Consider the following 88,953-nt stretch of genomic DNA (forward strand, 5'->3'; position numbering starts at 1 on the left):
GCGGCAGTTGCGCGATGCCGGCTTCGTGGACAGCGTGCGCCAGGCACTGCAGGAAACTGGCGCGCCCGCCCATCGTCTGAGGCTGGAGCTGACGGAAAGCACCCTGCTCACCGATGTCGACGAGACGATTGCCAAGATGGCCGAGCTGCGGGCCATGGGCGTGCACTTTGCGCTGGACGACTTCGGGACCGGCTACTCCTCGCTGAGCTACCTGCGCCGCCTGCCCCTCGATGAACTCAAGATCGACCGCAGCTTCGTGGCCGACGTGACGGACGACCCGAACGATGGCGTGATCGCCCGCACCATCATCTCGCTGGCGAACAGCCTGGGTCTGAGTGCGGTGGCCGAAGGGGTGGAAACAGCCGAACAGTTCGCCTTCCTGAAGGCCCTGGGCTGCGATGCCTTCCAGGGCTACTACTTCGGCCGCCCCGAGCCGGTCCTGTCCGCCGAGGCGACCGCCTGAGCCTCAACCGCCTGTCACGGGCGGGAAAAAGGCCACTTCGGCGCCCTCGGCCACCGGCTGGCTGTCGTCACAGAGTTCATGGTTGCACGACGAACGGATGCCGGCCGTCAAGACCAGAGACTCGGCGTGCAAGGGGCTGCGTGCCATCAAGGCAAGCCGGACACCGCCCACGGTCGGGTGCGCCAGTTCGTGCAGGGCCACGGTGTCGTGCTCGCCCAGCTTTTCGCGCAACGAAGCGAAGTATCGGATGGTGATCATGGGTGAAAGATAAGGGTTGGGGGCTCAGAAGGCCTGCCTCAGGCTCAGGACCACCCGCGTGCCTTCCTGACCGGACTGCACCGCCAGGCCGGCACCGATGCGATCGGCTCGCTCGCGCATGATGCTGATGCCCACATGGGTGGAATCCGGGGCGGCCTGGTCCACGTCGAAGCCATGGCCATCGTCGCGCACGGTGATCTGCCAGTTCGGCTGGGCCACGACGTCGAGCCAGACCTCCGTGGCGCCCGCGTGCTTGCGCACGTTCGACAACGCCTCCTGCACGATGTGCAGAACCTGGATCTGCACATCGGCCGGCAGTGGCACGCCATCGTCCTCATAGCTGAAATGGGTGCGCAATCCCGCCTGGATCTCGAACTTGGACAGGGTTTCACGCAGAGCCATATCGAGTCGCCCGCTGTCGGTCCGCACCCGGAAGTGCAGCAGCAGTTCACGGACGTCACTGTAGCTTTCCTTGATGCCCGCATCCAGCTCGGCCAGGGTCTGGGCGATGGCGGCATCGTCCCGCCGCGCCATCGCCGTGCGCAGCAGCCCCATCTGGATCTTCAGAAAGGCCAGCGACTGCGCAATCGAGTCGTGCAACTCCTGCGCCAGCAGCTTGCGCTCGCTGGCCACGGCCGACTCACGATCGAGTGCGGCCATGCGCAGGCTTTCCATGGCACCGGCCAGGTGACTGCCCAGCGCCTCGAAGAGGTGGTGGTCCTCGCTGCCCAGGGCCACGTCCTGCCGGTAGAACAGCTCGATCTCGCCCAGCAGCCGATGCTGCAGGTTCAGGGGAATGGTCACCAGGGTGGTGTAGCCCTCGTCGGCACAACGGCGCTTGAGCTTGGCAGCCTCCGGATCCCGCAGCCCGCCTTCGGTCAGGATGGGGATGACGCGGACACGGGCCGTCACACCGGGCTGCGGCCGCTCGCCGCAGAAGCAGGCGCCCGTCAGCACGCACTGCTCCTCCTCGGTCAGGATGCGGGGAAGGCTGTCGCTTGCCAGCAGCATGTAGCGGTCGTTGGCCTCATCAGACCAGCGAATGGCCACGGCGTCGGCTCCGGCAATCGCACGCATTTTGCGCGCGAAGCCCTCGCCCAGGGCGCGCAGGGTGTCGGCCGAAGCCACAAAGGTCGACACGTCGTAGAGCGCCTGCAGTCGGGCCTGCTCGGCCCGCAGCTTGCGCGTCTTCTCGGTCACTTTGGCTTCCAGATCGCCATACGAGGCGGCCAGGCGCTCGGTCATGCGGTTGAAGCCCAGTGCCAGCTCACCGAGTTCGTCGGCCGCTCCCGGCGGCACCCGCACCGCGAAATCACCCTGCTCCACGCGCTGCAGTGCGCTGCGCAGGTTGGCCACCGGCTCCAGCACCACCACATGGCTCGCATACAGAATGGCCAGGGCGCTGAGCACCGCCAGAATCATCATGACGAGCTGGAAGGTGTGAAGGGCCACCGTCCGGGTTTCCAGCCGCTGCTCGATGGCGGACACCAGGGTGTCGACCTCACCGACAAACGGCTCCACCGCGAGGGTGCCCGGCGCGGGCCCTTCATCGAGCTGCTGGACGACCTGCGCCCGCAAGGCTCCCCAGCTGCGCTGGACACGCACCAGGTGCTCACGCACCTCGGCACTCCCCGGGACGGTCAGGGGGCGTTGCGGGTCGCCCTCCAGCAACAGGGCCAGACTGCCATCCAGCTGGGCCAGGCTGTCGCGCACCCGTGCAGCAGCATCGCCGGGCACCCCCGCCTGCTGCTCGCGCAGGCTCAGCGCCATCTGGTAGGAGCGCATGCGCATGCGCCCAGCCTCATTGATGGCCGCCGCCCCCCCTTCGAGCTGCCAGGTGACCCACATCGACAGCCCAACGGTGAAGAGGGCCACCCCCAGGAACACCGCGCCGATGGCCGCCAGCTTGCGGGCCAGCGTCAGGCCGGTGGTCTGCGAGAGGCTGGACGACTCGGCGGCGGCGCGGGCAGCAGGGTCATGAGAGGAAATCGCCATGAGGTCGGGTCGTGCGTCATCCACCCGTCTGCGCCATGAAACGAACAATCTGTTCGGGGCGATCCCTGAACTCGTGCCGCTCGGGCTTGCGCGCCACCGCGTCGTGGATGGCCTCGCGCAGCGCGGTGTCGCTGGCACCGGCACGGAGCAGCCGGCCCAGGGGCACTTGGTCATTCTGCCCCAGGCAGAGGTAGAGCGTGCCATCGACCCCCAGGCGGACCCGGTTGCAAGTGGTGCAGAAGTGCTGGCTCATGGGCGTGATGACGCCAAAGCTCATGCCACTGACGGGGTCGAGCCAGTATCGGGCCGGTCCACCGCCCGCGCCGCGACCACCATGCAACTGGGGCACCAGATCCCAGCGTCGCGCCAGCTCTTCGCCGAGGGCGGTCAGATCGCGCCCCGGTGTGGCCCGGCCCGTGTCGCCCACGGGCATGGGCTCGATCAGGCGCAGGATCAGACCATGGCGTTGCGCATAGCGGACCATGTCCTCGATCTCGTGGTCGTTGACGCCCTGCTGCACGACCATGTTGAGCTTGATGGGCGCGAAACCCGCCTGCACCGCCGCGTCGATGCCGTGCAGCACCTCATCAAGGCAATCCCGTCCCGTGATGCGCGCCACACATCCGCGGTCCAGGCTGTCCAGGCTGATGTTGAGGCGATCCACGCCGGCGTCACGCAGTGAGCGGGCCATGCGGTCCAGCCGGGTCGCGTTCGTGGAGATCGACAGATCGATCAGGCCGGGCAAGGCCTTGAGCCCGGACGCCAGTTCTGTCACGCCGCGGCGCAGCAGCGGCTCGCCACCGGTCAGACGCACGCGCCGGACGCCCGCCTCGACGAACAGACCAACCAGTCGCTGCATCTCGTCGAGACGCAACCAGTGCGCCGGCTCCTCGAAGCCTTTGAACGATTGCGGCAGGCAATAGGTGCAGCGCAGGTCACAACGATCGGTGACCGAGACACGCAGGTAGTCGATCACACGGCCGAACGGGTCGATGAGGGCAGGCATGGCACAAAACGGGCTGGCAGCGCCAACGGTGGCATGCCGCAGTCTAGGCAGAGGTCCGCGCCGTGCCCATCCTTCCGTAGGAGTAGTTCCTGGATGAAGGCCTTCCGTGGCGGACAATCGCCGCTCCATCTCCACTTCGCTGCAGACCATGCCCATCCGCCTGCTGGTGGTCGACGACCACACCCTGTTCCGTCGCGGCCTGATCGCCCTGCTCGGCGCCGCCGACGACCTCACGGTGGTGGCCGAGGCCGGCGATGCCGGCGAGGCCCTGCGCCATGTGCAAGCCCACGCTCCCGACGTCGTGCTGCTGGACAACCACCTGCCCGGCGTGCACGGGGTCGACGCGCTGCCCCAGTTGCTGGCCCATGCGCCAGCACCGCGGGTGCTGATGCTCACTGTCAGCGAGGATGCGGATGACCTGGTCCACGCCCTGTCTCGCGGCGCCAGCGGCTACCTGCTCAAGACGGTGGACGGCGACGACCTGGTCGATGCGATCCGACGCGTGCACCGAGGCGAATCGGTGGTTTCACCCGAGATGACCGTCAAGCTCGTGGCCGCCTACCGCCAGGCCACGCAGGCCGCCCAGACACCGCCTTCGGCAGGGGTTCCGGCCCCCGAGGCTGTCCTGCCGGAGCCCACCGACACCGATGCCGCCCCCCACCCGCTGGCCAAGCTCTCGCCACGCGAACGCGACATCCTGCGCGAGATCGCCCGCGGCGCCAGCAACAAGGAAATCGGCCGCAAGCTCGACATTGCCGAGACCACGGTGAAGATCCACGTGCAGCACATCCTGCGCAAGCTGAACCTCACTTCGCGGGTGCAGGCCGCGGTGCTGGCCTCATCTGATCCAGATCAAACCTGACCGCCGGACTACGCCGATCGAACGACCCCACCTGATCCACAGAAGGATACCGACGCCCGCCTGATATTCCGACACTGCCGACATGGAAAAGGAGTCGACCATGTCGAGCAGTAACAGGAGGGCCATCTCGGTTCTCGTCGTGAGCACGCTGGCTTTCACCGTGTGCTTCATGGTGTGGATGATGTTCGGGGTCATCGGGATCCCGCTGAAGAAGCAGCTGGGCCTGTCTGCCACGCAGTTCGGCCTGCTCACCGCCACGCCGGTGCTGACCGGCTCGCTGGTGCGTGTGCCACTGGGCATCTGGACCGACCGCTTCGGTGGCCGCATCGTGCTGTTCATCACGATGCTCGCCTGTGTCGTGCCGATCTGGCTGATGGCCTATGCCACCGAGTACTGGCACTTCCTGGTGCTGGGCCTGTTCGTCGGTCTGGCCGGCGGCTCGTTCTCGGTCGGCACACCGTACGTGGCCCGCTGGTTCCCCAAGAACCAGCAAGGCTTCGCGATGGGCGTGTTCGGCGCCGGCAACTCGGGTGCCGCCGTTAACAAGTTCGTCGCGCCCGTCATCGTGGTGGCCCTGGGCTGGACGATGGTGCCGCAGGTGTACGCGGCCATCATGCTGGGCACGGCGCTGATCTTCTGGTTCGGCAGCGCTCACGACCCGGCCCACCTGGTGCCGCCGACCAAGGGGGGCTTTGCCGCCCAACTCAAGGCCCTGAAGGACCCGCGCGTGCTCAAGTACTGCCAGTACTACAGCATCGTGTTCGGCGGCTATGTGGGCCTGTCGCTGTGGATGGTGCAGTACTACGTCGGTGAATACGGGCTCGATCTGCGCGTCGCCGCCCTGCTGGCCGCGTGCTTCTCGCTGCCCGGCGGTGTGCTGCGCGCCATCGGCGGCTGGCTGTCCGACAAGCACGGCGCGCACAAGGTGACCTGGTGGGTGATGTGGGTGAGCTGGATCTGCCTGTTCCTGCTGAGCTACCCGCAGACCGACTTCACCATTCAGACCCTCAACGGCCCGCAGACCTTCCACATCGGCCTGAACGTCTACACCTTCACCGCGCTGATGTTCATCCTGGGCATTGCCTGGGCCTTCGGCAAGGCCAGCGTCTTCAAGTACATCAGCAACGACTACCCCCAGAACATCGGCGCCATCAGCGGCATCGTCGGGCTGGCCGGCGGCATGGGCGGCTTCATCCTGCCCATCCTCTTCGGCTATCTGCTTGACCTCACGGGCGTCCGCTCCAGCGCCTTCATGCTGCTCTACGGCGTGGTCTGGGTCTCGCTGATCTGGATGTACCTGACCGAAGTGCGCACCCGCGACGTGCTGGGTGGCGAACCGCAAGGCGCCGTTGCCGGCAGCCGCTCCTGATTTCTCCTGAACAAGGACCTCACCATGGCCATTCAAGCAAGCACGGCGGGCGCCAAGTCCCGCCCGGGCTCGACGCTGACCGTCTGGACGCCCGAAGACAAGGCCTTCTGGGCCTCGCAAGGGCAGGCGATCGCCAAGCTCAACCTCTGGATCTCGGTGCCTGCACTGTTCCTGGCCTTCGCGGTCTGGCAGCTGTGGAGCGTCGTGGCAGTGAACCTGCCGCAGATGGGCTTCCAGTACTCGACCAACCAGCTGTTCTGGCTGGCCGCAGCACCGGCGCTGTCGGGCGCCACGCTGCGCATCTTCTATTCGTTCATGGTGCCGGTGTTCGGTGGCCGCCGCTGGACGGCCATCTCGACCGCCTCGCTGCTGATCCCCGCCATCGGCATCGGCGTGGCCGTGCAGGACCCGACCACGCCCTACCCGACCATGCTGATCCTCGCGCTGCTGTGCGGCCTGGGTGGCGGCAACTTCTCGTCGTCGATGGCCAACATCAGCTTCTTCTTCCCGAAGGAGCGCAAGGGCTCGGCCCTGGGCGTCAACGCCGGCCTGGGCAACCTGGGGGTCTCGGTGGTGCAGTTCCTTAGCCCCATCATCATCTCGGTGGGCGTGTTCGGCTTCCTGGGCGGTGACTCGCAGCACATCGTCAACAAGGCCGGCCAGCAGGTCGAGGTGTGGGCGCAGAACGCCGCCTTCGTGTGGGTGCCCTGGATCATCCTGGCGGCGCTCGCATCGTGGTTCTTCATGAACGACATCGCCGATGCCAAGGCCTCGTTCGCCACGCAGGCCGCCATCTTCCGCAACAAGCACAACTGGCTGATGTGCGTGCTGTACCTCGGCACCTTCGGCTCCTTCATCGGCTACGCCGCGGGCTTTCCGCTGCTGATCAAGTCGCAGTTCAAGGACGTCAACCCCCTGGCCTACGCCTGGATCGGCCCACTCGTCGGCGCCCTGATCCGTCCGGTGGGCGGCTGGCTGGCCGACAAGCTCGGCGGTGCGCGCGTGACCTTCTGGAACTTCATCGTGATGGCCGCAGCCGTGGTCGGCGTGCTCTGCTTCCTGCCCAAAACCACGGGCAGCGCCTGGGCCCTGCCCTTCGGCCCGCATGAGGGCAGCTTCACCGGCTTCTTCCTGATGTTCCTGGTGCTGTTCCTGACCACGGGCATCGGCAACGGTTCGACCTTCCGCATGATCCCCGTGATCTTCCTGAACCTGAAGACCCGTCGCGTGCCCCGCAACGACGAAGTGGCCCAGGCCGCTGCCCTGAAGGAAGCCAACACCGAAGCCGCGGCCGTGCTGGGCTTCACCGCAGCGTTTGCGGCCTACGGCGGCTTCTTCATCCCCAAGAGCTACGGCTCGGCCATCGCCGCCACCGGCGGCCCCGAGCTGGCCCTGGTTGCGTTCATCGCCTTCTACCTGCTGTGCATCGGCCTGACCTGGTGGTACTACGCCCGCCGCGACGCCGAACTGCCCTGCTGATCCCCCTTCTTCTCCAAAAGAGCCAAGAACATGAGCCACTTTCTGGACCGACTGACCTTCTTCTCGCAAGCGAAGGAAGGCTTTGCCGACGGCCACGGCATCACCACGGGCGAAGACCGCACCTGGGAAGACGCCTACCGTCACCGCTGGCAGCACGACAAGATCGTGCGCTCCACCCACGGCGTGAACTGCACGGGCTCCTGCTCGTGGAAGGTGTACGTCAAGGGCGGCATCGTCACCTGGGAAACCCAGCAGACGGACTACCCGCGCACCCGCCCGGACCTGCCCAACCACGAACCCCGTGGCTGCGCCCGCGGCGCCTCGTACAGCTGGTACCTCTACAGCGCCAACCGGGTCAAGCACCCGATGGTGCGCGGTGAGCTGCTCAAGCAGTGGCGTGCCGCCCGCACCGTGGCCAAGACCCCGGTCGACGCCTGGGCCACGCTGATGGCCAACGAAGAGACCCGCCGCAGCTGGCAGAAGCAGCGCGGCCTGGGCGGCTTCGTGCGCACCACCTGGGACGAGGTCAACGAAATCATCGCCTCGGCCAACGTTTACACCATCAAGCAGCACGGCCCGGACCGCATCATCGGCTTCTCGCCGATTCCCGCGATGTCGATGGTGTCGTATGCCGCTGGCAGCCGGTATCTCAGCCTGATCGGTGGCGTGTGCATGTCGTTCTACGACTGGTACTGCGACCTGCCGCCGGCCAGCCCGCAGATCTGGGGTGAGCAGACCGACGTGCCCGAATCGGCTGACTGGTACAACTCGAACTACATCATCGCCTGGGGCTCCAACGTGCCCCAGACCCGCACGCCCGACGCCCACTTCTTCACCGAGGTGCGCTACAAGGGTGCGAAGACCGTGGCCGTCACGCCCGACTATTCCGAAGTCGCCAAGCTGGCCGACATCTGGATGCACCCCAAGCAGGGCACCGACGCCGCCGTGGCCATGGCCATGGGCCACACCATCCTGCGCGAGTTCTACGTCGAAAAGCGCAGCCCCTATTTCGACGACTACGCCCGCCGCTACACCGACCTGCCGATGCTGGTCATGCTCAAGGAGCAAGACACCCCGGCCGGCAAGGCCCTGGTGCCGCACCGCTACCTGCGCGCCAGCGACCTGAACGACCAGGCCGTGCAGGGCAGCAACCCCGAGTGGAAGACCCTCGCCTACGACGGCGAAGGCCGTGTCGTGGTGCCGCAAGGCTCGATCGGCTTCCGCTGGGGCGCCGAAGGCCGCGCAGATCAGGGCAAGTGGAACCTGGAGGCCAAGGAGGCCGTCGAGGGCCGTGAGGTCAAGCTCAAGCTGTCCGTGCTGGAAGACGAACAGCATGCCGAGACGCAAAAGACCGACGTGCAGACCGTCGCCTTCCCGTACTTCGGCGGCATCGACTCGCCGGGCTTTCCGAGCAACAAGCAGGGCGACGTGCTGCTGCGCAACGTGCCGATGCAGCGCATCACCGTGCAGGAAGCGGGCCAGAACCGCGAGGTCTGGGTGGCCACCGTGTACGACCTGCAACTGGCCAGCTACGGTGTCTTCCGTGGCCTGACCGACCGCAACGGCCAGCTGGTCGACAGCGGCGCGAAGAGCCTCGACGACAACGTTCCTTACACCCCGGCCTGGCAGGAGCAGATCACCGGCACGCCGCGTGACCAGGTGCTGACCGTGGCCCGCCAGTTCGCCGACAACGCCGACAAGACCAGGGGCAGGTCCATGGTCATCATCGGCGCGGCCATGAACCACTGGTACCACTGCGACATGAACTACCGCGGCATCATCAACATGCTGATGATGTGCGGCTGCATCGGCCAGTCCGGCGGCGGCTGGGCTCACTATGTGGGCCAGGAAAAGCTGCGCCCGCAGACCGGCTGGACGGCCCTGGCCTTCGCGCTCGACTGGTCGCGCCCGCCGCGCCAGCAGAACTCCACCAGCTTCTTCTACGCGCACACCGACCAGTGGCGCTATGAAAAGCTCGGCGTGGAAGAGGTGCTCTCGCCGCTGGCCGACAAGTCGCAGTTCGGCGGCAGCATGATCGACTACAACGTGCGCGCCGAGCGCATGGGCTGGCTGCCCTCCGCCCCCCAGCTGCAGACCAACCCGCTGCAGGTGGTCAAGGACGCCGCCGCCGCCGGCCTCGATCCAAAGGATCACGTGGTGAGCGGCCTGAAGAACGGCTCGCTCAAGCTGTCGTGCCACGACCCGGATCACCCCGCCAACTGGCCGCGCAACATGTTCGTGTGGCGCTCCAACATCCTGGGCTCGTCGGGCAAGGGCCACGAGTACTTCCTCAAGCACCTGCTGGGCACCACCCACGGCGTGCAGGGCAAGGACCTGGGCGCGGATGAAGCCAAGCCGACCGAGGTGGTCTGGCACGACCAGGCGCCCGAAGGCAAGCTCGACCTGCTGGTCACGCTCGACTTCCGCATGAGCACCACCTGTCTGTACTCGGACATCGTGCTGCCCACCGCCACCTGGTACGAGAAGAACGACCTCAACACCAGCGACATGCACCCCTTCATCCACCCGCTGTCCACCGCGGTGGACCCGGCGTGGGAAGCCCGCTCGGACTGGGAGATCTACAAGGGCTTTGCGAAGAAGTTCAGCGAAGTCTGCGTGAGCCACCTGGGCGTGGAGAAGGAAGTGGTGCTGACCCCGCTGATGCACGACTCGCCGGCCGAGCTGGCGCAGCCCTTCGGCGTGCAGGACTGGAAGCGTGGCGAGATCGACCTGATCCCGGGCAAGACCGCACCGCAGGTCACCGTGGTCGAACGCGACTACCCCAACACGTTCAAGCGCTTCACCTCGCTCGGCCCCTTGATGAACAAGCTGGGCAACGGCGGCAAGGGCATCGGCTGGAACACGCAGGATGAAGTGCACCAGCTGGGTGAACTCAACGGCACCGTGCGCGACGAAGGCGTCAGCAAGGGCCTGCCGAAGATCGAGACCGACATTGACGCCGCCGAGGTGGTGATGATGCTGGCGCCCGAGACCAACGGCCACGTTGCCGTCAAGGCCTGGGACGCGCTGTCCAAGCAGACTGGCCGGGAGCACGCGCACCTGGCCCTGCACCGCGAAGACGAAAAGATCCGCTTCCGCGACATCCAGGCTCAGCCGCGCAAGATCATCTCGTCGCCGACCTGGTCGGGGCTCGAGAGCGAGAAGGTCTCGTACAACGCCGGCTACACCAACGTGCACGAGCTGATCCCATGGCGCACCCTCACCGGTCGTCAGCAGTTCTATCAGGACCACCCGTGGATGCAGGCCTTCGGCGAAGGCTTCGTGAGCTACCGCCCGCCCGTGGACCTGAAGACGCTCGACGACATCGGCGGCCGCAAGCCCAACGGCAACAAGGAGATCGCGCTCAACTTCATCACCCCGCACCAGAAGTGGGGCATTCACTCGACCTACTCGGACAACCTGCTGATGCTGACGCTCAACCGCGGCGGCCCGGTGATCTGGCTGAGCGAGGACGACGCGAAGAAAGCCGGCATCGTCGACAACGACTGGGTCGAGCTGTTCAACACCAACGGCGCCATTGCGGCCCGTGCGGTGGTGAGCCAGCGCGTCAACCCGGGCATGGTCATGATGTACCACGCGCAGGAAAAGATCATCAACACCCCGGGGTCGGAGATCACCGGCACGCGCGGCGGCATCCACAACTCGGTGACCCGCGTCGTGCTCAAGCCGACCCACATGATCGGCGGCTACGCCCAGTTGAGCTACGGCTTCAACTACTACGGAACCATCGGCACCAACCGCGACGAATTCGTGCTGGTGCGCAAGATGAACAAGGTCGACTGGCTGGATGGCGAGGCCACCGCTTCGTCCACTCACGCCTGACGATCAAGGAGAAGATGTCATGAAAGTCCGCGCCCAGATCGGCATGGTCCTCAACCTGGACAAGTGCATCGGTTGCCACACCTGCTCGGTGACCTGCAAGAACGTCTGGACCTCTCGCCCCGGCGTCGAGTACGCCTGGTTCAACAACGTCGAAACCAAGCCCGGCATCGGTTACCCCAAGGAATGGGAGAACCAGGAGAAGTGGAAGGGCGGCTGGATCCGCAAGGCAGACGGCCACATCGAGCCCCGTCAGGGCGGCAAGCTCAGCTTGCTGATGAAGATCTTCGCCAACCCGAACCTGCCGCAGATCGACGACTACTACGAGCCCTTCACCTTCGACTACGACCACCTGCAGTCGGCCCCGAAGACCAAGGCCGCCCCCACCGCCCGCCCGCGCAGCCTGATCACCGGCCAGCGCATGGAGAAGATCGAGTGGGGCCCGAACTGGGAGGAAATCCTGGGCGGCGAGTTCAGCAAGCGCAGCAAGGATGCCAACTTCGAGGACATCCAGAAGGACATCTACGGTCAGTTCGAACAGACCTTCATGATGTACCTGCCGCGCCTGTGCGAGCACTGCCTGAACCCGGCGTGCGTGGCCTCGTGCCCCTCGGGCTCGATCTACAAGCGCGAGGAAGACGGCATCGTGCTGATCGACCAGGACAAGTGCCGCGGCTGGCGCATGTGCGTGTCGGGCTGCCCGTACAAGAAGATCTATTACAACTGGCAGTCGGGCAAGGCCGAGAAGTGCATCTTCTGCTATCCGCGCATCGAAGCCGGTCAGCCGACCGTGTGCTCGGAAACCTGCGTGGGCCGCATCCGCTACCTGGGCGTGCTGCTGTACGACGCAGACCGCATCGAGCAGGCTGCCAGCACCGAGCACGACCGTGACCTGTATCAGGCCCAGCTCGACATCTTCCTGGATCCCAACGACCCGAAGGTGATCGAACAGGCCCGCGCCGACGGCGTGCCGGAAGCATGGTTGACCGCCGCCCGCAACAGCCCCGTCTACAAGATGGCCGTGGACTGGAAGGTGGCCCTGCCGCTGCACCCCGAGTACCGCACGCTGCCGATGGTCTGGTACATCCCGCCCCTCTCGCCCATCCAGGCCGCCGCCCACTCGGGCCACGTCGGCACCAACGGCGAGATCCCGGACGTCAACCAGCTGCGCATCCCGCTGAAGTACCTGGCCAACCTGATGACCGCCGGTGACGTGGCCCCGGTGTCGCGCGCCCTGGAACGCATGCTCGCCATGCGCGCCTACATGCGCGGTAAGCACGTCGACGGCCAGCCGAACATGAAGGCCATCGACCAGGTAGGCCTGACGCCCGATCTGGTGGAAGACATGTACCAGATCATGGCGATCGCCAACTACGAAGATCGCTTCGTGATCCCGTCGGCCCACCGCGAGTACGCCGAAGACGCCTTCGACATGAAGGGGGGCTGCGGCTTCTCGTTCGGCAACGGCTGCTCGGACGGTCACAGCGAGCCCAGCCTGTTCGGTGCCAAGAAGAAGCGCACCATCCCCATCAAGTCGGAGATCTGAGCCATGAGCGACATCCTGAATGCCGATCTGGCCGTGGCCCCCGCCGCCACCCCGGCGCGCAGCCTGCGTGCCCTGGCACGCCTGCTGTCCTATCCGGACGCGACCCAGCGCGAACACCTGGGCGAGCTGGCCCAGGCCCTGCGTGACGAGCGCTGGCTGTCGACCGACCGCCAGGCCGGTCTGGCTCGGCTGGTGAGCCAGCTGCAGCACAGCGATCCGTACGAGGTCGAGTCCGACTACGTGGAGTTGTTCGACCGGGGCCGCGCCACCTCGCTGCACCTGTTCGAACACGTGCACGGCGATTCGCGCGACCGCGGCCAGGCCATGGTCGACCTGATCCGCACCTACGAGGAAGCCGGCCTGCACCTGCACCCCGACCAGGGTGGCGAGCTGCCCGACTACCTGCCCCTGGTGCTCGAGTTCGTCTCGACGCTGGAAGGCCCGGCCGCACGCGACTTCACCAGTGAGTTCGCCCACATCCTGAACGCGCTGTACGCGGCGCTGCTGAAACGGCGCAGCCTGTATGCCCACATCCCGGCGGCGGTGCTCGAGCTGATGGCGCAGGCCATCGAGCCGACCGAAGTCACCGAGGACGAAGCCCTGGACGACGCCTGGCAGGAGCCGGATGCCTTCGGCGGCTGCAGCAGCCGCGGCCAGCAGCGCCCCGACGTTCCCCAACCCATCCACATCGTGCGCAAGCAAGCCGCTGCGCCGCAACGAGGAGCATCAGCATGAGCCTCACCCACCAGTTCTTCTTCGGGATCTATCCCTACATCGCCATGGTCGTGTTCCTGCTGGGCAGCCTGGTGCGTTTCGACCGCGACCAATACACCTGGCGCAGCGAATCCAGCCAGATGCTCTCGGGCGGCCTGCTGCGTGCCGGCTCCAACCTGTTCCACCTGGGCATCATCGGCCTGTTCTTCGGCCACCTGGTCGGCATGCTGACCCCGGCCGACCTGGTGCACGCCCTGGGTGTGTCGGCCTCGCAGAAGCAGATGCTGGCCGTCGTGGCCGGTGGCACGCTCGGCAGCCTGTGCCTGATCGGCCTGCTGATGCTGATTGCCCGCCGCCTGAACGACCGGCGTGTGCGCGCCACCTCCAAGCCGCGTGACTTCGTCGTGCTGTTCTGGATCCTGGGCACCCTGCTGCTCGGCCTGTCGACCGTGCCGCTGTCGCTGCAGCACCGCGATGGCGAAACCATGCTGCAGCTGATGGCCTGGGCTCAGCACATCGTGACCTTCCGCGGGGACGCCGCCAGCATGATTGCCGACGTGTCGACCGTCTTCAAGGTCCACATGGTCGCGGGCATGACGCTGTTCATCCTCTTCCCCTTCACGCGCCTCGTGCACGTGTGGAGCGGCTTCGCCTCGGTGGGCTACGTTGCCCGTCCGTGGCAGCTCGTCCGCAGCCGTCGCACCGGTCTGCCGCGTTGAAACGCCCCGTGCGAACCGCCTGAAAGGCCCCTCATCATGGACCTCCCCATCCCATCGTCTCCCGTGCTGCAGTCGATCCTGCGCGTGGGCCCCGACGTGCTCCACCCCGAGCCCGCCGCACTGACCGAGGCGGAGCGCCGCCAGATCGCCAGCCTGGCGCTGCTGCGTCTGGCCGCGATCGAAGACGGCCTGCTCGACGCCGATGACCCGGCGCCGGTGGAAGGCGTGCTGAGCGAGGCCGCGGCCGACGCCATCGACGCCTGGCTCGCCCGCCACATCACCCTGCCCGAGCCCGACGAGGCCACGTGCCGCCGCTACCATGCCGCCCACAGCGCCCGTTACGCGCAGGGCGAGCGGGTCCAGGCGCGCCACATCCTGTTTGCCGTCACCGAGGGCGTGGACGTGCAGGCGCTGCGGCAGCGCGCCGAGCAGGTGCTGATCGCCGTGCGCGCCGCACCCGAGACCTTTGCCGAGCAGGCCCGTGCGCTGTCCAACTGCCCCAGCGGGGCGGACGGCGGTGTGCTGGGCTGGCTGACGGCCGAGGAATGCGCACCGGAGTTCGCTCGCGAACTCTTCGGTCAGGACGAGGCGCAGGCCCACATCGGCGTGCTGCCGCGGCTGGTTCACAGCCGCTTCGGCCTGCACGTGGTGGAGGTCAGCGAGCGCGAACCGGGCATCCAGCCCCCGTTCGAGGCCGTGCAGCAAGCCGTGGCGCAGGCGCTCAAGCAGCAGGCCTTTGCCACCGCCCTGCGTCAGGCTTGTGCCGTGCTCGCCGCACAGCACGGGGTGGAAGGCGCCGACATCGACGCGGCCACGTCGCCGCTGCTGCAGTGAGCGTGGAAGGTCCCGCCATGGACGACCTGCTGCAGCGTCTGCGACGCTTCCACGACGACTTCTTTCCGCAGCACCAGTCGCGCTTCCAGACGCTGGTGACGGACGGTCAGCATCCGACCACGCTGTTCATCGGCTGCTCCGATTCGCGCCTCGTGCCTTACCTGCTCACGGGCGCAGGGCCGGGCGAGCTGTTCATCGTGCGCAACGTCGGCGCACTCGTGCCGCCCTACATGGGGCTGCACGGCCTGCATGGCACGGCGGCGGCCATCGAGTTCGCGATGTTGAACCTCAAGGTGTCACGCATCGTGGTGTGCGGCCACTCGCACTGCGGCGCCATGAAGGCGCTGTACGAAGAAGTGCCCGCCGAAGCCCGCAACCTGCAGGGTTGGCTCGACATGGCCCGTGAGGCTGCGCTGCCCGTGCAGGTGACACCCGAAGCGTTGCGGCGCACCGAGCAACGCGCCGTGGTGCTGCAGCTCGAGCGGCTGATGGACTACCCCATGGTGCGCGCGCGGGTGGAGCGCCGTGAGGTCACGCTGCACGGCTGGCATTACGTGATCGAGGATGGTGAGGTGCATGTCTTCGATGTGCGGACCGGGCAGTTTCTGCCGGCCTCGCAGGCCAGTCACAGCGGCACCGGCCCGTATCACGAGCCACCGGCCGACGACGCGGTGGTGTTCAACGAAATCGACACGCGCTGGGGCGAGCACTGAGCCCGCCGAAGCGCGCAGGAGCCTTGCGACCATGCCCATGGACACGAGCGGCGCCGCTGCCCGCCTGGCTGAGAACGCCGCCTTTTCGCGGCTCGACCATGCGCGGCTGGTCGATCTGATGGCGCAGTGCGAACTCCGCTCGATCCCGCGCGGCGGGGAGGTGTTCTCGGCCGGCAGCCTCTGCGAAGGACTGCATGCGGTGCTGGACGGCCAGGTCAAGGTCTACGCGCGCGCCCCGGATGGCCATGAGAAGGTGATCGACGTGGTGGGCCGGGGCGAGACGCTGCCCGGCACGCACATGACCCACGCCGAAACACACCAGCACCATGCGCAGGCGCTGACGGCCGCCGTGGTGCTCATCGTGCCGGGCGACGTGCTGCGGATGGAACTGCAGCGTGATCCCGAGATGGCCACGCGCCTGCTGGACGATGCGGCCCGACAGGTACGTCGCATGATGCGCGAGATCGAGGCCACCACACTGCGCACCGCCATGGAACGGGTGTGCAGCTATCTGCTGCACCTGCCGACGCTGGCCCGGTCGGCTCCCACCGCAGAGGCGCCGTCGGATGAGGGTGAGCAGCGGCTGGTCGAGCTGCCGGTCAGCAAGAACACGGTGGCATCGTTGTTGTCGATCACCCCCGAACACTTCTCCCGTATCCTGCGCGAGCTGCACCTGGCCAGGCTGATTCACATGCACCGTCGCGAAATCTGCATCCCGCATCCCGAGCGGCTGGCCATCCAGCGATGAAGCCCACCCGCCCGGCCGAGCCCGGTCCCCTGCGACTGGCCCACCTGTTGTGGGCTCCCCACCGCCTTGGCTTCTTTCTGGCGGCCCTGAACCTGCTGGCCGTCTCGGGCTGGTGGGCCTGGTTCAACGCCCTGCGCTGGACGGGCCACCCCGGCATGGCCCTGCCTCCCGGCTGGCTGCACGCGCAGCTGATGGTCGGTGCCTTCATGCCGCTGTACTTCACCGGCTTTCTGTTCACCGCCGGCCCGCGCTGGCTGAACGTGACGGCGCCCACGGCACCGCAGCTGCTGCGCGGCAGCGTGGCGCTGTGCGCCGGGTGGTGGGTCGCAGCCATTGGCGCATATTGGCACCCTGCCTGGACCAGTGCCGGGCTGCTGCTGAGCCTGCTGGGCTGGCTGGACCTGCTGGTCCGCTTCATCGGGCTGCTGCGCCAGAGCCGGCAGGAGGACACCCTGCATGCCCGTTTGATTGCCGTGTCGGGCTGTGTGGGCGCCGTGCTGCTGGCGGTGTCTGCGGTGGCCCTGCAGCAAGGCGCCTGGCCGCTGTGGCACGCCACGTTGCTGGGCCTGCTGTGGTTCTGGATCGCCCCAGTGTTCGTGGTGGCGCTGCACCGCATGATTCCCTTCTTCACGGCCGCGGCCATGCCGGCGCTCGACGCGTGGCGCCCGAACTGGCTGCTGTGGACGCTGCTGACCGGCCTGTGGGCCCAGGGCGTCCTGCACGTCGGGGATGCGCTCGGGGTGCTGCCCCGCGCGACGCTGCCCGGCCACGTGCGCCCGGCTCTGGCACTGCCTTGGGGCCTGCTCGTGATCGCCCTGGGCGTGCGCTGGGGCCTGGTCCAGAGCCTGCGCATTCGCCTGCTCGCCATGCTGCACCTGGGCTTTGTCTGGCTGGGCGTGGCCTTTCTGCTCGAGCTCCACGCCGATCCGCTGCTGGCCGTGCATGCACTGGCCATCGGATCGCTGGGTTCGCTGCTCATGGCCATGGTGACCCGTGTGAGTTGCGGCCACGGCGGCCGCACGCTGGTGGCCGACGACTTCGTCTGGGCGGTGTTCCTGGCCCTTCAGGCCGTGGCCCTCACCCGACTGGCCGCCCAGCTGTGGCCTGCGGCCGCGCCGTGGCTGACCATCGGGGCCGCGTGGGGCTGGATGGCGGTGGCGGGCGTGTGGTCCGTGCGGCTGATCCGCTGGTACCTGCGCCCCCGGGTCGACGGGCGGCCGGGCTGATCAGGCCCGGGCGGCGGGCCGCCAGGGCCGCCACTCCACCGGGCCGATGGCATCCAGCGTGTTCTTGAGCAACAGGGCATAGGCGGTGTCGCCCTCCATCACGAGGCGCTGCTCGAAGAACAGCGTGTCCGGGTCATCGCGGCCCTGCATCAGGTCGACGAACGCGCGCGCCTCGGCATGCAGGCGCACCGCCACCGGCTCATCCTGCCGCGCCACGACCAGCCCGCCCGGCGTGGCGCGCAAGTGCAGCGTCAGGCCCAGGTCGGTCACCACCACATCGACGCGGCGCCCGCACAGGCGCGGCTGGATCTCGGGCGAGACCAGCGGCCACCAGCGCTGGGTCAGGAACTGCGCCGCCGCCCACGAAGGCGGCTGGGTCGGCAGTCGGCGCGCCACCGCGGACAGCGTGGGTGCCACGCGGGCCAGGGCCGCCCACGGCCACATCGGGGTCGACGTCGTCATGCCATGCTCCAGTTCATGCCCGGCTCACGGGCGGTTGCAAACCCATCGGCCAGCGGGCCGGGCAGCCGCAGGCCACGCAGCACGCGCTCGGCTTCCTGCGCGGCCAGGTCGCCGGCCACCAGGGCCTCGTACACGGCCATCACCTCGCGAAAGTCCTGCGAGCACGGTGACAGCCGCAGTGCATCCACACCCGCCGCGCGCAGGGCCGGCAGGTGGTGCACGAGGCACTGCACGGCCCCGGACTGCGTCTGGATGCCATTGAGTGCGAGGAACACCTGCCCCTCCTGCGATCTCACCGTGCAGCCGTCCGGATCGTCCCGGCAGATGAAGCCGCACTGGTCCTTCTGCAGGTTGTGGTGTCGGGCCGTGAAGCACCGTGCCGACAAGGCCAGCGGCAGGCGGCCGAAGGCCATCACCTCCACCGCGATCGCGTCGCGGTGCGCCGCAGCCACCGTCCGCACGCCCGCCAGGTCCAGTTCGACCGGGGCGAGCCACCGGGTGGCGCCCATGTCCCGGTACTCGGCCAGGGCCTCGCTGCTGTAGACGTTCACATGCGTGCCGATCGACCACGGACGCCCCGCGTGCCAGGCCAGCCGCACGGCGGCCGCATCGTTGGCCTCGATCTGAACGTCACCGCGCTCGACCGCCTGTCGCACCGCACGCAACTCGGCCTCGGTTTCGATCAGGGCCAGCGTGCCCAGCCACACCTGTTTGCCGGCCTGGGTCAACTCGGCCGCGATGGCAACCCAGTCGGCGGGCTTCATGTCGCGCCGCCGCGAGCACACCACCTCGCCGATGACGACATCCCGTGCGGTGCTGTCGGCCACGTCCGCGTAGAACTGCAGGAGGGCATCGCGGCCCCAGTGGTATTGCACCGGTCCGATGGTCAGGCTCAGGCTCATGTCGTCATCCGGTTTCATTGCCAAGGGCGGCTCAGCGCGCCCAGCGTCGTCTGGCGCCCTTCGGAGACCCGCTCCAGGGTCTGTCGCCACACAGGCGCCACCTGGAAGCGGTCCAACCCGGCCATGGCCTGGTCGATCGCCTGGCGCCACACCTTGGTGACCTGCCCGATGTAGGCTGCACTGCGCTGCCGCCCTTCGATCTTGATGGCCGACACGCCCGCCTGGATGAGCTCGGGCAACACATCGAGCGTGTTCAGGCTGGTGGGCTCTTCCAGTGCGTGGTCCAGCTGCCCCGCCACGTCGAAGCGCCCCTTGCACAGCGTCGGATAGGCCCGGTGCTCCCCGGGCCCGTAGCGGTCGATCAGCACCCCACCCAGGCGAGCGTCGACACGGCCGCCCTGCTCCTCCCAGCGCACGGCCTCCGCGGGAGAACACACGCCCGCGTTGTTCGGAGAACACCCGGTGGCATACGACGACAGCGCACAACGGCCCTCCACCATCACGCACAGGCTACCGAAGCCGAAGACTTCGATCTCGACCGGCGACTGGCGTATCACATGGGCCACCTGCGACAGGGTCAGCACCCGCGGCAGCACCGCGCGCTGGATGCCATAGCGCTCGTGGTACAGCGCAATCGCCTCGTGGTTGGTGGCCGAGCCCTGCACCGACAGGTGCAACCGCAAATCCGGGTGATGGCGCTTCGCATAGGCCATCACGGCCACATCGGCCACGATGAGCGCATCGACGCCCGCGTCGGCCGCGGCATCGACGGCGCGGAACCAGCCGGCCGGATCGGATGCCAGCGCCTGCGTGTTGATCGCCATCAGCACCTTGCGGCTCAATCGGTGAGCCTGCTGTACGGCGACCTTCAGCTCAGCGGGAGAGAAGTTGAGCCCGGCAAAGTTGCGGGCATTGGTGGCATCGCGCAGGCCGAGGTAGACCGCATCGGCACCGGCTTCCAGCGCAACGTCGAGCGCGCGCGGTGAACCGGCCGGACAGACCAGTTCGGGCTTCATGACTGCATCCATGGCGGTGCACTCTAGGCACCCCCTGGCATTGCGGCTTTGCGCAAGGTCAAGCTGCGGTGGTGGCGTTGCTCCGGACCGTCGGCGTCTCTGGCACCTCGCCGCCAATGGCATTCTGCCGCGTCGTGGCCAGCACGGATGACCTCACCGATGGGCGTTGGCCAACGCCACGCCGAAAGCGACGAACACGCCGCCCGTGACGCGGTTGAACCAACGCGTGTGATCACCCAGCCAGGGCGCAATGCGCTGGGCCAGTGCGGCCAGCATGGCTTCATACAGCACCTCGACGACCACGAAAGTGCCACCGAAGACGGCCAGCTGGGTCCAGAACGGCACGCCGGGCACGATGAACTGCGGCAGGAAGGCAGCAAAGAACACGATGCCCTTGGGATTGGTGGCGGCCACCAGGAAGCCCTGCACAAAAAGCCTGAATCCCGAGGCCCCAGGCACGTCCTCGCCTTCGGACACCACCGCGATGGGCTGGGCCGGCGCCATCGAGAGCCGCAGGCCCAGGTAGGCGAGATAGGCCGCCCCCACCATCTTGGCCACCATGAAGCTGCGCTCCGACGCCGCAAGCAAAGCGCCCATGCCTGCCAGCGACACCGCGATCAACAGCAGAAAGCCAAGGGCGCCGCCGAGCACGGTGAACAGCGTGCGCTGCAGGCCGAAGCGCGCGCCATGCGTCAGGGCCAGCAGCCCGTTGGGGCCCGGCGCGAACGACAGCCCGACGGCCGCCACGAGGTAAACCAACCAGAGTTCGAAGGACACGACCCGCTCCACAGTGCAGCAGTCACTGTAGCGCAGCCCCAGTCGGGCTGCTCCGATGCGACTCAGGTGCCGCGCAGTTGCACCGTCAGCCCGGGCCGCGCGAGCCGGCTCACCAGGGCCGCGGGCGGCATCTGCCAACCCGCACCCAACGCCGCCTGCGTGTCGGGTGTCGGGCGATAGCCCTGCAGCATCCATGTGTGGGCTCCTGCCTCAGCCAGCTCATCCGCCAGCCGCATGAGGGCGCCATCGGGCAACAGCGCAGGGTGCCAAGTGGTGCGCAACTCGTGGGGCTTGGCGCTGGCCAGCACGCGATGCAGGCTGTGCCGCACGGGCTCTCCGCTGCCGCGCACGGCCGTCACCGCCTCGTAGTCGTCGAACGCGGTCTTCACGTCCAGCGCCACCCAGTCCACCAAGGGCAGACAACACGCCAGCCGATCGGGGTACAGCCCTGCGGTGTGCAGCCCGACCTCGAAGCCCAGATCCCGCACTTGCCGCATCGCGTGGGGCAAAGCAGCATCCAGTGTGGGCTCGCCGCCGCTGAACACGACGCCATCGAGCAGCCCCACGCGCTGCACCAGCGTGTCGAGCACACGATGCCATCGGGTCGTATCGGCCACCAGTCGGGCCTGCAGATCGGGGTTGTGGCAATAGTGGCAGCGCCACGGGCAGCCCTGCACAAACACGACTGCCGCCAACTTGCCGGGCCAGTCGGTCGTGCTCAGCGGCGTGAACCCGCCGACAGCCAGGCAACCGGGCACGCGCGTCTCAGGCGCGAACGGCTTGGCGGTCGGGCTCGATGAAGTAGCGCCGCTCATGGAACTCGCCTTTCTTGCCGATGTTGAACGAGGCGACGGGGCGGTGGTAGCCCATCACGCGGGTCCACACCTCGCAGCGCTGGCGTTCGTGCTCGGCCAGAACGGGATGGGGCGCGTCGGGGGTGTGTGCGATGTCGGACATGGGTTTCCTTTCAAGCGAGATCAGGCGGGTTGGAGATCAGGAGTGGCCGACGCCGGCTGCCGGCGCGCCAGGGCGGCTTCGTCGCAGTGCGGGCAGAAGGCGTGCTCGCCCGCCAGGTAACCGTGCACCGGGCAGATCGAGAACGTCGGCGTGACGGTGATGTAGGGAAGACGGAAACGGCTGAGCGCACGGCGCACCAGGGCCTTGCAGGCCTCGGCCGACGACACCCGCTCACCCAGGTAGAGGTGCAGCACCGTGCCCCCCGTGTATCGGGTCTGCAGCGGCTCCTGTCGGGCCAGGGCCTCGAACGGGTCATCGCAAAAGCCCACAGGCAGTTGAGACGAGTTCGTGTAGTAGGGCTGCGCGTCCGTGCCCGCCTGCAGGATGTCGGGCCAGCGCTGGCGGTCTTCCTTGGCGAACCGGTAGGTCGTGCCCTCGGCGGGTGTGGCTTCCAGGTTGTACAGGTGGCCGGTGGCTTCCTGCATGGCCGTGATGCGGGTGCGGATGTGGTCCAGGAAGCGCACCGCAAAGGCCTCGCCCCACGGGGTGGTGATGTCGTGCGCATCGCCCGTGAAGTTGCGGATCATCTCGTTGATGCCATTCACGCCCACGGTCGAGAAGTGGTTGCGCAGCGTGCCCAGGTAACGCTTGGTGTAAGGAAAGAGCCCGGCATCCATGTGCTCCTGGATGACCTTGCGCTTGATCTCGAGGCTGCGGGCGGCCAGATCGAGCAGCGCGTCGGTGCGGGCCAGCAGCGCGGCCTCGTCGCCCGCATGCAGGTAGCCCAGCCGCGCGCAGTTGAGCGTGACCACCCCGAGCGAGCCCGTCTGTTCGGCCGACCCGAACAGCCCGTTGCCGCGCTTGAGCAGCTCGCGCAGGTCGAGCTGCAGGCGGCAGCACATCGAGCGGATCATGTGCGGCTGCAGCTCGGAGTTGAGGAAGTTCTGGAAGTAAGGCAGACCGTACTTGGCCGTCATCTCGAACAGCCGCTGCGTGTTCGGATGGTCCCAGTCGAAATCCTTGGTGATGTTGTAGGTGGGGATGGGAAACGTGAACGCCCGGCCCTTGGCATCGCCCGTCATCATCACGTCGATGTAGGCCTGGTTGATCATGTCCATCTCGGCCTGCAGCTCGCCATAGCTGAACGGCATCTCGACGCCCCCGATCACGGGCACCTGCTCGCGCAGGTCTTCTGGACAGGTCCAGTCGAACGTCAGGTTGGTGAAAGGCGTCTGCGTGCCCCAGCGCGAGGGCACGTTCAGGTTGTAGATCAGCTCCTGGATGCACTGGCGCACCTGGGCGTAATCCAGCGCGTCCTTGCGGATGAAGGGTGCGAGGTAGGTGTCGAAGGAGCTGAAGGCCTGGGCCCCGGCCCATTCGTTCTGCAGCGTGCCCAGGAAGTTGACGATCTGCCCCACGGCCGACGACAGGTGCTTGGGCGGGCCCGCTTCGACCTTGCCTGGCACCCCATTGAGGCCTTCGTGCAGCAGCGTGCGCAGCGACCAGCCGGCGCAGTAGCCCGAGAGCATGTCGAGGTCATGGATGTGGATGTCCGCCTCGCGATGGGCCTGCCCGACCTCGTCCGGGTACACGTGGCTGAGCCAGTAGTTGGCGATCACCTTGCCCGACACGTTGAGGATCAGCCCGCCGAGCGAATAGCCCTGGTTGGCGTTGGCGTGGATGCGCCAGTCCTGGCGGTCGAGGTATTCGTTGACCGAGCGCCCCACATCCACGGCGATCCGCCGGTCTGAGGGCGGGATCTCGGCCCGGGAAGAGGTCGCGGCGGTCAAAGGCGGCGTCATGTCATCTCCACTACATCTAGTGTCCGGAACCACCCCGGAACGCTATGGGTAGTGTTCTGACCTCTGATGAGCAGGGTTTTGACGCGCGTCAAACGCAGACTGCAGATCAGCAGGCGAGGCCACACGGTGGCCGCCGTCTCGGCGGACCGTCAGTCAACCCGCAGGACCTCGAACTGCTGTCGGGTCAGCGCGACCTGGAGCGCCACTTCGTCCCCCTCGCACTTGCCCAGCATGGCCCTGCCCAGAGGGGATGCGCTGCTGATGACCTGAACGGGCTGGGCACCGCTGACCAGCTGCATGCTGCCGCCGTCCGGGCCGAGAAAGAGCAGTTGCTGCTTGTCGTCGGCGTCGACCAGGCACACCAACGCGCCGAGCTGGATGCCTTGGCTGGCATCGTAGGGGCGCGGGCGGAACTGACGCCAATGCGCGATCGCCTGACGGATGGCCTCGGCGCGACGAGCTTGGCCCGTGGCCAGATAGGCAGCTTCGAGCCCCAGGGGGTCGTACTTGTTCTCGGCGATGTTCTCTTCGTGCGTCGCCGTTTCATGGGCCGTCCGCGCTGCCTGTTCGACCTGCAACAGGTCTTCGGCGAGCCGTTCCAGCACCTGCTGCTGTAGCAAGAGTTTGTCCATGATGAGAGACTTCGAACTCGCCTACGGCATCTGACGGACGCTGGCGGCCAGACAGCCCGCCAGGTGCCGCGCAGACTTGACGCTGACACCCTTGCCGGTGATCGACAGCGCCGGGGGATGGGCGAGCATCCGCACGAAGACGTCCCGGACTTCTTCCGCGCGGATGTCGTCGATCAAGGCCATGGTCTCGGACAGCGGCGTCACGCTCCCGCTGGCCCAGAGTTCTTCGACGGCCCGCTCCATCGTCGCGAAGGGTCGCTCACTGGCACGCACGTACGAGACGGTCAACTGGTTCTTCGCGCGCTCCAGATGGACAGGATCAATGCGGGTCGTCTGGGCATGCAGCAGCTCGCCCGTCACCTGAACCAGCGCCTCGATCTTGTCCGGGGTGGTCACCGCATGCACCAAGAAATTGAGCCAGTTGTCTCCACCGTCGATGCTCGCATCGGCCGTGTAGGCCAGGCCGAGCCGCTCGCGCACCGTGTCGACCAACGGGGCAGACATCCCGCAGCCGAACAGATTGGCCGCAAGCGCGGCGGCCAGACGCAAGCGCCGCGATGGCATGTCGTCCGGGCCCGTGGGCATCACGGGATACGCAACGTTCAGGAACACCTGCGAGACTTGGGTAAAGCGCCGGGCCACCGCCTGGCCGGCATATGCCGCGGGCGTGGGTGGATGCGACCCGACGCCGTCGGTCGATGCCGGCATGGCCGCGAACAGATCCTCGGCGTGGCTCATCCACGCGTCGACGTCGAAGTGGCCGGCCGCGACGACAACCGTGTTGTCGGCCACGTAATGCCGCTGCACATGGCGAACCAGATCGTCGCGCGTGAAGCCCTCGATGTTCTCGACCGTGCCGATGACGGGCATGCCCATGGGATGGCCCCCCCAGATGGCGCGGTCGAGCAGGTCGTTGCCACTGTCGTCGGGGTCTTCGTCGTACTCGATGGCTTCCTGGCGGATCACCTCCAGTTCGCGCTGCAGTTCAACTTCGGGAAACGTGCTGTGGAGCACGATGTCGGCCGTCATGCCGAGCAGTTGCTGCGCGTGCGCGCCCAGGCCGGTCATGAAATAGCCGGTGCTGTCCTTGCCCGTGTAGGCGTTGACGTCCGCGCCCAGCCGCTCCGCATCCAGGTTGATCGCCTGCACGGAACGCGTGGTGGTGCCCTTGAAGGCCATGTGCTCAAGGACATGGCCGATGCCATTGGTGGCGGGCGTTTCGTCGCGAGACCCGACGCGCAGGAAGACGCCCACGCTGACGCTCCGTACGTGGGGCATGGGAAGGGCCAACAGCCGGACACCGTTGGGCAGCGTACGGAGAAGCGGCTGGGTACCAATTTCATCTTGCATGGCCCATTGTCGCCGCGACCTGGGCTCACCGGATGCGTGCTTCCTGCCCTGCCCCTGATGCTGAAGTGCGAACGCACTCCACTGGCGCCATGACAACTGCCGTCATCCCTCTCCCAGCATTGCGTCATTGGGAAGGGCAGATCGGTGCGCTCACTTCAAGCCCAACCGCTTCGCCAGCTTGTGGAGGTTGCTCGCATCCAGCCCCAGCTGGCGTGCTGCCATCGCCCAGTTTCCATCGGTGTGCCGCAATGCCTGCCGGATGGCCTGGCGTTGAAGCTGATCGACCTGTTCGTGCAGGGTCACCGGCTGGGGTTTTTCATGGTCGTCGGCGGGACATCGCATCGCCGGCTCATCTGATGAGGCACCGACGAGGGTGTCGAAAGACAGATCCAGCAGGTCCACCGTCAGCGTGGCGATGTCGCTGCGGCTTACCCCGCGCGTCAACAGTTTGAGCGCCGCCCGGCCGATCACGTGCTCCAGCTCGCGCACGTTGCCGGGCCACGGATAGGCCAGCAACGCGGCCTCGGCGGCGGCATCCAGCCTCAGGCTGCGCAGGCCCAGCCGAGCCCGGTTCACCTCCAGGAAGTGGCCGGCCAGCAGCAGGATGTCGTCGCCGCGGTCGCGCAGCGGCGGCACGTGCACCGGGTACACCGAAAGCCGGTGGTACAGGTCGGCGCGGAAGGTGCCATCGGCCACGGCATCGCGCAGCGCCCGGTTGGTGGCCGCCACGATGCGCACATCCACCTTCACCGGCTTGTCGGCCCCCAGGCGCTGCACCTCGCCGTTCTGCAGGGTGCGCAGCAATTTGGCCTGGATGGTGAGCGGCAACTCGCCCACCTCGTCCAAGAACACGGTGCCGCCGCGGGCCGCTTCGAAGCGCCCGGCACGGTCGGTGGTGGCGCCGGAGAAGGCGCCACGCACATGACCGAACAGTTCGCTTTCTGCCAGCGACTCGGGCAGCGCCGCGCAGTTCACATGGACCATGGGTTTGCCCGCGCGCGGCGAGTGCTCGTGCACGCGGCTGGCGAACAGGTCCTTGCCCACCCCGGTCTCGCCCATCAGCAGCACAGGCAGGTCGGACTGGGCCACCACGTCCACCTCGTGCAGCACCTGCTGCAGCGCCGGGCTGTGGCCGATCAGGCCCAGCCGCGCGCCGCCGATGGGGATGCGCCCCGTCTGCTCGGGCTCGGCCACCCGGGCCTGCCGCAGGGCCTGCACTTCCTGTTCGAGCTGGCTCATGCGCACGGCGGCCGCCACCCAAGGCAGACATTGAAGCAAGGCCTCTCGGGCGCTGTCGTTGAAGGTGCCAGGGCGCAAAGCGTCGAGCGTGAGCACACCCCATCGATGGCCGTCGATCATCACGCTGGCACCCATGCAGTCATGCACCGGCAAGGGCTCGCCCGCCATGGCGTCGACCAGCCCGTCGTAGGGGTCGGGCAAGGTGCTGGCGTGTTCGAAGTGCACCACGCCGCGTCCCAGCAGGATGGCTGACAAGCGCGGGTGCTGCGCAATCACGAAGGCCCGGCCCATGGCGTCACGCGTCAGCCCATCGACGGCCACAGGGCGCAGCCGCTCGCCCTCTTCCTGCAGCAAGGCCACGGCGTGACAGGCGAACTGCGCTTTCAGTTGCGACACCAGCCGCTGCAAGCGCACCGCCCGGGGCAAGGTGACCGCCAGATCGGCCCAGCCCAGGGTCGCCATCGTGGTGATATCTACCCTTTGAATGGTCATTTTCACCCTATTTGATAGGGTTTATTCTACCCTTTGTTTAGCCAAGTAATTGATTTTCAAGGGAGGAGAAACGGGCCCGGGCTTTGCGCTAGGGAAGGCATCTCACACGAAGGAGTCCTTCACCATGAACCACGCCGACGAATCCCTGGGCCTGCTGGCCCGCACCATCCCGGGCGCCACCAAGGTGTTCCACGAATACCACCTCGACTTCTGCTGCGGTGGCAAGCAGACCCTGCAACAGGCGGCCGACAAGGCCGGCATCGATGCCGCCCGCATCGTCGCGCAACTGGCCCGGCTGCAACCGCAGGCCGATGGGGCCGTGGACTGGACCGACGCGCCCACCCCGGCACTCATCGAGCACATCCTCGAGCGCTTCCACGCACGCCACCGCGAGCAGCTGCCCGAGTTGATCCGCCTGGCCCGCCGCGTGGAATCCGTGCACGGCGATCGGCCTGAGTGTCCCTTGGGGCTGGCCGACCACCTCGAGAACATGCTGCAAGAACTCGAGAGCCACATGCAGAAGGAAGAGATGGTGCTGTTCCCGATGCTGCAACGCGGTCAGACCGACATGGCCGTCATGCCGGTCCAGGTGATGCGGCACGAGCACGATCACCACGGCGGCGAACTGGCCAAGCTGGAGGCGCTCACCAACGGCATCACCCTGCCCCGCGGTGCCTGCAACACCTGGCGCGCGCTGTACCTGGGGCTGCAAACCCTGCGTGAAGACCTGATGGAGCACATCCACCTCGAGAACAACGTGCTGTTCGATCGCGTCTGACGCGGACAAGGCAATGCGGCGATCCGTGATGCATGCCGCACCGGTTTTCCGGATCTCGGCATTGCCCTTTCTTATCTGAGGACCGCTTCAGCACGCGCCCCACATAGTGACGGTGGCATCGCCACGCCACCGTACCGTGAAGCTCTATTCCTCCCTCAGCATCCAGGGCCGCGTCACCCTCTGGGCCACCATCATCGTCCTCTTCGGGGTGGCGGTGCTGTCGGCGGCCGGCATCTCGGTTTTGCGGTCTGATCTGCGCCAGGCAGCGTTTGCGGCTCAGGGCGCGCTGGTCGGCAGCGTGGCGGAGGACCTCGATGAAAAGCTGCTGTTGCGCAAGCGGGCGGTGCTCACGGTGGCGCAGACGATCAATGCCGAACTGCTGCCCGAGCCCGCGGCGCTGCGGGCCGACTTCTCTCACAGAAAGCTGTTTCAGAGCCTGTTCGACATCGTTGTGATCACCGACGCCACAGGCCGTGTGATCACCGAATGGCCGGTGCGCCCGAACGAAGGCGTGATCTCCGTCGCAGACCGAGCCTACTTTCAGAAGGCGATGCGCACGGGCGAGGTCGTGATCTCGGAGCCGCTGGCCAACAAGATGACCGGCGAGCCGACCTTGGTGTTTGCTGCCCCGATTCGCGACGCGCACGGCAGAGTCGCAGGCGCCCTGCTGGGCAGCCTCATCCTGACCCGCGACAACTTTTTGGCATCCCTGCGCGAGACCCGTGTGGGCCAGGGTGGCTACTTCTATCTGGCCTCGAAAGGCGAGGCACCGCGGTTCGTGCTTCACCACGACGTGAAGCGCATCATGAGCCCGGTGCCGCCGGCCTCGGTCAGCCAGCCCCTGCATCAGGCCCTGGCCGGCTTCGAGGGCACGATCGAAGGCGTGAACAGCCAGGGTCTGAAGGCGCTGTACACCTTCAAGTCATTGACCTCGGTCCCCTGGGTGCTGTGCGGGGCCTACCCGACGGCGGAAGCCTATGCCCCCATCGAGTCCCGCTCGGACCAGTTGCTGGTGGGGGCGGTGGTGTTCGCCGGCCTGGGGGGCCTGCTGATGGGCGCGGTGACGCGCAGGCAACTGCGCCCGCTGGTGCAGCTGAAGCGGGAACTGCAGGCAGCCACCCAAGGCAATGACCAGCCCCTGCCCCTGCAATCCGGCCCGAAGGACCTGCGCGAACTGGCAGAGGTCTACAACGCCGTGCGGCTGCACAAGCAGCAGGCCGAGTCGGCACAACTCGACATCCAGCGCCGGCTTCGCGCGGTGCTGGAGCACGCGGGCGATGCCTTCGTCAGCATCGACGCGAACGGGGGCATCACCGAGTGGAACCAGGAAGCCGAGGAGACGTTCGGCTGGCCGCGGGCCCACGTTCTCGGGCTGCCGTTGGATCAGGTGCTGATCCCGGCCGAACACCGCCACGCACACAACCGCGGTTTCTCACACTTCCTCGGATCGGGCATGGGCCCCGTCATCGGCCAGCGCATCGAGGTGATGGCCCTTCACCGGACCGGCCGGCTCATCCCCGTCGAGCTGTCCGTGTCGGCGCTGAAGGAAGGGGGGCAGTGGATTGCCCATGCGTTCATGCGCGACATCTCGGATCGCAAGGCATGGGAAGAGAAACTGGCGGCCAGCGAGCGTCACCTGCGCGACATCATGGACAACATGCCCGCGGAGATCGCGGTGATGGACCGACAGGGGCGTTTCATCAGCGTCAACACCCACCGCGCCCGCACGCTGGGTCTGCCGGAACGCGCGCTGCTCGGAGCGGCTGCGCGCGACTTTCTCGACAAGGAAGAGCGCCAGGTGATCGAGCCCTGGTTCAGGCAGGCGCTCGCAGGGCACGCCGTTCAGTTCGAGACCACCCGCAAGCGCGATGGCAAGCGCCACCAGCTGCACTATTTCATTCCGGACAAGGGCCCGGACGGCGAGGTGTGTGGCGTCTATGAGATGACGCTGGACATCACCGACCGCAAGGAAGCGGAACAGCTGCTGGCCACCAACCAGGCGCAGCTGCGGGCCATCACGAACAACCTGCCCGTGTTGATCGCCTACATCGACACAGCAGGCATCTACCGCTTCTGCAACGCCACGTTCGAGCAGTGGTTCGGCCGCCCGGTTGCCGACATCGTGAACCGGCCACTCGATGCCCTGCTGAGGGACGAAACGTGGACCCGCAAGCTGAGATCGGCGCTGTGCGGCGAACGGGTCGAGTTCACCACGCAGCTGCAGCACGGAGACACGCACCGCCACGTGATGGCGCTCTACATCCCGGACCTTGGCGCGTCGGGCGAGGTGCATGGCGTGCACGCGCTGACCTTCGACATCACCCAGTCCAAGGTCTACGAGCAGCAGCTGCTTGAACTGGCGCGGCACGACAGCCTGACCGGCCTGCCCAATCGCCGCTACTTCGAAGAGAAGCTCGATGAAGCGATGGCGCGGGCGCGCCGATCGGGCCGGGCGATGGCCTTGCTGTATCTGGACCTGGACCGCTTCAAGCACATCAACGACACACGTGGCCACGGTGTGGGTGACGACCTGCTCAAGGGCTTTGCGCAACGGCTGGTGGCTTCCGTGCGCACGACCGACGCCGTGTGCCGGCTGGCGGGAGACGAGTTCACCGTCATCCTGGAGGGCCTGCACCATGAGGACGAGGCCACGCTGGTGGCCGGCAAGATCGAACGGGCCATGGAAGAACCGATGCAGGTTCAGGACGGGGTTGTGCAGACCTCCACCAGCATCGGCGTGGCGGTGTTTTCCGGGGGTGCTGGAACCGGCGCCGCGCTGCTGGACAAGGCCGATCAGGCGCTCTATGCGGCCAAGCGCGCCGGCCGCGCCACCTTCCACGTGACGACGTTCTGAGGCGCCACGCGGCCGGCGTCACGACGCGGCCGGATGCCCGGACAGCAGCGTTTCAAGCACGTCGATGCGGTGGCGATGGGGCGTCGTGATCGCATAAAAGCGCTCCTGCAGCGCGGTGGAACGCCCCACGGCAATCAGCAGGCCCGCACGCAGTTCATCCTGCACCACCACCTCGGGCAGCACGGTGAGCCAGCCGCTGTCGCGCGCAATGAGGCGCAGCATGGCCATGTCGTCGACTTCCGCGCGCACCCTCGGCGTGACGGCGGCCGAAGCACACAAGGCGTCGAATTGGGCGCGCAGCGCATGCCGCGGCCCGGGCAGGGCGATGTCGAGTCCATCGAGGTCTTCCGGGATGCGCAGGGTACGCCCGTGCCACCGGCTGGCCGGGCCGACCAGCGAGATGGACTGGCTTCCGAGAAACCGGCAATGGAAGGGCCGGTCTGGGTCGGCCGGCACGGTTTCATTGGCCAGCACCACATCGAGTTGATGCTGCACGAGGCGAGCCAGCAGGCCCTCGAGCACACCGGACTCCAGCGTCAGGACCACGTCCGGCTCGGCCAACAAGGGGCGGATCCAGTTCTCCTGGTAGTTGCGGGACAGGGTGGCCACACTGCCCACGCGCAGCCGCCGAACGCCCGCCACGCGCCCTTGAAGGCGGCCCAGCATTTCCTGCCCCAGACCGAAGATGTTGTCTGCATAGGCCTGCACGAGTTGCCCGGCATCGGTGAGGGTCAGACGACGCCCTTCCCGGATGAACAGGTCCTCGCCCAGGCGCTCCTCGAGCTGGCGGATCTGGGAGGAGACCGCGGACTGGGCCGTGTGCAGTTCCTCGGCGGCGCGCGTCAGATGGCCCAGTTTGGCCACCCGCCAGAAGTAGAACAAGTGATGGAAATTGAGTTGGTCCAATCCGTTCATTCTGTTTTTCGTATCAATGCGTTCTTATCAATGTAATTTACAGAACAGCCACCGGCAAGCATCATCCCGGCGTTGAGGCTGGAAAGGATCACGAGATGGAAACAGCAACCTGGGCGATGTGGGCGAGCGTCCTCGCGCCCGCCGGGCTGATGGCGGCCATGGCAGCGCTGACCGGGTTGCCCTCCCTGTCGATGGCCGCACTGTGGCGTGCCTTCCTCGTGCTCTCGGTGGGCGCCGTGGGGTGGCTGGTTCTGACCCTGTGTGGCGCCGTGCCCGGTGTCAACGGCAACGGGCTCTTGCAGCCCACACCCTTCGGGCGGATCATGGCGCTGCTGGTGCAGCTGCTCGGCACGGTCATTGGCGCCTTTTCTGCACGCTATCTGCAAGGCGAGCCGGGCCAGCGCCGCTACCTGGCCGCACTGGCCGCGGTGCTGACGGCCGTGCATCTGCTTCTGATGGCCGACCACTGGTTGCTGCTGGTGGCCGCCTGGACGGCCGTCGGGGCCGCGCTGCAACACCTGCTGTGCTTCTACCCCGAGCGCCCCTTTGCCCGGCTGGCGGCCTACAAGAAGCGCCTGGCCGACCGCGTGGCCGATGGCCTGCTGCTGGGCGCCGCGGGCCTGGCCTGGGCAGAGGTCGGCAGTGGCAGTCTGTCCGCCCTGTCCACGCACGTGGCGGCCCATGGCATGTCGGTGTCATTGCACGCCAGCGCGCTGGCTCTGGTGCTGGCGGTCATCCTGCGCACGGCCCTGCTGCCCGTGCACGGCTGGCTCATCCAGGTGATGGAAGCGCCCACCCCCGTCTCCGCCTTGCTGCATGCGGGGGTCGTCAACCTGGGCGGCTTCGTGTTGATCCGGTTTGCGCCCTTGCTGGAACAGGCCGCCCCCGCGCGGGCCGTGCTGCTGGTGTTCGGTCTGGCGACGGCGGTGCTGGGCGGCATGGTGATGCTCACGCGCATCAGCGTCAAGGTCCGGCTGGCGTGGTCCACCGTGGCCCAGATGGGCTTCATGGTGCTCGAATGTGCGCTGGGGCTTTACACCCTGGCCGCACTGCACCTGGTCGGCCACTCGCTGTACAAGGCCCATGCCTTCCTGGCCGCCTCGTCGGTCGTCCGACAGACCCGCCTTCAGGCCCTGCACGGCCCCACGCTGCCCGGCGGCGCAAGCCTGGTGCTGGCGCCGGTGGTTGCGGTGGCCACGGTGCTCGGCATCCAGATGGGGATCGGGCCGACGTCCTGGCCAGGGTGGTGGAGCGCCTTGCTGGGGCTGGCCTGGGCGCCGCTCCTCTGGTTGCCCGTCGGCTCGCCTGCACCCTGGCGGCAGGCCCTCTTCGGCATGCTCGTGGTGGGCGCACTGACGGGGCTCGCGCTGCTGGCTCACGCGGTGCCGCTCGGCATCATCGACATGCCGCACAACGGGCTCGGCCTCATCGCCCTGTCCGGCATGGCCGCCCTGTATGTCGGCCTGGCGTTGCTGCAGCGTCAACCGCAGTGGCTCGCCCGCTGGCGCCGCTGGAGCTATGCGGGCTTCTACGTGGACGAAGCCTACACCCGCCTGGCACTGCGCCTGTGGCCCACCCGCTGGGCCCCCGCCACCGCCGACGCCACCCAGGGAACACAACCATGATCGACTTCGCTGCCGCTTCTCTGCAGACCGACGCGCTGCACGATGACATCGAGCGGGCCTGCAGCCAGGCCTGCCAGGCCATCGCCCCCGCCTGGCCGCTGGACCGGGCCATTGCGGTCAATCCGCACTGGTCCCGCATCGGCATGCCAGTGCGCCGCGTGGCGGCCCGCATGGCGGTGCTGGCCGGCATCCACGTGTTCCCGCCCCGCGCCCGTCAGCAGCGTGCGTGGCGGGAGGGCCGCATCACGCCAGCCGACCTCGACCAGGCCCTGCAGCAGTTGCCGGAAGCCGGCGCGCAACGCATCACGGCGAACACCTGCGCCGAGGCGCTGGCGCACCCCGCACCCATGACCCAGCTGCCGCTGTTGATCGACGTGCTCGACAACGACCCGCAACGGCACACGCGGTTGTCATGGCGGCAGGCGATCACGCACCAGGTCAGCCAGTCCTGCGCGGCGTACTTCGACGAGCACCAGGCCGACTGGCAACCTCAGCGCACACAGGGCCTGTATGCCTTCTGGCGGGACACGCTGCAGCACGACCATGGCATCGGCCTGCTCATGGGCCTGCCCCACATCGGCCGCGCCATCGACGCCCTGCCCGCCACCGCGCAGGATGCCGAACGCTGGGTGATGCAGCGTCTGGGCTTGCCGCCCGCGGTGTGGGCCGACTACCTGGAATCGGTGCTGCTCACCGTCAATGGATGGGCGTCGTGGTGCGCCTACCTCGGGTGGCAGGCGCGCCTGGAAGGCCGCCACGACACCCACCTGCGCGAGCTGCTCGCGATTCGCCTCGCCTGGGGCGCCTTGCTGCTGGAGTGCAAGGACGATACGGCCGCCAGACAGGCGTTCTCGGCACTGCAGCGGGCCTGGCAGCAAGCGCCGGCGGTGTTGCAGCAAGCCGAGGCGGACCTGCTGGTGGACGAGGTCTGGCAGCTTGCGCTGGAGCTGGGCTACCAGCGCGAGCTTGCGCAGCGCTTGCAGATGGCACCCGGTGCAGCCGCGGCCGAAGAGAAGGTGGATGTGCAAGCGGCGTTCTGCATCGACGTGCGCAGCGAGCCCTTGCGGCGCGCCCTCGAGGCAGTCTCCCCGGGCTTCCAGACACTGGGCTTCGCGGGGTTCTTCGGCCTGCCTGTGGCCTACACCCCACTGGCAACCGAGGCCCGACGACCCCAGTTGCCCGGGCTGCTCCCGCCGGGCGTCGAGGCCACGGACTGCATCGTGCAGAGCGATCCGGCTCCGAAGCGAACCGACGCCGAGGAGCACGATACCGCGCACCACACCCGCCGCCTGCGGCTGGCCCTGGGCGATCAGTGGCATGCCGCCAGCCGCTGGCCCGGTGCGGCCTTCTCCTTCGTCGAAGCCGCTGGCATCGGTTACCTGGGCAAGCTGGGCCACTGGCTTCTGCCTGGCCGCACGGCCCGTGCACGAGACGACCTTGCAGGGCTGCCTGCACGCTATCGCCCGCTCTGTCGGCCCCATCTGGTAGGCCTGGATCTGGACGCCAAGGTGGCGCTGGCGGCCCGGGTGCTGCACGCCATGGGCCTGGACCGTCAGCTCGCGCCCATGGTGCTGCTGGTGGGACACGGAAGCCAGTCAACCAACAACGCGCACGCGGCTGCACTGGACTGCGGCGCCTGCTGTGGACAAACGGGCGAGGTCAACGCGCGCACGCTGGCCCGCCTGCTCAACGAGGCCGAAGTGAGGGCGGGCCTGCAGGCACGCGACCTCGTCATCCCGCCCTCGACCGTGTTCGTGGCCGCGCTGCACAACACCACCACCGACGAGATCGAAGGCTTCGACATCGACCTGCTGCCTGCGGCCGCGCGTGCACGCTGGGCTGAACTGCAGGATGTGTTCGAGCGCGCAGGCGCCCAGGTCCGCCGCGAGCGGGCACCCCGCCTCGGCCTGACAGCCCCCGTCTCGCAAAAGGGCCTGCTGGACCAGCTTCGCCGTCGCGGCAACGACGGCGCCCAGACCCGGCCCGAGTGGGGGCTGGCGGGCAACGCCGCCTTCGTGATCGCCCCGCGGCATCGCACCCGGGGTGTCGCGCTGGACGGTCGGTGCTTTCTGCACGACTACGACGCCCGCCACGACGAGGACGGCAGCCTCCTGGAACTGCTGATGACGGCACCGATGCTCGTCACCCACTGGATCAACTGGCAGTACCACGCCTCGACCTGCGACCCGCAACGGCTCGGCAGCGGCAACAAGCTGCTCCACAACGTGGTGGGCGGCTGCCTGGGCGTGTTCGAGGGCAACGGCGGCGACCTGCGCATCGGCCTGTCCCGGCAGTCTCTGCATGACGGCGACCGCTGGGTGCACGAGCCCTTGCGCCTGACCGTGGTCATCGATGCCCCCCAGGCGGCCATCGAAGCGGTGATCGCCAAGCACGCGGTGGTTGGCCAGCTGATCAAGAACGGCTGGCTGCATCTGTGGCGGTTCGATGCCACGGGCCTGGTGCGATTCGATCAGGGCACCTGGCGCGCTTCCAGCATGGGGTAGGACCTGCCGAGGCGAAGGGGTCAGGCGCGCCGTTTGCTCCCGGCGTCGCATTACAACCCCATCGCCCTGGCCAGAACCGAGGGCGTTTCCACCATGAAGATGCCCAGCCTGCTCTTTTCAGCGCTCATAGGCGCCGTGGCCAGTGCACGGTCCATGACGCCCATGGCCGCCATCGCGACCGCGCGACTCGCAGGGGCCTCCACGCCGGGAAGGCTGATGCTCCTGGACCGCCCGCTCTTCCGATTCGGGGCGCTCGCCATGGGCGTCGGCGAGCTGCTCGGCGACAAGATGAAGACGGCACCCGATCGCACCGTCTTCCTGGGCCTGCTGGCCCGCGTGATGAGCGCCGGCATCGCAGGCGCCGCCCTGGCGCCGTCTGGCAGAGAGCGAGCCGGCGCCGCGGTCGCCATCGCCACCGCCGTGCCGCTCGCCTATGCGACCCTGGCTCAACGCAAGCGCGCCATGGTGCGCATCGGCCAGACCCGCAGCGGCCTGATCGAGGACGCGCTGATCGTGGCCGCCGGTGCGGCCGTTCTTGCGCTCGCGACCCGACCGCGGCACACGGGGCGGGCAGCACATGGCCTGCGGATGGAGAGCGCCACATGAGCTTCCTCATCTGCATCGCGGCCCTCAGCTTCCTGATGTTCGTGGCCTACCGCGGCCTCAGCGTCATCCTGTTCGCCCCCATTGCCGCGCTGGGGGCCGTCCTGCTCACGGCCCCGTCCGAGGTCATGCCGGTCTACAGCGACCTGTTCATGGACAAGGCCGTCGTGTTCATCAAGCTGTACTTTCCGGTCTTCCTGCTGGGCGCCCTCTTCGGCAAGGTGATCGAGCTGTCGGGATTTGCCCGCTCCATCACCTCGTCCGTGATCCATCTGGCCGGCCGCCAGCGCGCGGTGCTGGCCATCGTGCTGGTGTGCAGCATCCTGACGTATGGGGGCGTCTCGTTGTTCGTGGTGGTGTTTGCCGTGTACCCGTTTGCGGCAGAGTTGTTCCGGCAAGGCCATCTGCCCAAGCGCCTGATTCCCGGCACCATCGCCCTGGGGGCCTTCACGCTGACCATGGACGCCCTGCCCGGCACGCCGCAGATCCAGAACGTCATCCCCACCAGTTTCTTCGGCACGGACATCTACGCGGCGCCCATTCTGGGCACTCTCGGAGGGGCCTACATCCTGTTGATGGGCATGCTGTACCTGAACTGGCGCCTGCGACAGGCCATGCGGGCCAACGAAGGCTACGGCACGGGCCACACCAACGAACCCGAGCAGGCTGCAGCCGGCGTCACGGCCCATCCGCTGGTCGCCATCCTGCCATTGCTGGTGGTGGGCGTGAGCAACTGGGCGTTCACCAAGCACGTCTTCCCAGCGGTCTACATGCCGGACCCGACCATCACCACCACATCGGTCACCCTCGCTGGTCTGAGCAAGCCGATCGACGTGGCCGTCAAGTCGATGATCGGCATCTGGTCGGTCGAGGTCGCCCTCGTGCTGGGCATTCTCACCGTGCTGGCTTTCGCCTTCCGCACGGTGGCATCGCGCTTTGCAGAGGGCAGCAAGCAAGCGATCGCCGGCTCCCTGCTCGCCGCAGTCAACACGGCCAGCGAATACGGGTTCGGGGCGGTCATTGCCGCCCTGCCCGGCTTTCTGGTCATCCGCGACGCGCTCAAGGCCATTCCCAATCCATTGGTGAACGAGGCGATTGCGGTGACCACACTGGCCGGCATCACCGGCTCGGCATCGGGCGGGATGAGCATCGCGCTGGCGGCGATGGCCCAACAGTTCAAGGACGCGGCGACGGCTTCCGGCATTCCGATGGAGGTGCTGCACCGCGTGGCTTCGATGGCCAGCGGTGGGATGGACACCCTGCCGCACAACGGCGCAGTGATCACCCTGCTGATGGTGACCGGGCTCACGCACCGCACGTCTTACAAGGACATCTTTGCCATCACCTGCATCAAGACGTCCGCGGTGTTCGTCGTGATCGCGCTGTACTACCTGACGGGGCTGGTCTGAGCCGGACAGGGTGAAGCCGACATAGAAGGGCTCGCTGCCTGAGCGGAGACAGGTGGCGGGCCACTGCCTCCGTCTTGAGCACACCAGGTGCTGCGCAGGGGGACACGCGACTTGCGCGCCCGAAGCCCACAGGGTTATCCACAGTTTCTGTGGGTAAGACCGAACCGGGGACGCCCGATCCGCCCCATCAGGCCGGCGATGCCGATGGCGCCTCCGCCAGAAACATCTTCACCATCTCGGCCTTGAGAAGGGGAGAGGTCCAATCTCCTTCGCGGACCCGCTTGGCAATCGAAGGTGTGAGCAAACCTTTTTCCTTCAGCTGTGCGGCCAGCTTCTGCAACAACTGCCCGCGTACCTCAGCGGGCAGGTGGGCGATCTCGGCCACGGCCTGGTCGAAGCGCTCGCGACGCATCGCCTCGCTGGCATCTTCCCGGATGGTGTCCTGAGCCGGCGCCACCGCAGGCCTGGGCACGGGTGCGGCTGCACCCGGCACCTCCCTCATCAGCGGGTCCGGCGCCCGGGGATCGAGCAGGCTCATCAGGTACATCAGCTGGTTGCGCACGGGCGCCAGGTCCGCGCGCTGGGTCCGCGCACGCGTGTCCAGCAAGGCACGAACCAGACGTTCCTCGCTGTACTGCCCGCTCAGCGCCTCAAGCTGCGCGTCCGACAGGCCCAGTCCGCTGGCGGCGGCCCGCACTGCCCCCTGCCCTGCACCGGATACCGGTCCCCCGCCATCCCCGGCACCCTGCGCCACCGCAGCCGGCCCCACGGCGGCACCCGCCTGGCGGTCCTGGCGCTTCTTGCGCACGGCAAACTGCACCTCGGTCACCGCCCTGCCCTGCCGGTGCTCCAGCAACTCCACCTCGATGTCGGACTTTTCGTTGATTTCTGCCATCGCGGCCATGACCGCCTCGTTCTTCACCTTGCGCCACTCCCGCTTCTTGGGTGAGGACGACAAGGCAGACACCCACCAGTCCGGCGCGGCGCGGTTGGTGACCCCGGAGGGGTTGTTCTTGTAACGGCTGCAGATGTCGTACAGCGCGATGGCACCGTAGCTCTCCAGCCGGGCCAGGATGGGCAGATCCTGCAAGGTCCACAGCTTCGGGTCGAGCAGCGCCTTGACCAGATCGGGTGGAAACGCCCACTGGACCAGACGCTCGCCATGCCGCATCTCGAAGGCGGCCTGGGACAACAACGCCATGTCCCGCCACTCGGGCCCGTTCGTCGTCCCGGGCGCTTCCCAGGAGATGGCCATCTTGCGCATCTCCCGCAGGTAGCCCTGCGCGATCGTGCGTGACTCTGTACTGCTGCCCGCCAGCAACAAGGCACGCCGCAGCGGCATCTCGAACAGGTGGGTGGCCTCGGGCACCCGCCCCAGTGCCTTCATCTGCTGCTGGGCCTCCCACAGCAACACCGTGTACAACTTTCGCGCCACGGCGGTCATCCCCTTGTCCTTGCTGATCATCACCAGCACCTCGTTGGGCTTGCGCAAGGCCGGCAATGATGCGTTCAAGGGATCGTCACTCATGCCTCCAGTTTAACCGAAATGTCCGGACGGGCTGCCTTACCGCGGACAGTTGGAGAGTCGACCGCGGCGCAGTGATGTGTCCAGCTTTCAACCGTAGCCACCGTGCGATCTCGATCACAGCGCAACCCTCGTCCCGGGCTGCGGTTGGAACCGGGACAATTGCACGGGCATGCAACAACGCGACCGCGGTTGAATGCCGGACACCCGCCTCTTGCGGCATGGTGGCCTGCGCAAGACGGGACGACCCCACTCAGATCAAGCGAGGTTTCGGGAACGAAGCCGTGCGGGCTCACGACATTGTGGATAACGCCGGTTGAAAGACGGACAGTTCGGGAGAATCCTGGACACAAGCGGGGGCGGACAGGACATGTGCGGTTGAAAGTTGGACATCTGCGGTTGAAACCCGGACGGCATGCCGATGTAAGTATTTGATCAGAAAAGGTTTTTTGGCTTTCCCACAGGGGTAGATCTTATTTGTATTGATATTAGATAGCTCTGAATCGGGCGACGGTTGCCTGATGAGATCTTCCATTCAGAAGACAATGGCCGGTCGTAGGAACCGGGCGTGCGCGACTCATGGCAGAAGTCATCGTGAACCCGTGAAAGTCACGTTTCGGAGAGGATCACGCGATTTTTGTGGAAGTGTCGCCGAGTGAGATGTACATCGATAGAATTGATGTCATTCATTTCACTCTCATTCCCACACGATGCTCAGAGACGATCGAAAAGCTTCTCTCGAAGACATCGAGCGCATGTCTGCTCGCGCAGAAGTGGCACTCGAAAAAATCCGAGGCACGCTGTTGAGCCCCGATGCACGCAAGAGTGCACCGTCGTTCACCATCAGCCAGCTCGAACACTTTACCGGCGCTGACCGCAACAAGATCAACTACGCCGCGCGCAAGGGTGAGCTCCCCGAAGGCTCGATGCCCGACGGCGGTGGCCGCCGCACATGGACGACGGCCGAGTTGCAGAAGTGGACGCGGCATTTTCGCGCTGACCGACTTCGCCCGGAAGGGCTCGCCGGCATCACGATTTCGGTGGCCAACTTCAAGGGCGGCGTGACCAAGACAACCACGGCGGCAACCCTGGCCCAGGGCCTGAGCCTGCGTGGTCACAAGGTGCTGCTGGTGGACGTGGACCCGCAGGCCTCGCTGACCACTTTGTTCGGACTTCTGCCTGGCGTCGAAATCGACGAGGAACACACGCTGTCGCCCTTGTTCAGTGGCGAACAGACCGATGCTCGGTATGCAGTGCGCGAGACGTACTGGCCGGATCTCGATCTGGTTCCGGCCATGACGAGGTTGTATGCCGCGGAGTTCAAGTTGCCTGCGCGGCAGAAGGACGATCCGGGCTTTGAATTCTGGAAGGTGCTGGACCTCGGGCTGGACCCCCTGCGGGACGAATACGATGTGATCGTGATCGACACCCCCCCTTCCCTGTCGTACACGACGATCAACGCCGTCATGGCGTCGGATGGTTTGGTTGTGCCTGTTCCGCCCAGCACGCTGGACTTCGCCTCCCTGAGCCAGTTCTGGAGCCTGTACCTCGACATCGCCCACAGTCTGAGTGAGTTGAGGGGGGATGCCAAGAAGTTCGAGTTCGTCAACATCCTGGCTTCGCGCGTGGACGCCAACGACGCTTCGAGTCGGATCGTCAGAGGGTGGTTGAGGGAGGTGTACGCAGAGCGGGTGCTGGCAACGGAGATCCCTCGCACGTCGATTGCCGGCACGGCTGCCGTCGGGTTTGGCACGGTATACGACCTGCCCAAGAGCGCCGCCAGCGCGGGGACCTATTCGCGTGCATTTGATGCCTACGAGGCATTCATCGATGAGGTCGACGCTCAGTTGCAGAGCGTCTGGGCTGGATGGAGAGACGAATGAGCAGCAAACGTGGAAACCGGCCGACGGACATTGGTGCCATGCTGAGCCTGGGTAACCTGGATGCAGCGGTGACCGCTCGCAGTGCGGTCAGCGAGAGCCGCCCCCGCACGGCGGCGGGTGAACTGCTGGCCGAGCGGCGTAACAGCCTCGAGACCGAGAACGCGCGGCTTCGATCACAGGTCACCGACCTTCAGTCTGAAGTGCAGAAGTGGTCGGAGTCTCTGCCCGTGGTGGCCCTGGATCCGGCACTGATCGAGCACAGCCGGTTTGCGAACCGCCTGGCGGAGAGCTTCGACAGCCCGGATTTCAAGGACTTCCGGCAGGAGATCGAACAGGCGGGCGGCAATGTTCAGCCCATCAAGGTTGTCCCCATCCCTGGAAGCAGCCCTCAGCGTTACTCCATCGTGTACGGGCACCGCCGCCACCGCGCGTGTCTGGACCTGGGGCTCAAGGTCAATGCCATCGTTGAAAACCTGAGTGAGCGCGGTCAGTTCGTCGAGATGGAGCGTGAAAACCGGGGCCGGCGTGACCTGTCTGCGTATGAGCAGGGCCTCTGGTATTTGCGTGCCTGTTCGCCCGTGATTCCGCAGCAGAAGGGTGGCGAACCAGGTTGGGCGCTGTTCGGCAGCATGTCCGAGATGGCGGATGCGCTGGGTGTGGACAAGGGCAACGTGTCCAAGGCCTGCCAGATCGCGGAGTTGCCCGAGGCCGTGATCGCGGCGTTCGGTCGCCCCACGGAGATCCAGTACAACTGGGCGACGGCTCTCACGCGGTCGCGCAAGCTGGACCTTCCGGGATTGCTGTCTCGCGCGGCGGAGGTGCGGCGGCGCCGCGAAGCTGGAGAGATTCTGTCGGCCAAGACGGTGTACCAACTTCTGACGGCGCCGGCGCAGGTCACTGTGGAGCAGGGCGCAGACCTGGAACTGACCCGTCCGGACGGAAGTCGGTTTGCCCGCCTGCTCCGCGACAAAAAGGGGCGGACCGTGATCGAGTTCGACGCGCCTCTGTCGTCCGCGATGACCGACCGTCTCGTCGACGGGCTGGTGAACATCTTCAAGTGAGTCTTCGCCCTGCAATGACTCAGGCCGCCGTCGGGCGGCCTTTTTTTGTCGTTCTGGTTGTACCGTACAACAGCAGGGCCCAGCATGCGCGCATCGAGGGCAGTTGTACCGTACAACTGTGTGGTGGGCTGTTGTACCGTACAACCGGTCGGCATCAGCGGGATTGAGACGCCGATGCCTCAAAGAACCCTCGAAGCCATTGCAGCGATGCGCGATGAAAGGCTTCCGGATTCAATTCAGCCTCTTGGGTTTCGGCCAAACTGGCGCACTGCCTGAAAAAACGCTTGAGCGCCTGGTGCAGCGCGACCGGGTCCAGCGCACCGAATCGATCGGCGTTCCGGGGTGCCGATCGGTTGAGCGCGGGATGGCCCCTGGCGTCGAGCTCCCAGCGTGGCGGACCTGGGCGCAACGCCCCGATCAGCGGGCGCCAGCCCTCATCCTCGCCAGCAAGACGCTGGGCAGACAAGGCGGTGCTCTTGCCCGCCGTGTCACTCACCGATCGAAGCCGCACGCTGCGGGGGTGAAACGTGGTCTCGGCCAGACCCATGTCCAGGTGATGCCGGTCCAGAAGCTGCTTGATGTCTGCTTCCAGCATGACATCCCGCGTTCGGCCACGTCTGCCCGTCACCGTCAAAAGCCATGGGCCGTCTGCCCTGCTGTCTGCCGGATGCAGGGAACCGCACCGCGTTCCGACGAGTTCGCGCAGACTCAGCCCCACTGACCCTGCCAGCTCAAGCACCAGGCGCGTGCGACGCAGCGATGCTGCACGCAAGAAGTGCTGGTCCGGCGCCGATGTGCCAGGAGCGGGGCCGACCCGGCGGTACAGAGCATGCCAGCAATGCCAGACCCACGCCCACTGGGCGTCGTCAAGGCGCCGCACGCTGTGCTGCACTGAGTCGCTTGCAATGCGTTGCAGCGGGGGCGCCGCTTCGAAAGGATGAGTGGAAATGCAGCCAGCCTCGACTTGAGCGCGAAAGAAGCTTTGCAGCACGGTCATTTCCAGACGCAGGCTGGTCGCGCCCAAGCCTCCCTTCAACGGGCGCCACGCGGCACTGTTGCGAGCCGAACGCCCCGTCTCGATCCAGTGGGCAGGAGGAGAAGTCAGGAACGCGGTGTAGGCCTCCACATCGGTGCGTTGGATGTCCCGGAAGCTGCGCTGCCGCTCGCCCCAGCACCACAGATGAAAGCGCTCCATCACCCTTCGATAGGCGGTATGGGTGCGGGAGGCGTCCCGATGGGTGTCCAACCATCGCTGCAGTTCGGCCCAGTCACGCTGTGCGGCCTGTCGGTCATGGGGGGCTGGGAGCCACTCCGGCCATGCGCAGTCCGCTGCCGATGGGCTGGCCGATTCTGATGCGGGCGACGCGTTGCCGGCCTTCGATGCCAAGGTGCGAAGGGCAAACGGCACCCGGGCGGCTTCGTGCAGGGGGCGTCCCAGACTGTCCGCAAGCGGAGCCAGCCAGGCCACGATGCGTTCGGCGCGATCCCGTCCGAGTCTCGGCACCCGTGTCCACCACCGATGCCTGTGCTGGTTGATGAAGCCGATGAGGTCGCCCAATGTTGCTTGACCGCTGGCTTCCACCCACTGGGGCGTGCGCTTCAATTGCTGGACAAGGCCCGGCGCGAGCCACGACGCCAGGGGATCCTCCAGACGCGGCAGCCGCACCACGACGGTCGCGATCTGGTTGAGTGCATCGAGTGGCGCAGGCCGACGGTCCAGCGGCTCGGCCCAGGCGGTCGCCGGACGTGGCGTGTCCGGCTCCGCGGAGGCGTCCCGAGAGATGGAGCGCTGGTCCGGGCGGAAGCCGAAGGTCTCCTCGTACTCGGACAACCACTCGGCGTGGGTCTGATAGTCTTCTTCGATGCCCAGTTCATTGCACCGGTCCTGAACCCAGGTTGCGAAGAGGGGAGCGTCGCGTTTCTCTGCCTCAGGTTGCGATGCGGTGCCGACGATGGAAGACGATAAAAAGGGCGCGCCGTTAAGCTTCAGGGCGCCCAGCGGCGCCTGGAGTCCATGTTGCTCGCTGGCGAATGCGATCTGCCGCACCAACTGACGGAGCCTGGCCCGGAAGTGCCGTTCGTCGTCCGGCCCACCTTCGAACGCCATGTACGCTGCCCAGGCTCGGCGCAGTGGAATCCCTTCCATCACCGCGCGGACGAAGCTGAAATGGTGCGGACGGAGATGGGCCGCCGCCACCTCCATTTTCAAACCTCGCGGTCTTCCTCTTTTCTCACCCAGTTCCACGGCTATTTACCTTGTTTTTTCGGACAACGCCCGGGAGGGCGCCTGTCGCCTTCTATGTGGAACTTCACCCATGCCTTGTCCCCTTGCCTTGCCAACGCCGCGTTCGTCGCGCCTGTGGCGTTCTGAGCGGTGTGTATCCGGCACGGTCTTATGTCGCTTCCACTGTGTCGTCGCGCCACGTGTCCACCCCTGAATAAGCGTGACTCGCGCTGTACGCCCATTTTAAATCGCACATAGATAACCGGCGTCGTGATCTTTCTGCACGCGGACCCTTAGCCTCCTGCCCAGCCTTGCCGATAACAGCGTTACCCGGAAGGGCAGGGCGGTCGCGCCGTGCAGGACGGCCCCACGTCCGCGCCTCCGGATGCCCCTCGCAATTAAAGGATTTCCTCATGTTCAAGACCCTGCGTGGCCGATTGATTGCCGTGTGCGTGACGATCACGGCCGGCTCCCTGCTGGCTGTCTGCCTCGGCACGTTCGCCGTGGCGCGGTCCAACAACCTGAAAGGCATCGACCAGCGCATCGGCCAGCTCACTCAGTTGTATGCGGATGACCTCGCCTCCTGGGTGAAAGACAAGCAAAGGGTCACGTCTGCGCTGCAGCGGGCCGCGGACCAGGTGGATCCCTTGCCGTTCATCGGGGCCGCGAAGCAGGCGGGTGGTTTCGACGATGCCTACATCGTGTACGCGGACAAGCGCATCGTCTTCGATCACCCCATGCCATCCACCTACGACGGCACGGCCCGCCCTTGGTACAAACAGGCGATCGAAGCAGGAGGCCCTGCGCTGACATCGGCGTATGTCGATGCCAGCACGGGCAAGCTCACCATCAGCTTCGTCGAGCCGTTTGGTCCGAAGGGGGCGTACAAGGGCGTCTTCGGAACGGACATGCATCTGGACACGGTCACCAGAACCGTCACGGCCATCCGTCCGATGGAGAAAAGCGTGGCCTTCCTCGTCGATGGGGAAGGCAAGCTGCTGGCGCATCCCGATGCGGCCATGACGCTCAAACCCGTGTCCGATGTGGCGCCGGCATTGACGCACGAGGCCGTGAAGACGCTGGCCGAGGGCAAGTCGCGCACCACCGTGCGGCTGGGCGAGGCGGACACCATGCTGTACGCGGCCCGTGTGCAGGGCACCCCCTGGACGCTGGTCGTCGGTGTGGACGACTCGTTGGCCACCGCGCCAGTACGCGACATGCTGAACCTCGCCATCGCGATCATGGTGGTCTGCGTGGGGGGCGCGACGGTGCTGCTTGCTGTGCTCATCCGCAAACAGCTGCATCGGCTGGACACCGTGCGCGACGCGCTCGAGGAGATCGCGTCCGGTGATGGCGACCTCACGCGTCGGCTGTCCTCGGAAGGGCATGACGAACTCGCCGAGATCGCGGCCGCCTTCAACCGGTTTGCCGACAAGATCGCCCAGATGATTCACCGGGTGCGCGAATCGGCCGAGTCGGTCCGGCTGGCCTCGACCGAGATCGCCAGCGGCAACCTGGATCTGTCCAACCGGACCGAAGAGCAGGCGAGCGCCCTGACGGAGACGGCGTCGGCCATGGATGAACTGACGTCGACCGTCCGCCAGAACGCCGACAACGCCAGCATGGCGAACGACCTGACGGGCCAGGCTTCGGAAGTGGCCACCCGCGGGGGAGCCGTGGTCGACCAGGTCGTTACCACAATGGGCGGGATCGAGGCTTCGGCGCGCAAGATCGTCGACATCATCGGTGTCATCGATGGGATTGCGTTTCAGACCAACATCCTGGCGCTGAACGCCGCCGTCGAAGCCGCGCGGGCCGGGGAGCAGGGCAGGGGGTTTGCCGTCGTCGCCAGCGAGGTGCGCTCGCTGGCACAACGCAGTGCGACCGCGGCCCGGGAGATCAAGACCCTCATCGACAACTCCGTGTCACAGGTCGAGGCCGGCAGCCGGCAGGTGATGACCGCCGGGGAAACCATGCAGCAGGTGGTGGAAAGCGTGCGCCGTGTCACCGCCATTGTTGCGGAGATCAGCCACGCCAGCACCGAGCAGAGCCGCGGCATCGCGGCGATCGGAGGCAAGGTTGGGCACATGGAGCAGAGCACCCAGCAGAACGCCGCCCTGGTGGAGCAGGCCGCTGCCGCCACCCGGGCCTTGCAGGATCAGGCGGGTCAACTCGCCGACATCGTGGGGGGGTTCAAGCTCAATTCGTGAGCGGCCGCATGGCCCGATCGCGCCTCAGGCCGTGCCACGGGGCTCGGCCCTGATCAGCGCAGCCAGTGTCTTGATGGCGTGCGTCACCCGATCGTCACCGGGATGCCCTGCATTGAGCCTCAAGGCATGTCGGAAGCGGTGGTCAGCCGAGAAGAGCGGGCCGGGCGCAAGGCTGATGCCCTTTTCCAGGGCCTGTTGATGCAGCCGCAGGGTGTCGATGCCCTCGGGCAGCTCGACCCAGAGAAAGTAGCCGCCCTGCGGATCCGAGACGGAGGTGCCCGGCGGGAAGTGCGCCAGCACCCACCGCCTCACCCGGCCGACCTGCTCGGCCAACTGCCGGCGCAGGCGCCGCAGGTGGCTGTCCAGCCCCCCTTGTTCCAGGTAGTCGGCCAGCGCGAGCTGTGACGGGACCGGGGCACCGAGCGAGCCCATCATCTTCAGCCGCATGACGGTGGTGGCATACCGCCCCGCCGCCGCCCAGCCGATGCGATAGCCCGGCGCCAGACACTTCGAGAACGAGCTGCAGTGCAGCACGAGCCCGTCCCTATCGAAGGCCTTGAGGGGATGCGGTCGTGTGGCGCCATGGAAGAGCTCGGCGTAGACATCGTCCTCGATGACGGGAATGCCTTCGGCGGCCAGCCGCTGCACGATGGCCTGCCGCCGGGAAGTCGGCATCAACGCACCCAGCGGGTTCTGAAAGCTGGGCATGATCCAGCAGGCAGCGGGCCGGTGCCGCGCGATGACCTCGGCCAGGCCGTCCGGGTCCATGCCCTGTTGCGGATCGGTCGGCACCTCGACGGCGCGCAGGTGCAGCCGCTCGAGCGCCTGCAGCGCGGCGTAGAAGGTGGGGCTTTCGACCGCGACGACATCGCCCGGCCGGGTGACAGCCTGCAGGCACAGGTTGAGGGCCTCCATGGCCCCGTTGGTGATCAGGGGTTCGTCGGCGTTGAGCGTGATGCCGTGGCGCGTGTACCGGGCCCTCAGGGCGCTGCGCAGGCGTTCGTTGCCGGCCGTGAGCTCGGCGGTCAGGGCCGTGGGGGCGAGGTGCCGCATGGCGCGGGCACCGCTGCGGGCCAGCTTGTCCAGCGGAAACAGGGCGGGCGAGGGAAAGGCCGATCCCAGCGGCACGACATCCGCATCGCGCGTCGAGCGCAGCACGTCGAAGATCAGCTCCGACACGGCGACTTCGGTGGTGGCTGTGGAGACGTCTGCGGCCGACGGGGGGCGCACGGCTGTGGGCGTGCGGTGGCAGACGTAATAGCCCGAGCGCGGTCTGGCTTCGATGAGCCCGCGCGATTCGAGCAGGTAATAGGCCTGGAACACCGTCGACGGACTCAGGTGGGTGTTGCGGCAGGCCTGGCGCACCGAGGGCAGCTTCTCTCCGGGCCGCAGCTGACCTGCCTGGATGCGCAGGGAGAGGGCCTCGGCCAGTTCTTCGTACCGCGTGGCCATCACATCACCGAGGCGTGCACCTGCTCGGGGTGCGCCAGCACATCGGCCACGACGCGCAGGCTCTGCTCGCATTGCGACTGGGTGGTGGGACCGCCCAGACACAGCCGCACGGCCCGTGGCGGTGCCGTGTTGGTGGCAAACGCGGTGCTGGCCACGGCGGCCACGCCGCGAGAGCGCCAGAACGATGCGGCCTCGTTCGGGCTCAGGGTGTCGGGCAGCCGCAGCCAGGCATGGAAGCAGTCGGGCTGGCTCCAGATCTCGTGCTGCCCCAGGTGGCGCTCCAGCAGCGCGTGACGGACATTGGTTTCGCGCCGCACGGCCTGCACCACGGCCGATGCGGTGCCGTCGTTCACCCATTGCGTGGCCAGGGCCACGGTCGGAGGTGCGGCCATCACGCTCAGGGCCCGCAGCGCGCCGGCCAGCCGTTGCGTGGCCTGCGGGGTGGGGGCGTGCACATAGGCCACCCGCAATCCGGCCCCCAGGCATTTGGCGAAACCGGTCACGTGGTAGGTCAGCCCGGGTGCCAGCTCGGCCAGCGTGACGGGGGGCTTGCTCGACAGCGCCCCGTACGCGTCGTCTTCGATGATGGGGATGCTGTAGCGCAGGGCGATGTCGGCCAGCGCCTCGCGGCGGCGCGGGCTCATCGTCATGGCCGTGGGATTGAGCATCGTGGGATTGCAGTACAGCGCCTTGGGGCCGACGTGCTTGCACGCGTCCTCGAAGTGGTCGGGGCAAGGGCCTTCCTTGTCCACGGGCAAGGCATAAAGCTTGACACCGAGTTGCGTGGCGAGGGCCTTGATGCCCGGGTAGCTGACCGACTCCACACACAGGGTGTCGCCGGGTCGCACCAGCATGCTCAGCAGGCCGGCCAGCACGCCGTGGATGCCGGGCCCCACCAGAACCCGATCCGGATGGGTCGGGCCCATGATGGTGGCGAGCCAGCGCGCGCCCGCATCGCGGTCGGCCGGCGTGCCGCCGAAGTCCTGATAGCGCAGATGGGCGAGCAGCCGCCGGGGATCCTGGTACATCTGGCGGCAGCCGTCCGCCATGCGGGCCAGCAGGTCCGGGTCGTCCGGCTCGGGCGGCAGGTTCATCGTCATCTCGGCGGCCGTGCCTCCGCGCAAGGGCACGGCCGGTGCCGCGCTGCGCACGAAGCTGCCCCGGCCGGGACGCGCCTCGATCTGGCCGCGCTTCTGCGCCTCGGCGAGGCCCCGGGCCACGGTGGTGTAGTTCAGGTCCAGCGCGTCGGCCAGCGCCCGCATGGGCGGCAGCCGGTCACCCGGTGAGAGACGGCCGCTGGCCAGGTCGTCTGCCAACAACTCCGGGATGAGGAGGTAGGCCGGCTTGTGGCTGTCACGCAGGCGCTGCAGCCAATGCTTGTAGAGCGTCGAAGGCATGGCTCATTGATTGCATCAAGTGTGCCGATTGATCGGGTCATATTGTGCACTCAATGGGTGCGGCGCGAGCCAACAACGTGCATGCCGTGTGCGCCACCAGCGGCGTTGATCCGATCTGGTGCGAGGAGCAATCCCCCTTTGGCAAAAGGGTCTGGCGGCAGAGCCGAATCCGGCATCCCACTTGATCGCATTTCGGCCGATCAAGGCGGCGCCTTGCGTCAGATGCCCCGTGCACCGGTCATTGATCGCAAATTGATCGGACCTGGCGGGCACGGACTGGCACATCCGGTGCACCTGCTTCAGCAGCGCGCGCCCACCCTCTCTCATCCCTTACTTCTGGAGTGATCCCATGCCTGCTGTGACCAAAGCCCCCAATCTGATCGGCGACTTCCTCGTGGACTACGAAGAGAAGGTCTTCGAGGACGTGAAAGCCGAACCCGGCGACAAGGCCCTCGTCACCTTCCACACCGTGGCCTTCGAAGGCTCCATCGGCTTCGTCAACCTGCTGCAGGCCACGCGTCTGCAGCGCAAGGGCTTCGACACCTCGGTGCTGCTGTACGGGCCGGGCGTCACCCTGGGCGTGAAGCGCGGCTTTCCCAAGCTGGGTGACGCCGCGTTTCCCGGCCACCTGAACTTCAACGACCAGATCGCCAAGTTCATCGCCGAGGGCGGCAAGGTCTATGCGTGCCGCTTCGCGCTGCAGGCCCTGTACGGGCACGGCGAGGGCTCGCTCATCGAAGGCATCAAGCCCATCAACCCGCTCGACGTGCTGGACATCATCCTGCTGCACCGCAAGGAGAAGGCCTTCATCCTCGACACCTGGACGCTCTGATCGACTCAACCGGGTACGCCACCATGAGCCAGCCACGCATCATCAAAGCCGCCGCCGTGCAGATCTCGCCCGTGTTGAACGAGGCCGAAGGCACGCTGCACAAGGTGCTCGACCGCATCGATGCCGCCGCCCGACAGGGCGTGCAGATCATCGTGTTCCCCGAGACCTTCGTGCCGTACTACCCCTACTTCTCGTTCATCCGGCCGCCCATGGCATCCGGGGCCGAGCACATGGCGCTGTACGAGCATGCGGTGGTCGTACCCGGCCCCGTCACCGAGGCTGTGGCTCAGCGCGCCCGTCAGCACGGCATGGTCGTCGTGCTCGGTGTGAACGAGCGCGACCACGGCACGATCTACAACACCCAGCTGATCTTCGACGAGACCGGCACCCTGCGGCTCAGGCGCCGCAAGATCACGCCCACCTTCCACGAGCGCATGGTGTGGGGGCAGGGCGATGGCAGCGGCCTGAAGGTGGTCGACACGGCCGTGGGCCGGGTCGGGGCACTGGCCTGCTGGGAGCACTACAACCCCCTGGCCCGCTATGCCCTCATGGCGCAGCACGAGGAGATCCACTGCGCCCAGTTCCCGGGCTCGCTCGTGGGGCCGATCTTTGCCGACCAGATGGAGGTGACGATCCGTCATCACGCACTCGAGTCGGGCTGCTTCGTCATCAACAGCACGGGCTGGCTGACGGACGAGCAGATCCAGTCCATCACGCCCGAGCCCGGCTTGCAGCGTGCGCTGCGCGGGGGCTGCTGCACGGCCATCGTGTCGCCCGAAGGCGTGCACCTGGCGCCGCCGCTGAAAGAGGGCGAAGGCATGCTGGTGGTGGATCTCGACATGAGCCTCATCACCAAACGCAAGCGGATGATGGATTCGGTCGGGCACTACGCGCGTCCGGAGCTGCTGAGCCTGCGGCTGGATGACCGGCCGACCGCGCCCGTGCACCTGCTCGGCGGGGCTGGCCTCGAAGGGCTGTCCCCTTCCATGTCCACGGGTCTGGGCACCGCGGCCTCGCCGGAAGCCTCGGCCTTGGCCCCTGCGCCGCTGACCCGCGTCGCCTGACCCCCTCGTCCCCGCCCTTGTCCCCAGGAGACCGGCATGACCCTCTCGACCCTCAGCCCTCGCGCCCGCGACCTCATCACCGAGCTGCAATCCCGCGGCCTGCGCCTGGCGGACCCGGGCGCCGGTGCCCCGAGCCGCCGTGGCGGGGCAGGTCCGTCCGACCACAAGGCCGTGACCATCGACGGGCACACCGTGATGGTGCCCGTCCACACGGCGCCGGCCTTCGACTCGCCCTTTCTGGCCGATGCGCCGGATGCAGCCGGCACGAGCACGCTCAAGCACGGCAGCATCCCGATCGCGCAGATCACATTTCCGTCGACCCCGCGCTTCTACGAACGCCAGACTGCCGACGGCGTCCCCTACAGCCACATCGCGACCTTGCACGGCCGCGATGTGCTGGCCACCACGGTGCTGCAGACCTGCATCCGCTACGAGAGCCGACGCAAGAGCTGCCAGTTCTGCTCCATCGGCCAATCCCTGGCGGCGGGCCGCACGATCGCGCACAAGACACCGGCCCAGCTGGCCGAGGTGGCGCGCGCGGCGGTCGATCTGGACGGCATTCGCCACATGGTGCTGACGACCGGCACTCCGGCCACGCCCGACCGCGGCGCCGCCGTGCTGGTGGACAGCGCGCGCGCCATCAAGGCCGCCGTGCCGGATCTGCCCATCCAGGCGCAGTGCGAGCCGCCGGACAGCGACCTCTGGTTCCAGCGCTTGAAGGATGCGGGCGTCGACACGCTCGGCATGCACCTGGAAGCGGTCACGCCCGCCGTGCGCGAGCGCGTGATGCCGGGCAAAGCCAGTGTGCCGCTGGCACGCTATTTCAGCGCCTTCGAGGCGGCAGTGGCCGTGTTCGGGCGGGGCCAGGTCAGCACTTACATCCTGGCTGGCCTCGGCGACAGCCGCGAAGCCATTCTGGACATGAGCCAGCGTCTGCTCGACCTGGGCGTCTACCCCTTCGTGGTGCCCTTCGTGCCCATCAGCGGCACGCCGCTGGAAAGCCATCCCGCGCCGACCACCGCGTTCATGCGCTCGGTGCTTGAGCCACTCGGTCAGATGGTGAGCCAGGCCGGGCTGCGCGCCAGTGACATCAAGGCAGGCTGCGGCAAATGTGGCGCCTGCTCGTCGCTGTCGGTGTACGAAACCGCCAGCCCGCTGGCCGTTCCGGCTTGATCAAAAAGCGCTTCGAAGGAGCCCGCCATGCAAGCCCTGACCGTCTGTGAGTTGCCGATCGACTTTGCCCCGGCCGCCTTTCGCATCAAGTGCGTGAGCGAGCCGTGGGAGCGACGCGAGGCCCTGGCGCTGCGTCGTGCGGTGTTCTGCGTCGAGCAGGGCCTCTTCGTCGGCAACGACCTCGATGCCATCGACGCCGACGCAATCCTGCTGGTGGCCTGCGCCTGCGTGGCGGGCGAGTGCGACCAGGTGGTGGGCACAGTGCGCATCCACGAGGCCCAGCCCGGTGTGTGGTGGGGCTCGCGCCTGGCGGTGCACCCGTCCTACCGGCATCTCGGCCGGCTGGGGGCCACGCTGATACGCCTGGCGGTCAGCATGGCCCATGCGCGGGGCGCGACGGCATTCTGGGCGCACGTGCAGCAGCAGAACGTCGCGTTGTTCGAGAAGCTGAACTGGCACCTGCACGGGCCGGTGCAGTTGCATGGCCGGCCTCATGGCCTGATGGAGGCCAGCCTGGCGCACTACCCGCCATGCCATGAACCGGACTGGGGCTACTTCACGCTGCCGCAGGCCCGTGCACGCACCGCAGCGGCCGTTGGGGGGGACCGGGCATGAGCACCGCCCACCCACGCGCGCCCCAGAGCCTCCCGCTCGACCTCGCGGCCCTGACCGTCCAGTTGCGCGCCAGCCGTGGTTTCGCGCACAAGCAGGACATCGCCGGGGTGGCGCAGGTGCTCTCGCGCCACCTGCCCGGCGGCTTGGGCGACACCACGCTGGCCCAGCAGGCCGGCATCGGCCTGGGCGACGACTGTGCCGTCATCCCCGATGGGCACGGCGAGCACCTGCTGCTGGCCATCGAAGGCCTGGTCGAGGACTTCGTCAGCGAGATGCCCTGGTTCGCCGGCTACAGCGCCGTCATGGTCAACCTCAGTGACATCGCCGCCATGGGTGGCCGGCCCATCGCGGTGGTCGATGCGCTGTGGAGTGATGGGGTCGGGCAGGCAGAGCCCATCGTGCAAGGCATGGCCGCCGCCTCGGCCGCCTATGGCGTGCCCATTGTCGGCGGGCACAGCAACGCACGCGCGCCCCGGCCGCAACTCGCGGTGGCGGTGCTGGGCAAGGCCCGGCGTCTGTTGAGCAGCTTCGCGGCACGGCCGGGTCAGCGGTTGCTGATGGCCGTGGACCTGCGCGGGCAATGGGAGGGCGGCTACCCGTTCTGGAATGCGTCGACGCGGACACCGACCGACCGCCTGCAGGCCGACCTGGCCTTGTTGCCCCAGCTGGCCGAGGAAGGGCTGTGCGCCGCAGCGAAGGACATCAGCATGGCGGGCGTGCTGGGCACGGTCCTCATGATGCTCGAGTGCTCGCGAGTCGGCGCCACGGTGGACCTTGCTGCCTTGCCGCATCCGCCGGGGCATGGGCCTGCCGATGGGCTGCCCGCGTTGCTGCGGTGGCTGCAGGCCTTTCCGAGCTTCGGCTATGTGCTGGCCGTGGACGGTGACCATGTGGCGGCGGTGTGTGCGCGCTTCCACGCCCGCGGGATGGCCTGTGCGCCGATCGGCACGGTGCAGGGGGGCAGTGCCCTGCAACTGCAAAGCGGCCCGGACAGCGACCTCGCGCTGCTGTGGGACTGGGCCGCGCACCCCTTCATCGTGCCGCAGCGCGAGGGGGAGGCACCATGAAGGCCGACCGACTCCGGATCGCCTTGCTCATGCACTCGCTCAATCCGCGGGGTGGGGTGGTGCACACGCTGGAACTGGCCGATGCGCTGGTGGCCCAGGGCCACGACGTGACCGTGATGGCCGCCGCCGCAGCAGGTCAGACCCTGTTCAGGTCCACGCGGGCGCGGCTGTCGATCGCGCCGCTTTCAGCCGGCCCGTCCGGGCTCGTGAACATGGTGCGCCATCGCATTGACGCCATGACCGATCACCTGCGCACATGGAGCGCGTTGGCGGACATCGATGTCTTTCACTCGCAGGACAGCATCACCGCCAATGCCCTGGCCAACCTGACTGAAGAGGGCAGGGTGGGGGGCTACGTGCGCACGGTTCACCACCTTGACGCGTTCGACGAGCCGCCACTCACGGCATGGCAGGCCAGGGGCGTGACCACCGCCAGTCTGCTGTTGTGCGTGAGCGACCTGTGGCAAGGCGTGTTGCGCCGCGACTGGGCGCGTGAGGCCCGGCGTGTGCACAACGGCGTGAACCTGCAGCGCTACACCCCTGTCGTGACGGACGAGCAGGCCGCCATGGACCACGAAGCCTTGTGTGCGCTGGGCGTTCAGCCCGCTGGGCCGGTGTGGCTGGCCGTGGGCGGCGTCGAGGCCCGCAAGAACACCGTCGCGTTGCTACAGGCCTTTGCGCGTGTGCGCCGGTTGGTTCCACAAGCTCAGTTGGTGATCGCCGGTGGCGCGAGCCTGCTTCAGCATGACGCGGCCGTGCAGGCCTTCCAGACCCTTCGACACGAGGCCGGCCTGGCCCCGGGGCAGCCCGATGCCGATCGCCTGGTGTGCACGGGGCCGGTCTCCGATGCCGTTCTCGCTGCACTGTACCGACGGGCCCGCGCACTCGTGATGCCGTCCCTCAAGGAGGGCTTCGGGCTGGTGGCTCTGGAGGCCATGGCGTGCGGGACGCCCGCCCTCGTCTCGCGCCGTGCGCCCTTCACAGAGCACTTCCGCGAAGGCGAGGTCTTCTGGGTCGACCCGCTCGATGTGGACGACATCGCCCGCGGCCTCGTGCAGAGCCTCGATTCGGATCACCACAGCGCACTGGCACACCAGGCCCGCGACGTGTGCCAGCGCTTCAGCTGGGCGGCCTCGGCCACCCGCCACATCGACCTTTACCAACACCACCTTGCCTGCCATGCCTGAAATGCACTTCACCGTCCGCTGGCCGGACGGCACCGAACAGACCTGCTATTCGCCCTCCCTGGTTGTGCGCGAGCACCTGACGGCCGGGCAGCGCTACCCGCTGCCGGAGTTCCTGCAGCGCACCCACACCGCCCTGTCGATCGCGTCCGAGCGCGTGCGAGAAAAGTACGGCTTTGCCTGCTCGCGTGCCATGGACCAATGGGCCGAGATCGAAAGCCAGGCCGAGCGCCACACCCCGTCCCCCCAGGCCGAGGTCATGGTCCTGCATTTCGACCCTGCCTGACCGCGCCGCCATTCCTCTTTTCCACACACGCACCCACCCTCCGCGAGGACCCGACCATGCACGCCCACCCTTCATCCGCTCCTGCCCATCACGCCGTTCTCATCGTCGGAGGCGGCCAGGCGGGGCTGTCGCTCAGTTACTACCTGCAGCAACGCAGCATCGACCACCTCGTGCTGGAGAAGCACACGCCCATGCACGCGTGGCGCACCCAGCGCTGGGACGCCTTCTGTCTGGTGACGCCCAACTGGCAGTGCAAGCTGCCGGGGCATGACTACGACGGCCCTGAGCCCCACGGCTTCATGAAGAAGGACCAGATCGTGGCGTATCTCGAGGCCTTCCTGAAGAAGGTGAACCCGCCGATGCTGACCGGCGTGACGGTGCAGCACGTCAAGGCCCGTCCGGAAGGGGGCTATGCCGTGCAGACCACGGCCGGTCTGTTCACCGCCGATCAGGTGGTGGTGGCGTCCGGCGGATACCACGAGCCTGTGGTGCCCCGTCTGGCCGAACGCCTGCCGGCCCACATCACCCAGCTGCACTCGGAGCAGTACCGCAACCCGCAGAGCCTGCCTGAAGGGGGCGTGCTGGTGGTGGGCTCCGGCCAGTCCGGGGCGCAGATTGCCGAAGACCTGCACCTGGCCGGCAAGCAGGTGCACCTGGCGGTCGGCGACGCGCCGCGGTGCGCGCGCTTCTACCGCGGCCGTGATGTGGTCGACTGGCTGGCCGACATGGGCTACTACGACATGCCGGTGGACCAGCACCCGCTGCGCGAAGGCGTGCGCGACAACACCAACCACTATGTGACCGGCCGCGATGGCGGGCGCGACATCGACCTGCGCGCCTTCGCGAAGCAGGGCATGAAGCTGTACGGACTGCTGGACAGCCTGCAAGACGGTGTGGTCTCGTTCCAGGACAACCTGAAGGCGGCGCTGGACCAGGCCGACAAGGTCTACAACGGGATCAACGCGGCCATCGACAAGCACATTGCCGAACAGGGCATCGACGCACCCGCGGGCGGGGTCTACGAGCCGGTCTGGCAACCCGATGGCAACCACACGCGGCTGGATCTGGCGGCCGAAGGCATCACCTCGGTCATCTGGTGCATCGGCTTCAAGCCGGACTTCAGCTGGCTGGATGCGCCGGTGTTCAACGGCCGGGGCCAGCCGGTGCACCACCGGGGCGTCACCCGGCAGGCGGGCCTGTACTTCCTGGGGCTGCCGTGGCTGTACACCTGGGGATCGGGCCGGTTCTCGGGTGTGGCGCGCGATGCGCTGTACCTGGCCGAGGCCATCGAGAAGCAGGCGCTGCGCGCACCCGTGGCGGCCCGTGAGCCCGCCCTGCACAGCTGACGGGCCATCTGATACGGTGTTTTCTTCAGAAAACTGATCACACCATCCCAGGTCGCCGTGCGGGAGCATGGCGGCATGACATCGGATCTCACCTCCACCGGCGCTGAGCAGGACGCGCCATCCCGCCTGGCCTCCGTCGCACGCCGCGGGCTGTTGCGCTGTGCCGTGCCCCTGGCGCAGGGCGGCGACGGCGCCCCGGTTGACGAACTGGTCAGCCGGATCCGCGAGCTGGCCGGGCAGGACATGGCCTCCGCCCGCATCGCCTGGGCCCAGCGCCTCGCCATCGAGGCACTGGTCCACAGTCCCAACATCGCGCTGCGCGAGCACCTCTTGCCCGATCTGCTGACTGGGGCCCTGGCCGGCACCTTGTCCTGGCGCCAGGACCTCACCCTGGCCTCTGCACGGTCGCTGGTCCAGGCACAGCCGCTGGAGCGCGGCTGGCACCTGAAAGGCCTGCTCGACGACGTGCCCAACCTGCAATGGGAGGGCTATGTGGTCGTGTGTCCTGTGCGCTTTGATGCGCAGGTGGGCCAGCCCCAGCGCTGGGCCTGGGTGGTCCTGCGCAGTGAAGAGGACGGTCTGCGCCACGTGATCGACGTGACCCGCGCCCAAGACGTGGCCACCGCCAGCGGCACCGTCCGCCTGAACAACGTCTATTTCCGTGAGGACGAGCTGCTGGCCGACGACCCGCACCGCCTCGCCCTGCACCTGCAACTGCTCGATCAGGCCCTGCGTCCCGCGATGCTGGCGGCGGCGCTGAGCCGGCCTGCGCCTGTCCACAAGAAGTACGAGGTCTGACCATGTCGTCCACCCCCCGCGTGATCCCCATCCAGCCCGTGTCCCTGATGCCGGGCGTGGAGGCTGCCAGCAAGGTGCAGCCCAAGTCCGTCAAGGGCCGATTCAGCCGCCTGCGCTGGCTGATGTTGGCCCTGACCCAGCTCTTCTTCTTCGGCCTGCCCTGGCTGGAATGGCAGGGCCGCCAGATGGTGCGCTTCGACCTGGAAGCCAAGCGCTTCTACCTGGGCAGCCTGATCTTCCTGCCGCAGGACCTGATCTTCCTCACCGGCTTGCTGGTGTTCTGCGCGATGCTGCTGTTTGCAGCCACCACCGTGGCCGGCCGCGTGTGGTGCGGCTTCAGTTGCCCGCAGACGGTGTACACCTCGCTGTTCATGTGGGTCGAGCGGCACACCGAGGGCGACCGCTACCAGCGCATCCGGCTCGATCAGTCGGGCTGGACCGCCAACAAGCTGCTGCGCCGGGGCGGCAAGCACGCGGTGTGGATCGCCATCAGCCTGTGGACAGGCTTCACCTTCGTGGGCTGGTTCTCGCCCATCCGCGAGGTCGGACCGCAGATCCTGCACGGCACCGTGGGCTTCTGGGATGCGTTCTGGAGCCTGTTCTACGGCGTGGCCTGCTATGGCAACGCAGGTTTCCTGCGCGAGAAGGTGTGCCTGCACATGTGTCCCTACGGCCGCTTCCAGGGTGCCCTGATGGACAGCGAGACCCTGATCGTGGGCTATGACGTGAAGCGGGGTGAGCCGCGGGGCGTGCCCCGCAAGGGCAGCGACGAGCCCTCGCGCCCGGGCGCCTGTGTGGACTGCACCCTGTGCGTCCAGGTCTGCCCCACCGGCGTGGACATCCGCAATGGCCTGCAGGCCGGATGCATCGGCTGCGCGCTCTGCATCGACGCGTGCGATGCCGTCATGGACAAGATCGGTCAGCCGCGTGGTCTGATCCGCTATGCCCGGCAGCGCGAGCTTCAGGGCGATGGGCAGGGCGGCAAGGCCACCACACCGGGCGGCGTCGGCAGCCTGCTCATGCGCCACCGCGTTCGCCTGTATGCTGGCGTGATGGGCGGCTTGCTGCTCGCCATGGCCTGGTCGGTGGCGCATCGCCCCGACATCCGTGTGGACGTCATCCGCGACCGAGGCGTGATGGCCCGCCTGGTCGAGGACGGCGCCGTTGAAAACGTCTACCGCCTGCAACTCATGAACCAGACCGAGCAGCTTCAGCGCATTGCGATCACCGTCGAAGGCTTGCCGGGCGCTCAGGTGATGAGCCGGTCGGACATCGTCCTGCCGCCGGTGGCCGACATGCAGTGGACCGTGTCGGTGCGACTGCCCATGTCACAGGCCGCCAGGCTGGCAGGTCAGACCCTGCCGATCCGGTTCCAGGTGGCCAGCCGAAGCGCGACGCAGGCGGACCTCGTGTCCGAAGGCAGCACCTTCATCGTGCCGCGATGAGGCCCCGCGCGGCCGGCGAGACCGGCGCCCGCCATGCAAGCGACAACCTGAGGGGCATGGCCTGGATGGTGCTGGCGATGGCCGCCTTCGCGCTGGAAGACGCCTTGCTCAAGCAGGTGGCCCGCATGCTGCCGATCGGCCAGGTCCTGGTGCTGTTCGGGATCGGTGGCGCGCTGGTGTTCGGGCTCTACCGACGCGAGGGCATGCAGCCCCTCTGGCACGCCGATGCGCGCTCGAAGCCCATGTGGGTGCGGGCCGGATTCGAGATCACCGGCCGCCTGTTCTATGTGCTGGCCATTGCCCTGACACCGCTGTCTTCCGCGACGGCCATCCTGCAGGCCACGCCGGTGCTGGTGGTGCTGGGCGCACGCTCTTACTTCGGCGAACGGGTGGGCGCCGTGCGTTGGGTGGCGGTGCTGCTGGGCCTGGCCGGCGTCGCCGTGGTTCTGAGGCCGACCGCGGGCGACTTCTCCGTGCTTTCCCTGCTGACGGTGGTCGGCATGGTGGGCTTCGCCGGGCGTGACCTGGCCAGCCGCGCGGTGCCCGTGACGCTGGGCACGCGTCACCTCGGCTTCTACGGCTTTCTGGCCGTGGTGGTGGCCGGTGCGCTGTATGCCGTCTGGCAAGGGCAGGCCTGGGTCTGGCCGGATCGCACGGGCGTGGTGGCCCTGGTTGTGGCCGTGCTCGTGGGCACCGGGGCCTATGCTTCGCTGATGAAAGCCATGCGCACGGGCGATGTGGCAGCGGTCACGCCGCTGCGCTACACGCGCCTGTTGTTCGGGGTCGGCATGGGCGTCGTCGCGTTCGGCGAGCAGGTCGACGCCATCACACTGGCCGGTTGCGCGGTGATCCTGCTTGCAGGGCTGCTGTTGACCTGGGATGCGCGCCGGTCTCGCCGCAGGGTGCAAGCCCGCCCATGACAAAGCCCCCGTGCGGCGTCACCGCGCGGGGGCTTGCCGTGGACAAGCCCGGGGGCTGTCCTCAGGGCGGAATCAACCGGTCTGACCCGGGATCCAGCTCGTGCCGGCCAGCGGCACCTGGGCCATGGCCGCGGCCTCCACCGTCAGGGCCACCAGGTCTTCCGGCTCCAGATGGTGCACGTCCTGCTTGCCGCAGGCGCGGGCCAGCGTGGTCAGCTCCATGGTCAGCGTCTTGAGGTAGTTCTTGAGGTGCTTGGCACCCCATTCCGGCTCCAGGCGCTTTTCCAGCACGGCGTCCTGCGTGGTCACGCCCACCGGGCACTTGCCCGTGTGGCAGTGGTGGCAGAAGCCGGGCGCGGTGCCCAGCGCGGCGTAGTCGGCCTCGGCGCTGTGCTGCTGGCCGCCTTGCTGGTAGGTGTCGCGGTTGCAACCCAGGGCCATCAGCACGCCCTGGCCGATGGCCACGGCGTCGGCACCCAGGGCCAGGGCCTTGGCCACGTCGGCGCCGGTGCGGATGCCGCCCGACACGATCAGCTGCACGGTCCCCTTCATGTCGAGGTCTTCCAGCGCGGCCACGGCCTGGCGCACGGCGGCCAGGGTCGGGATGCCCACGTGCTCGATGAAGCAGGTCTGCGTGGCGGCGGTGCCACCCTGCATGCCGTCGACCACGACCACGTCGGCACCGGCGTGCACGGCCAGCTTGACGTCGTTGTAGACGCGGGTGGCGCCCACCTTCACGTAGATCGGCTTTTCCCAGTCGGTCAGTTCGCGCAGTTCCTGGATCTTGATGGCCAGGTCATCGGGGCCGGTCCAGTCGGGATGGCGGCAGGCCGAGCGCTGGTCCACGCCTTCCGGCAGGGTGCGCATCTTGGCCACGCGCGGGTTCACCTTCTGGCCCAGCAGCATGCCGCCGCCGCCCGGCTTGGCGCCCTGGCCCAGCACCACCTCGATGGCATCAGCCTTGCGCACGTCGTCGGGGTTGAAGCCGTAGCGCGAAGGCAGGCACTGGTACACCAGCGTCTTCGACGAGCGACGCTCTTCCTGCGTCATGCCGCCGTCACCGGTGGTGGTCGAGGTGCCCATGGCGGTGGCCGCCAGGCCCAGGGCTTCCTTCACGTTGGCCGACAGCGCGCCGAAGCTCATGCCGGCCACGGTGATGGGGGTGTCCAGCACGATGGGCTTCTTGGCGAAACGGGTGCCCAGCACGGTCTTGGTGCTGCACTTCTCGCGGTAGCCCTCCAGCGGGTAACGCGACAGGGAGGCGCCCAGGAAGACCAGGTCATCGAAGTGCGGCAGCTTGCGCTTGGCGCCCAGGCCGCGGATTTCGTACAGGCCGGTGTTCGAGGCGCGGTGGATGTAGTCCAGCGTGCTGCGGTCGAACGACGCGGATTCTTCGCGTTGCAGGCGCTTGAAGGTGATGGGGTGTTCGGTGCTCATGACAGGGCTCCTCAGTAGGTTTGATCAGCGTCTGCGTTCCAGTGGTACAGCGAGCGAGCGGAAGCCACGCGCTTGAAGTCCTGCGGCTTGTGGTTCAGGCCCGCGGCGGCCAGCAGCTCGGTCAGCGCGGTGATGTCGCTGTCGCCCAGTGGCTCCAGCTGCGCATCGGCGCCCAGGCTCTTGATCTCGCCCTTCACGTAGATCACGGCTTCGTACAGCGAGTCGCCCAGAGCGTCGCCCGCGTTGCCGCAGATGACCATGCGGCCGGCTTGTGCCATGAAGCCCGAGAAGCTGCCGACCGAGCCCCCCACCACGATGTCGCCGCCCTTGAGCGAGATGCCGCAGCGCAGGCCCGCATCGCCGTCGATGATCAGCAGGCCACCGTGGGCCGAGGCCCCGGCGCTGTTCGAGGCAAAGCCCTTCACGTGCACCTTGCCGCTCATCATGTTCTCGGCCACGCCGGTGCCGGCGCTGCCATTGATGGTCACGTCGGCCAGCTTGTTCATGCCGGCGGCGTAGTAGCCTGCGTGGCCATCGATGGTCACCTTCACCGGGGCGTTCAGGCCCACGGCGATGTTGTGGGCGCCATCGGGGTTCACGACGGTGATGTGCTGACCGGTCAGCTCGGCTGCCGGGCCGTGCAGGTGCTGGTTGAGCGGGCGAACGCCACCCTGGCTCAGGTCAAAGGTCAGGCTTTCCATACGTACATCTCCTCAGGGGCAGGTTCAAAGACGGTGGCGTGCTTCACATCGGGCAGGTGGGCCAGCGAGCGGAACTCGGAGGCAATGGCCACGTAGTCGTCGGTTTCGGCCACCACGGCCGGTTTGCAGGCAAAGGGGTCGCGGATCAGGGCCAGTTCGGTCGACGTGCCCATCAGGAAGGTGAAGAAGCCATCCAGCGCTTCGAAGCCCTTCTGCAGCGCGTTGTGCAGGGTGTCGCCTTCGCGCAGACGCCACTCCAGGAAGCGGCACGCCGCCTCGGTGTCGTTGTCGGTTTCGAACTTGATGCCACGCGGCTCGAGCATGCGGCGCACGCCGTTCGGGTTCGACAGCGAGCCGTTGTGCACCAGGCAGAAGTCTTCACCGGCGGTGAAGGGGTGTGCGCGGTCCGGCGTCACGGCCGACTCGGTGGCCATGCGGGTGTGGCCGACCAAGTGGCTGCCTTGCAGCTGGCTGAACTGGTAGCGGGCGGCCACTTCAGCCGGTGTGCCGATGTCCTTGTACAGGTCGATGCTGCGGCCGGTCGACAGCAGGTGCAGCTTCGGACCGTAGGCCTTGACGAAGGCCTTGACCGGCTCGGCCGCGCCCTCGAAGGTGATCACGGCATGGTTGGCCTTGACGCTCGCCTTGGCCTGGACCTTCAGCTCGGCGTTGAGCGCGTCCAGCAGGGCCGACCAGTCGTAGTCGTTGCCTTCCTCGGTCAGGCCCGAGTACACGCTGATCTTGCGCAGGCCCGCGGGCAGCGGGTCGGTGAACACGGCCAGGCCGGCCGAATCGGGGCCACGCTCGGTCATGCCGATGAGCATGGGCACCATGAGCTCGCCGAGCTGGCTGCGCAGCGCGGGCTTCTTGAGGAGCAATCCAACGATTCCACACATGATGGGTCTGTTCCTTCTTCAGAAAAATTCCAGGTATTGCTTGACTTCCCAGTCCGAGACATGGCGCTGGTATTCGATCCACTCCATGCGCTTGAGCTTGAGGAACTCCTTGGCGACCGGGCCGAGGGCGCCCGTGATCAGCTCGTCGGCTTCCAGCGCATCCAGGGCGGCGCCCAGGTTCTGCGGCAAGAGGCCAATGCCCGCATCCTTGAGCTGTGCATCGCTCCACTCGTAGAGGTTCACGTTGCGCGGGGCACCCGGGTCCAGCTTGCGGTCGATGCCATCGAGACCGGCTGCGATCACGGCGGCCGTGGCCAGGTAGGGGTTGCAGGCACCGTCAGGCAGGCGCAGTTCCAGACGACCCTTGGGCACGCGCACCATGGTCGAGCGGTTGTTGTCGCCGTAGCTGATGTAGGCCGGGGCCCAGGTGGCGCCGGTCAGCGAGCGGCCCACCACCAGGCGCTTGTACGAGTTCACCGTCGGGGCGCACAGCGCGGTCAGGGCCGGCGCGTGGGCCAGCAGGCCGCCCAGGAAGTGATAGGCCATGGGCGACAGCTCCAGCCCGTTGGCATCGGCCTTGTCACAGAACAGGTTGCGCTTGCCGTCGCCGATGGACAGGTGCATGTGCATGCCGTTGCCCGGGCGGTTGGCAAAGGGCTTGGGCATGAACGAGCACACCAGGCCCATCTCGTTGGCGATCTCGGCGGCCGCCATCTTGAAGAACACAAAGTGATCACACGAGGTGAGACAGTCTGTGTAGGTGTAGTTCAGTTCGAACTGACCGTTGGCATCTTCGTGGTCGATCTGGTAGACGTCGATGCCGGTGGCGCGCATCACGTTGGAGAGCTTCTCCAGGTAGGCGCGGGTGCGCGACAGGCCCTTGTAGTCATAGCAGGGCTTGGCCAGCGTGTCGCTGGGGTCGCAGGGCTCGATGCCGCCGGACTCGGTGCGACGCAGCAGCGAGAACTCGGGCTCCAGACCGGTGAACATCGTCAGGCCGCGCTCGGCCAGACGGGCCACCTGCTTCTTCAGCGTGACGCGGCTGTCGTAGACCCAGGGTTCGCCTTCCACATGGCCTTCGCACACGATGCGGGCCAGGCCGGGCTGCCAGGGCACCAGCGAGACGGTGCTCAGGTCGCCGCGGGCCATGAAGTCCGGGCCGTGGGGCTCGATGCCGACGCCGCAGATGGCGAAGCCGGCGAAACCGGCGCCGTCGGTCAGCACGGTTTCCAGATGCGCCACTGGCACCGACTTTGCCTTCGCCACACCGTGGATGTCGACAAACTGGGCCAGCACATAGGACACGCCCTGGGCACGCAGGTATTGCTGCGCTTCTTCGACGGTGTCGAAACGCACGGGGGGCACGAGTTCGCCGGGCGGGGCATCAAGGGGAAGGGGGATGGCAGCGTTCAAGGCAGGCTCCTTCAGGTGTTGGGACCGGGTTCAGTCCCGGTGCGGTGCGCGCTGCTTCATGGGAAGGAAGCTTATCGCGGTGTTTCCTGTAATGCAACTAGTGTGCCTGCAAGGAAACACCATTTTGGTGAGCGAGGCGCTGCGTTTCAGGTGTCCACGTACACTGCGTTTCACGGCAATGTTCAAAGGAGCGAGGCTTGGATAGGGACCAGAGCGGCAACCTGCCATCACTGGAAGAAACCGTGGGTGCGGCCATCCGCGAGCAGCGGCAGCGGCACAGCCTCACCCTGGCACAGGTGGCTGAACAGGCGGGCATCAGCCGCGGCATGCTGTCCAAGATCGAGAACGGGCAGACCACAGCCGGCATGGACACCTTGGCCCGCATTGCGCGCGTGCTGGGCGTGTCGATGTCGATGCTGTTCAGCAAGTACGACGCGACCTCCAGCTCGGCGCAGCACATCAAGAAGGGCGCCGGCATGGAAGTGGTGCGTCGGGGCACCAAAAGCGGGCATACCTACCACCTGCTGGCCTACGACCAGGGCCCGGTCAAGCTGTTCGAGCCCTTTCTCATCACCATCGACGATGACACGGAGCGCTACCCGACCTTCGAGCACCCGGGGCACGAGTTCCTCTACATGCTGGAAGGCAAGATCGAATACCGGGTCGGGCAGGAAACCTACCTGCTCGAACCCGGTGATTCGCTGTCTTTCGAAGGGGAAGTGCCGCACGGGCCGGAACGCCTGGCCAAGTGCCCGATCAAGTTCCTGTCGGTGATCGTGTACCCGCGCCAGGCAGACTGAGTGCTGCCTGACCGGGTGAACACACTGTCTCACTCGGTGAGCAGGGTGTGCAGCAACAGGCTGTCCGCCTCTGCCGGCTGGATGGCAAGGCGGGTGGTGCCCCCTTGCCAGTGCAGGCCTTCTGCGGCCTCGATGCGGATGCCGACGGGCAAGGCCTCGCCCGCCAGATCGAAGGTGCCACGCAGGACCCAGATCAGGCTGTGCCCCCGCTCGGGCAGAACCAGCTTGTCACGAACCAGACGGGTGCGGGCCGTGGCGCGTCCCCTTTGGGTCATGACGTTCCAGAACAGGGTGTCATCGGCGGGCGCCGTGTTGCGCAGCGCCAGTTCGCCCGGGTACTGTGCGGTGTCGCCCGGCTCGGACAGCGTCCACTGTTGCTCGGCCGCCAGCAGCGAGACGGGCCCGCCCTGCACCAGCACCGTTGTGCGGTCGATGCCATCGAACACGGAGAAGGGCGCCGCCTCGGTGATTTCGGCCAGGCTCACCCGCCATGGCGGCGGGGTCCCGGCGTCGGCCTGCGCAACCAGCCGGGTCCACCCCTTGCCGTTGCGCCAGCGTTCGCGTGGCAGTGTGGCCAGCGAGAGTCGGGTCAGGCCCTCCGGGAGGGCCATCACGTGCGTGATCACTCAGGACACCGCACCCAGGCCGTACTTGCCCGTTAGCAGCTGACCGGTGCTGAACCGCTCCAGCGCATACGGTGCCAGCGACACATCGGTCGGCAGGCCCAGTGCCTCTTGCGCCAGCACGCGGCCGACCGCCGGAGACAGCTTGAAGCCATGGCCCGAGAAGCCATAGCCCACGATCAGGCCCTGGATGCCGGGCAGACGGCCCAGCACCGGGTTCCAGTCGGGGGTGACGTCGTAGACGCCGGTCCACGACGAGGCCAGGCCGGCGGTCTCGTAAGCCGGGAAGCGCTCGGCCACCTGGGCACCGACCTCGACCACGTAGTCCATCGAGATGTCGCCCTGCTCGTTGTCCGGCACGGCCAGCGTCTCGCCGACGATGCCTTCGCTCACCAGCATCTGGTTGCCGCCATAGCTGCGGCAGTACAGCATGCCCGGCGAGCCCAGGTCCTTGAAGACGGGCATCTTGAAGGTGTAGTGCGCATCGGCGCATTCCAGGGCCAGCACGGCGTGGCGCTCGGGCACCACGGGGGTGGGGATGCCGGTCCAGCGCTCGATGTCGGTGGCCCAGATGTTCTGCGTGCTGATGACCGTGTTGCTGCGGAAGGTGCCCTGCGAGGTTTCGACGCCGCAGACGCGGCCGTTGTCCACCAGCAGCTTCTCGACGTTGACGCCCTCCATGATCTTGACGCCCAGGCGGCGTGCGGCGCGGGCAAAGCTCGTGGCCACGAGGTAGGCATCGGCGAAGCCGGCTTCGGGCTCGTAGCCGATCAGCGCGGCGTCATCGAAGTGGGCAATGGGCAGCAGCGAGCGGGCTTCTTCCTTGCCCAGGAACTGGACTTCGATGCCCATGGCACGCTGACCCTCCAGGGCCAACTGCAGCGGAGACAGCTTGGGGCCGTCCGGCGCGCAGATCAGGTAGCCACACTTGACCAGGCCGGATGCGGCTTCCTCGTCTTCCAGGTAGGCCGAGAAGTCGGTGAAGACCGACCACGAGCGCTTTGCCAGCTCCACGTTCTCGATCACCGAGTAGTGCGTGCGCAGGATGCCCGAGGACTGCGTGCTGGTGCCGGCACCGATCTGCGACCGGTCCAGCACGAGCACCTTCTTCGCGCCGAAACGGGCAAGGTGGTAAGCAACCGAAGAGCCGATCACACCGGCCCCGATCACGATGGCGTCATAGCTTTCCATCGTCAGCCTTTCTGGGTTCAAGAGGTTGGGATGGAGTCAGCGTAGTCGCGCCTGGCATGGCTCTTGTTAGATGAAGAAAATCACCATCAGAGATGCGGAAAAACTGAAGTTGGCCGTGTCTGCCCCGAACCCCTTGAGGATGCCCGACATGGCGATACCCAAAGCGTCACCTGCCCAACGCCGACATGCCGGGGTGCCCGATCTGCGCGCCCTGGAAATCTTTGTCGCGGTCTGCGATGCCAGCTCGATGGTCCTGGCGGCCGAACGTCTGGGCCTGAGCCAGAGCGCCGTGAGCCAGTCCATCAAGTCACTGGAAGAAGACCTGGGCCTGCAGTTGATGGACCGCGAAGTGCGGCCGGCACGGCCCACGCTGGCCGGACGCCTGATGCACGAGGCCTCGGCCCAGCTGCTGGCGCAGGCGCGTCTGGCAATGGACCGGGTGCGGGCTTCCGCGCGACAGGAGATGGAGCAGATCCGTCTGGGCTGCGTCGATTCGTTCGCGGCCACCGTGGGCCCGCAGCTCATCAAGGCGATGGCCGGCAAGGCGCGCCAGATCCGTATGTGGTCGGGCCTGACGCCCGGACTGGCCGACCAGATGCAGGGACGCGAGCTCGACATGGTCATCTGCACCGAATCTGCGGTGGAAGACCCCCGCGTCTCGCAGCGTCTGCTGTTCTCGGAGTCCTGGGTGGCGGTCTATCCCAAGCACCACAGCCTGCCTGTGCTGACCTCCTTGCGCGGGCTGTCTGCGGCGGCTGGCAAGCTGCCCTTGATCCGCTACAGCCAGCGTTCGGTCACGGGCCAGCAGATCGAGCGCTTCCTGCGCCATGTGGGCGTCGATGCGCCGCGTTGCTACGAGTTCGATGCCACCGACCCGCTGCTCAGCCTGGTGGCCTCCGGCCTGGGCTGGGCCCTGAGCACGCCCTTGTGCCTGTGGCAGTCGCGGCAGTACCTCGATGCCGTCAACGTCGTGCCCCTGCCCGCGAGTCGGCTGGGGCAGCGTCATTTCTTTCTGCTGTCGCGCGAAGGCGAGTGGGCCGGGCTGGATGAAGAGGTCGTGCGGGTCACGCGCGACGTCATCCGCCTCGACACCGCGCCGGCCATCCGCAAGGCCATCCCCGCCCTCGCGCCGGCAGCCCTGTCCTGTCCTGAAGAGGATTTCACATGAAGATCGACACGCCCACCTACACCTTCACGTCCGGCACGCTGCCGCTGCTGATCTCGATGCCCCACCTGGGCACGCACATCCCCGCGCCATTGCAGACCGGCATGGCCGATGTGGCCGGCATCCGCCAGGACACCGACTGGCACCTCGACCGCCTGTACGCCTTCGCGCGCGAGATGGGCGCGTCCATCATCCAGGCCAAGGTGTCTCGTTATGTGATCGACCTGAACCGCCCGCCCAATGGCGAAAGCCTGTATCCCGGGCAGACCACGACGTCGCTGTGCCCGATGGACACCTTCCGCGGCGAGCCGCTGTACCTGCCGGGCCATGTGCCGGACGACGCCGAGCAGGCGCGGCGCCTGGAAACGTACTGGCGGCCGTACCACGAACAGATCCGCACCGAGCTGGATCGGCTGAAGGCGTTGCATGGCGCGGTGATGCTGTGGGATGCCCACTCGATTGCCAGCGTGTTGCCGCGCCTGTTTGAAGGCCGTCTGCCGGACCTGAACTTCGGCACGGCCGATGGCCGCAGCTGCGATCCCGCCATCCTGTCGGCGGTCGTCGATGTGGCGCGCACGGGGCCCTACACGCATGTCGTCAACGGGCGCTTCAAGGGCGGCTACATCACGCGTCATTACGGTCAGCCCTCCGACGGCATCCACGCCATCCAGCTGGAGATGAGCCAGCGCCTGTACATGCAGGAAGACGCGCCGTTCTCGTATGAGCCGGACGTGGCCGGTCAGGTTCAGCCGCTGCTCGAGGCCATGCTGCGGGCCGGTCTGGCACAGCTGAGCGTGACACGCGCTGGTGCAGTCTGATCCCCGCAATGGGGCGGTGCACCGGGGTGCGGCGTGTTTCCTGTGGTTAATCAACGTATCTCAATAGGAAACATTGGCACAGGGGTTGCATCACCTTCATCGGAGCAGTCAGGGGGGCTGACTGCATGAATGAAGACTGGAGTTCCCATGAAGCTGATTACCGCCGTGATCAAGCCGTTCAAGCTCGACGACGTGCGCCAGGCGCTGGCTGATGCCGGTGTGCAGGGCATCACCGTATCGGAAGTGAAGGGCTTTGGCCGCCAGAAGGGGCACACCGAACTGTATCGGGGTGCGGAGTACGTGGTCGACTTTCTGCCGAAGGTGAAGGTCGAAGTGGCGGTCAAGGACGAGCAGGTCGACACCCTCGTCGAAGCCATCCGCCAGGCCGCCTACACCGGCAAGATCGGCGACGGCAAGATCTTCATTTCCACCCTGGATGCGGCGGTCCGCATTCGCACCGGCGAAACCGACGAGCACGCGCTCTGAGGTCGCCACAGCAGGAGTCGATGATGTTGAAAGCTCTACTTGCTGCCGCAGCCCTGGGTGCGGCGTGGGCCGTGCCCGCTCATGCTCAGGAAGCCACTGCCGCTGCGACGGCGGCTGCCTCCGCGGCCGAGGCCGTTGCACCGGTGGTTCAGAAGGGCGATGCCGCCTGGATCATCGTGGCCACCGTGCTGGTGATCCTGATGGCCGTGCCCGGGCTGCCGCTGTTCTATGGCGGCATGGTGCGCGCCAAGAACATGCTGTCGGTGATGATGCAGGTGATGATCACCTTCTCGTTGCTGGGCGTGCTGTGGTGCCTGTACGGCTACAGCCTGGCCTTCACCGAGGGCAACGCCTTCTTCGGCGGGTTCGACAAGGCCTTCCTGAAGGGGGTGACGGTCGACACGCTGGCCGGCACCTTCAGCAAGGGCGTGTACATTCCCGAGTACCTGTACGTCGCCTTCCAGATGACGTTCGCGGCCATCACGCCGGCCCTCATCATCGGCTCACTGGCTGAGCGTGTGAAGTTCTCGGCCCTGCTGCTGTTCATGGTGCTGTGGTTCACGTTCAGCTACCTTCCGCTGGCCCACATGGTGTGGTTCTGGGCGGGTCCGGACGCCTACACCAGCGCACAAGCGGCGGATGCCGCGGGTGCCACGGCCGGCTTCCTGTTCCAGAAGGGTGCCATCGACTTCGCGGGCGGCACCGTGGTGCACATCAACGCGGCCATGGCGGGTCTGGTGGGGGCCTTCATGATTGGCCGCCGCGTCGGGTTCGGCAAGGAGCCGATGCCGCCGCACAGCCTCACGATGACGATGATCGGTGCCTCGCTGCTGTGGGTGGGCTGGTTCGGCTTCAACGTCGGCTCCAACCTCGAGGTGTCGGGCACGGCGGGCCTGGCCTTCCTCAACACCTTCCTGGCCACCTGTGCTGCCACGGTGTCTTGGACGCTGGTCGAGTGGTTCGCCAAGGGCAAGCCCTCGATGCTGGGTGCGGCCTCGGGTGCCATCGCTGGTCTGGTGGCCATCACGCCGGCCTGCGGCTTCGTCGGCCCGATGGGCGGGATGGTGATCGGTCTGCTGGGCGGCGTGGTGTGCTACTGGGGTGTCAACGGCCTCAAGCGCATGCTGGGTGTCGACGACAGCCTGGACGTGTTCGGCGTGCACGGCGTGGGTGGCATCCTGGGTGCGCTGCTGACCGGGGTGTTCGCTTCGCCGGCCCTGGGTGGCACGGGTGTGTACGACTACGTGACCAACAGTGTGGCCGACTACGACATGGCGGCTCAGATGCTGAGCCAGCTGTGGGGCGTGGGCGTGGCCGTGGTGTGGTCGGGCGTGGTGTCCTACGTGGCCTTCAAGGTGGCCGACCTGACCCTGGGTCTGCGCGTGAGCGAAGACGAAGAGCGCGAAGGGCTGGACCTGAGCGCGCACGGTGAGCGGGCATATCACCTGTGATCGGGTGAGCCACGCTGACGCGTGAAAGCCCGGCCGCATGGCCGGGCTTTCTGCTTTTGTTCGAGCGTGCTGTGTGGTCGCGTCAGCAGAGGCCGGTCTGGCCTTTCTTGCGACGCGTGGCCCCCGCTGTCACACCCAGGCCAGCCAGCGCCATGAGCCAGGCCGAGGGTTCCGGCACCACCGCCACCGACGCCGTGCCGGCGTTGCCGAAGCCGAAGTCGACTGCGACGGGCACATCCCCATAGCCGAAGTCGTATCCCACGCCCGGCTCGCCGATGTTGAACGCACCGAGCGCCGACTGGCCCACCGCGGGTGCCAGACCGGCATAGATGCCCGTCGCCACGCTTCGCGTGACGATGTTCTTTTCGAAGGTGACTTCCAGCGTGCCCGGATTGGTGACGAAGCGGCTCGACTGATCGATGCTGAAGCTGCCGCTGAGCAGATGGTCGGTCGAGACCGACAAGGTGCCATTGCGCCATTCGAGCTGGCCGTCGCCACCCTCGATGGACAGGTCGATCGACAGCAACGTGCCCTCGACCGAGTCGCCGGTGACCGGGTCCACCAGGCTGAAGCTGATGGGGTCCTTGCCTGCCACGCAGGGCGACGTGCAACCCACGGCCCGGACAGACGAGACGGAGTTCCAGCTGATGTGCCCGCTTGAACTCGTCCGCTTGAGTCCGGCCACCAGCTGCGACTGGCTGGATGCGAAAGCCCGGCCGCTGTGCCCCGGCGGCGGATTGGTGGTGGCCGTTCCGTTCACGTTGATCGAGCCATTGAATGGCTGACTGCCGGTGGTGAAGGTGGCGGTCGCCTGGGATTGACCGAAGGCTGAAGAGGGGCCGATGGTCGCGGTGCGGCTTTGCGGCGTGCCGGCCCCGATCAGGGGTTCGATTTGCCCTTTCAGCGTCGGTGCTTGAACCTTCTTGCCGTCGTAGCTGGCCTCCACCTCGCCTACGATGTAGCGCCAGCCGGCCTGCCATTCACCGTCAAACCCCACATTGGGCTTGATGGTCAGGGTGTGGGTGACGTTGTAGTGGGCCTCCTTGGCGGCGAGCGGCGCCAACGGCACCATGGCTGCCACAAAGACGGCCGCAAGCGAGCGACGTCTGAATCCATGAATCATTTGCATGATGAGCTCCCGAGTGAGTCCCGCAAGGCGATGCGGTCGACTGCCGCAAAACTTAGCGAGCCGATCTCCGGCCTTCAATCCCTACTCTGTGAATGGTCAACTTTTTGAAGGCTCCATTCGTTTCCACCCATCACGACTTCAACAGCTGCTCGAGCCCGGCGACGCCAACCGGCGGTCTGGCGACCCAGGGAATGAAGAACGCCTTCGTCGCCAGGCCGTCGGCGATGCGGGCCAACTGGCGGCGCTCGCCTTGCAGGCGGGCTTTCAGCACCGGGTCCTGCGTGCGTGCAGCCAGAATCGACTTGTTCACCACCCAGGCGTACGGCTCGATCCGGGCCCGGCGAAGGTCGTCCTGCAGCGCCGCCGCCTGAGAGACCGGCGTGGTTTCAGGCAAGGTCACGAGGATGATGCGCGTGTAGTCGGGGTCCTGCAGCCGCATCAGGGGCGTGATCACATGCGCGGTGGACTTGCCTTCGAACTCGCGGGTCATCTGGCGGTGGTAGGCCCCTGTGGCGTCCATCAGCAGCAACGAATGCCCGGTCGGGGCGGTGTCGAGCACGACAAATGCACTGCGCGCGGAAGCCACCGTGCGCGAGAAAGCGTGGAACACCGCCACCTCTTCCGTACAGGGCGACTGCAGGTCTTCCAGCAGCAACGCCCTTTCCTGCTCATCGAGGTCCGCTCCTCGCGAAGCCATGATCTTGTCGATGTAGCGCTGCGTTTCCACCTTCGGATCAATGCGGCTCATATCCAGCCCGGGAAGCTGGCCCTCCAGCGTCGAGGCCAGATGGGCTGCGGGGTCGGTGGTGCTCAGGTGCACGGCGTGACCACGCCGGACCAGGCCCACGGCCAACGCGGCCGCGATGGTGGTCTTGCCGACACCGCCCTTGCCCATCACCATGATCAGCCCCTTGCCCGCAGCCGCCAGTTCGGCGATCAGCTTCTGCAGGCCCTCGGCGGCCCAGCGGCTGTCATCCACGTCCTCGGCGGGAAGCCATGCGGGGGCGCCCTTGTCATCCAGCAGTGAACGCAGTGCAGCGATGCCGACCGTGTCGAATGCGCGCAGCGGAACAACTGCCTGGGGCAGTGTCTTCAGGACGTCGGGCATGCTGTGCAGGGCTTCATTGTTCAGCGCTTCCAGCGCATCGGCCACGGCGTCACCGGGGGCGGTCGCACGGAACACGCCATTCAACACCAGGCGCTGGTGCCGCAGCCCCAGTTCCTGCAGTTCGACGGACGTGCGGGCGGCTTCGCTCAGTGCGCCCTTGTCGGCACGGGCCACCAGCACAACCGTCGTCTGCTTTTCGTCGCTCAGGGCAGCCAGCGCGGCATTGAAGCGCGCCTCCTGCATCTTCAAGCCCGAGTGGGGTCCGAGGCAGGACGCCCCCCGGTCGTTGTCCTTGAGAAAACCGCTCCAGGCCTTGGGCAGGCTGAGCAAGCGCAAGGTGTGGCCCGTCGGGGCCGTGTCGAACACCACGTGGTCGTAGGCGGCGGCGCTGTCGCTCAGCAGGCTGGAGAATTCGTCGAACGACGCGATCTCGGTGGTGCAGGCCCCGGAGAGCTGCTCACGAACCGTTTTCCGTTCTTCGTCGGTGCTGCTGTCTTGCATCTGGGCCAGCACACGCTGCCGGTAGTTCTCTGCGGCCACATCGGGGTCGATGTTCAACACCGACAGGCGAGGCACTCCGGGGACGGGCGTCGGTGTGTTCCGAAGCGGCACACCAAGCATTTCATCCAGGTTGGATGCTGCATCGGTGCTGACGAGCAGAACGCGCAGCCCCTCATCGGCAAGCTGGATCGCCGTGGCGGTCGACAAGGATGTCTTGCCGACGCCGCCCTTGCCAGTGAAGAACAGGTAGCTGGTGGGATGGGGTAGCAGCTTCATTTTCGGGTCGCAGCTCAAGACGCCATCAGCCTCTCGCAAAGGCTGGTGTGCGTCAAGCGACTCGCTCAACGACGTGTGGTTCTCACCCTCCTCTCATCAGGTTCGCCACACCCAGCGCAATGAACACCATGAAGAGCGCCTTCTGAAACGTCGGGCCCGCCAGGCGCCCCCTCAGCATCTCGCCCAGCTTCATGCCCGCGAAGGCGCCCCCCATTGCGCCGCCCCACAGCCAGGCTGTTCCAGCCGAGACCTCGCCGAATGGCGCCGAGGTCTGCAACCGAAATGCCAACGCCAGCGTCGCCACCGTGAACGACAGGCCCAGCGCCTGAACGGTGGCCTCCTTGTCCAGCCGCAGCGATTGCAGATAGGGCACCCATGGCAGCACGAACACAGCGGTCATCGACGTGATCAGACCGGTGGCGACCCCCGCCACTGCGCCCAGCCACCGGCCGCGCTGTGAGAGGTCGGGCAGGGCAGGGCGCCACAGGCCCCACAGGCCGTAGCCCACCAGCACACCGCCAAGCCAGCGCGACGCCGTATCCGTCGGGCCGCCGCCACCCAGGCCGGGCGCGAAGGCCGTGACCACTGCGATCGCCAACCAACCCGGCCACAGCCGGATCGCCACTTGGCGCAGATGGGGCCCGCGGCATTGCGCCACGTTGGTGGACAGCGACGGAATCACCAGCAGCGCAGCGGCCTGTGCAGGGGGCATCCACAGGCCGAGCAGGCTCATCGCCACAGTCGGCAAGCCCATCCCGGTGATGCCTTTCACGCCACCGGCCAAGGCGAACACGGCCGCCACCCACAAGGTCTGCATGATGTCCATGGCGGTATGGTGTGCCGAATCGGGGCCTCACACCATTCCATTCACCTGCCCCTATCCTTCGGTGGAACCGAAGGATGAACGCCATGGCCACCCCCCGTCGCACCGTTGACTACCGCATCGACCCTTTCGACCTGCACCTTTTCTCTGCCGTGATTGCCCATGGGTCCATCACGGCGGCTGCAGAGGCGGTGAGCCTTTCTCTGGCTGCAGCGAGTGCCCGCCTCAAGGCGCTGGAAGACGCCACAGGCGCGCGCCTCCTCATCCGCTCCAAGGCCGGGGCGGTTCCCACCGATGCCGGAAGGACCCTGGCGCGACACGCGAACCGTGTGCTGACGGAGCTGGAGTCCCTGCATGTAGGGATGGCCAGTTTCGGCCGCGGCTTGCGGGGCACCGTCCGGCTGTTGTGCAACACGGCGGCCATGTCTGAGGCGCTGCCTAGATCCGTGGCGCGCTTTCTGTGCCATCACCCCGAGATCGACCTGGACGTGCGCGAGATGGCGAGTGATGCTGCATTGGATGCCCTGCGGCGCGGCTTCGCCGACATCGCCGTCGTGGCAGACCATGTGGACACAACCGGCTTCACGGTGCACCCCTGGCTGGATGACCGCCTGGTGGCACTGCTGCCCCGAAGCTGGCCGATGGGCAGGCGACGCACCATCGCGTTTGGCGAGCTGCTGGAGCATCCCCTGGTCGGCCTTCCCGGCGACAGCGGACTCAGCCGCTTCCTGGCCGCGCAGGCCAGCCGCAGCGGTCGCGTACCCCGACACCGCGTGCGGCTCTCAGGGTTCGATGGCATGGCGCAACTCGTGGCCGCGGGCGTCGGGGCCGCGGTGATGCCGGAGAGCGCGGCAATGCGTTTTCGCGCCGAGGGCACGCGGGTGCTGGCCTTGGCCGATCGCTGGGCGACCCGGAGCCTGCTGGTGTGCATGACACCGCAAGGCGCCGAGCTGGCCGCGGTCAGGGCGTTGGCGGATTCGCTGCTTTCGTTGAAGTCGCCGCTGCTGTCGCTCGCGAAGACGCGCGGGTAGCGGAGAGAATCCCCCTCATGACCGACGCCCTCTACACAACCCTGCCGCAATGGCCCCACGCTTATCCGGCCAGCGGCGCCCGTGCCACCCTGAAACGCCTCAACGAGGACTTCATCGTGACCGAGCTGCCGCTGCAGCTGCCCTCCGGTGCGGGTGAACACCTCTGGCTGGACGTCGAGAAGAACGGCGCCAACACCGCGTTCGTCGCCCAGCAACTGGCCGCGGCCGCGGGCGTGGAGGAACGGGACGTGGGCTATGCCGGCCTCAAGGACCGCTACGCCATCACCCGCCAGTGGTTCAGCATCTACCTGCCCAAGGGCGAGACCCCCGACCTGACCCAGCTTCAGCACCCGGAGTTCAAGGTGCTGGGCCAGAGCCGCCACGTGAAGAAGCTGCGCCCGGGCGACCTGCTGGGCAACCGGTTCCGCATCGTGCTGCGCGACGTCACCGGCGACCGCGATGCCATCGAGGCGAACCTGAAGGCTGTGGCGTCACACGGCGTGCCGAACTACTTCGGCGCGCAGCGCTTCGGGCATGACGGCGGCAACGTCGAGCAGGGCCGGGCCATGCTGGCGCGCGAGATCCGCGTGCGCAACCCGAAGAAGAAGGGCATCTACCTGTCGGCGGTGCGATCCTTCGTGTTCAACGAAGTGTTGGCGCTGCGCATCCAGCAGGGGCTTTGGGGCAAGACCCTGCCCGGCGACGTGATGGACGAGGCGGGCCAGCCGACCGGGCCGCTCTGGGGACGGGGGCGCGTGACCACGACCGATCAGGCGCAGGCGCTGGAGAACGGTGTGGCCGAACGCCATGCCGTCTTGTGCGATGGCATGGAGCACGCCGGGCTGGATCAGGAGCGGCGCTCTCTGGTGGCGAGCCCGGGCGAGATGGCGTGGGAATGGCCGCACGCCGATCAGCTGGTGATCACGTTCTCGCTGCCGGCCGGGAACTACGCCACGTCGGTGTTGGGCGAAATCCTGTGCACGACCGAGCCGGATCGGCATGCGGAGGACGAGGCGGTGGTGGTTGAATGACGGCGCCTGAACCGATAGGGTGGGAAGGGCTGGCTCTCAAGTACCGCGGGCCTGGGTGCCGGCTCGCCCGACGCTCGGCGCCACCCCAAACCACCGCTTGTAGGCTTGCGAGAAGCTGGACAGATCGCTGAAGCCCATGCGCTCGGCGATCTCCGTGAGCGACAGCGTTTCATCTTCGAGCAAGCGGTTGGCCTGGCGGCCGCGCACCTCGGCGAGCAGCACTCTGTAAGAGACGCCCTCATCCTGCAGCCGTCGCTTCAGGGTCCTGTCGCTGAGCCCCAGCGCCCGTGCTGCCTGAGGCAGGTCCGGTGCGGCGTGGACGGGGGCCGCTTCCAGGTACTGACGCAGGCACTCGCTGGTGCCCAGGCGGGCGCGGCGCCGCTCCATCAGCTCGTCGCAGGCCCGCTCGCACATGGCCACCGTGACGGGGTTGGCCTGAGGCAGCCGCAGTGCCAGCTTGCTGGGATCAAAGGACAGGCTGGTACAGCGGGCGCCGAACTCGGGCCGCACCCCGGCCATGCGCGCCAGCGCCTCGATGCTGCTCGCCCCCCGTTCGACCTGGTGCTGAAGGGTGAACCGGGTCAAGGCGAACTCCGCTCCCAGCACCTCCTTCATCAATCGGGCCGCCGCCGCCACGTCGCGCTCGACCAGAAAGCGCTGCACGGCCGGCTCGACGTCGGGAGGCTCGAAGGTCACGGTGTAGGTCTCGCCGTCCAGCCCGCCCGATATGCGGCAGAACGCGAACGTCAGAGGGATGGAGCGCAGGGCCAGCGCCAGGGCATCACCCGCGGTGGCGCTGCTGATCAGGCCCAGACCCCACAGCCCGTAGGACGCGAAGTTGTAGCGCATGCCCACTTCCAGCCCCAGGCCGGATTGCCTGCAAGCGCGGATGAGGTTGCCCACCACGCACAGCTCCTGGCTGGCCTCCAGTTCGATCGCCGGATCGGCCAGATCGGCCACCTTCAACCGAGAGCGTGACAGGATCCGGGCGGCGTCCAGCCCCCGCTCCTGGCCAAACTCGACTAGCAGCCGCACGCTGGCTGAACTCCGCTTGAAATCCCAGAAGCACATGAAGGCTGAATCCCGATGACGTTGGCCCAAATCATAAAGCGTTTGCCTGGGGGTGCGGACAAAAACTTGGACTGGTTATGCAGCCAAGCCAAGGCGCCTGCGGTGCTCGGCGGGGCTGCGGAAGCCCAGCGAGCTCTTGATCCGAACTTCGTTGTACCTGCGGATGTACGCGTCCAGCGCATCGACGAAGTCTTCGATAGTCGTAGAGAGCCAGTCTCGTGCGAAGAACATTTCGGTCTTCAGCCGGCCGAAGAAGCCTTCGCAGGCAGCGTTGTCCGGCGAGCATCCTTTGCGCGACATCGAGCGCACCAGCTTTGCCTCCGTGATTCTCGTCAACCAGCCTGGCCAACGATAGTGCCCGCCGCGGTCCGAGTGGACCATCGGCCGCTCACCGCTTGCAGCGACCTTGTCGATGGCTGCGTCCAGCATCGTGTTGACCAACTCGGCGTTCGGCCGCGTGCCGATGGACCAGCTGACGACCATGCCATCGAAGCAGTCGATCATAGGCGAGAGGTAGACCTTGCCTGCCGGGATCTGGAACTCTGTAATATCGGTGAGCCACTTCTCGTTCGGCGCGTCGGCACTGAAGTCGCGGTTCAGCAGGTTATCGGGCGCTGGACTGATCTCGCCCATGTACGAGCCGTATCGGCGCCGCTTGCTCGACGCGGCGACCAGGCTCTCCTGCTTCATCAGGCGACGAATGACCTTCTCCGAGATGCTCATGGATCGATCGCTCAGCGAGGCCTGGATCCTCCGGTAGCCGTAGCAGCGGTAGTTGCGCTCGAAGATGTCGGTCATGGCCTGGCGGACGTTGGCGTATTTGTCGGCCATCTCGAGCCTGGCCCGATGGTAGAAGTAGGAACTGCGCGGCAGGTCCAGTTCGCAGAGCAGTTCGGCCAGCGTGTAGGTCGCTCTCAGGGCATCAACCAGCTGCGTCTTCTCCCGGTTCGTCAGGTCTTGCTGGTCGATGCCCAGTTCTTTTTTTAAGAGTTCATTCGCCTTCTTCAGCAGGTCCTTCTCGAGCTGCAGACGCCTGATGTCACGGCGCAGGGCCTCGACCTGTTGTTCCAGTTCGGCTCGATCAGAGGTTGCCGGTGCATCTTGCTGGCGCTTCATGGGTACAGGTGCGTCGTGGCCGAGCAGCTGATTCTTCCACTGGTACAGCGATCCACGCGACACGCCGAATCCTTCGGCGACTGCCTGCGCGCTGGCTGGGCGCAGGCACAAAGCAACGACTGCCGACTGCTTCTCATCCGCGGTCAGCTCGCGGGGCTGCTCAACGGACCGCACGCGAGGCTGTGGATGAAGCGCCTGGATCCAGGCTGACAGCAATCCCCTGGAGGGGTATCCCAAGGCCTTGATAGTGCCTGCTATGCAGCGACCGTGCTCGACGTAGTGATCCACGGCTCGGTCCCTCTGCGCCTGCGAATACTTCGGCGGACGAACGTACACGGCGGCAAGGTCCTGACGCTGCTCGTACTCGCGGCACCACGTCTTGAGCGCGTTCTTCGTCGGATAGCCAAGCTGACGGATGGTCAGGCCGACCCGCTTGCCCAGCTTGATGTAGAGCTTCACGGCTCGCAGCCGGTCCTCGTATGAATACATGAACTACCTCCAGGTAGTCCAAGAAATCGTCCGCACCCCCCCTGAGTCAACATTCTCTGTGCCGGTCGATTTACGGATGATTCGCGCTCGACAAGCAGACCTTCGTCGCAACGTGAGGCTTCAAGACATGCACCGCACCGGCACAGGGGGCAGCACCCCTTTCCACACCCTCATCATCGGATCTGGCATCGCAGGCATCGGCATGGCCATTGCGCTGAAGAAGGCAGGCCTGGGCGATTTCCTCATCCTGGAAAAGCAGAACGATGTGGGTGGTGTGTGGCGAGACAACACCTACCCCGGCGCGGCTTGCGACGTGCCGTCGCACCTGTATTCGTTCTCGTTCGAGCCGAACCCGAACTGGTCCAGGGTGTTTGCGCGCCAGGCCGAGATCCACCAGTACCTGAGGCACTGCGCCAGGAAGTACGGCCTGCTGCCTGCCATCCGCTTTGGCTGTGAAGTGGCACAGGCGCAGTACGACGAAGCCCACGCACTGTGGACCGTGACGCTGACCACCGGCCAAGTGCTGCAGGCCCGCCATGTGGTCACGGCCACCGGGCAACTCAGCCGCCCGGTCTATCCCAGGATCGAGGGCATGGACAGCTTCCAGGGGCACGTCTGCCACTCGGCACATTGGGACCACGGCTACGACATGAAGGGCAAGCGCGTGGCGGTGATCGGCACGGGCGCCTCGGCCATCCAGTTCGTGCCGGCCATCGCAGGGCAGGTGAGCCAGTTGACCGTGTTCCAACGCTCGGCCGCCTACATCCTGCCGCGCCCGGATGGCCCGTATGCCGGCTGGCGCAAAGCCCTGTTCAGGATGCTGCCCTGGACGATGAAACTGCACCGGGCCCGCATCTACGCCCAGTACGAAAGCCGGGCCATCGGCTTCACGCGCATCAAGGCGCTGATGAATCTGGCGGTGGGCGTGCCCTTCAAGGGGCTGCTGCACCGGCAGGTGCAAGACCCGGAACTGCGTGCGCAGCTCACGCCCGACTACCCCATCGGGTGCAAGCGCATCCTGCTGTCCAACGAGTACCTGGCCACCATGGCCAAGCCCAACGTTCACCTCGTGACCCAGGGCATCCGCCGCATCACACCCACGGGCATCGAGACGGTGGACGGGCAGCATCACCCCGCTGACGCGATCGTCTACGGCACGGGCTTCGCGGCCACCGAGTTCCTGGCGCCCATGACGATCACGGGGCGCAATGGGCTGGAGCTCAACACAGCCTGGAACAAGGGCGCTCAGGCCTACCTGGGCATGACGGTGCCGGGCTTCCCCAATTTCTTCATGCTCTACGGGCCCAACACCAACCTGGGCCACAGCTCGATCATCTACATGCTGGAAAGCCAGATTGCGCACGTCATCCGCTGCATGAAGGCCGCGCAGCAAGCCCGGGCCAGCACCATCGAGGTCGATGCGCAGCGCTACAGCCAATTCAACGCCACCGTGCAAGCGCGCCTGCGCGCCACCGTGTGGCAAGGCTGCAAGAGCTGGTATGTCGATGCCAATGGCCACAACAGCACCAACTGGCCTGGCTTCACCTTCGGCTACCGCTGGCTCACGCGCTACGCATCCCTCGACGCCTATCGGTTCTCTCCACCTGAATCCGTTGCTGCCACGGGCGCCACCGTCACAGCCGCTTGAGCCTTCCGCTGTCCGCCATCACCGCATCAAAGAAGTCCAACGTGAACACCCGTCGTTACCCCAACATCTCGCTGGAGCGTGCGCGCGCCATCAAGTCCACCTTCACGGCAGAGGGCGCGCTGTGCGCGGCCACCCTCTATGTGCCGAAGGACACGCCACCCGATCAGCAACTGCCCGCCATCCTCATGGTGGGCGGCTGGGGCAGCGTCCAGATGGCCTTGACCTCGTCGTTCACCTTGAGCTTTGTCGACGCCGGCTTCGCGGTGATGGAGTTCGATTACCCGGGCTGGGGCGACAGCGGCGGCTTCCCGCGCCAAGGCATCAACCCCTGGCGCAGAACGCGGGTGGCCGACACGGCGCTGGCTCACCTGAAGTCGCAACAGCAGGTGCTGGCGCATGACATCACGCTGTGGGGCACGTCGTTCGGTGGCGGGCACGTGGTGGATCTGGCCACGCAGCACCCTGAACTGAAGGGCGCCATCGTTCAGGTGCCGATGCTCGACGGGCTGGCCGCGATGTTCGCCACGCCGATCGGGCGGCTTTCGAAGATGGTCGCGCTCGGCCTCCTGGACCTGATCAAGCCGGGCGCACCCATTCATGTGCCGACCTTGTCGCGTGAGGGCGAGTTCTCCACCATGGACCGTGACGGTGGCCTGGAAGCTCTGCAGGCTGCACTGGCGGCCCACCCGGACCACAAGTACGACAACCGCGTTGCCGCGAGGTCGGTGCTGCCCCTGCCGCTGTATCGGCCCTGGGTGCGACTGAAGGACGTGAAGATCCCGATGCTGATGATCGGTGCGACGGGCGACACGGTGGCGCCATTCGTGTCGGACAAGGTCAAGCGCGTGGGCAACCCGAACGTGCAGGTGATCGAGGTGGCGGCCAACCACTTCGATCTTTACTTTGATCCGCTGTTTCCGGAGATGCTGGCGCATCAGTTGAGGTTCTTGCGCCGGTGAGAGGGGGGGCTCACGCCATCCACGTGGATTGGCTAGGGCTGCGCGGGGTTAGGAGCGCTGTGAGTGCCGGCGTCGACGGGCCAGCTCGGCGAGAGGCAGTTCGAGGCTGATCTGCGACATTCGCGGGTGGTTCCTGGACGGCAGCGACTGCCAATAGCGAACATTGAGGGCCGGTGGCCTCAACCGACTGCTTTGCAACTAACACCAGTCGCTCGACGGCACTGCAGGCAGCAAGCCGGTTTGAATGGTCGCTCTGCGCAGAGTGACCGGCTCAAACCGACCCGTAGCGTAAGTTGGATCGCCCGCTATGAAATTGCGCTACGCAGGGACAAGCGGTCGGTCTAGCCACCCAGGCCAGTGAAGTAACGGAATAGCGGCATGTCATGCAACGCTTCTTCCATGGCCAGATCGTTCAACGTAAACCACTGCTGCATGAACTGGATGCACAGTTGCTACTCCACCGGAAACGGCGGAAGGCCACGTTTGCCTTCTGGCATGTAGGGAGCGATCAACTCTACCAATTCGGACCATCGAGGAGCTTCGATGCCGCGTGCGTCTCGTCGAAGTTCCCCATCTAACTCTCGCTTGCTTCATGAGCTCAATGAGCTCAGGCAACCACGCAGGTGCCACGGACGTGTTCGGACGATTTATCCAGGCCTTCCGCACCATTACGCGAATGTAATGCGCAGGTCATTCAAGGGAAAGGTCCGCCTCCGTAAGCTATTGCCTACTGCGCCAAGGTGGGTGCCCCAGGTGGCACCCAGGAGCAACACCCAATTGCATCTCCAGGAGACCCGACATGGCACCTCGAAACCCTCTTGTCTTCCCATCTGCCGGCTTGAGCCGTCGCCGCTTTGTCCAGGGGCTGACCGCTGGTGGTGTACTCAGCGGCTTGTCGCTACCGGCGATGAAGGCGCTCGCGCAGGCAGGTCAGCTCAGCCGCGGCACGGCGCCCGTTCTGCGCGGAAATACTTTTGACCTGGTGATCGCGGAGTCGCCAGTTAACTTCACCGGGCAGCCCGGCGTCGCCACGACGATCAACGGGTCCCTGCCTGCTCCGACCCTGCGCTGGCGCGAGGGCGAAGAGGTGACCATCCGGGTGACGAATCGGTTGCGCGAGGCGACCTCCATCCACTGGCATGGCATCATCCTTCCATACCAGATGGACGGTGTGCCCGGTATCAGCTTCCCCGGTATCGCACCCGGGGCGACCTTCACCTACCGTTTCAAGGTTCAGCAAAGCGGCTCCTACTGGTACCACTCGCATTCCGGATTCCAGGAACTGACCGGCATGTACGGTGCCATCATCATCGACCCGGCCGGTCCGCAGACCATCCAGGCCGACCGAGACCATGTCCTGCTCTTCTCGGACTGGACCGACGAGGATCCGATGCGGGTCTTCGCCAAGCTGAAGGCTCAGGGCAATTACTACAACTACAACCAGCCGACCGCCATCGACTTCTTCCGCGATGTGTCCCGCGATGGACTGCAGGTTTCACTCGCCAAGCGCAAGATGTGGAACGAGATGCGCATGAGTCCGACCGATCTGGCCGACCTATCTGCGCAGACCCTGACCTATCTTGCCAACGGCGTCACGCCGGCCGGTAATTGGACGGCGTTGTTCAAGGCTGGCGAGCGGGTGCGGCTGCGCATGGTCAACGGTGCGGGCAACACCTTCTATGACGTGCGCATCCCCGGCCTGAAGCTCAAGGTTGTGCATGTCGACGGGGTGGACATTGAGCCCATTACTGTGGACGAATTCCGCTTCGGCCCTGGAGAAACGATCGACGTGATCGTAGAGCCCCGAGACGATGCTTACACGATCTTCGCGCAGGCGATGGACAGGACCGGCTATGCGCGCGCTACGCTGGCTGTGCGCGAGGGCCTGCAGGCACCTGTGCCCGCGCTCGATCCCGTCCAGTGGTTGACCATGGCCGACATGATGGGGAGCATGGACCATGGCTCAGCAGAAGGCGAGAGCATGGAGATGACCGCCATGGCGGGGATGCCCGAAATGACCGGGATGGCCGGAATGGATCACAGCGCCATGCAGGGCATGAACCACGGCGCGATGGCCCTGGATCACAGCAAGCACGCGGCGGCCGCCGGCAGTCTGGCGATTCCGTCGACTCTGGCACGCCACGCGCGCACGGAATACGGCGCGAGCACGGACATGCGTGTCGACATGGCGCGCACCAACCTGGACGACCCTGGAATCGGCCTGCGAAACAATGGCCGTCGGGTGCTCACGCTCGCTGACCTGCACACGCCGTCAGGACCGATGGACAGCCGAGGCCCTGAGCGAGAGGTCGAGCTGCATCTGACCGGCAACATGGAGCGCTACACCTGGTCACTTGACGGGCTGGAGTTCGGCAACTCCACGCCCGTGCACTTCCGCCACAACGAGCGCCTGCGGGTCATTCTGCACAACGACACGATGATGACGCACCCCATGCACCTGCACGGCATGTGGAGCGAGCTGGAGAGCCCTGACGGCAAGTTCCTCGCACGTCGGCACACCTTGCCTGTGCAACCCGCGCAGCGAATCAGCTTCCTTGTGACGGCCGACGCACTCGGACGTTGGGCTTGGCACTGCCACCTGATGTTCCACATGGACGCAGGCATGTTCCGCGAGGTCGTGGTGTCGTGAGTCCCAGCGAGAAAAGGAACCCCAAAATGTTCAAACCAGGATATCTCCCAACGCTGGCCATGCTGGTAGCAACGTTGACCACCGTGAACGCGCAGGCCCAGACTGCCGCGTCCGAGGACCACAGCGCGCACCACGGTGCAACCTCGGAGCAGGCGCAGCAGCCAGATACGGCGCCTGCACCGACTGCGGCAGACCCTCACGCCGGGCATAGCACTACGCAAGGCGATGCGCCCCCGGCCATGGACCACGGCGACATGAAGATGCAGGGGGGCTCGGCGCCGGCGGACGCGCGCGACCCGCATGCCTATTCCAATGGCCTGAAGCTCGGCGAAGGCGAATATGCAGTGCCTGGCGTTCCTCGCCTGATGCTGGCCGACGAGCACCGCTTCGGTTCGCTCCTCGGTGAAACCCTGGAGCGTCAATTCACCCGCAAGGGGGGCGACAGCACGGCCTACAACTTCCAGGGTTGGTACGGTACGACCTACAACCGCCTGGCCTTGAAAGCCGAAGGCGCCATCTCCAACGGTAAGCTTGAGGAGTCTCGTACCGAGCTGCTATGGGCCCGCGCCATCGCCTCGTACTGGGACACCCAGGTTGGGGTGCGGCTGGACAGCGGTGAAGGCCCCAGTCGCCAATGGCTGGCCTTCGGCATGCAGGGGCTGGCGCCCTACTGGTTCGAATTGGACGCTACCGCCTATGTGGGCAATGGCGGAAGGACGGCCTTGAGGCTCGAAGCGAGCTATGAGTTGCTAATCTCGCAACGACTGATCCTGGTGCCGAAGGTCGAGACGCAGTTCTACGGCAAGGACGATCCCGAGCGGCGCATCGGCAGCGGCCTAGCCGAGGCATCGGCCGGGCTGAGGTTGCGCTACGAGATCAGCCGCCAATTCGCGCCCTACATCGGCATCGAGCGTGCGGGCTCGTTCGGGAAGACGGCCGACTACGTCAGCGCCGAAGGCGGACGAGCAAAGCAAACACGCTTCGTGGCTGGCCTGCGGTTCTGGTTCTGACAGCGCCTCTGGCGCACCCATCCACTTGCCCCTAACCAAACTGGGAATCATGATGAAAACTCACCGTGACACCTCAGCCAGCAATTTGCTGCCTGACCGAGCGGCATGCCAATCATGATTTGGTGGATATCTCCCCCCTCGGGTTCCGATGTTGAAGAATTCGAAGGCCCTTCAAGTCCCACGTTCTGCTTTTCCCTCCATCACTCCTACTGCATGGGATCTTTCATGACGCTCTCAAGCCTCTTCTCCAAAGCGACCCTCGCTTTCGCCTCCGCCTTGTTCGCTACTACGGCAGCATTTGCCCATCCGGCACTGTTGTCCAGCACACCGGCGGACAAGTCCCAGGGCCCGGCACCCGCGAAAATCGAATTGAAGTTTTCCGAAACGCTGACCACGCAGTTCTCGGGCGCGAATCTCATCATGACCGGCATGCCGGGGATGCCGAATCACGGCGCGATGAAGATCAATGCCAGCGTCGCTGGCGCCAGCGATGGCAAGACGATGGTAATCACCCCCGCCAGTCCCTTGGCCGCCGGTGACTACCGTGTGGAATGGCGGGCCGTCTCTTCGGACACCCACCCAGTCAAGGGCAGCTTTACCTTCCAGGTGAAGTGAGCCATGGCGGACGAATGGATCAACATTGCGCTGCGCTTCGCGGTGTACATGGACCTGGGCGCGACCTTTGGTGTATCCCTGTTCGGTGTGTACGCACTTCGTCTGGACAGTCGTTCGCCCCCCATCGCGCAGCGCTACGCACGCGTCGTCGCTGCCGGAGCGCTCGTGGGCATCACGTTATCGGTCGGCGCCATGGCAGTACTCGCCAAGGCCATGTCCGGCGCTGCCACCTATGGAGAGCTGAACAGCAACATCTTCGAGATGATCATTTCGGAGACGGCTGTGGGCATTGCCTGGTCGGTTCGTCTGCTGGCCCTTGCTGCATGCGTCGGTCTTGCCATGGCGAAGCTGCGCATCGTGCATCGGCTGATCGGCTCGGCCGCTTTGAGCGCTCTGGCACTCGCAACGATGGCTTGGTCCGGACACGGTGCAATGAGTGAAGGGGCTCAGGGCTATGTGCACCTAGCGTCTGACATCACCCATTTGTTGGCGGCCGGAGCATGGGTCGGGGCGCTTTTCGCCTTCGTCATGCTGGCGATGCATCGGGATGCAACGACAAACAAATCGGTCGAGATTCTGAGCCGGCTGTCGAATGGCTTTGCGCAGGTTGGCACCGTTATCGTGGCGACGCTGGTCGTGACGGGCATAGTCAACTACCTGTTGATCGTGGGTGCGTCGGTCAAGCCGATCTTCACGACGCTCTATGGCGGCCTGCTCGCGCTGAAGATCGCATTGTTCATCGGCATGCTCGGATTGGCAGCCGCCAATCGCTTCCAGTTGAGCCCGCGACTCGAAATGGCGCTGAGCAGCGGAGATCATGCGCAAGCGGCCGTGCTGTTGCGTCGCAGCCTGGTCATTGAGGCATGCATGGTGGTCCTCGTTATCGCATGTGTTGCATGGCTAGGCGTTCTCTCTCCAGCCAAATGATGGTCGCATCGCGATGACGTGAACGCCGACCATACCGTCCAAAGCTACGTAGGTCTGACTCCTATCAGTGTGGAAACGACAACGTGAATTGCGTTTTACCTTCTCCTGATCGGGCCGAGGCATTGCCGCCGTGGGCTTCAACGATGGCCTTCGTAATCGATAGGCCCAGCCCAGTTCCATCAGAGTCAGGATGAGATCTTGCAGGATCTGCGCGATAGAAGCGGTCAAACAACCTTGGCAACACAAGGGGATCAATATCCTGCCCTGTGTTCTCCACCGTGATCTCGGTGGTCGCACGCCCCTCGACAACGTCGATGTGCACGTCTCCCTCGTCTGGCGTATGGCGGAGGGCATTTGAGAGCAAATTGCTCACGGCGCGGCGAAACATCAACCGGTCACCGAAAATCTGACCATCGCCCTGGGCGCTCAAACGGATGCGCTTTTCATCGGCCACGACGTCATAGAACTCCAACAGCGCCTGCACTTCACGGGCCGCCGAGAAACGCTCCTTGTTGGGCAGGTCCACACCTCGCTCGGTCTTGGCCAGGAACAGCATGTCCGACACCATGCGTGCCAGGCGTTGCAGCTCTTCGGCATTGGATGAGAGGATGTCGCGGTAGGTATGGGCATCCCGGTCGGCCGACAGCGTCACCTGCGTCTGGGTGAGCAAGTTGCTGATGGGGGTCCGCAATTCATGGGCCAGGTCCGATGAGAACTCTGACAGGCGCAGGAAGTCCTCCTGAAGCCTGCCTAACATCTGGTTCAACTCCCTTGCCAGGTCTGCCATCTCAATCGGAACGGCCTCAACAGGCATGCGCCTTTCCAGTTGTTGGCCCGACACCCCAGCCGCTCGTGTCTTCATGTCGCGAAGCGGAGCCATACCTTGATGCCCCCGGCGGCCACCCAAACTGCCCCACCCATGGCCACCCAAACTGCTCCACCTGGCCGGGGTGAATTGACCCATTGAGAACGGTGAGTCAGGCGCCTCAGCCCTGACGAGCAGGACGTAACTTTCGC

General features: G+C 66.6%; 74 protein-coding genes and 2 pseudogenes (1 of these 76 cut by a window edge). 45 read left to right on the forward strand and 31 right to left on the reverse strand.

Annotated elements, in window-relative coordinates; all coding sequences use genetic code 11:
• Positions 1 to 463: the 3' portion of an EAL domain-containing protein gene (locus QZ709_RS09720; RefSeq protein ID WP_294637072.1), read on the forward strand. The gene continues 2,396 nt to the left of window position 1, outside the view; the window shows 463 of its 2,859 coding nt (coding positions 2,397-2,859); the start codon falls outside the window, past its left edge; it ends in the stop codon at positions 461 to 463.
• A 3-nt stretch (positions 464 to 466) separates the two neighbouring features.
• On the opposite strand, the gene QZ709_RS09725 is transcribed toward QZ709_RS09720, so the two are convergent.
• From QZ709_RS09725 to moaA, 3 genes are read right to left on the reverse strand one after another with little or no spacing between them, the layout of a single operon-like run.
• Positions 467 to 721 carry a MoaD/ThiS family protein gene (locus QZ709_RS09725; protein WP_294637073.1) on the reverse strand — a complete coding sequence of 85 codons (255 nt, stop codon included), beginning with the start codon at positions 719 to 721 and terminating at the stop codon, positions 467 to 469.
• 24 nt (positions 722 to 745) lie between these two features.
• Positions 746 to 2,716 carry a type IV pili methyl-accepting chemotaxis transducer N-terminal domain-containing protein gene (locus QZ709_RS09730; RefSeq protein WP_294637074.1) on the reverse strand — a complete coding sequence of 657 codons (1,971 nt, stop codon included), beginning with the start codon at positions 2,714 to 2,716 and terminating at the stop codon, positions 746 to 748.
• Positions 2,717 to 2,732: 16 nt separating this feature from the next.
• Positions 2,733 to 3,722: a GTP 3',8-cyclase MoaA gene (gene moaA, locus QZ709_RS09735; protein ID WP_294637075.1), complete on the reverse strand. Its 990-nt coding sequence runs from the start codon at positions 3,720 to 3,722 to the stop codon at positions 2,733 to 2,735.
• A 148-nt stretch (positions 3,723 to 3,870) separates the two neighbouring features.
• Here moaA and QZ709_RS09740 point away from each other — a divergent pair, with 148 nt between their 5' ends.
• The 11 genes from QZ709_RS09740 to QZ709_RS09790 all read left to right on the forward strand — a co-directional run bounded on the left by QZ709_RS09740 (position 3,871) and on the right by QZ709_RS09790 (position 17,772).
• A complete protein-coding gene (locus QZ709_RS09740; protein WP_294637144.1) occupies positions 3,871 to 4,584 on the forward strand; it encodes a response regulator in 714 nt (237 codons plus the stop codon).
• A 100-nt stretch (positions 4,585 to 4,684) separates the two neighbouring features.
• Positions 4,685 to 5,953, forward strand: coding sequence for a nitrate/nitrite transporter (locus tag QZ709_RS09745; protein ID WP_294637076.1), 1,269 nt, complete (start codon positions 4,685 to 4,687; stop codon positions 5,951 to 5,953).
• Between the two features lie 24 nt (positions 5,954 to 5,977).
• A complete protein-coding gene (locus tag QZ709_RS09750; protein ID WP_294637077.1) occupies positions 5,978 to 7,432 on the forward strand; it encodes a NarK family nitrate/nitrite MFS transporter in 1,455 nt (484 codons plus the stop codon).
• Positions 7,433 to 7,462: 30 nt separating this feature from the next.
• Positions 7,463 to 11,275 (forward strand): nitrate reductase subunit alpha, encoded by a 3,813-nt coding sequence (locus QZ709_RS09755; RefSeq protein ID WP_294637078.1) that lies wholly within the window; start codon positions 7,463 to 7,465, stop codon positions 11,273 to 11,275.
• A 19-nt stretch (positions 11,276 to 11,294) separates the two neighbouring features.
• Complete coding sequence (gene narH, locus QZ709_RS09760) at positions 11,295 to 12,818, forward strand: nitrate reductase subunit beta (protein WP_294637079.1); 1,524 nt, start codon at positions 11,295 to 11,297, stop codon at positions 12,816 to 12,818.
• A 3-nt stretch (positions 12,819 to 12,821) separates the two neighbouring features.
• Positions 12,822 to 13,553, forward strand: a complete 732-nt coding sequence (narJ, locus tag QZ709_RS09765; RefSeq protein ID WP_294637080.1) for a nitrate reductase molybdenum cofactor assembly chaperone — start codon at positions 12,822 to 12,824, stop codon at positions 13,551 to 13,553.
• Positions 13,550 to 14,251, forward strand: coding sequence for a respiratory nitrate reductase subunit gamma (gene narI, locus QZ709_RS09770; RefSeq protein ID WP_294637081.1), 702 nt, complete (start codon positions 13,550 to 13,552; stop codon positions 14,249 to 14,251). Before narJ ends, narI begins: the two co-directional genes overlap by 4 nt.
• A gap of 36 nt (positions 14,252 to 14,287) precedes the next feature.
• Complete coding sequence (locus tag QZ709_RS09775; protein ID WP_366937161.1) at positions 14,288 to 15,085, forward strand: peptidylprolyl isomerase; 798 nt, start codon at positions 14,288 to 14,290, stop codon at positions 15,083 to 15,085.
• 17 nt (positions 15,086 to 15,102) lie between these two features.
• On the forward strand, positions 15,103 to 15,798 hold the full coding sequence (locus QZ709_RS09780) for a carbonic anhydrase (protein WP_294637083.1): 696 nt from the start codon (positions 15,103 to 15,105) through the stop codon (positions 15,796 to 15,798).
• Positions 15,799 to 15,829: 31 nt separating this feature from the next.
• Positions 15,830 to 16,546 carry a Crp/Fnr family transcriptional regulator gene (locus QZ709_RS09785; protein ID WP_294637084.1) on the forward strand — a complete coding sequence of 239 codons (717 nt, stop codon included), beginning with the start codon at positions 15,830 to 15,832 and terminating at the stop codon, positions 16,544 to 16,546.
• Complete coding sequence (locus QZ709_RS09790; protein WP_294637085.1) at positions 16,543 to 17,772, forward strand: NnrS family protein; 1,230 nt, start codon at positions 16,543 to 16,545, stop codon at positions 17,770 to 17,772. The genes QZ709_RS09785 and QZ709_RS09790 overlap by 4 nt, the downstream gene beginning before the upstream one ends.
• On the opposite strand, the gene QZ709_RS09795 is transcribed toward QZ709_RS09790, so the two are convergent.
• The 10 genes from QZ709_RS09795 to norR form a co-directional block, all read right to left on the reverse strand.
• The gene (locus QZ709_RS09795; RefSeq protein ID WP_294637086.1) at positions 17,773 to 18,234 is read right to left on the reverse strand and encodes an SCP2 sterol-binding domain-containing protein; all 462 of its coding nucleotides are present in this window, start codon (positions 18,232 to 18,234) and stop codon (positions 17,773 to 17,775) included.
• Complete coding sequence (locus QZ709_RS09800) at positions 18,231 to 19,136, reverse strand: U32 family peptidase (RefSeq protein WP_294637087.1); 906 nt, start codon at positions 19,134 to 19,136, stop codon at positions 18,231 to 18,233. The genes QZ709_RS09795 and QZ709_RS09800 overlap by 4 nt, the downstream gene beginning before the upstream one ends.
• Positions 19,137 to 19,150: 14 nt before the next feature.
• Positions 19,151 to 20,152: a peptidase U32 family protein gene (locus QZ709_RS09805; RefSeq protein ID WP_294637088.1), complete on the reverse strand. Its 1,002-nt coding sequence runs from the start codon at positions 20,150 to 20,152 to the stop codon at positions 19,151 to 19,153.
• 153 nt (positions 20,153 to 20,305) lie between these two features.
• On the reverse strand, positions 20,306 to 20,929 hold the full coding sequence (locus QZ709_RS09810) for a LysE family transporter (RefSeq protein ID WP_294637089.1): 624 nt from the start codon (positions 20,927 to 20,929) through the stop codon (positions 20,306 to 20,308).
• Between the two features lie 62 nt (positions 20,930 to 20,991).
• Positions 20,992 to 21,744, reverse strand: a complete 753-nt coding sequence (locus tag QZ709_RS09815) for an anaerobic ribonucleoside-triphosphate reductase activating protein (protein ID WP_294637090.1) — start codon at positions 21,742 to 21,744, stop codon at positions 20,992 to 20,994.
• On the reverse strand, positions 21,695 to 21,886 hold the full coding sequence (nrdD, locus tag QZ709_RS09820; RefSeq protein ID WP_294637091.1) for an anaerobic ribonucleoside-triphosphate reductase: 192 nt from the start codon (positions 21,884 to 21,886) through the stop codon (positions 21,695 to 21,697). The genes QZ709_RS09815 and nrdD overlap by 50 nt, the downstream gene beginning before the upstream one ends.
• Before the next feature lie 20 nt (positions 21,887 to 21,906).
• Complete coding sequence (locus QZ709_RS09825) at positions 21,907 to 23,688, reverse strand: ribonucleoside triphosphate reductase (protein WP_294637092.1); 1,782 nt, start codon at positions 23,686 to 23,688, stop codon at positions 21,907 to 21,909.
• Between the two features lie 149 nt (positions 23,689 to 23,837).
• Entirely contained in the window at positions 23,838 to 24,320 is a 483-nt protein-coding gene (locus QZ709_RS09830) for a GreA/GreB family elongation factor (protein ID WP_294637093.1), read from the reverse strand.
• Between the two features lie 21 nt (positions 24,321 to 24,341).
• Complete coding sequence (locus QZ709_RS09835) at positions 24,342 to 25,598, reverse strand: pitrilysin family protein (RefSeq protein ID WP_294637094.1); 1,257 nt, start codon at positions 25,596 to 25,598, stop codon at positions 24,342 to 24,344.
• Between the two features lie 222 nt (positions 25,599 to 25,820).
• Positions 25,821 to 27,371 carry a nitric oxide reductase transcriptional regulator NorR gene (norR, locus tag QZ709_RS09840; protein ID WP_294637095.1) on the reverse strand — a complete coding sequence of 517 codons (1,551 nt, stop codon included), beginning with the start codon at positions 27,369 to 27,371 and terminating at the stop codon, positions 25,821 to 25,823.
• 154 nt (positions 27,372 to 27,525) lie between these two features.
• Between norR and ytfE the strand changes: the two genes are divergently transcribed.
• Together ytfE and QZ709_RS09850 are read left to right on the forward strand one after the other, a co-directional pair.
• The gene (ytfE, locus tag QZ709_RS09845; protein WP_294637096.1) at positions 27,526 to 28,179 is read left to right on the forward strand and encodes an iron-sulfur cluster repair protein YtfE; all 654 of its coding nucleotides are present in this window, start codon (positions 27,526 to 27,528) and stop codon (positions 28,177 to 28,179) included.
• Between the two features lie 136 nt (positions 28,180 to 28,315).
• A complete protein-coding gene (locus tag QZ709_RS09850; protein ID WP_294637097.1) occupies positions 28,316 to 31,033 on the forward strand; it encodes a PAS domain S-box protein in 2,718 nt (905 codons plus the stop codon).
• An 18-nt stretch (positions 31,034 to 31,051) separates the two neighbouring features.
• Here QZ709_RS09850 and QZ709_RS09855 read toward each other — a convergent pair whose 3' ends face one another.
• Positions 31,052 to 31,948, reverse strand: a complete 897-nt coding sequence (locus tag QZ709_RS09855; protein ID WP_294637098.1) for a LysR family transcriptional regulator — start codon at positions 31,946 to 31,948, stop codon at positions 31,052 to 31,054.
• A gap of 95 nt (positions 31,949 to 32,043) precedes the next feature.
• Here QZ709_RS09855 and QZ709_RS09860 point away from each other — a divergent pair, with 95 nt between their 5' ends.
• From QZ709_RS09860 to QZ709_RS09875, 4 genes are all read left to right on the forward strand, one after another.
• Positions 32,044 to 33,573 (forward strand): NADH-quinone oxidoreductase subunit L, encoded by a 1,530-nt coding sequence (locus QZ709_RS09860; protein ID WP_294637099.1) that lies wholly within the window; start codon positions 32,044 to 32,046, stop codon positions 33,571 to 33,573.
• Positions 33,570 to 36,077: a YbcC family protein gene (locus QZ709_RS09865; RefSeq protein WP_294637100.1), complete on the forward strand. Its 2,508-nt coding sequence runs from the start codon at positions 33,570 to 33,572 to the stop codon at positions 36,075 to 36,077. The genes QZ709_RS09860 and QZ709_RS09865 overlap by 4 nt, the downstream gene beginning before the upstream one ends.
• Positions 36,078 to 36,170: 93 nt before the next feature.
• Positions 36,171 to 36,683, forward strand: coding sequence for a hypothetical protein (locus tag QZ709_RS09870; RefSeq protein WP_294637101.1), 513 nt, complete (start codon positions 36,171 to 36,173; stop codon positions 36,681 to 36,683).
• A complete protein-coding gene (locus tag QZ709_RS09875; protein WP_294637102.1) occupies positions 36,680 to 38,089 on the forward strand; it encodes a GntP family permease in 1,410 nt (469 codons plus the stop codon). The genes QZ709_RS09870 and QZ709_RS09875 overlap by 4 nt, the downstream gene beginning before the upstream one ends.
• Before the next feature lie 187 nt (positions 38,090 to 38,276).
• Here the strand turns inward: QZ709_RS09875 and QZ709_RS09880 are convergent, their stop codons facing one another.
• A complete protein-coding gene (locus QZ709_RS09880) occupies positions 38,277 to 39,617 on the reverse strand; it encodes a replication initiation protein (RefSeq protein ID WP_294637103.1) in 1,341 nt (446 codons plus the stop codon).
• A gap of 752 nt (positions 39,618 to 40,369) precedes the next feature.
• Between QZ709_RS09880 and QZ709_RS09885 the strand changes: the two genes are divergently transcribed.
• Both QZ709_RS09885 and QZ709_RS09890 read left to right on the forward strand, forming a co-directional pair.
• Positions 40,370 to 41,497: an AAA family ATPase gene (locus QZ709_RS09885; protein WP_294637104.1), complete on the forward strand. Its 1,128-nt coding sequence runs from the start codon at positions 40,370 to 40,372 to the stop codon at positions 41,495 to 41,497.
• Positions 41,494 to 42,558: a ParB/RepB/Spo0J family partition protein gene (locus QZ709_RS09890; RefSeq protein WP_294637105.1), complete on the forward strand. Its 1,065-nt coding sequence runs from the start codon at positions 41,494 to 41,496 to the stop codon at positions 42,556 to 42,558. The genes QZ709_RS09885 and QZ709_RS09890 overlap by 4 nt, the downstream gene beginning before the upstream one ends.
• A gap of 154 nt (positions 42,559 to 42,712) precedes the next feature.
• Here QZ709_RS09890 and QZ709_RS09895 read toward each other — a convergent pair whose 3' ends face one another.
• Positions 42,713 to 44,665 (reverse strand): phage integrase family protein, encoded by a 1,953-nt coding sequence (locus QZ709_RS09895; protein WP_294637106.1) that lies wholly within the window; start codon positions 44,663 to 44,665, stop codon positions 42,713 to 42,715.
• A 530-nt stretch (positions 44,666 to 45,195) separates the two neighbouring features.
• Between QZ709_RS09895 and QZ709_RS09900 the strand changes: the two genes are divergently transcribed.
• On the forward strand, positions 45,196 to 46,992 hold the full coding sequence (locus QZ709_RS09900; protein ID WP_294637107.1) for a methyl-accepting chemotaxis protein: 1,797 nt from the start codon (positions 45,196 to 45,198) through the stop codon (positions 46,990 to 46,992).
• Positions 46,993 to 47,016: 24 nt separating this feature from the next.
• Here the strand turns inward: QZ709_RS09900 and QZ709_RS09905 are convergent, their stop codons facing one another.
• A complete protein-coding gene (locus tag QZ709_RS09905; RefSeq protein ID WP_294637108.1) occupies positions 47,017 to 48,444 on the reverse strand; it encodes a PLP-dependent aminotransferase family protein in 1,428 nt (475 codons plus the stop codon).
• Positions 48,444 to 49,841, reverse strand: a complete 1,398-nt coding sequence (locus tag QZ709_RS09910; protein WP_294637110.1) for a PLP-dependent aminotransferase family protein — start codon at positions 49,839 to 49,841, stop codon at positions 48,444 to 48,446. The genes QZ709_RS09905 and QZ709_RS09910 overlap by 1 nt, the downstream gene beginning before the upstream one ends.
• A 349-nt stretch (positions 49,842 to 50,190) precedes the next feature.
• On the opposite strand from QZ709_RS09910, the gene QZ709_RS09915 reads away from it, so the two are divergent.
• The 11 genes from QZ709_RS09915 to QZ709_RS09965 all read left to right on the forward strand — a co-directional run bounded on the left by QZ709_RS09915 (position 50,191) and on the right by QZ709_RS09965 (position 60,571).
• Positions 50,191 to 50,673, forward strand: a complete 483-nt coding sequence (locus tag QZ709_RS09915) for an MSMEG_0572/Sll0783 family nitrogen starvation response protein (RefSeq protein ID WP_294637112.1) — start codon at positions 50,191 to 50,193, stop codon at positions 50,671 to 50,673.
• Between the two features lie 23 nt (positions 50,674 to 50,696).
• Positions 50,697 to 51,737 (forward strand): Nit6803 family nitrilase, encoded by a 1,041-nt coding sequence (locus QZ709_RS09920; protein WP_294637114.1) that lies wholly within the window; start codon positions 50,697 to 50,699, stop codon positions 51,735 to 51,737.
• A 36-nt stretch (positions 51,738 to 51,773) separates the two neighbouring features.
• Complete coding sequence (locus tag QZ709_RS09925; protein WP_294637115.1) at positions 51,774 to 52,910, forward strand: MSMEG_0568 family radical SAM protein; 1,137 nt, start codon at positions 51,774 to 51,776, stop codon at positions 52,908 to 52,910.
• Between the two features lie 27 nt (positions 52,911 to 52,937).
• The gene (locus tag QZ709_RS09930) at positions 52,938 to 53,525 is read left to right on the forward strand and encodes an MSMEG_0567/Sll0786 family nitrogen starvation N-acetyltransferase (RefSeq protein WP_294637116.1); all 588 of its coding nucleotides are present in this window, start codon (positions 52,938 to 52,940) and stop codon (positions 53,523 to 53,525) included.
• Positions 53,522 to 54,592, forward strand: coding sequence for a sll0787 family AIR synthase-like protein (locus tag QZ709_RS09935; protein WP_294637117.1), 1,071 nt, complete (start codon positions 53,522 to 53,524; stop codon positions 54,590 to 54,592). The genes QZ709_RS09930 and QZ709_RS09935 overlap by 4 nt, the downstream gene beginning before the upstream one ends.
• Entirely contained in the window at positions 54,589 to 55,779 is a 1,191-nt protein-coding gene (locus QZ709_RS09940; RefSeq protein WP_294637119.1) for an MSMEG_0565 family glycosyltransferase, read from the forward strand. The genes QZ709_RS09935 and QZ709_RS09940 overlap by 4 nt, the downstream gene beginning before the upstream one ends.
• Entirely contained in the window at positions 55,772 to 56,062 is a 291-nt protein-coding gene (locus QZ709_RS09945) for an MSMEG_0570 family nitrogen starvation response protein (RefSeq protein ID WP_294637120.1), read from the forward strand. The genes QZ709_RS09940 and QZ709_RS09945 overlap by 8 nt, the downstream gene beginning before the upstream one ends.
• Positions 56,063 to 56,118: 56 nt before the next feature.
• Positions 56,119 to 57,408, forward strand: coding sequence for an MSMEG_0569 family flavin-dependent oxidoreductase (locus QZ709_RS09950; RefSeq protein WP_294637121.1), 1,290 nt, complete (start codon positions 56,119 to 56,121; stop codon positions 57,406 to 57,408).
• A 75-nt stretch (positions 57,409 to 57,483) separates the two neighbouring features.
• On the forward strand, positions 57,484 to 58,206 hold the full coding sequence (locus QZ709_RS09955; protein WP_294637122.1) for a hypothetical protein: 723 nt from the start codon (positions 57,484 to 57,486) through the stop codon (positions 58,204 to 58,206).
• 2 nt (positions 58,207 to 58,208) lie between these two features.
• A complete protein-coding gene (gene ccoG / locus QZ709_RS09960) occupies positions 58,209 to 59,651 on the forward strand; it encodes a cytochrome c oxidase accessory protein CcoG (RefSeq protein ID WP_294637123.1) in 1,443 nt (480 codons plus the stop codon).
• Positions 59,648 to 60,571, forward strand: coding sequence for a DMT family transporter (locus tag QZ709_RS09965; protein WP_294637124.1), 924 nt, complete (start codon positions 59,648 to 59,650; stop codon positions 60,569 to 60,571). Before ccoG ends, QZ709_RS09965 begins: the two co-directional genes overlap by 4 nt.
• 72 nt (positions 60,572 to 60,643) lie before the next feature.
• Here the strand turns inward: QZ709_RS09965 and QZ709_RS09970 are convergent, their stop codons facing one another.
• The 4 genes from QZ709_RS09970 to glnT are packed head-to-tail and all read right to left on the reverse strand — an operon-like array spanning position 60,644 to position 64,970.
• A complete protein-coding gene (locus QZ709_RS09970) occupies positions 60,644 to 62,008 on the reverse strand; it encodes an FMN-binding glutamate synthase family protein (protein WP_294637125.1) in 1,365 nt (454 codons plus the stop codon).
• A gap of 11 nt (positions 62,009 to 62,019) precedes the next feature.
• Complete coding sequence (locus tag QZ709_RS09975; protein WP_109038707.1) at positions 62,020 to 62,709, reverse strand: protein glxC; 690 nt, start codon at positions 62,707 to 62,709, stop codon at positions 62,020 to 62,022.
• Positions 62,697 to 63,605: a class II glutamine amidotransferase gene (locus QZ709_RS09980; RefSeq protein WP_294637126.1), complete on the reverse strand. Its 909-nt coding sequence runs from the start codon at positions 63,603 to 63,605 to the stop codon at positions 62,697 to 62,699. Before QZ709_RS09980 ends, QZ709_RS09975 begins: the two co-directional genes overlap by 13 nt.
• A gap of 18 nt (positions 63,606 to 63,623) precedes the next feature.
• Positions 63,624 to 64,970, reverse strand: a complete 1,347-nt coding sequence (gene glnT, locus QZ709_RS09985; RefSeq protein ID WP_294637146.1) for a type III glutamate--ammonia ligase — start codon at positions 64,968 to 64,970, stop codon at positions 63,624 to 63,626.
• Between the two features lie 245 nt (positions 64,971 to 65,215).
• Here glnT and QZ709_RS09990 point away from each other — a divergent pair, with 245 nt between their 5' ends.
• Positions 65,216 to 65,818 (forward strand): helix-turn-helix domain-containing protein, encoded by a 603-nt coding sequence (locus QZ709_RS09990; RefSeq protein ID WP_294637127.1) that lies wholly within the window; start codon positions 65,216 to 65,218, stop codon positions 65,816 to 65,818.
• A 29-nt stretch (positions 65,819 to 65,847) separates the two neighbouring features.
• Here QZ709_RS09990 and QZ709_RS09995 read toward each other — a convergent pair whose 3' ends face one another.
• On the reverse strand, positions 65,848 to 66,429 hold the full coding sequence (locus tag QZ709_RS09995) for a HutD family protein (RefSeq protein WP_294637128.1): 582 nt from the start codon (positions 66,427 to 66,429) through the stop codon (positions 65,848 to 65,850).
• A 15-nt stretch (positions 66,430 to 66,444) separates the two neighbouring features.
• Positions 66,445 to 67,632, reverse strand: coding sequence for an FAD-binding oxidoreductase (locus tag QZ709_RS10000; RefSeq protein WP_294637129.1), 1,188 nt, complete (start codon positions 67,630 to 67,632; stop codon positions 66,445 to 66,447).
• A gap of 148 nt (positions 67,633 to 67,780) precedes the next feature.
• Between QZ709_RS10000 and QZ709_RS10005 the strand changes: the two genes are divergently transcribed.
• The 4 genes from QZ709_RS10005 (at position 67,781) to amt (ending at position 71,552) form a co-directional block, all read left to right on the forward strand.
• Positions 67,781 to 68,800, forward strand: a complete 1,020-nt coding sequence (locus QZ709_RS10005) for a LysR family transcriptional regulator (protein ID WP_294637130.1) — start codon at positions 67,781 to 67,783, stop codon at positions 68,798 to 68,800.
• Entirely contained in the window at positions 68,797 to 69,615 is an 819-nt protein-coding gene (gene hutG, locus QZ709_RS10010; protein ID WP_294637131.1) for an N-formylglutamate deformylase, read from the forward strand. Before QZ709_RS10005 ends, hutG begins: the two co-directional genes overlap by 4 nt.
• A gap of 147 nt (positions 69,616 to 69,762) precedes the next feature.
• The gene (gene glnK / locus QZ709_RS10015) at positions 69,763 to 70,101 is read left to right on the forward strand and encodes a P-II family nitrogen regulator (RefSeq protein ID WP_294637132.1); all 339 of its coding nucleotides are present in this window, start codon (positions 69,763 to 69,765) and stop codon (positions 70,099 to 70,101) included.
• A 20-nt stretch (positions 70,102 to 70,121) separates the two neighbouring features.
• The gene (gene amt / locus QZ709_RS10020) at positions 70,122 to 71,552 is read left to right on the forward strand and encodes an ammonium transporter (protein ID WP_294637133.1); all 1,431 of its coding nucleotides are present in this window, start codon (positions 70,122 to 70,124) and stop codon (positions 71,550 to 71,552) included.
• 82 nt (positions 71,553 to 71,634) lie between these two features.
• Here amt and QZ709_RS10025 read toward each other — a convergent pair whose 3' ends face one another.
• From QZ709_RS10025 to QZ709_RS10035, 3 genes are all read right to left on the reverse strand, one after another.
• Positions 71,635 to 72,681, reverse strand: a complete 1,047-nt coding sequence (locus QZ709_RS10025; RefSeq protein WP_294637134.1) for a PEP-CTERM sorting domain-containing protein — start codon at positions 72,679 to 72,681, stop codon at positions 71,635 to 71,637.
• Positions 72,682 to 72,811: 130 nt separating this feature from the next.
• Entirely contained in the window at positions 72,812 to 74,566 is a 1,755-nt protein-coding gene (gene arsA / locus QZ709_RS10030; protein WP_294637135.1) for an arsenical pump-driving ATPase, read from the reverse strand.
• Between the two features lie 82 nt (positions 74,567 to 74,648).
• On the reverse strand, positions 74,649 to 75,392 hold the full coding sequence (locus QZ709_RS10035; protein ID WP_294637136.1) for a sulfite exporter TauE/SafE family protein: 744 nt from the start codon (positions 75,390 to 75,392) through the stop codon (positions 74,649 to 74,651).
• 83 nt (positions 75,393 to 75,475) lie between these two features.
• On the opposite strand from QZ709_RS10035, the gene QZ709_RS10040 reads away from it, so the two are divergent.
• Entirely contained in the window at positions 75,476 to 76,420 is a 945-nt protein-coding gene (locus QZ709_RS10040; RefSeq protein WP_294637137.1) for a LysR substrate-binding domain-containing protein, read from the forward strand.
• 17 nt (positions 76,421 to 76,437) lie between these two features.
• On the forward strand, positions 76,438 to 77,451 hold the full coding sequence (locus tag QZ709_RS10045; RefSeq protein WP_294637138.1) for a tRNA pseudouridine(13) synthase TruD: 1,014 nt from the start codon (positions 76,438 to 76,440) through the stop codon (positions 77,449 to 77,451).
• 36 nt (positions 77,452 to 77,487) lie between these two features.
• On the opposite strand, the gene QZ709_RS10050 is transcribed toward QZ709_RS10045, so the two are convergent.
• Both QZ709_RS10050 and QZ709_RS10055 read right to left on the reverse strand, forming a co-directional pair.
• Positions 77,488 to 78,522, reverse strand: coding sequence for an AraC family transcriptional regulator (locus QZ709_RS10050; RefSeq protein WP_294637139.1), 1,035 nt, complete (start codon positions 78,520 to 78,522; stop codon positions 77,488 to 77,490).
• A gap of 75 nt (positions 78,523 to 78,597) precedes the next feature.
• On the reverse strand, positions 78,598 to 80,127 hold the full coding sequence (locus tag QZ709_RS10055; protein ID WP_294637140.1) for an IS3 family transposase: 1,530 nt from the start codon (positions 80,125 to 80,127) through the stop codon (positions 78,598 to 78,600).
• Between the two features lie 127 nt (positions 80,128 to 80,254).
• Here QZ709_RS10055 and QZ709_RS10060 point away from each other — a divergent pair.
• Positions 80,255 to 81,733: pseudogene (locus QZ709_RS10060) on the forward strand (NAD(P)/FAD-dependent oxidoreductase); the annotation flags it as partial.
• 83 nt (positions 81,734 to 81,816) lie between these two features.
• The gene (locus tag QZ709_RS10065) at positions 81,817 to 82,734 is read left to right on the forward strand and encodes an alpha/beta hydrolase (RefSeq protein ID WP_294637141.1); all 918 of its coding nucleotides are present in this window, start codon (positions 81,817 to 81,819) and stop codon (positions 82,732 to 82,734) included.
• A gap of 344 nt (positions 82,735 to 83,078) precedes the next feature.
• On the opposite strand, the pseudogene QZ709_RS10070 reads toward QZ709_RS10065, so the two are convergent.
• Positions 83,079 to 83,328 (reverse strand): annotated as a pseudogene (locus QZ709_RS10070) (transposase); the annotation flags it as partial.
• Between the two features lie 205 nt (positions 83,329 to 83,533).
• Here QZ709_RS10070 and QZ709_RS10075 point away from each other — a divergent pair.
• From QZ709_RS10075 to copD, 4 genes are all read left to right on the forward strand, one after another.
• A complete protein-coding gene (locus QZ709_RS10075) occupies positions 83,534 to 85,384 on the forward strand; it encodes a copper resistance system multicopper oxidase (RefSeq protein ID WP_109036450.1) in 1,851 nt (616 codons plus the stop codon).
• 26 nt (positions 85,385 to 85,410) lie between these two features.
• On the forward strand, positions 85,411 to 86,394 hold the full coding sequence (locus tag QZ709_RS10080) for a copper resistance protein B (RefSeq protein WP_245932724.1): 984 nt from the start codon (positions 85,411 to 85,413) through the stop codon (positions 86,392 to 86,394).
• A gap of 225 nt (positions 86,395 to 86,619) precedes the next feature.
• Positions 86,620 to 87,009 carry a copper homeostasis periplasmic binding protein CopC gene (copC, locus tag QZ709_RS10085; protein ID WP_109036452.1) on the forward strand — a complete coding sequence of 130 codons (390 nt, stop codon included), beginning with the start codon at positions 86,620 to 86,622 and terminating at the stop codon, positions 87,007 to 87,009.
• A gap of 3 nt (positions 87,010 to 87,012) precedes the next feature.
• Positions 87,013 to 87,936, forward strand: a complete 924-nt coding sequence (copD, locus tag QZ709_RS10090; protein ID WP_109036454.1) for a copper homeostasis membrane protein CopD — start codon at positions 87,013 to 87,015, stop codon at positions 87,934 to 87,936.
• A 64-nt stretch (positions 87,937 to 88,000) separates the two neighbouring features.
• Here copD and QZ709_RS10095 read toward each other — a convergent pair.
• Positions 88,001 to 88,953, reverse strand: a 953-nt coding sequence (locus QZ709_RS10095) for a heavy metal sensor histidine kinase (protein ID WP_294637142.1), incomplete at its 5' end; no start/stop codon positions are given.

Source organism: uncultured Aquabacterium sp. (assembly GCF_913773725.1).
Classification (GTDB): Bacteria; Pseudomonadota; Gammaproteobacteria; order Burkholderiales; family Burkholderiaceae_C; genus Aquabacterium.

Excerpts from the sequence above, each read along its gene's own strand:
- QZ709_RS09925 (WP_294637115.1), top strand. The coding sequence starts at position 51,774 with ATGACCCTCTCGACCCTCAGCCCTCGCGCCCGCGACCTCATCACCGAG.
- QZ709_RS09740 (WP_294637144.1), top strand. The coding sequence starts at position 3,871 with ATGCCCATCCGCCTGCTGGTGGTCGACGACCACACCCTGTTCCGTCGC.
- QZ709_RS10080 (WP_245932724.1), top strand. The coding sequence starts at position 85,411 with ATGTTCAAACCAGGATATCTCCCAACGCTGGCCATGCTGGTAGCAACG.
- QZ709_RS09805 (WP_294637088.1), bottom strand. The coding sequence starts at position 20,152 with ATGAAGCCCGAACTGGTCTGTCCGGCCGGTTCACCGCGCGCGCTCGAC.
- ccoG (WP_294637123.1), top strand. The coding sequence starts at position 58,209 with ATGTCGTCCACCCCCCGCGTGATCCCCATCCAGCCCGTGTCCCTGATG.
- QZ709_RS09965 (WP_294637124.1), top strand. The coding sequence starts at position 59,648 with ATGAGGCCCCGCGCGGCCGGCGAGACCGGCGCCCGCCATGCAAGCGAC.
- narH (WP_294637079.1), top strand. The coding sequence starts at position 11,295 with ATGAAAGTCCGCGCCCAGATCGGCATGGTCCTCAACCTGGACAAGTGC.
- QZ709_RS09895 (WP_294637106.1), bottom strand. The coding sequence starts at position 44,665 with ATGGCGTTCGAAGGTGGGCCGGACGACGAACGGCACTTCCGGGCCAGG.
- QZ709_RS10005 (WP_294637130.1), top strand. The coding sequence starts at position 67,781 with ATGGCGATACCCAAAGCGTCACCTGCCCAACGCCGACATGCCGGGGTG.
- QZ709_RS09775 (WP_366937161.1), top strand. The coding sequence starts at position 14,288 with ATGGACCTCCCCATCCCATCGTCTCCCGTGCTGCAGTCGATCCTGCGC.
- QZ709_RS09780 (WP_294637083.1), top strand. The coding sequence starts at position 15,103 with ATGGACGACCTGCTGCAGCGTCTGCGACGCTTCCACGACGACTTCTTT.
- norR (WP_294637095.1), bottom strand. The coding sequence starts at position 27,371 with ATGGCGACCCTGGGCTGGGCCGATCTGGCGGTCACCTTGCCCCGGGCG.
- QZ709_RS09730 (WP_294637074.1), bottom strand. The coding sequence starts at position 2,716 with ATGGCGATTTCCTCTCATGACCCTGCTGCCCGCGCCGCCGCCGAGTCG.
- QZ709_RS09945 (WP_294637120.1), top strand. The coding sequence starts at position 55,772 with ATGCCTGAAATGCACTTCACCGTCCGCTGGCCGGACGGCACCGAACAG.
- QZ709_RS09955 (WP_294637122.1), top strand. The coding sequence starts at position 57,484 with ATGACATCGGATCTCACCTCCACCGGCGCTGAGCAGGACGCGCCATCC.
- QZ709_RS09785 (WP_294637084.1), top strand. The coding sequence starts at position 15,830 with ATGCCCATGGACACGAGCGGCGCCGCTGCCCGCCTGGCTGAGAACGCC.
- copD (WP_109036454.1), top strand. The coding sequence starts at position 87,013 with ATGGCGGACGAATGGATCAACATTGCGCTGCGCTTCGCGGTGTACATG.
- amt (WP_294637133.1), top strand. The coding sequence starts at position 70,122 with ATGATGTTGAAAGCTCTACTTGCTGCCGCAGCCCTGGGTGCGGCGTGG.
- QZ709_RS09905 (WP_294637108.1), bottom strand. The coding sequence starts at position 48,444 with ATGGCCACGCGGTACGAAGAACTGGCCGAGGCCCTCTCCCTGCGCATC.
- QZ709_RS10025 (WP_294637134.1), bottom strand. The coding sequence starts at position 72,681 with ATGCAAATGATTCATGGATTCAGACGTCGCTCGCTTGCGGCCGTCTTT.
- QZ709_RS09745 (WP_294637076.1), top strand. The coding sequence starts at position 4,685 with ATGTCGAGCAGTAACAGGAGGGCCATCTCGGTTCTCGTCGTGAGCACG.
- arsA (WP_294637135.1), bottom strand. The coding sequence starts at position 74,566 with ATGAAGCTGCTACCCCATCCCACCAGCTACCTGTTCTTCACTGGCAAG.
- QZ709_RS09825 (WP_294637092.1), bottom strand. The coding sequence starts at position 23,688 with ATGACGCCGCCTTTGACCGCCGCGACCTCTTCCCGGGCCGAGATCCCG.
- ytfE (WP_294637096.1), top strand. The coding sequence starts at position 27,526 with ATGAACCACGCCGACGAATCCCTGGGCCTGCTGGCCCGCACCATCCCG.
- QZ709_RS09920 (WP_294637114.1), top strand. The coding sequence starts at position 50,697 with ATGAGCCAGCCACGCATCATCAAAGCCGCCGCCGTGCAGATCTCGCCC.
- QZ709_RS09950 (WP_294637121.1), top strand. The coding sequence starts at position 56,119 with ATGCACGCCCACCCTTCATCCGCTCCTGCCCATCACGCCGTTCTCATC.
- QZ709_RS09970 (WP_294637125.1), bottom strand. The coding sequence starts at position 62,008 with ATGAGCACCGAACACCCCATCACCTTCAAGCGCCTGCAACGCGAAGAA.
- QZ709_RS09880 (WP_294637103.1), bottom strand. The coding sequence starts at position 39,617 with ATGAGTGACGATCCCTTGAACGCATCATTGCCGGCCTTGCGCAAGCCC.
- nrdD (WP_294637091.1), bottom strand. The coding sequence starts at position 21,886 with ATGTCCGACATCGCACACACCCCCGACGCGCCCCATCCCGTTCTGGCC.
- QZ709_RS10055 (WP_294637140.1), bottom strand. The coding sequence starts at position 80,127 with ATGTATTCATACGAGGACCGGCTGCGAGCCGTGAAGCTCTACATCAAG.
- QZ709_RS09975 (WP_109038707.1), bottom strand. The coding sequence starts at position 62,709 with ATGGAAAGCCTGACCTTTGACCTGAGCCAGGGTGGCGTTCGCCCGCTC.
- QZ709_RS09900 (WP_294637107.1), top strand. The coding sequence starts at position 45,196 with ATGTTCAAGACCCTGCGTGGCCGATTGATTGCCGTGTGCGTGACGATC.
- hutG (WP_294637131.1), top strand. The coding sequence starts at position 68,797 with ATGAAGATCGACACGCCCACCTACACCTTCACGTCCGGCACGCTGCCG.
- QZ709_RS09835 (WP_294637094.1), bottom strand. The coding sequence starts at position 25,598 with ATGCCCCACGTACGGAGCGTCAGCGTGGGCGTCTTCCTGCGCGTCGGG.
- copC (WP_109036452.1), top strand. The coding sequence starts at position 86,620 with ATGACGCTCTCAAGCCTCTTCTCCAAAGCGACCCTCGCTTTCGCCTCC.
- QZ709_RS09795 (WP_294637086.1), bottom strand. The coding sequence starts at position 18,234 with ATGACGACGTCGACCCCGATGTGGCCGTGGGCGGCCCTGGCCCGCGTG.
- QZ709_RS09940 (WP_294637119.1), top strand. The coding sequence starts at position 54,589 with ATGAAGGCCGACCGACTCCGGATCGCCTTGCTCATGCACTCGCTCAAT.
- QZ709_RS09980 (WP_294637126.1), bottom strand. The coding sequence starts at position 63,605 with ATGTGTGGAATCGTTGGATTGCTCCTCAAGAAGCCCGCGCTGCGCAGC.
- moaA (WP_294637075.1), bottom strand. The coding sequence starts at position 3,722 with ATGCCTGCCCTCATCGACCCGTTCGGCCGTGTGATCGACTACCTGCGT.
- QZ709_RS09855 (WP_294637098.1), bottom strand. The coding sequence starts at position 31,948 with ATGAACGGATTGGACCAACTCAATTTCCATCACTTGTTCTACTTCTGG.
- QZ709_RS09885 (WP_294637104.1), top strand. The coding sequence starts at position 40,370 with ATGTCTGCTCGCGCAGAAGTGGCACTCGAAAAAATCCGAGGCACGCTG.
- QZ709_RS09995 (WP_294637128.1), bottom strand. The coding sequence starts at position 66,429 with ATGGCCCTCCCGGAGGGCCTGACCCGACTCTCGCTGGCCACACTGCCA.
- QZ709_RS09915 (WP_294637112.1), top strand. The coding sequence starts at position 50,191 with ATGCCTGCTGTGACCAAAGCCCCCAATCTGATCGGCGACTTCCTCGTG.
- QZ709_RS09865 (WP_294637100.1), top strand. The coding sequence starts at position 33,570 with ATGATCGACTTCGCTGCCGCTTCTCTGCAGACCGACGCGCTGCACGAT.
- QZ709_RS09935 (WP_294637117.1), top strand. The coding sequence starts at position 53,522 with ATGAGCACCGCCCACCCACGCGCGCCCCAGAGCCTCCCGCTCGACCTC.
- QZ709_RS10035 (WP_294637136.1), bottom strand. The coding sequence starts at position 75,392 with ATGGACATCATGCAGACCTTGTGGGTGGCGGCCGTGTTCGCCTTGGCC.
- QZ709_RS10075 (WP_109036450.1), top strand. The coding sequence starts at position 83,534 with ATGGCACCTCGAAACCCTCTTGTCTTCCCATCTGCCGGCTTGAGCCGT.
- QZ709_RS09870 (WP_294637101.1), top strand. The coding sequence starts at position 36,171 with ATGAAGATGCCCAGCCTGCTCTTTTCAGCGCTCATAGGCGCCGTGGCC.
- narI (WP_294637081.1), top strand. The coding sequence starts at position 13,550 with ATGAGCCTCACCCACCAGTTCTTCTTCGGGATCTATCCCTACATCGCC.
- QZ709_RS09755 (WP_294637078.1), top strand. The coding sequence starts at position 7,463 with ATGAGCCACTTTCTGGACCGACTGACCTTCTTCTCGCAAGCGAAGGAA.
- QZ709_RS10050 (WP_294637139.1), bottom strand. The coding sequence starts at position 78,522 with ATGTGCTTCTGGGATTTCAAGCGGAGTTCAGCCAGCGTGCGGCTGCTA.
- QZ709_RS10040 (WP_294637137.1), top strand. The coding sequence starts at position 75,476 with ATGGCCACCCCCCGTCGCACCGTTGACTACCGCATCGACCCTTTCGAC.
- QZ709_RS09750 (WP_294637077.1), top strand. The coding sequence starts at position 5,978 with ATGGCCATTCAAGCAAGCACGGCGGGCGCCAAGTCCCGCCCGGGCTCG.
- QZ709_RS09890 (WP_294637105.1), top strand. The coding sequence starts at position 41,494 with ATGAGCAGCAAACGTGGAAACCGGCCGACGGACATTGGTGCCATGCTG.
- QZ709_RS09815 (WP_294637090.1), bottom strand. The coding sequence starts at position 21,744 with ATGAGCGGCGCTACTTCATCGAGCCCGACCGCCAAGCCGTTCGCGCCT.
- QZ709_RS09930 (WP_294637116.1), top strand. The coding sequence starts at position 52,938 with ATGCAAGCCCTGACCGTCTGTGAGTTGCCGATCGACTTTGCCCCGGCC.
- QZ709_RS09790 (WP_294637085.1), top strand. The coding sequence starts at position 16,543 with ATGAAGCCCACCCGCCCGGCCGAGCCCGGTCCCCTGCGACTGGCCCAC.
- QZ709_RS10045 (WP_294637138.1), top strand. The coding sequence starts at position 76,438 with ATGACCGACGCCCTCTACACAACCCTGCCGCAATGGCCCCACGCTTAT.
- QZ709_RS10000 (WP_294637129.1), bottom strand. The coding sequence starts at position 67,632 with ATGGAAAGCTATGACGCCATCGTGATCGGGGCCGGTGTGATCGGCTCT.
- narJ (WP_294637080.1), top strand. The coding sequence starts at position 12,822 with ATGAGCGACATCCTGAATGCCGATCTGGCCGTGGCCCCCGCCGCCACC.
- QZ709_RS09875 (WP_294637102.1), top strand. The coding sequence starts at position 36,680 with ATGAGCTTCCTCATCTGCATCGCGGCCCTCAGCTTCCTGATGTTCGTG.
- QZ709_RS09910 (WP_294637110.1), bottom strand. The coding sequence starts at position 49,841 with ATGCCTTCGACGCTCTACAAGCATTGGCTGCAGCGCCTGCGTGACAGC.
- QZ709_RS09830 (WP_294637093.1), bottom strand. The coding sequence starts at position 24,320 with ATGGACAAACTCTTGCTACAGCAGCAGGTGCTGGAACGGCTCGCCGAA.
- glnK (WP_294637132.1), top strand. The coding sequence starts at position 69,763 with ATGAAGCTGATTACCGCCGTGATCAAGCCGTTCAAGCTCGACGACGTG.
- QZ709_RS09860 (WP_294637099.1), top strand. The coding sequence starts at position 32,044 with ATGGAAACAGCAACCTGGGCGATGTGGGCGAGCGTCCTCGCGCCCGCC.
- QZ709_RS09800 (WP_294637087.1), bottom strand. The coding sequence starts at position 19,136 with ATGAGCCTGAGCCTGACCATCGGACCGGTGCAATACCACTGGGGCCGC.
- QZ709_RS09725 (WP_294637073.1), bottom strand. The coding sequence starts at position 721 with ATGATCACCATCCGATACTTCGCTTCGTTGCGCGAAAAGCTGGGCGAG.